Origin of the sequence: Streptomyces polygonati (assembly GCF_042650325.1) — a bacterium.
Taxonomy (GTDB): Bacteria; Actinomycetota; Actinomycetes; order Streptomycetales; family Streptomycetaceae; genus Actinacidiphila; species Actinacidiphila polygonati.
This window is the reverse complement of sequence record NZ_JBHSBB010000007.1, coordinates 1-112,030: the sequence shown is the minus strand read 5'-3', so window position 1 is coordinate 112,030 and position 112,030 is coordinate 1. Positions and strand designations below refer to the sequence as shown.

Sequence of the window (112,030 nt, the reverse complement as noted above, 5' to 3'; positions counted from 1 at the left end):
AGCAGGCGCCCGAGGTCCGCCAGGCCGGGTTTGTCGTGGGCCAGCAGGGTCCGCAGCCGCACGGTGCTGTCCTTCTCCTGCGCCAGACCGGAGGTGTAGGGGTCGAGGAAGGACGGCTGGCCGGTCAGCCCGTAGCCGCGTACCCCGGTCTCCTGGTCGGTAAGCGACTGCTCCAGCTGGACGGAGGCCACCAGGGCCGGAGTGCTCTGGTCCACCAGCCGGTTGGAGATCTGGGTGGAGCGCGCGAACACCCAGCCGCCGGTGACGGCCAGGGCGGCCAGCACGACGAGGGCGGCGCAGGCGCCCGCCACCAGCCACCTGCGGGTGGTCCAGCCGTCGGGGCGGCCCGCTAGCGCCACCGCCCGGGGGCGGACGCGGGAGTACCCGTCCTCTTCTGTCGGTATCACGCCCGTCACGGTGACTCCTCGATGTCCCGCCCGCTGCGGACAGCGGGACCGTGGTGCCGCTCGATGACCACGACCGCGCCATGTTACCCAGCGGGACAACTTTGGTTGTCACCCGCTCGGGCCAACTCGTAAGGTGAAACCGTGCCACCTGAGCAGTCCATCCCGCAGCTCGACCACGGCGCACTGACCGCCCTCGCCGAGCGGGCCGTCGAGGATCTCGCCCGCAGGCTGGCCACCCAGGCCTTCCCTACGGCGGACGGGCCGGGGGATGGCGCCGGAGAGGCCGCCGGGCGGCTCGACGACGGCTCCGGCGCGGACCGCGGCGGAGCCCCGGGCGGCGGCCCGACCGCCGACGACCCGCTGGCCCGGCTGCGGGTACTGTCCTACATCCTCCGGGCGGTGGACAGCCGGGCCGCTCAGGAGGCGTCGGCCGCCGCCCGCCGGGGAGCCACCTATCCCGACCTCGGCCGCGCCTGGGGGATCACCCGCCAGGGCGCCCGCCGGCGCTGGCCGGGGCTGGTCTTCACCGCCCGGCCGCCGTCCCGTCCCGTCCCCGCCCAGATACGCAGGAGTGCCTCAGTGAACGCCCTTCTCCCCACACGCACTTACCGCGTTCTCCTCGTCGAGGACGACCCCGCCGACGCGCTCCTGATCGAGGAGGCGCTCAGCGACCGCGGTGTCGCCACCCGGTCGATCCGGCGCGCCAACGACGGCATCGCCGCGCTGGAGTACCTCCGGTCGCCGGACAACCCGCGGCCCGATCTGATCGTGCTGGACCTGAACATGCCGCGGATGAACGGCCGCGAGCTGCTGGCGGTGCTCAAGGAGGACGAGGCGCTCGGCATGATCCCGGTGGTGGTCCTCACCACGTCCTCCACGCCGAGCGACATCTCGGCGGCGTACAACCAGCACGCCAACGCGTTCGTCACCAAGCCGGTCAACCTGGACGACTTCCTGGAGGCCGTCCGCGGCATCGACGACTTCTTCTTCGAGACGGCGAGCGTGGTCCCGCTGCCGGAGTAGGCGGTCCGGGCGGGGCGGCTCAGCTCGTCCAGCGGGTCAGCCAGTCCCCGGCCGCGCGGTGGAACCGTTCCCGGTTGGCCCGCCGGGCCAGGTCGTGGCCCTCGTCGGCGAAGAGCAGCAGTTCGGCGGGCACCGATCGCCGCCGGGCGGCCCGGACGAACTGTTCGGACTCGCCCGGCGGGACATTGGTGTCCAGGGCGCCGTGCACGGCCAGGACCGGGGTACGCAGCGCGTCGACGTGCGTCATCGGTGACAGCAGCGCCAGCAGGTCGTGGTCGTGCACGGGGTGGCCGTACTTGACCGCCGCCGACTCGGCGATCCACGGCTCGGTGCCGGCGAAGAAGGTCGCGAAGTCCGACATGCCGCTCACCGCGACCCCGGCGCGGAACAGATCGGGGTGCCGGACCAGGGCCGCCATCACCAGATAGCCGCCGTAGGAGCGGCCCATGACGGTCAGCCGGTCCGGGTCGGCCAGGCCCGCGCCGACCAGGTGGGCGGCGCAGTCCGCCACGTCGTCCACGGCCGCGATCCGCCCGGCGCCCCGGTCGGCGGCCAGGAAGGCCCGGCCGTGGCCGGAGGAGCCCCGGACATCGGGGGCGAAGACGTGCAGGCCGCGGTCGAGGAGCGCCTGGTAGAGGGGTTCGAGCACCGGGCGCTCCTGGCTCTCCGGGCCGCCGTGCAGATGGATCACGCAGGGCCCGGGGCCGGCCGGCCCCGGAGCGCGGTGGAACCAGCCGGTCAGCGCGGTGCCGTCGCGGGCCCGGAGCTTCAGCGGCACCGGCGGTACGGGGCGGCCGGCCGTGGGCGCGGGCGATGTCCACGCGGTGCAGGTGACCTCTCCGGCGGCGGGCGCGGTCCATACGCCGGGCTGCCGTACCGAGCCCGACAAGGAGAGCAGCCAGCCGCCGGCCGCGTCGGCGTCGGCCCGGGTGACCACCTCGTGCGGCAGCGGTACGTCGCGGACCTCGGACAGGGTGCCGTCGGCGCCGAGTACGGCCGTCTGCAGCACACTGCGGCCCCGGTCGTTCCAGGCCAGGGCGGCGCGTCCGGCCGTCGTGTCGGCGGCGAACAGCTCCAGGTCGGCGTCCGGCCGCCCGGTGACGGACCTGATGTCACCGGGGCTGCCGTCCGGCAGCAGTTCCACCGCGAGCAGCGCGGCGTACTCGCGGTCCTCGTCGCTGCGCAGCCACAGCACACCGCCGTCCGGCGAGAACCGGCCGATCCAGGGGTCGCCGTCGGCCACGGGCAGCAGACAGGTCTCGCGGCCGTCGGCGGTGTCCACCACGACCGCCTCCCGGTGGCCGCGCGGACCGCGCCGCAGCAGCATCCGGCGGCCGTCGGCGCTGATGTCGCAGACCCGCAGCGTGGCCGATCCGGCCTCGGCGGCCACCCGGCGCGGCGCGCGGCGCCCCGCCGGGTCCACCAGCGAGGCGACCAGCACCCCTTGGCGGGCGGGCGGCACGGCGGCCTCGTCGGCGCGCGGCTCGGCGGGGCCCTGCGCGGTCCCGGTGGCACCGGCCGGGGCAGCGGTCACCGGCTGCGGGGGGATCCCTCGTGCCCCCGGAGCCGGAGCAGGAAGGGCGTCCGGCCCCGCGGCGGAGCCGGAGTCCGCCGTCCCGGCGGACTCCGGGACGGCCTCGTCCGCGCCGTGCGGCCGCGCCAGGCTCGCGGCCGGCGCCGCGGTCCTGGCCGCGGGCAGGTCCGCCGGGCCCGACGGCGGCGGGGAGGCGCCGACGGCGACGGCCTCGGTGACGGCGAGCGCCGAGCCGTCCCGGGTCCAGCAGCCGAAGTGGGCCGCGGCGAGCGTGCCGGCTCCGGCCACGTCGCGGCGGCCGGAGCCGTCGGGGCGCACACAGCGCACGACGGTGTGCTCGCCGCCGCCGGGCGCGGCGGTGTACGCGATCCAGCGGCCGTCGGGCGACCAGCTCACCGCGGTCACCGGGTCGGGCGCCGGGTCGAGCAGCCGCGGCTCGGCCTCGCCGGGGGCGGCCAGCCAGAGTTGGGGGGTGCCGTGCCGGTCGCACACGAAGGCGGCCGACGGTCCGGTGGGATCGGCGGCCGCCTGCCGGCAGGCGTGCGGGTGGGACAGGGTGCTCATTCGACTCCGTGGGTCTGCAGCCAGATCTCCAGCAGGGCCGCCTGCCACAAGGCGTTGGCGCCCAGCGTCGTACGGTGTTTCTCGGGGGCCGCGAGCAGCTCGCGGAGGTATTCGTCGCGGAAGATCCCCCGGGCCCGGGCGGCGGGCGCCGCGAGGGCTTCCTGGACCCGCTCCAGTACGGGCCCCGCCATGTGCCGGATGGCCGGCACCGGGAAGTAGCCCTTGGGGCGGTCGGTGATCTCCACCGGCAGCAGCGTACGGCCGGCCGCCTTGAGTACGCCCTTGCCGCCGTCGGCGAGTTTCAGTTCCGGCGGGCAGGCCGCGGCGAGTTCGACCAGTTCGTGGTCGAGGAAGGGCACCCGGGCCTCCAGGCCCCAGGCCATGGTCATGTTGTCCACCCGCTTGACGGGGTCGTCGACGAGCATGACCTCGCTGTCCAGCCGCAGGACGGCGTCCAGCGCGGTGTCGGCGCCGGGCCGGGCGAGGTGTTCGCGGACGAAGTCGCCGGAGACGTCGTCGCCGGTCCGCACTCCCGGCGCGAGCATCCGGGCGAGTTCGGCGTGCGGCCGGTCCACGAAGACCTTGCCGTAGGTGGCCGCCGCGTCCCCGCGCGGCAGGCCGGCCATCGGCGGGTACCAGTCGTAGCCGGCGAAGACCTCGTCGGCGCCCTGGCCGCTCTGCACGACCTTCACATGGCGGGCCACCTCCCGGCTCAGCAGGTGGAAGGCGACCGCGTCGTGGCTGACCATCGGCTCGCTCATCGCCGCCACCGCCTCGTCCAGCGCGCCGGGCAGCCGGGTCGAGGGGACGACGATCCGGTGGTGGTCGGTGTCGTAGCGACGCGCCACCAGGTCGGACCAGGTGAACTCGTCGCCCGACTCGCCGCCCTCGCTGTCGAATCCGATGCTGAAGGTGGCCAGGCCCGACGCCCCGGACTCGGCGAGCAGCGCCACGACCAGGCTGGAGTCGAGCCCGCCGGACAGCAGCACGCCCACCGGTACGTCGGCGACCGTGCGGCGGCGTACGGCGGTGCGCAGCGCGTCCAGCACCGCGTCCCGCCAGTCGCGGGCGTCCATCCCGGCGTGGGCGTCCTGCCGGGTGTAGGCCGGGCTCCAGTAGCGGTGGTCGTGCTCGGTGCCGTCCGGCTCGATGACCCGGACGGTGGCGGGGGGCAGCTTCCTGATCCCGGCCAGGACGGTGCGGGGCGCGGGGACGACGGAGTGGAAGCTCAGGTAGTGGTGGAGCGCCACCGGGTCCAGGGAGGTGTCGACGTCGCCGCCGGCCAGCAGCGCGGGCAGCGAGGAGGCGAAGCGCAGCCGGCCGGGGCGCCGGGCGGTGTAGAGCGGTTTGATGCCGAGCCGGTCGCGGCCGAGGACGACCCGGCCGGAGGCGTGCTCGGCCACCGCGAAGGCGAACATGCCGGCGAAGTGGTCGACGCAGTCGAGGCCCCAGCGGCGGTAGGCGTGCAGCAGCACCTCGGTGTCGGAGCCGGAGTGGAAGCGGTGGCCGGACTTCTCCAGCTCGGCGCGCAGTTGGCGGTGGTTGTACAGGCAGCCGTTGAAGACGACGGTGAGGCCGCCCTCCGGGTCGGTCATCGGCTGGGCGCCGCGTTCGGACAGGTCGATGATCTTCAGCCGCCGGTGGCCGAGGGCGACCGCGCCCTGCGACCACAGGCCGCGGCCGTCGGGACCGCGGGCCGCCAGCCGGTCGGTCATCCGCTCGACGGCGGCGAGGTCGGGGCTGGTGCCGTCGAATCTGAGCTCGCCGGTCAGGCCGCACATACGCACCTCCGGTGGGGGCGGCCCGTCATGAGCCGCCGCGCAGGATCCAGGTGTCCTTGGCGCCGCCGCCCCGTGAGGAGTTGACGATGAGGCTGCCGCCGGCCGCGACGCGGGTCATCGCCGAGGGCAGCACCGTGGGTTTGAGCCCGACGGCGCCGAGCCCGTCTCCTTCCCGCTCGGCGCAGACGAACACCCGCAGGTCCACCACCCGCGGTTCCAGCCGCTCCCCGTCGAAGGTGGGGTGGCTGGTCAGCTGGATGACGTCCTGCGCCACCCAGTTCTGCGGCGAGACCAGCAACTCGGCCCTGAGCCGCGCGAGTTCCTCCGGGGAGGCGTGCGGGCCGATGACCACGCCGGCTCCGCCCTGGCCGTCGACCGGCTTGACCACGAGTTCCGGCAGCCGGTCGAGGACCTGGTCCAGGACACCGGGCTCGCCCGGGAGCAGGGTCGGGACCTGGCCGAGCAGCGGCTCCTCGCCCAGGTAGTAGCGGATCAGCCGGGGCACCAGCGCGTACAGCGCCTTGTCGTCGGCGACTCCGTTGCCCCAGGCGTTGGCGAAGGCGACCTTCCCGGCGCGGGCGGCGGCGGTCAGGCCGGGCCACAGGGGCCGGCCGTCGGCGCCGGCCGCCTTGGCGAGGTCGTCCTCGTCGATGCGGCGGTAGACCACGTCGAAGGGGCGGTCGTCGGCGGGCGCGCCCTTCGCCGTGTTGCGGGCGGGCCGGACCGCGTGCACCCGCCCGTCGCGTATCTCCAGGTCGTCCGTGGTGTGCAGGGCGAAGCCCATCTCGTCGGCGAGTGTGCGGTGTTCGTACCAGGCCGAGTTGTCCGGGCCGTCGCTGAGCACCATCACCCGGGGGTCGGCCCCGGGCGCGGCGGCGCGCAGCGTCCTGGCCAGTGTCGCCGCGACGTCCTCCACTCCCGCCACTTGCGGCCAGGGCCGGACCGGCGCCAGCCGGCGCGCCGCCAGGGCGTAGGCGATGCCGGAGGGGACCCGCAGATTGTCCTCCAGCACCAGCCAGCCGCTGGCGTCCCGCACCAGGTCGATGCCGGCCACCGCGACCCGTACCAGGCCGGGGCGCGACAGCAGGGCGCCTTCCCTGGCCGCCTGCGGGTTCGGCAGGAAGTGGGCGGGGACCACCTGGTCGCGCAGCGAGGTCTGCTCACCGTAGGCGTCGTGCAGGAAGGCCTCCAGGGCGCGGGTGCGCTGGGTCAGGCCGCGCTCCAGCAGCGTCCAGTCCTCGGCGGTGACCAGGCGCGGCACCACGTCGAAGGGGAAGAGCCGCGGGGTGTCCTCGCCGTCGGTCCGGAAGGCCACGCCCTCGGTGAGCTGCTGCTTCTGCTGGGTCCGCACCGCGAGTTGCAGTCCTTCGACACCGGCCTGGTCCAGCTCGGTGAGCACCGTGCGGTACAGCGGCCGGACCTCGCCGGCCAGGTCGACCATCTCGTCGTGGTCGGCGCGGTAGCCGCGCAGCAGGCCGAGGTGGTGCGGGGGGTGGTCGGCGCCGCGGGCGCCCCGGGTCTGCGCGACCAGTTGGGCGACGGCGGCGGGCAGGCCGTCGGTCTCGGCGGTCCGCCGGACCCGGTGTGCCGCGCTGGCCAGGGCCAGTGCCTCCTCGGTCAGTTCGACCACGTCGGTCCAGTCGCCGGTGCGTTCCAGGGCGGGCCGCAGCCGGGTGACCAGGGAGCGTATGACGCGGGGCGCCGGGCGGGGACGGCCGTCCACCGGGTGCACCAGATCGCCCTCCAGGCCGGAGCGGGCCGCCCGCCAGGTCGCCGCGCGCAGCCATTCCAGCCGCTCGTCGTCGCCGCGCCGGCCGGCCGCCACGGCCTCGCAGGCGTCCACCACCAGGGCGCGGAACAGGCCCGCGATCATCACCGCGGTCTCGGCGCGCGGACAGGCGTCGCAGATCCGCAGTTCGAGGGTCTGCAGGTGGGCCGAGGGGCGCACATCGTAATAGACCATGCCGGCGTCGCTGATGACGCCGGAGGCGACCAGGCCGGAGATCACCGTGTCGTAGTGCTCGGCGGAGCGGAAGTGCCCGGCGGGGCCGGTGGTGGGCCAGCGTTGCCACAGCAGGGTGCGCCAGCTGGCGTAGCCGGTGTCGGAGCCGAGCCAGAACGGTGAGCTGGCGGACAGCGCGAGCAGTGCGGGCAGCCAGGGCGACAGCAGGCTCATCGCCATGACGCCGGTGTCGCGGTCGGGTACGTCGACATGGACCTGGAGGCCGCAGATGAGCTGCTCCTCGGCGACGACCCGGTAGTTCTCGGTCATCCGCCGGTAGCGCGGGTCGGCCGTCGCGTCGATGGTGCCCAACCGGGCCATCGGGGCGGTACCGGCGGCGACCACGCCGAGGCCGAGCGGTTCGGCCGCGGCGGCCAGCGCGCGGCGCGAGCCCTTGATGTCCTTGAGCAGTTCGTGCAGCGAGCGGTGCGGCCTGCTGTTGGCCTCGACGATCGACTGCTGGAGTTCGGCGGTGAAGCCGCGCTCGGGCAGCCGGTCCAGCACCGCCCGGGCCTGGGGCACCAGGGTGCCCGACTCCAGGTCCACGACGTGGAATTCCTCTTCGACTCCGACCGCGACGGTCATACCGTCTCCTCTCGACGTCAGATCCTCACGCTGGTACGGCCGGCGTCGGGACGTTCGAGATCGCTTCTGCCCCGCCGGCTCGGATGTGCACGTGGGGTCGTTGGCCGCATCCGGTAACGAGCGGTGACCAACCGCCTGTGGTCGCCGCCTCGTTGCGGGGGACTACCGGCATGCCGGGCGCGAATGCAGTCGAGCAGTCGCTGTCCGAGACAGTGTCGGGCCACCGGCCCGGCGATTCAAGAGAGCCCGGCGGAAAGATCCGGGGCGCCGGGCGTCAGACCGGCTGCCCGGCGCGCCAGCTGTGCTGGGTCGTGAAGCCGAGCAGTTCGCCGGCCCGGCGGGTGGAGAAGGGGACGGCGAAGCCGTCCAGAGGCGCGTCGAAGCGGGTGCGGGGGTGGTAGCGGCGCAGCAGTTCGGCGGTCGGTTCGAGGGCACTGGTGTCGGGGGCCGCCACATTGACCACGGTGTGCCCGGTCAGCGGCGCGGTCAGGGCGGCGGCGACCGCGCGGGCCGCGTCGCGGGTGTCGATCCAGCCCCACAGCGCGCCGCGGTCGAAGCCGGGGTCGTGGTGGACGCGGGCCAGGTGCTGCCGCAGCCGGTCGCCGGCGCCGACGAACGGGAAGCGCAGGCTGACGATCGCGGTGCCCCAGCGGCGGGCGGCCGCGTCGGCGGTGATCTCGCCGAGGTACTTCGACAGACCGTATACGTCGTCACCGATGAAGGGGTGCTCCTCGGTGACCGGCACGCTGTGCGGGGACAGGCGGTGTTCCGAGAAGGCGATGCCGAGGGCGGACAGGCTGGAGACGCTCACCGCCCGGCCGACGCCGAGGCGCCCGGCGGCGTCCAGCACGCGGTATGTGGCCTGCACGTTGTTGCCGAACACCTCGTTGTGCGGCGCGACGTTGGGCGAGGGGAGGGCGGCGGTGTGGACCACCGCGTCCATCGCGTCGACGACGCTGTCCAGCAGCTCCGCGTCGAGGAGTTCGCCGGTGACCACCTCGTCGGCGGCGCCGGGGGCGACGGGGACGCGGTCGAAGGCCCGTACGCTCCAGCCCTCCTCCCGCAGCCGGAAGACCACTTCGCGGCCCAGCTGACCGCCCGCACCGGTGACCAGTACCTTCACGGTGAACTTCCTCTCGGCGCGGCCGGGGCGGGCACCGGCGGAGCCCGCGGTGCCCGGCGTGGGTGCCGGAAATTTAACATGCTCATAGCACCGACCTGTTGTGGTTGACTGGTCGGGCCGACGATCATCGGACGGTCGCCGAGCCGCCTGCCGAGCTTGTTCACCGATGCGAACCGGAGTTGTGCGATGACCGGATCGAACGCCGATCGGCTGCTGGACCCCTCCGGCTCGCTGCCGCAGGCCATGCCGCCCTGGCCGTCCCGCGACGGGCTCCGGGTCACCGCGGTACGCGCGATCGTGACCGCGCCCGAGGGAATGCCGCTGGTGGTGGTCCGGGTGGACACCTCGGAACCCGGGCTGTACGGACTGGGCTGCGCCACCTTCACCCAGCGGTACGCGGCGGTGGTGGCCGCGGTCGACGAGCACGTCGGCCCGCTGGTGGTCGGCCGGCACCCGGCCGACATCGAGGACATCACCCGCTCGGTGCACTACTCGTCCTACTGGCGGAACGGCCCGGTGCTCAACAACGCGCTGTCCGGGGTGGACCAGGCGCTGTGGGACATCGCCGGCAAGCGCGCCGGGATGCCGGTCTACGAACTGCTGGGCGGCCGCAGCCGCGCCGCCGTCGAGGTGTACTCGCACGCGGCCGGCGGCAGCGTGGACGAGACACTGGAGGGCGCCGAGGCGCTGCTGGCCGAGGGCTACCGGCACATCCGGCTCCAGGTGGGCGGTCCCGGACTCGGTACGTACGGCGCTCCCGGCACCCGCGGCGGCTATCCGCGCTCGCCGCACCCGGACGGCTGGGACGTCGCCCAGTATCTGCGGGCGACCCCGCGGCTGTTCGAGGCGGCGCGCGAGCGGCTGGGCGACGAGGTCAGCCTGATGCACGACGTGCACAGCCGGCTGACGCCCAAGCAGGCGGTGGTGCTGGCCCGGGCCCTGGAGCCCTACCGGCTGTCCTTCCTGGAGGACGTGATCGCGCCCGAGCTCTACGACCGGCTGCCGGAGGTGCGCGCGGCCTCGCCGGTGCCGATCGCGGTGGGCGAGCAGATCGGTTCGGTGACCGACGCGGTACGGCTGATCCGGGACGGCGGTATCGACCTGCTGCGGCTGCACACCTCGGCGGTCGGCGGCCTCACCCCGACCCGCAAGCTGGTGGCGCTCGGCGAACTGCTCGGAGTGCGCACCGCGTTCCACTCCCCCGGCGACATCTCACCGGTCGGCGTGGCGGCCAACCTCGCGGTGGACATCTCCACGCCCGCCTTCGGCTACCAGGAGTCGCACACCTACAACGAGGCGACCCGCGAGGTCTTCCCGGGGACGCCGGTGGTCAGCGAAGGGCATCTGGCGCCCTCGGAGCGACCCGGCTGGGGAGTGGACCTGGACGAGCGGGAGGCGGCCAAGTACCCGCCCACAAAGTTCCTGCACGAGCGCTGGGCGACAGGGGTGCGCCGGCCGGACGGCGGACTCGACGCGCCCTGACCTCGCCTGCTCTCCCCCGGCCGTCCCGGAAGTCCGGCGGCCGGTGATCACTTGACAAGGACTGTTGCCGTATCGGCACATGGTGACCATGGCGGACGACGACGATCTCCCCGGTGTGCTGGCCGCGGTGGGACCCCGGCTGCGGGCCCTGCGGCAGGCGCGGGGCATCACCCTGGCCGAGCTCAGCGAGACGACCGGTGTCTCGCTGAGCACGCTGTCCCGGCTGGAGTCGGGGCTGCGCAAGCCGACGCTGGAGCTGATGCTGCCGCTGGCGCGGGCCTACCGGGTGCAGCTCGACGAGCTGGTGGGCGCGCCGCCCACCGGCGACCCGCGGATCCACCCGCGCCCCTTCACCCGCCACGGGCAGACGTTCGTACCGCTGACCCGTCACCTCGGCGGGATGCACGCGTACAAGCAGATCATGCCGCCGTCGAAGGACCCGGAGGCACGCCCGGCGCAGTCCACCCATGAGGGCTACGAGTGGCTGTACGTCCTGTCCGGGCGGCTCCGGCTGGCCCTCGGAGAGCACGATCTGATCCTGGCCGCGGGCGAGGTGGTGGAGTTCGACACCCGCACCCCGCACGGCTTCGGCAACCCCGGGCCGCACCCGGTGGAGTTCCTGAGCCTGTTCGGCACGCAGGGCGAGCGGATGCATGTACGGGCCCGGCCGGCCGGGGGGTGAGCGCTGGTTCGGCCCGCCCGCCGGTCCGGCGCGGTCCGGCGGGCGGGCCGAACCGGCCGAATGGGCCGTACGGCGTACGGGTTGCGGCCACGACCGGTAGGGGGGCGGCCGGTCGGGTAGGCGTCCGGCGAGCGGGGCGGCCCGGTGGCCGCTGCTTTCCGCGTCTCGTACCGGCGTCGCCCCGGCGCAGGATCAGTGTCGTACCGGCGCCGGACCGGAGTCGGACCAGTGAAGGGAACACCCATGCAGGCGGTACTCGACGGAACGGTCCTCGCGGACGCTTCCGATGCCGATGTGGTCACCATCGAGGGCAACTGGTATTTCCCGCCCGACACGGTGACCTCCCAGGCGCTCAGCATGAGCGACACGCCTTACACCTGCCCCTGGAAGGGCGAGGCGCAGTACTTCAACGTGCAGACCGGGGAGGGCTCGCACCAGGACGCGGCATGGTCCTACCCGGAGCCGCCCGCGTCCGCGATCGGGCGGGTCGGACGGGACTTCAGCGGCTACGTCGCCTTCGACCCGAAGGTGACCGTGGGCTGACCTGGCTCGCGGCGCACCAGGAGCGCGGCGATGTCGTCGTCGAGTTCTCCCCCGCCGAACTCCAGCAGCTGCTCGTGCAGGTGCCCGAGCAGCCTGCCGGCGGGGGCCGGGTCCTGGCCGCGGGCCCACTCCAGCACCGGGAAGAACGCCCCGGCCCGGTCGCGGGTCTCGGTCACCCCGTCGGTGAACAGCAGCAGTGCGTCACCGGGAGCGAGCGGCACGCTGTCCACGTGGTAGGCGCCGCCGATCAGCGCGGCCATGTTGAGCGGCGGCGAGGCCGCGCCGGGATTGAGCTCGCGGACCTCGCCGCCGTGCAGCAGCAGGGGTGCGGGGTGGCCGCAGTTGAGCAGTTCGGCCCGGTCCCCGGCGGGGGTGATCTGGGCGAAGACCGCGGTGGCGAACCGTTCCGTCTCGTCCCGGGCGGGCCGGGAGGCGCTGTGCCGCCCCAGGCTGACGTCGAGCCGGCGGGCGAGGGCCATCAGGTCCGGTTCGTCGTAGGCGGCGTCGCGGAAGCAGTTGGTCAGCGCGCTGGCCACGCCGACGGCGGACAGCCCCTTGCCGCGTACGTCCCCGATCACCAGCCGGACGCCGTAGGGGGTCTCCAGCGCCTCGAAGAAGTCGCCGCCGATCTTGGCCTCCTCGGCGGCCGCGAGGTAGAGCGACTCGATGCCGAGGAGGCCGACACGCCGGGGCAGTGGACGCAGCACCACTTCCTGGGCCGCGTCGGCGACCGAGCGCACCCGCGTCAGCGTGCGCTCGCGTTGCAGCCGCACATGGGCGGCGTACGCGGCCGAGGCGGTGACCGCCGCGAGGGCGCCGGCGGTGAAGGCGATGGTCGCCTCGTTGTAGGCCAGTTGGACGGCGATCACCACGCCCGTCGTCGCCAGGCCGAGGGCGAGGGTGGCCCGTACCGACCACATCGACGCGGCCAGCGCGGGCGCGGCCGGCAGCAGCCGGCTCACCGCGAAGTCATCCGGCGTCGACATGGCCAGCGACCCGATCACCACGGTCAGCAGCAGCGGCGACAGCAGGACGAGATCCCGTCGCCGCTTCGCCGAGCGCTGTCGGCCGGTGGGTTCGGGAGTCGTCACAGGACCGAGCGTATAGGGATGATCGGCCCATATCGTGCTCTGAGCGTCGGCCCCGCTGGCCCGCACGGGGCCCGGTGCGCCGGGCCGGCGCGGCCCGGCGGCGGTGCCGTCGGCGTCGGCCGGCCCGGCCGGGACGGAGGCCGCGTCCGGGCGCTCGGTGGTCGGCGGGCGGGGTCCCTGTGACTGGGGATCCGGACTTTTCCCGGCGAGCCGCCGGGAGGCCTAAGGTGCTGACGGCGCAGCGGGCGAGGATTCGGGTGGTGGCGGGCGTGCGGGCTGTGGTGTTCGAGGGGTTCGGGGAGCCGGCCGCGGTGCGGGAGGTGGCGGATCCGGTGCCGCCGGTGGGCGGGGTGGTGGTGCGGGTCGGGGCGACCGGGCTGTGCCGGAGCGACTGGCACGGCTGGATGGGGCACGACGACGGCATCTCGCTGCCGCACGTGCCCGGGCACGAGCTGGCCGGCGAAGTGGTGGCGGTGGACGCCGGGGTCACCGGATGGCGGGTGGGCGCGCGGGTCACCGTGCCGTTCGTCTGCGCCTGCGGGCGGTGCGCGGCGTGCGCGCGGGGCGATCAGCAGGTGTGCGAGCGGCAGCACCAGCCGGGGTTCACCCACTGGGGCTCCTTCGCCGAGTATGTGGCGCTCCATCAGGCCGACACCAATCTGGTGGCCGTCCCCGAGGACATGGCGTACACGACCGCCGCCGCGCTCGGCTGCCGGTTCGCCACCGCCTACCGCGCGGTGGTCGCCCAGGGCCGGGTGCGCTCCGGCGAGTGGGTGGCCGTGTACGGCTGCGGCGGGGTCGGGCTGTCCGCGGTGATGGTGGCGGTGGCCTGCGGGGCGCGGGTCGTCGCGGTCGATACGTCGCCGGCCGCGCTGGAGCTGGCGCGGCGGTTCGGCGCGGCGGTGTGCGTCGACCCGGGCGCGGTGGACGGGGACACGGCCGGCGCGGTCCGGGCGGCGACCGGCGGCGGCGTCCAGCTGTCGCTGGACGCGCTGGGCTCCGCGGCGACCTGCGCCGCCTCGGTGGCCGGGCTGCGGGCCCGCGGCCGTCATGTGCAGGTCGGGCTGCTGCCGGCCGGCGGCGTCACGGTGCCGATGGACCGGGTGGTGGCCCTGGAGCTGGAACTCCTCGGCAGCCACGGCATGGCCGCGCACGCCTACCCGGAGCTGATGCGGCAGGTGTCCGCCGGCACGCTGCGGCCCGATCTGCTGGTGGGCGCCGTGATCGGGCTCGACGCCGCGCCGGACGCGCTGGCCGCGCTCAGCGGCGGCTCGCCGGCGGGCATCACCGTGATCGAGCCCTGGTCGGCGGCCTGACCGGGACCGGACGATTCCGGCCGGGCGGGCGCGGCGGCCGGGGCCCGCTCAGCGAGGGAGCCCGCCCGGCCCCCGGTCCGGGCCGCCGAATATTCGGCGGCGCCGGGGCCACGGCCGTTGTTACCGTGAACCCCATGAAGGTCACCCCGCACATCCCCGCGACCGCGCGAGCGACCAGCTCGCCGGTTGCCACCGCCTGACCTTCCTCCAGCAGAAGCCCGGCGACCGGAAACGGCTCGCCGGGCGCCTCCTCCCCCTCTCCTTCCCGTGGCGGCGTGTGCCCGCGGCCTTTCCGGTGGCCCGATCCGAAAGGTCCACCACCGTGAACACCCCCGGTACCCCGAAGACCCCGACCGGCGGGGCCGCCTCGCCCACCGCCCGGCAGACCGCCGACACCTTCACCCGCTTCTTCCGCGAGCGCGGGCATCAGCCCGTACCCGCCGCCTCGCTCGTCCGCCCGCCGGCCGACCCGGTGCTCTTCACCACCTCCGGGATGCATCCGCTGACCCCCTATCTGGCCGGCCGGCCCCACCCGCTCGGCCGCCGCCTGGTCGGCGTCCAGCGGTGTCTGCGCACCACCGACCTGGAGGAGGTCGGCGACCTCACCCATCTGACCGTGTTCGAGATGCTGGGCTCCTGGTCGCTGGGCGACTACGGCACCGAACAGAGCCTGCGCTGGGGACACGAACTGCTGGTCGACGGTTTCGGCGTCGAGCCGGGACGGCTGCACGCCACCGTGTTCGGCGGCGACGAACAGCTCGGCCCGGACACCGAATCACTGCGGACCTGGGCCGATCTGGGGGTGCCGGTGGAGCTGACCGGCCAGGACAACTGGTGGTCCAACGGCCCCACCGGACCCTGCGGCCCGGACTCGGAGATCTTCGTCTGGACCGGGGACGGCCCGCCGCTGGGCACCCCCGGCGGCGACGAGCGCTGGGTGGAGGTGTGGAACCACGTGATGATGCGCTACCACCGCTTCGCGGACAACCGCCTCCAGCCGCTGCCGAGGCCCGCCGTGGACACCGGGATGGGCCTGGAACGGCTGGTGATGGTCCTTCAGGGCCACCGCTCGGTCTTCGACATCGATCTGTTCGAGCCGTGGATGCGTATGCTGCCCGGGTTGTGGGGCGTCGAGGGGCGGCGGACCCGGATCGTCGCCGACCATCTGCGGTCGGCCGTCGTGGTGACCGCCGACGGTGTGGCCCCGGGCAGCAACGGCCGCGGGTACGTACCGCGCCGGCTGGTACGGCGGGTGCTGACCACGCTGTGGCGGGAGGATCTGGACTTCACGCTGGGCGACCTGCCGGAGCCGCTGATCGGCGCCACCCTGGACCACTTCGGCCTGCCCTTCCCGCCGGACCGGGTCCGCGAGGTGCTGCTCGACGAGGAGCGGCGGTTCGCCGGAATGCTGCGCCGGGGCCGCCGGCTGCTGGCCGGTCCGCGCTTCTCCGGACCGCTCGGCGCGGAGGACTACGGCTATCTGCACGACACCCACGGGATGCCGCGCGAGCTGATCGACCTGCTGCGCGGGACGGTCTAGCACTGCCGGACACCGCCTAGTCCCCCGGCGGCGGGCTCCAGCCGGGGGCCAGCGCGCAGGACATGAAGTGGGTGAGCGCCCACCGCTGCCACACCCGCGCGTGGACGGCGCCGGCCCGCCCGGAGTACTTCGCGCACTCCGCGCAGCCTTCGCGCGGCGCCGGCACCGTCCCGTGGTCGTCGAGGTGATGTCTGGCCCAGCCGTAGAGGAAGGCGCCCGGGTTGGGCGTCGCGGGATCCTTGAACCGGGCGGCCAACTCGGCGCAGCGCGCGCACTCCTGGCCCTCACCACAACCATTGCTCACCCTGCGGAGCCTACGTCGCCCGGTCCGCTGATGTGCCCGGATTCGGCCCGCCGCCGTCCATCGGGGCTACGGCTCCCATCCGGCTCCGGTCCCGCTCGGTTCACGCTCGCGGCTCCCGGTGGGCGGCGGCTCGTTCAGGTCTCCTCGACGGTGATCGCGCCGGCCGGGCAGAAGGCGGCGGCGTCGCGGACCTCGGCGTGGATGCCGGCGGGTGGCCGGGGGTCGAGGAGCAGGACGATGCCGTCGTCCGCGCGCTGGTCGAAGACATCGGGCGCGGCCAGCACGCACTGGCCCGAGCCGCAGCATTTCTCCTGGTCGACGTGGACACGCATGACGATCGGGCCTCCTGACGGGCGGGGGAAGGTGACCGGGCGCGGTGGGGCGCTCACCAGGTGACGGGCAGCGCGTGGACGCCGTAGACGAGCATCTCGGTGCGGAAACCGATCTCCTCGAACGGCACGGCGAGCCGCAGGCCGGGCAGCCGGCGCAGCAGCGCGGCCAGCGCGACCTGGAGTTCCAGTCTGGCCAGCGGCTGACCGAGGCACTGGTGGACGCCGAAGCCGAAGGCGACATGGCGGCGGGCGTCGCGGGAGACGTCCAGCGAGTCGCCGCCGGGGAACGCCTCCTCGTCCCGGTTGGCGGCGTTGAGCATGAGCAGCACGCCTTCGCCGGCCCGTATCCGGACATCGCCGACGGTGACGTCCTCGGTGGCCACCCGGGCGACACCGCCCTGCACGATGCTCAGATAGCGCAGCAGCTCCTCCACCGCGCCCTGCACGGCGGCGGTGTCCCCGGCCAGCGCGGCGTCGCGCAGCCGGGCGAGCTGGTCCGGGTCGCGCAGCAGGGCCAGCGCCGACAGCGCGGTCATGTTCGCGGTGGTCTCGTGGCCGGCCACCAGCAGCAGCCGGCCCATGGCGGCGATCTGTGCCACGGTCAGCTCGCCGCGGGCGACCAGCCGGCTGAGGATGCCGTCGTCGGGCGCGGCGGCCTTGGACTCGGCGAGCCCGGCGAGGTAGCGGAGCAGGTCGTCCTGCGCCTCCTCGATCTGCTCCGGCGTGGACACGGAGTTGAGCATGGTCCGGCTGCGGTCCTGGAAGAAGGCGTGGTCGGCGTACGGCACTCCGAGCAGCAGGCAGATCACCACCGAGGGCAGCGGCAGCGCGAAGTCGGCCACCAGATCGGCCTCCTGGCGCCCTTCGGTCATCCGGTCCAGTAACTCGTCGGTGAGCTGCTGGACCCGCGGGCGCAGCGCCTCGATCCGCTTGACCATGAAGTCGCCGGTCAGCATGCGGCGCAGCTGGGCGTGTTCGGGGTCGTCCATCCGGATGAAGGAGGCGTTGCTGGTGGTGAGGGCCTTGCGGCCGGCGGAGAGGAAGGGGAAGCCGGGGCGGGAGGCCTCGGCGCTGAATCGGGTGTCGCGCAGGACGGACCTGACGTCCTGGTGGCGGGTGAGCAGCCAGCAGGACGAACCGTCCCACAGGCTCACCCGGGCGACGGGCTGCTCTTCGCGGACCCGCCCGTAGGCGGGCGGCGGATCGAAGGGGCAGCCGCCGCGCGGGGCGGGGGCGGCGAAGGCGACGGGCTGCTGTCCGGTCAAGGCCATGACGGCGCTCCTTCCGGAGGATGGCGTGGGGGCGCGCGGTTGGATGCCCGGTACACTAGGTGCCCTGGGCAATTAACCTGCTGTCACGCTAACTCGCGCTGCGTACCGGCGAAAGTACGCGGCGGGCCCCCGGCGGAATCTGACCGGAACCCGCCGGTCCCCCGCCGCCGGCGGATTCCGGGGCCGGGCGCGCCCACCCGCCGGAACGGTCAGGCCGGCAGGAGGGCCAGCGAGCCGGAGAGCACCTGGAGCGAGACCCGGTGGGGCGCGTCCGCCCGGCGCGGCACCTGGATCCGGACATCGGCCGAGGTCGCCGCGGTGGTGACGGCGTAGCCGTCACCGGCCGCGGCCGGCAGCCGCAGGGTCATGGCGGCGGAGGTGGCCCGTACGGTCAGCGCTTCGGGCGGGTCGGTGAAGCCGAGGTCCGCGCTGCCGGAGGTGAGGGTCACATCGGCCCGGGACGGGTGCAGTCCCTGCGCGGTGAAGCGGTCGGAGGCCACGGCGACCGTCAACTCGCCGCCGATACCGGTCAGCACGGTCTCCCCCGAGGTCTGCCGCAGCCGCAGCCCGGTGTGCTCCGGCACCGTCAGGGTCAGGTCCCCGGCGCAGGGGATGCCGGCGCCGTCGGGATCGCCGCAGGCGAGGGTGAGGACCCGCGCGCCGTCCGTACCGGGGGACGGGGTCGCGGTGGAGCGGATCAGCGCGGGCACCCCGTCGGCCCGGCGGAAGCCGCCGGTGACCGTGTGCGCGTCGGGGTCGGCGGTGACCTGGATCCGGCCGGAGACGCCGTCGAGGACGACGAGGTCGGTGTCGTCGGCGCGGAAGCCGGTGGCCGTCGGGTCCCCCGGGCCGGCCGCGAAGCCCCGGGCGCCGAGGCCGAGACCGGCGGGTCCCGGCGGACCGCCGTGGTGGCCGTCGTCGGTGGTGAGGACCAGGGTCACGATCACGGCCAGCGCCACCAGCAGTGCCCCGGCGAGTACGGCCGGCCGGGCGGGGCGCCGTACGGAACGGGCCACGGGTTCAACGGTGTCCATGCCGGGGCGTCTGCCCCGGACCGCCCCCGCCGAACTCATGACGAAGCCCCCGGCACGGAGACGCGGGGTCTCGTGGCCGGGGGCATTCCGGGGCCATCGACCCGGGAGCCGGGTCAGGCCGCGACGGTGCCCGACTCGGTGATGACGACCTTGGAGGTCGGGTTGCCGCTGCGGGTTCCCTTGCCCTCGATCTGCTTGACCAGCTCCGAGCCCTCGACGACCTCGCCGAACACCACGTGCTTGCCGTCCAGCCAGCTGGTCACCACGGTGGTGATGAAGAACTGCGAACCGTTCGAGTTCGGGCCGGAGTTGGCCATCGACAGCAGGAACGGGCGGTCGTGCTTGAGCTGGAAGTTCTCGTCGGCGAACTTGGGGCCGTAGACGCTCTTGCCGCCCCGGCCGTCGCCGCTGGTGAAGTCACCGCCCTGGAGCATGAAGTCCGGGATGACGCGGTGGAAGGCGGAGCCGGCGTAGCCGAAGCCGTGCTGGCCGGTGGCGAGCTCGCGGAAGTTCTGGGCCGTCTTGGGCACCACGTCGTCGTACAGGCGGAAGACGATCCGCCCGGCGGGCGCACCGTCGATGGAGATGTCGAAATACACGTTGTCCATGGGTCCCATCCTGACATCCCCGCCGGGCCGGGCGGACCACCGCCCCACCGCCTCCGGCCCCCGCGCGGAGGCGGGGCATGGTCAAGACGAGGTGAGGGCACGGTCCTGGCCCGGTCAGGAGAGGGCCAGGACAAGGTCAGGGCGGGGTCAGTGCGGGGTCAGTGCGGGGTCAGGAGACCGTCAGGACGATCTTTCCGCGCCGGTGCGGCCGGCCCAGCGCGGCGTAGGCCTCGGCGGTCCGCGCCAGCGGGAAGACCTGCGCCACCCGCGGCTCCAGCCGGCCGTCCGCCACCAGCCGGGACAGCTCCTCCAGGCCGGCCCGGTCCGGCTCCACCACGAAGAACACCCCGCGCGCCCCGCCGGGGCCGGTGGTCTCGGGCGGGACGGCGACGCCGACCAGCACTCCGGACGGCCGCAGCACCTGCCACGAGCGGGTCACGTTGTCGCCGCCGACCGTGTCGAGGACGAGGTCCACCGCTCCCGCGCCGCCGAGCAGGTCCTCGAAGCGCTCGGCGGCGTAGTCGATGACCCGCTCGGCGCCCAGGCCCCGGACGAAGTCGGCGTCCCGCGCGGCGGCGGTGGCCGTCACCGACGCGCCCAGGGCCGCCGCGATCTGGACCGCGTAGGCGCCGACCCCGCCCGCCCCGCCGTGCACGAGGACGCGCTGCCCGCCGCGCAGCCCGCCGTGGCGGACCAGGCCCTGCAGGGCGGTGAGGCCGGCCAGCGGGAGGACCGCCGCGTGGTCGTGGTCGAGCGAGGGCGGCTTGGCGGCGATGACGGCGGCCGGGACGACGGTGAACTCGGCGGCGGCGCCGTCGCGGGTGAAGGGGATCAGCCCGTACACCTCGTCGCCGGGCGACCGGTCGGTGACCGCGGGGCCGGTGCCGGCCACCACGCCGGAGAACTCCTTGGAGGGCACGATCGGCAGCCGCGGCGCGCCACCGCCGTCGAGGGCGTCGGTCCAGGTGGCGTCCCAGTCGAGTTCGCCCGGGGTGATGGAGGCCGACCGCACCCGGACGAGCACCTCGCCCTCGCCGGGCACCGGGCGCGGCGCCCGCTCGTGGACCAGTTGATCGGGTCCGCCGCGGTGATGACCCCTTACCGCGTCCATGCTGTCCATCGCTGCCTCCTGGGAACCGGCCGACCGTCCGAAGGCGTCGGAGCCGTCGGACACGGCCATCAAACACGGTCCCGTGAGGTGCCGGTGGCGAACCCGCCGGGGGTCCGCCACCGGAGGCGGCTCAGGAGCAGCTGATGAGCAGGGAGGTGACGACCGTGCAGCTACGGGTCGCCCGGTCGTTCGCCGGGTTCGGGTCGGCGGGGCTGCTCGCGGTGCGGGTGGCGGTCACGGCGTAGGGGAGGTCCAGGCTCAGCAGGCCGACGGGCACGCTGAAGTGACGGACGGTCCGGGCGCCGGCCGCCAGTGGCCCGGTGGTGCAGGTGACCTTGCCGGCGGTGGCCGCGCAGTCGCCGGAGGTGGCCCGCAGCGGGATGGGCAGGTTGACGGTGACGGTCGTCGAGGTGGCCGCGCCGGGACCCTGGTCGGCGATGGTCAGCGTGTAGTCGATGTGCGCGCCGAGCAGCGCGGGCACCGGGCTGGCGGCCAGGCCGACCGAGACGTCCGCGGACTGCGGGGCGGTGACGGCGGTGTACGTGAAGCGGTCGGCGGCGACGGTGGCGCTGGTGCCCGCCGGACCGGTGACGGCCACGTCCACGCTGCCGGCGGTGCCGGCCGGGGCGGTCGCGGTGCAGGAGCTGTCGGAGCAGCTGAAGGCCGCCGCCGGGTGGCCGGGGCCGAAGGTGACGGCGGTCGCGCCGGCAAGGTGGCTGCCGGTGACGGTGACGACGGTGCCGCCGGTGACCGGCCCGTTGTCCGGGCTGACCGAGGTCACCACCGGTGCCGGGGCGGGGGGCGCCGGGGTGAAGGCGATCGCCACGCCGGCCGGGTTGCGGCCGACCGCGGTGGTGGCCGTGACCGTCCCGGACGCGGTGTCGATGACGGAGACGTCGTCGGAGCCGAGGTTGGTGACGTACACCTGTGCGCCGTCGGGGGTGACGGCCAGTCCCTGCGGGTTGGCGCCGACCGGGATGTCGGCGGTCACCGTGCCGCTCGCGGTGTCGTAGACGGAGACCGTGCCGGCCGGGCCGTCGGCGAGGTAGACATGGGCGCCGTCCGGGGCGACCGCGACCGCGTAGGGGGCCACGTCGGTGGTGACGGTGGAGGCCACCGTGGCGGTCGCGGTGTCGATCACGCTGAGGCCGCTGTCGCCGAGGTCGGCGACATAGGCGTGCGCGCCGTCGGGCGAGAGGGCCACGGATATCGGGAACGACCCGACGGGGACGGTGGCGGTCACCGAGACGGTGGCGGTGTCGACGACCGCCACTCCGCCGCCGCTCTGCGCGACGTAGAGGGTGCCGCCGTCCGGGGAGACGGCCAGGGAGTCCGGGCCGGAGCCGACGGCCAGGGCGGCGATCACCGTCTCCGAGGCGGTGTCGATGACGCTGACGCTGTTCGCGCCGATGTCCGCGACGTAGGCCCGGCCGCCGTCCGGGGAGACCGCGACGGCGATCGGGCTGGCGGCGACGGGGACGGTGGCGGTCACCGTGTTGTCGGCGGTGTCGATCACGGTCACCGCGTTGGAGCCGATGTCGGGTACGTAGACGCGGCTGCCGTCGGGGCTGGCCGCGGCGCCCTGCGGATTGGCGCCGACCGGGACGGTGGCGGTCACGGCGCCGGTGGCGGCGTCCAGCACAGAGACGGTGTTGTCGGTGGCGTTGGCGACATAGGCGGCCGTGGTGCCGGCCGCCGCGTGGGCCGCGGGAGCGGCCAGGGTCACCAGTCCGGCGGCGGTCAGCGCCGCGGTGGCGGCCAGCGCGGTCAGCCCGCCGCGGGCGGCGCGGCGCGGGCGGCGGGCCGGCGGGGACGCCGTCGGATGCGTCGCGTACGTCGCGTACGTCGTCGGGTGCGTCAAGGTGTTCCCCCTCAGGGCGCCCCGCGGCCGGCGGGCACCGGAAGGGGGCCCTGGGAACCACCGCGGTGCGGTCGTCCGGCGAGGGGTACGGCCGCCGTGGCGGCGGCCCTTCACCGGACCTGCTGCCGGATCGGTGGGAACCGGCAGCAGCCAGGTTGTTGCCTCGCCCGGGGTGCCGCAAGGGGACACCCCCTGGCGAAGCATGGCGAACCGTCGATTACCGGTCGAGGGGGATGAAAAACCGCATATCAGCGGGCCGACCGGCAACTCGGTCGGCACAGGCAACTCCCGGCCGCCGCACGGGCGTTCGACAGGCGCGGTGACCGCCGGACGCCGGGGCGGGCGGGGCTCCGGCGGGGGTTCCTACAGCGGCGCCGGCGAGGAGGCGTCCGCGATCAGCAGCCGCGCGCTGCCGCTGCCGTCGGCGGGCACGCTCCACAGGTCGGTGCTCTTGGTGTCGCCCTCCTTCGGCAGGGCGTACGCCACCGTGCTGTCGTCGATCCAGGCGGCCTGATCGTCCACACTGCGGTGTTCGGCCAGCGGGGTCTGCTTCAAGGTGCGCAGGTCGAGTACGTACTCGTGCCACAGCGAGGCCCCGGCCAGCACCCGCTTCTTGAAGGCGATCCGGGTACCGTCCGGGGACAGCGACGGGCACTCGACGTTGTCCACGCCGACCGAGGCGATCGTCCGGCGGGAGACGGAGCCCTTCATCAGGTGCGTCTTGCCGCCGGTACCGAGGGTGGCGTAGAAGGTGTCGTCGTCGGCCGCGAAGGTGACGCCCCAGAAGTTGTCGTCCACGTTGCGGTACTTGTGGCCGTCCAGCGTGATGGCGAAGTCCTCCAGGTTGGGCAGGAGCCGCCAGCTGCGGGTGTCGACGATCGAGGTCCGGGTGGAGAAGAACTCGGCGCCGTAGGACTCGCCGCCGACGAACACCGTCCAGGCGGCGAAGTGGCCCGAGGGCGAGACCCGGGCGCGGCTCGGCGTGCCGGCCAGCGCGAAGGTGCGCAGGGTGTGCAGCGCGCTGTCGACGATGACCGCGCGGTTGGTCTGCGCGACCAGGCCGAGGCCCGTCTGGAGGCAGACCCCGGTGCCGCCGGCCGCGTAGAACCGGGCGCATTTGAGGTCGGCGGCGGTCCGCGCGCCGCCGGGCCGGGCGGCCGCGACGGTGGCGACGTCGGTGCGCTGCGGGCCGGCCGCGGAGTTGACGAAGGCGATCCGCTGCTTCTGGGTCAGCGCCACCGGGCCGGCCGCGACCGCGGGGCCGCCCGCCCGCGGTGTGTTCTTCTCGTCCGCCTGGGAGGCGGCGTGCAGCACGAATCCGGTGCCGAGACCGGCGAGCAGCAGCACCGCCACGGCCAGGATCAGCAGGCGGCTCTTGGGTGTCATGGTGGTCCTCGCGGTGCTCGGGGGTGTCGCGTCGTTCGCGCCGGCGCGGGAGAGCGCGGGGTCGGCGCCGCGGGCGGGCGGGGTGGGCGGCGTGGCCGGGGTCGGGACCATGTCGCTCATCGCGGGTCCCCCGCGGGGAGCGGCGGCCGGCCGGCCGCCGGGCGCAGCACCAGTGCGGCGGCCAGCGCGCACAGCAGCAGGCCGACCGCGGAGCCGGACAGCGCCCGGGTGTCCCCCCACAGCGTCCAGGCCGCGCCGAAGGCCAGCGAGCAGCAGAAGCGGGCCAGCGCCTGGCCGGTGCCGACCAGCGCCAGTCCGCTGCCCCGCAGTTCCTCCGGTACGACATCGGAGACCGCGGCCGGCAGCACCCCGTCGGTGGCGGCGTAGAAGGTGCCGTGCAGCGCCAGCACCAGATACGGCAGGGCGGGGGTGGCGGGCGCCCACAGCAGCAGCGCGTATCCGGCGAGCAGGCCGGCGTGCCCGGCCAGGAAGACGGCCCGCCGCCCCACCCGGTCGGCGAGCACCCCGGCCGGCACCGCGAGCAGCAGGAAGACCGCCGAGGTGCCGAGTGGCAGCAGCGGGAACCACTCCTCGCCGATGTGGGCGCGGTGCTGGAGCAGCAGATAGACGAAGGCGTCGCTGACCGTGGTCAGGCCGAGCAGCATCGCGCAGCCGGTGAGCGCCCGCAGCCGGGGCAGCCGGAGCAGCGCGGCGGCCTCGCGCAGGTTCACCGGCTTGCGGTCGGGGGTGTCGGCGACACCGGCGAAGCCCTCGGCGGTGAGTTGCCGCTTGCCCGGGACGAACAGCACCAGCACCAGGACGCCCAGCACGGCGACGCACGCGCTGACGCCGAAGACCGCGTGGTAGCCGTCGGTCGCGGCGCGCAGGATGAGGAAGGCGGTGATCGGGCCGAGCACGGCGCCGGTGGTGTCCATCGCGCGGTGCACCCCGAAGGCCCGGCCCCGGGACTCCGCCGGGGTGGACAGCGAGATCAGCGCGTCGCGCGGCGAGGTGCGCAGGCCCTTGCCGGTGCGCTCCAGTGCGAGCACCAGGCCGAGCGGTCCGAGGCTCTGCACCAGGATCAGCAGCGGCTTGCACAGCGCGGACAGCCCGTAGCCCAGGCCGGCGATCAGTTTGTGGTTGCGCACCCGGTCGGCGAGGTGGCCGCCGGTGAGCTGGACGAGCGCGCTGACCCCGTTGTAGACGCCGTCCAGGGTGCCGAAGCCGAGCGGGCTCAGCCCCAGGCTGACCACCAGGTAGAGCGGCAGAACGGCGGTGACCATCTCCGAGGAGATGTCGGTGATCAGACTGACGGCCCCGAGCGCCAGCACCACCTGTGAGACCCGCCGTACCGGGCGGCGCGGCGAACCGTCCGCGGCGGTCTTCGCGCGCGCGGGGGCGGCGCGGTCGGCCAGATACATATGGTGTTCCCCCCTGCTCTTTCCCCTGCCGAGATCAGCTCTCGCGGCTGCTCTCGTCCCGCAGCCAGGTCCCGAAGTCCTGGCCGCGGATGGCTTTCGCGGCCTTGCGGCGTGCCGTGACGGCGGCGGCCAGGAACACCACGACCGACGGCAGCAGCTTCGGCTCCCCCCGCAGCAGCGTACGCAGGTCGGCTGTGCTCGTTCGCGCCGAGGGCGGCGCGGGGGTCAGCGGCTCCGGCTGCCCGGCGGCGTCGTCCGGCCCGCGTTCCCCGGCGCCCGCCGACTGCGCCTGCCGCGCCTCCAGTTGGGCGGTCGAGACCGCCGCGCGGATCCGGCGTCTGATCAGATCCGCCCAGGTGCGCGGCGGGTGGACGACGACGCGGGCACCGTCCACCACCGTCCGCTCGCCCGGCCCGAAGGCCAGTGAGGCGGCCAGGTCGTCGGCCATCAGCGGGGGCAGCGCGGCCAGCCGGCCGTAGCCCTCCTCGGTCACCGCGATCACCCCGCGCCCGAACAGCCCCTCGCGCACCGCCGGCAGCCGGGTCCACACCCGGTAGTACGCCCGCACCCGCCAGGCGCAGCCGGCCAGCGGCAGGTCGCGTTCCGGCGCCGCGGCCAGCAGCTCCGGCGCGCCGGCCAGCGCGCGGGTCAGCTCCCGCACGTCGGCGGAGCCGAGCACCACATCGGCGTCCACGTACAACCGCGGGAAGCCGGCCGCGTGTTCGTCGCCGGTGCGCAGCGCCACATGCTTGGAGGGGACCGGGATCTCGATCACCCGCACCCCGGGACGGGCGCCCGCCACCTTCGCGGTGCCGTCGGTGCAGCCGTTGCAGACCACCACGATGTCCGGCCGCGGGCCGGCGGAATCCGCCGGGTCCCCGGTCAGCAGGGCGTCCAGCAGCCGGCCGATGACCCGTTCCTCGTTGTGGGCCGGGATCACTATGCTCGTCACGGGGTGAGTATGCAGCCGGAAACGGTGTCGTCGCCGTGTGTTTCGTCCAAGTCTCCCCCAGTGCCGGTGCCGGTGGTCTAGATTGGGCGTCGCGCGGACGGTTTGCGCGGAGCGTGCCGCTTCGCCGGAGCGGTCGCGGTCACGCGGGGGAAGCGCGAGCAAGAGGGCACCGCAGCAAGCGTGAGCCCGGACGCGGGGATGCGGCCGGGTGAGTTGAGTTCAGGAGCCATTCACTCCGTCGGGGCGCAGGCGTGGGGACGCCGAAGTGCCCGGTGGGGTGTCGCGGCACATCGGGGTGGGGGGGAAGCAGCATGACCGTGGGCCGGGGCGAATCCGGGCGACACACGGCTGCCGTCACCATCTGCCGCGCTGTGCGGGCATGGCGGGTATGCCAGCCGACGTGTACGAAGGGGAGACGCACACCGTGACGGACAGCACCCACGCGAAGAAGGCCGCGCGCGCGGACGGCGAAGCACTCGGGGTCGCCGTGGTCGGCGCCGGCTACTGGGGACCCAATCTGGTCCGCAACTTCCAGGCCAGCCCGGCTTTCCGGCTGCGCTGGCTGTGCGACCTCGATGTGGACCGGGCCCGCAAGGTCCTGGGCGGCTATTCGACGGTCGGGGCCACATCGGACTACGCGGCCGTACTGGCCGATCCGACGGTGGACGCGGTGGCGGTGGCCACTCCGGCCGGCACCCACCTCGACGTGGCGCTGGCCGCGGTCAGGGCCGGCAAGCACGTGCTGGTGGAGAAGCCGCTCGCCGCCACCTACGCCGACGGCGCCCAGCTGGTCGCCGAGGCGGCGGACCGCGGGCTGACCCTGATGTGCGATCACACCTACTGCTACACCCCGGCGGTGGCCGGCATCAGAGAGCTGGTCCGCTCCGGCGAACTGGGCGACATCCACTTCGTGGACTCGGTGCGGATCAATCTCGGCCTGGTGCAGAAGGACATCGACGTGATGTGGGACCTCGCGCCCCACGACCTGTCGATCCTGGACTTCATCCTGCCGGAGCACGTGGAGCCGGTCGCGGTCGCCGCGCACGGCGCCGACCCGATAGGCGCCGGCCGGGCCTGCGTCGCGTATCTGACGCTCCAGCTGAACACCGGCGCGATCGCCCATGTGCATGTGAACTGGCTGTCGCCCACCAAGGTCCGCACCACCATGGTCGGCGGCTCCAAGCGCACCCTGGTCTGGGACGACCTCAACCCGGCCCAGCGCCTGGCGGTGTTCGACCGCGGGGTGGACCTGGCGGCGCCTCAGGACATCGGCGACAGTGAGCGCCGGGAGATGCTGATCTCCTACCGCTCGGGCGACATGGTGGCGCCGGCGCTGAAGGAGAAGGAAGCGCTGGGCAGCATGGTCGAGGAGTTCGCCGGGGCGATCAACGAAGGTCGGGCGCCGCTCACCGACGGCCGGGCCGGCCTGCGCGTGCTGGACATCCTCGAAGCGGCGTCGCGGAGCCTGGAGTTCCGCGGCGCGGTGGTCGGCCTGCGCGCCGGTCACTGAACTCGGCCGCCGCCGGACGGAGCACACCGCGTCCGTCCGGCCCGGCAGGCCGCCGCGACCGGCGGGACCGGTCCGAGCGGCCCGGGCCGGCCCGGCGGCCACCGCAGTCCCGTCGACCGACGCGAAGAACGCGAGCGAGCGGATCACCATGAGCGAAGCAGTGGGGGGAAGAGGGTTGAGCACGGTACGAGGCAAGAAGATCCTGGTCACCGGAGGCGCCGGCACGATCGGTTCCAATCTGGTGGATCAGCTGGTCGACGGCGGCGCCCGGCAGGTGGTGGTGCTCGACAACTTCGTCCGCGGGCGGATGGCCAATCTGGCCCGGTCCATGGGCAGCGGCGTGGTGGAGGTCGTCGAGGGCGACATCCGGGACGCGGCCACCGTCCGGAAGGTCACCGAGGGCGCCGAGCTGGTGTTCCACCTGGCCGCGATCCGGATCACCCAGTGCGCCGAGGAGCCGCGGCTGGCCAACGAGGTGATGGTCGACGGCACCTTCAACGTCCTGGAGGCCGCGGTGGCCGAGGGTGTCGGCAAGCTGATCGCCTCGTCCTCCGCCTCGGTCTACGGCCTGGCCGAGGAGTTCCCCACCACCGAGCGCCACCACCCGTACAACAACGACACGTTCTACGGGGCCGCGAAGGCGTTCAACGAGGGCATGCTGCGCAGTTTCCACGCGATGTACGGCCTGGACTACGTGGCGCTGCGCTACTTCAACGTCTACGGGCCGCGGATGGACATCCACGGCCTCTACACCGAGGTGCTGATCCGCTGGATGGAGCGGATCGAGGCCGGCCAGCCGCCGCTGATCCTCGGCGACGGCACCCAGACGATGGACTTCGTGCACGTCAGGGACATCGCGCGGGCCAATGTGCTGGCCGCCGAATCCGACCTGACCGACGAGGTGTTCAACGTCGCCAGCGGCTCCGAGACCAGTCTGAAGGGGCTGGCGCTGGGACTGCTGGAGGCGATGGGCGCGGACCTGGAGCCGGAGCACGGCCCGGCCCGCACGGTCAACGCGGTGACCCGCCGGCTGGCGGACACCTCGCAGGCGGCGAGCCGGCTCGGATTCCGCGCGGAGATCGATCTGGCCACCGGTCTGCGGGACCTGGTCGACTGGTGGCGCGCCGAGCGGGCGGCGGACCTCGCCGCGGCCTCGGCCGCCGACCCGGCCGCACTGGACGCGCCCCCGGCCGCCGGCGCGGCCGGCTCCCCCGCCGGGGCCGCCCGATGAGCGCCCCCGCGGAAGCCGCCCCGGCCCGCGTGCCGGTGATGATCCCCTGGCTGGGCGAGGAGGAGGCACAGGCGGCGGCCGACGCGGTGCTGTCCGGGTGGGTCGCCCAGGGACCGCGGGTCGCGGCGTTCGAGGCCGCCTTCGCCGAGCGGGTGGGCGCCGGACACGGCATCGCGGTCAGCTCCTGCACCACCGCGCTGCACCTGGCGCTGGTCGCGCTGGACCTGGGGCCGGGCGACGAGGTGATCGTCCCCTCGCTGTCCTTCATCGCCACCGCCAACGCGGTCCGCTATGTGGGCGCCCAGCCGGTGTTCGCCGATGTGGAGCCGGACACCGGCAATCTGACCGTCGCCACGGTGGACGCGGTCCGCACCGGGCGGACGAAGGCGGTGCTCGTCGTCCACCAGGGCGGGGTGCCCGCCGATGTGCACACCCTGCGGGACCGCTGCGCCGACTGGGGCCTGGCCCTGGTCGAGGACGCGGCCTGCGCGATCGGCTCCACGATCGGCGGCAAGTCGGTCGGGCAGGGCGCCCTGCTGGCGGCCTGGTCGTTCCACCCGCGCAAGGTGGTCACCACCGGCGAGGGCGGCATGATCACCACCGACGACGCCGCCCGGGCCGAGCGCCTGCGGCGGCTGCGCGAGCACGGGATGAACGCCTCGGCGGCCCAGCGGCATGCCAGCAGCACCCCGGTGCTGGAGAGCTACCTCGAAGTCGGCTTCAACTACCGGATGACGGACATCCAGGCCGCGGTCGGCCTGGTCCAGCTCGGCAAGCTGGACGCGATGGTCGCCCGGCGCCGCGTGCTGGCGGCCCGTTACGACGAGCTGCTGCGGGACGTGCCGGGCCTGTCCCCGGTGCGCGACCCGGCCTACGGACAGGGCAACTTCCAGTCGTACTGGGTGCTGCTCGCCGAGGACTTCCCGGTGGGCAGGGACGCGTTGCTGGCGGTGCTGTCTGACGCCGGGATCTCGGCGCGGCGCGGCATCATGGCCGCGCATCTGGAGCCGGCCTACCGCGGCCATCCGCACGGGCCGCTGCCGGTGACCGAGCGGATCAGCCGCGACTCGCTGATCCTGCCGCTGTTCCACACCATGACCGAGGAGCAGCAGGACCGGGTGGTCGCCGCGCTGTCCGGCGCCGCGCGGCCCTCCGTGGCGGGCGGATGAGCGGCCCGGGCGCGGGCGGCCCGCCGGCCGGCACCCCGCTGGTGCTGATCGGCGCGGGCGGTTTCGCCCGCGAGACCGCGCAGGCGGTGCGGGACTGCCGGGCCGCCGACCGCGCCGCAGGCCGCGCCCCGCGCTGGCGACTGCTGGGCCACCTGGACGACAACCGGGAGCTGCACGGCGGCGAGGTGGACGGCGTGCCGGTGCTCGGCGGCAGCGATCTGCTGCCGGAGCTGCCCGGGGCCCTGGTGGTGGTGTGCGTCGGCAACCCCCGTGACTACGCGGGACGGGCCCGGCTGGTGCGCCGCCTCGGTCTGCCGGAGCAGCGGTACGCCACGGTGGTGCACCCGACGGCGGCGGTGTCGGACTCCTCGTCGATCGGTCCCGGTTCGGTGCTGCTGGCGCACTGCGTGCTGACGGCGGCGGTCCGGGTCGGCGCGCATGTCGCGGTGATGCCGCACGCGGTGCTGACCCATGACGACGAGGTGGCGGACTTCGCCACCGTCGCCTCCGGGGTCCGGCTGGGCGGCGGCGTCCGGCTGGGGCGCGGCGCCTATGTCGGCGCGGGGGCGCTGGTCCGCGAGTCGGCCGAGGTCGGCGCCTGGTCGCAGATCGGCATGGGCGCCGTGGTGCTCGGCGACGTACCCCCCGGTGAGGTGTGGGTGGGCGGTCCGGCGCGCCGGCTGCGGGCGGCGGGCCCGGAGGCGCTGCGCGAGCTGGCCCGGGAGGCCGGGCACGGCGCCGGGGAGCAGGAGGCGGCAGACGCGCCGCACGGCGAGGAGATACCGCACGCGGCCGGCCCGCGGCCGGCCACACGGATGGGGAGCGCAGTCATATGAACCAGATTCCGCTGGTCGACCTCAAGGCGGCGCACGCCGAGGTGGCCGCCGAGGTGCAGGCCGGTTTCGAGCGGGTGCTGGCCCGGACGGCCTTCATCGGCGGCGAGGAGGTGCAGGCGTTCGAGCGCGAGTACGCGCGGTTCGCCGGGGTGGCGCACTGCGTGGGGGTCGCCAACGGCACCGACGCGCTGGAGCTGGCGCTGCGGGCCAGCGGCGTCGGGGCGGGTGACGAGGTGGTGATCCCCGCCAACACCTTCATCGCCACGGCCGGCGCGGTGGCCAGGGCCGGCGCCCGCCCGGTGCTGGTGGACTGCCTGCCGGACTCGTATCTGATGGACCCCGAGGCGGCGCTCGCCGCGGTCGGACCCGCCACCCGCGCGGTGGTACCGGTGCACCTGTACGGGCAGTGCGCCGAGGTGGCCAAGCTGGCCGCCGCGCTGCCGCCGGGGGTGGCGGTGGTCGAGGACGCGGCCCAGTCCCAGGGCGCCACCCGGGACGGGCGCTCGCCCGGCAGCGGCGGGATCGCCGCCACCAGCTTCTACCCGGGCAAGAACCTCGGGGCCTACGGCGACGCGGGCGCGGTGCTCACCGACGACGCGGAGCGCGCGGACCTGGTGCGGGCCATCGCCAACCACGGCGGCGTCGCCAAGTACCGCCATGACGTCGCCGGTTTCAACAGCCGGCTCGACGGCCTGCAGGCGGTGGTGCTCCGGGCGAAGCTGGCCCGGCTCGCCGACGGCAACCGGGCCCGGCGGGCCGCCGCCGAGCGCTACGACGCGCTGCTGGCGGACCTGATCGCGGCCGGCCGGGTGGTGCCGCCGGTCACCGTGCCCGGCAATGAGCATGTGTGGCACCTGTACGTGCTGCGCGTGGTCGGTGCCGACCGCGACGCCGTGGTCGCCGGGCTCAACGCCGAGGGCATCGGGGCGGGTGTGCACTATCCGGCGCCGGTGCACCTGACCGCGGCCTTCGGTCACCTCGGTCACCGCCGGGGCGACTTCCCGAACGCCGAGGAGGCAGCGGACCGGATCGTGTCGCTGCCGCTCTATCCGCAGATCACCGCCGAACAGCAGCAGCGAGTCGTGGACACGCTCGCCGCCGCCCTGCGCTGACGCCCCGGCCGCGGTGACCGGCCGCGGCCGCCGGTGCTCAGTCACCGCTTCGCTCCTCCCGCCTCATCGAGCCGGGGCCCTTGTACCAGAGAAGCACAGAGGGACAGATGTACAGAAAGAGCAGATTCATCCGGGGCCTACTCTGCGCCCTGGTCGCGGCGGTGGTCGCGGCCGTCCTCCCGCTGGCGTGGAGTTCCGGCGCGTCGGCGTCCGACCCCTGTGGGACCGGCTCCAATCCGGTCATGTGCGAGAACTCCAAGCCGGGCACACCGATGTCGGACTGGTTCGCGCCGAGCGCCTACGGCAATGTGCAGGGCTTCCCCACCAAGGAGAGCGTGCAGGCCGGCGACACCGTGCAGTTCAAGGTGCAGTCGCCGACGCCGTACCACGTCTCGATCTACCGCCTCGGCTACTACGGCGGTGACGGCGCCCGGCAGATGTCGACCGACGCGCAGGCGTCGGCGACCTACCCGGCCAACTTCACCAAGAACGGCACCCCGGGCAGCCCGATCGACACCACGGTGGTCGACGACGTGCCCGACGGCAAGCCGCTGAACTGCGCCACCAACGACACCGGGCTGCAGGACTGCGGCAACTGGCCGGTGACCGCCTCCTGGACGGTGCCGAGCGACGCCGTCTCCGGCCTGTACCTCGCCAACTTCGACCAGACCGACGGCAACGGCGTGATGCCGTACCCGTTCGTGGTGCGCAATGACGCCAGCCACTCCGACATCGTCGTGCAGACCGACGACGAGACCTGGCAGGCGTACAACAAGTGGGGCGGCCGCAACCTCTACGACGGCAACGGCCCGGCGCCCGACGGCCGGGCCTACCAGGTCAGTTACAACCGTCCGATGGACATCGGCGGTGACAACGGCATCTACGGCTCCGAGTACGAGATGCTCTACTGGCTGGAGCAGAACGGCTACGACGTCAGCTACATCTCCGGCATCGACATGTCGAACAACGGTTCGCTGCTGCTGAACCACAAGATGTTCATGTCGTCGGGGCACGACGAGTACTGGACGCAGGACCAGTTCACCAACGCCCTGAACGCCCGGCACGCGGGTGTGGCCGAGACCTTCTTCAGCGGCAACGAGGTCTCCTGGAAGACCAGGCTCGCCCCGAGCATCGACGGGACCTCCACCGCCAACCGCACGCTGATCTGCTACAAGGAGACCAAGCTGGAGTTCGCGGCTCCCGACGGCATCCCGGATCCCAATCCGAATGTGTGGACCGGCGCCTTCCTGGACCCGGGCAGCTCGGTCAAGGGCGAGCCCTTCCAGCCGCAGAACATCCTGACCGGTTCGCTGTTCACGGTGAACGGCTCGCGCAGCGACGCGATCACCGTGCCGGGCTCGTACGCCAAGATGCGGCTGTGGCGCAACACCACCGTAGCCTCCCTGACACCGACGCAGACGGCGACCTTCCCGGTCGGCACCCTCGGCTACGAGTGGGACAGCGACCTGGCCAACAGCACCCGGCCGACCGGTGAGATCGACCTGTCCTCCACCACCGTGGACATCTCCGACGGCAAGCTCCGCCAGGACTACGGGAATGTGTACGGCAACGGCATGGCGACCCACAATCTGGTCGAGTTCCGCGACCAGACGTCGGGCGCGCTGGTGTTCGGCTCCGGCACCGTGCAGTGGTCGTGGGGACTGTCCAATGTGCCGGCCGGCGACCCCGACGACCAGGTGGTCACCGCGGACAAGCGGATGCAGCAGGCCACGGTGAACCTCTTCGCGGACATGGGCATCCAGCCCAAGACCCTGCAGAGCGGCTTGGTCGCCGCCACCGCCTCCGCCGACCACACCGGTCCCGCCGTGACGGTGGCCACGCCGTCGCTCGGCACCACCGTCCCGGCGCTCAAGCCGGTCAGCGTCACCGGCACGGCCAGTGACGTGGGCGGCGTGGTGGCCCGGGTGGAGGTCTCCACCGACGGCGGCACCACCTGGAACGCCGCCACCGGCACGACGTCCTGGAGCTACAGCTGGACGCCGACCAGCACCGGCACCCCGCAGATCAAGGTCCGCGCGGTGGACGACAGCGTCAACATCGGCGCCACCAGCACTGTCCCGCTCACCGTCGGCCCGCAGCAGTGCCCCTGCACCATATGGCCGGCCACCGCGGTGCCGACAACGGTCAACAGCGGTGACGGCAGCGCCCTGGAGCTCGGTGTGAAGATCCGCACCACCGCCCCCGGCTCCATCACCGGCGTCCGGTTCTACAAGTCCCCCAACAACACCGGGACACACACCGGCAGCCTGTGGAGCGCCTCCGGCCAGCGGCTGGCCACCGGCACCTTCACCAGCGAGACCGCCTCGGGCTGGCAGCAGCTCAACTTCGCCACGCCGATCCCGGTGAAGGCCAACACCACCTATATAGCGTCGTACTTCGCCCCGAACGGCGGCTACTCCTACGACGGCGGGTACTTCGCCGGCAAGTCGGCCGGCCTGGCGCCGCTGACCGCGCTCCAGTCGGGTACCGACGGCGGCAACGGCGTCTACCACTACGGCGCCTCCGGCGGCTTCCCCGACTCGCAGACCACCGGCAGCAACTACTGGGTGGACGCGGTGCTGGACACCGCGACGGCGAGCACCGTGCCGCCGGCCGTGACGGCCAAGTCGCCGACGTCCGGCGCGGTCAACGTGCCGATCACCGCCCCGGTGACCGCCACCTTCAGCGAGCCCGTCGACTCCAGCACGCTGGTGATGTCGGTCAAGGACGCCGACGGCGGCAACGTACCGGGCAGCGTCACCACGCCCGCGGCGAACAGCGTGACCTTCACCCCGTCGACCGAACTGGCGCTGAACGCCACCTACACCGTGTCCGTGCAGGTGGACGACCTGTGGGGCAACCACATGATCGAACCCACCAGCTGGGACTTCACCACCAGCCCGACGCCGCCCGCGGTCACCTGCCCGTGCACCCTGTGGCCCGCGGCCGCCGTGCCGGCCACCACCGACATGACCGGTGACACCAACTCGGTGGAGCTGGGCACCCGGTTCAAGTCGGCGATCGACGGCTACGTCACCGGCGTCACCTTCTACAAGGGCGCGGGCAACACCGGCACCCACACCGGCAGTCTGTGGTCCACCGACGGTACGCGGCTGGCCACCGGCACCTTCTCCAGCGAGACCGACACCGGCTGGCAGCTGATGACCTTCACCGACCCGGTGCCGGTCACCGCGGGCACCAGCTATGTGGTGTCCTACCACGCGCCCAACGGCAACTACGCCGTGGACGGCGGGTACTTCGCCGGAGCGCACCAGTCCTATCCGCTGACCGCCACGGCCGACACGGTGTCGAGCCCGAACGGTCTCTACCGCTACGGATCCGATCCGCTCATCCCCAACGGCAGCTACGGCTCCGCGAACTACTGGGTGGCTCCGATCTTCAGCACGGTGCCGCCGCCGCCCCCGCCGACCGGCACCACCACCGAGATCCACTAGGCAGCACAAGCCAGGCAACGGAAGGTTGGCAGTTCGTCGATGAGCAGTGTCAGCGTGGTGATCCCCTGCTACAAGTACGGCCACTTCCTGGCCGACTGCGTTCGCAGCGTCCTTGAGGAGCAGGAGGGCCTGGACGTCCGGGTGCTGATCATCGACGACGCGTCACCCGACGACTCGGCGGAGGCCGCGCGCAAGCTCGCGGCCTCCGACCCGAGGATCGAAGTGCGGGTGCACGAACGGAACAAGGGGCACATCGCCACGTACAACGAGGGCCTGCTGGAATGGGCCGACGGCGACTACGTGGCGCTGCTGTCCGCCGACGACCGGCTGGTGCCGGGGGCGCTGGTACGGGCCGCGGCCCTGCTGGACGCCCATCCGGAGGCGGGTTTCGCCTACGGCAGGCCGCTGCGCTTCCAGCACGGCGGCCCGCTGCCCAAGGCCCGCACCGGGGGCACCGGCCAGGTGGTCTACCCCGGGCCGTGGTGGCTGGAGCGGAGGTTCGCCGAAGGCACCGGCTGCATCACCTCGCCGGAGGTCGTGGTCCGCACCAGCCTCCAGCGGAAGGTGGGCGGTTACGACCCGAAGCTGCCGCACGCCGGCGACATCGAGATGTGGATGCGGCTGGCGTCGCACGCCGACGTCGGCTACGTACGCGGCGCCGACCAGGCGTACTACCGCGTGCACGGGAACAACATGTCCACCACCGACTTCGGCGGCCAGCTGGACGATCTGCGGCAGCGGCGGGTCGCCTTCGAGTCGGTGCTGGTCAAGTGCGCGGACCAACTGCCGCAGGCCGAGCGGCTGTCGCTCACCGTGCACACCCGGCTGGCCCGCTTCGCGCTGCGGCGGGCCTACCGGGCCTACGACCGGGGCCGTACCGGCGTGGTACCGGTCGAGGAGCTGGTGGAGTTCGCCCGGGACTGCCTGCCGGGCTTCGAGGCGCTGCCGGAGTACCGGGCGCTGCGGCTGCGGCGGCGGATCGGGGCGGGCGCGATGCCCTACCTCCAGCCGCTGGTGCTGTCCGCGGTGGCCGAGCGCGGCCGGGAGTGGCTGTGGTGGCAGTCGTGGAAGCGCCGGGGCCTGTGATGGGCGCCGCGACAGGTCCGGAGAAGGTCACCGCCGGGGCGGCGGGCGAACTCCCGCCGCCCGGCGGCTCAGTTGGCGGCCGGCGCGGTCCGTACGGCCGGCGCGGCGCGCGGCCCGCGGTACAGCGGGCTGCGGCGGCGGGCGAAGCGGTCGGTCCACAGCGCGGCCAGCACCCCGCCGACCGCGCCGGACAGCGCCACTCCGGCCAGCGCCCGGCTCTTGGTGCCGGACTCCAGCACCGAGCTGGGCGGCACCAGCAGTTCCGCGGTCATCTGCGAGGCCGGCGGGATGTGCTGGGCGGTCTGCAGCGCGCTCAGATGGTGGCGGTAGACCGAGATGATCGTGTAGGCGGAGTTGTCGGCCGCCGCGGACTCCTCCTCGCGGCTCTGGATCTGCAACGAGGGGATGAGATAGGCCGGGGTCACACTGGTGCCGCTGTTGCGCGGGATCAGCGCGTACCGCCCGCGCACGCCGGCCGCGGCGAGTTCGGCGGCGCCGGCCGGCGATCTGAGCTGCTCGATGATCGCGTACGACACGGCGGCGACCGGCGGTTGCAGATTGGCGAGCTGATTCGGCTGGTTGCCGGTGACCGGCGGCTTGACCACGATCACGGCGGAACTCAGATACTCCTGCGGCGGACGCAGCACGTGATAGGCGCCGAGCGCGGTCAGCAGCATCGCGACCACCAGGACGTACCAGCGGCGCAGCAGTGCGAGGACGACCTCACCAGGGGACACCGGGCCTCCTCCCGTCGGGACCGATACTGTCAGGCCGTCGGGTCCGCTGCCACCGGTTCGGGTATCTCGCCCCGAAAGGCGTTGGTTTGCGGGAGTGTTGGACCTGGGGAGGGCGGCCGGTGACACTCGGCGAACTGCTGGCGGTGCTGCGCCGGCGCTGGTATCTGATGATGCCGATCACGCTGATCGGCCTGCTCGCCGGGGGCTATCTGTACACCTCGGTGCCGGTGACCTACGCCTCGCAGAGTTCGGTGTCACTGCTGGACTCCACCGCGGTCGCCAAGCTGGCCCCCACCTTCGGCAACCCGATCGCCAACGCCGGGGGTTCGCTGGTCGTCACCGCCGACGTGCTGATCAGGACGCTCCAGTCGACGGACGCGGCCAAGAGCCTGAGCGGCATGGGCGTCACCGACCGGTACACCGTCGGTTTCGCCGCGCAGGCCTCCGGACCGCTGGTCGGGCTGGCCGTGACCGGCACCGACCGCGACAAGGTGCTCAAGGAGACCGAGACGCTGACCCGCTTCGCCGGCGAGCAGTTGCAGGCGCTCCAGTCGGCTTCGCAGGTGGCCCCGCAGTACAAGGTCACCGCGGCGCCGATCGTGCTGCCGCAGACACCGGTCTCCCAGATGAAGGCCCGCTACCAGCGGGTGGCCGCGGTGATCATCGCGGCCACCGCGGCGGGCTTCTTCCTCTCCTTCGCCACCGAGAGCTATGTCCTGACCCGGCGCCGGCGCCGGGAAGGCGCGGACCGGCTGCCGAAACCGCCGCCCAGGCCGCTGCTGCCGGGCCGCGGGCTGCTGCGCCGGCAGCTGGACGCCACCACGGTGCTGACCGGCTACCTGGCGCTGGCCTTCTTCATCCCCTCCAATCTGGCGCTGCCCGCGCTGGGCGGGGTCGGCACCCCGGCCAACGTCTTCGCGCTGCTCGGCCTGCTGTGGTATGTGGCGAGCTGGCTGACCGGCCGGATCACCCCGGCGTACGGCACCCGGGGGCCGCGGCTGGTGATCTGCGTGCTGGCCGCGGCGGTGCTGATGGCCTATGTCGCCGACGCGACCCGCAGCAGCTCGCACGAGGAGGTGCTGGCCGCCGACCGCGGGCTGATCGGGCTGCTGGTCTGGGTGGCGCTGGTGGTGCTGGCCTCGGCGGGCATCCAGGACCGGGACCGGCTGGACACGCTGATGCGGCGGATCATCGTGATGGGCACGGTGGTGGCCGCGATCGGCTACTACGACTTCTTCTTCGCCACCAACATCGCGGACTCCATCCACATCCCGGGGCTCAACTCCAGCGTCGCGAGCGTGACCACGCTGGACCGCGGCTCCTTCGTCCGGCCGCGCTCCACCACGGCCCAGCCGCTGGAGTTCGGCGGCATGCTGGCGATCCTGCTGCCCTTCGCGGTGCAGCAGGCCTTCGACCCGGTCCGCAAGGGGGCGAGCGCGCTGCGCCGCTGGGGTCCGGTGGTCCTGATGGGCGGCGCGCTGCCGCTGACCGTGTCGCGCACCTCGATCATCGGGGCGGCGATCGTGATCCTGGTGCTGCTGCCGCGCTGGAAGCCGCAGCGGCGGTGGGCGGCGATCGGGCTGCTGACGGTGTCGGTCGGCGTCTTCAAGGTGCTGATCCCCGGCCTGATCGGGACGATCACCACGCTGTTCTCGACCTTCCTGTCGAACTCGGACAGCAGCACCCAGGCACGGACCGTCAAGTACTCGGCGATCGTGCCGTATCTGAAGGAACGGCCGCTGTTCGGCCGGGGCTTCGGCACCTTCACCCCCGATCTGTACTTCTACACCGACAACCAGTACATGCTGTCGCTGGCCGAGATGGGCCTGCTGGGCCTGGTGGCGCTGTTCACCCTGTACTTCTGCGGGATCCATCAGGGCGGCGCCATCCGGCGGATCGCCCGCACCGAGTCGGACCGGGAGCTGGGCCAGGCGTTCTTCGCCTCCGCCCTGGTCGCGCTGGTCGCCAGCGCCACCTTCGACGCGCTGATGTTCCCGATGTTCGCCGGCATGTTCTTCCTCACCCTGGGCGCCGGCGGCAGCTATCTGGGCTTCCTCCGGCGCGAAGGAGCCCGGCCGGCCGGCCCCGGCGCCGAGCCGGTCACCCGCCAGTCCGCCGTGCCCGCCGCGCGCACGGCGCCACCCCAACTCGTGGAGTCCTGATGCCCGTCAAGACCGCGGCCGCCGGCCCCGTCGCCGTGCTCGTCGTCACCTGGAACAGCGCCGCCGTGCTGCCGGAGTTCATCGCCTCGCTGCCGGACGGCATGGACGGCCTGGACTGGCGGCTGATCGTCGCCGACAACGACTCCGCCGACGACACGGTGGCGCTGCTGCGGGACCTCGCCCCGCAGACCACGATCGTGCAGACCGGCCGCAACGCCGGCTACGCCGCGGGCATCAACGCGGCGCTCGATGCCACCGCCTCCTGGGACACCGGCATCCGGGCGGCGCTGGTCTGCAACCCGGACGTCCGGATGCGGCCGGGCTGCGCGAAGTCGCTGCTGGACGCGCTCGGCGCGGAACTGCCGGGCGGGGACCGGGTCGGCATCAGTGTGCCGCTGCTCTACGAGGAGGACGGCGCCACGGTGGTCCGCTCGCTGCGGCGGGAACCCAGCGTGGTGCGGGCCTTCGGCGAGGCGCTGATCGGGAACCGCCGGGCCGGCCGCTTCCCCGCGCTGGGCGAGCTGGTCACCGACCCGCGGGCGTACGAGGCCTCGACCAGGGCGGACTGGGCGGCCGGCGCGCTGATGATGCTGTCCGGCGAGGTGCTGGACGCGTGCGGGCCCTGGGACGAGTTCTACTTCCTGTACTCGGAGGAGACCGAGTACTGCCTGCGGGCCGGGGACCGGGGCTTCGCCACCCGGCTGGAGCCGGCCGCCACGGCGGTGCACCTGGGCGGCGACTCGCGGGTCTCGCCCTTCCTGTGGACCCTGCTGGTGCTCAACCGGGTGCGGCTGCACCGCCGTCGGCACGGTGTGCCGGCGGCGGTCGCCTTCTGGGCGGCGGTGCTGCTGCGGGAGACCTCGCGGGCGGCGATCGGCAAGGCACCGAGCCGGGCGGCGGTGGGCGCGCTGCTCAGTCCGGCGAAGCTGCGTGAGCGCCCGGGTCCCGCTCCGGCCGCACCGCGATCAGCGACTTCGTGACGCCCAGCACCCGTTCGCTCAGCAGCTCCGAGTCCGGGAACAGGTGGCGCATCTCGGCGCGGCCCAGCAGTTCGACGCCGATCACCGCGTCCATGGCCTCCTCGGCGTTGCCGACCCTGCTGTGGGTGAGCGGCCAGCGGCGGACCAGCCGGGCCCGCGCGGCCAGCGGCAGGAACTGGAAGCCCGGAGCGACGAAGTGCGGCTCGACGGGGAAGTAGCGGTAGGGCGTCTGCACCCAGTGCAGCGGGGCCAGCCGCTCGACGGCGGCGGCGAACCGGCGGCGGTCGCGGTAGCCGCCCACATGCTCGATGGTGGCGTTGGAGAACACCAGGTCATAGGTGCCGAGTCCGGCGGCCACCGCCGGGTCGGTGACATCGGCGGTCCGCGCGGATATCCAGTCGGGCAGGTCGGCGGGCGGCGCGGCCAGATTGACCACGTGGACGCGGCGCGGGCGCACCGGCGCGCGCTGCCACATCTCGGCGGTGCCGCCGAGGTCCACGACGCTCAGCTCGGCAAGGCCCGGGAAGCAGCCGGCTAATCGCTCCCAGCGCGCGGTCCGCAGCCGGTCACCGAGCGATCCCGGCGCGTCCACCAGCCGGTTGCGCAGCGCGCTCGCGTAGGGCATCGGTCATTCCCCCCTCGTAGGGTTCGCCCGCCGGGGTGCCGGGCACGGACGGTGACTCCCACCGTACGCAGCGGAGGGGGATACGCGCATGCGACGGTCGGCGTAGACCTGGCGGACCCGGCTACCACCGGGTGTAGAAACTCGCGGGGTTGACGAGATAGCGGACGGTGGGGTGCGGCAGGTGCCGTACCCGGTGGCGGCGGGCGTAGCGGTGGATCAGCTCCCAGTCCTCCCGGGGCATCACCTCGGGTGTGCGGCGCAGCCGGCTGAAGCGCAGGGTGCGGTCGCGCCGGGCGACGAAGGCGTTGGTGTCCAGGAACGACTCGCGGGCGGCCCGCCGGGGGTCGTAGGGCACCGAGAGGATGTCGTGCTCGCTGCCGTCGGGCAGCACCCGGCGCAGCGCGGTGTAGACGCCGTCCGGCCCGCCGGGGGCGCGCAGCGCGTCGAGGGCGCGGGCCAGGTGGTCGGTCTCCCACAGGTTGTCGTCGTCGAGGAAGGCGACATAGGTGGAGCGGCTCAGCCGGATGCCGATATTGCGGACGACGCCGGCGGTGCCGATGTTGGCGGCCAGCGACACCGCGAACAGCCGCGGGTCGTCGGTCAGTTCGGGCAGCCCGGCGCCGTCGTCCACCACGACGACCACCTGGTCGGTGACGGTCTGGGCCAGGGCGGAGGCGACCGCGGCGCGCAGCGCCTCGGGGCGGCGGTGGGTCGCGATCACGGTGGCGACCAGGGCGGTCGGCGGCTGCGCGAGGGTGGCGGCCAGCCGCCGGACCTCGGCGTCCTCCCGGCGGCGCAGCCGCAGCGCGGTGGGCGCGAGCAGCAGCTTGTTCTTCGCCTCGAAGAGCACCAGCCAGCCGAAGGCGCCCTTCAGCAGCGTCCAGGGGGCGCGGGCGAGGCGGCGCAGCGCGGCCGCTCCCCCGGGCCGGGCGCGGGCCCCCGCGTCGGTCCCGGTCCCGGCGCCGTTCACCGGTCCGCCTGCGGGGTGACGATCCGGCCGTCCGACATACGGTTGTTGCTCCATTCGTTGCCCGCTCCGGCCGGGTCCCAGGCGGTCACCGCGCCGTAACCCCCGGAGTTCGGGTGGAACTTGGTGGAGAAGACGTTGTTGCTGACCTTGATCCCGCTGGAGCCCTTGCCGCCGGCGTAGAGGGCGTAGGCGCCGCCGGCCAGCAGATTGCCGTCGACGGTCACGTTCTTCACCGCGCCGGTGTCGGCGAACAGTCCGATGCTGCCGGACGCGCCCTGGTCCACCGGGGTGTTGTTGAGCAGGGTGTTGTGCCGGATGATCAGCTCGCCGGTGTTGCCGCCGTCGGAGATCACCGGGTCGGTGTGCTGCCATTCGCCGCCCTGGTTGCGGAAGGGCGTGATGTCGTGCACGAAGTTGTCGTGCAGATTGCCCTGGCCCATGGACAGCGAGTTGCCGAACACCGAGATGTCGCACCAGCCGACCTCGATGGAGCTGGTGCCCATGTTGGACACGCCGTAGTCCACGCCGCCGTTGTCCGGCCCCTTGCCGGGTACGGCGGTGATGGCGGTGTGCAGCACCCGCAGCCCGCTGAAGCCCGACCGCAGATTGATGCCCCACCAGTTGTCGGAGGTGATCCGGCTGTCGATGACGGTGACGTTGTTGGCGTAGATGTCCAGCGAGCCGGTGATGTCCCAGCGGCTGATGACCGTGCCGTCGGTCTTCACCGTCAGCGCGCCCGTCTGGTGCGGCTTCATGGACAGCCGCGGGCCGGTGGTACTGGCGTCGGGGAAGCCGCTGGTGACGGCCGCCGCGGCGGTGGTCGTCCCGGTGCTCGGCTTGGCGCCGGGCGCGGCCTTGGGGCGCTCCGTCGCCTTGGCGGTGGTGGGCGGGTCGCGGTGCAGGCCGGGGGCGTTGGTGCCGCCGAGGGCGGGGGGCTCGGTGGTGGGGGCGGGCGCGGTGGAGTCGGGCGGGTCGGCCTGGCCGGGGGCGCAGGTCAGCGCGGTGACCGGGCAGCCGCTGCTGGTCGGGGCGCCTTCGTGGGAGCGGCTGGCGAGCACCACCGAGAGCAGTACCGCTAACACCACGCCCGCCACGACGAACGGAAGTCTTCTGCTGAACATGAGAGCCTGCCTAGGGAGTCTTGGGAGGCGGCGCCGAGCCGCGCAGGAAGGCGCGGCTCGGCAGTACGCACACCGCGTACATCGCCAGGGCCACCGCGCCGATGGCGAAGACGGCGGCGCGGCCGTCGCCGTACCGCCGCTCCAGGGAGAGGATCGTGACGGTCATCACCGCACCGCCGAGGAAGGGCCACGCGCAGGCCCGGGCGATCCAGCGCAGGCCGATGCCGCCGCCGCGCAGGGCCAGCAGGAAGAAGGGGACGACGAGGCCGGCGGCCACCAGGCAGTGGCCCTGGGAGACGCCGACGATGCCGTGGGTGCGGGCCGCGACGATCAGCACCGGGATCAGCGCGACGAGCCACAGGCCCTGCACCCCGATGAGCGAGCGGCGCCGGCCCAGCGCGACCAGGCAGTCGTAGGCGAGTTCGCAGCCGATACGGATCAGGCCGAGGCCCATCAGCCAGGGCAGCGCCTTGGCGGCCGGCACCCACTCGTCGCCGTAGATCAGGTCGACCACCGGCCGGGACAGCCCGGCCAGCAGCACACAGATGGGTACGGTGCCGGTGATCACCACGCCGAGGGCGCGGCTGAATCCGCGGGCCAGGCCCTGCGCCGAGTCGGCCAGCCGGGAGAACCCGGCGAAGGAGACCCGGCGGGCGGCCTCGGAGATGATCCGGACCGGCCAGCTGGAGATGTTGAACGCCAGGACGTAGAAGCCGAGTTCGACCTTGCCGAGGGTCGAGCCGACGACGAGGGTGTCGACGTTGACCACGCCGAGCGCGAGCAGGCTGGCGCCGGCCAGCGGCAGTCCGAATCGCAGCAGCGCCCTGGCCTGCCGGGTGTCCCAGCCGAATCTCAGGGTGCCGGGGGCGGCCAGGCAGAAGCCGAGCAGGGCCGCGACATTGCCGACCACCGCGCCCCAGGCGAAGCTCATGGCGCCCATGCCCTGGAAGGCCAGCAGCAGCGTCACCGCGGTGCTGAGCACGAAGTTGAGGGCGTCGATGACCATGCGCCGGCCCTGGGCGAACTCCCGGGTGAGGAAGCCGGCCGGCACCTGGGCGATGCCGTCGAGGACGACGCACAGGCACATCACCCGCAGCACGCCGGTCGCCTCCGGCGATCCCAGCGAGTGGGCGACCGCCGGGGCGGCGGCGAAGATCGCCACGTACAGGGCGCCGCTGGACAGGGCGCTGAGGGTGAGCACGGTGGGCGCGAAGCGGCGCGGGTCGCCGTCCCAGCGGACGATGGCCAGGCCCACGCCGAGTTCGTTGGCGGACAGCAGCACCAGCAGCACGGTCTGGGCGATGCCGTAGACGCCCCAGGCGGCCGGGCCGAGGGCGAAGCGGGCCAGGATGATGCCGGTGGCGAAGTTGCCGAGCCGCATCACCATGGTGTTGATCAGGCTCCACCGGGCGGCCGAGCGCACCCGGCGGCCCAGCGGGGCGGCCGGGAGGTCCGGTTCGGCCGCGGCCGGCTCGGGCGCCGGTACCGCGAGCGGTGGCAGCGGTTCGGGGTCGCGGACCGCCCAGGAGGGGATCCGGCGGCTCCGGCGCGTCGCCTCGGGCGCGGCCGGGGTGGAAGGGGCGTTGACGGCGGCGGCGTCGTTCGCCGCGGTGTCCGTTGCGCGCGCCCTGTTCATGGGACGACTCCTTGCCGAGCGGCTCGTCGAATGCGGGTCAACGGGTCACACGAAGCGGTGTGCGTCGCTCTCGCTCGTCCCGGGCACGGCCGGGACGTCCCCGGTCCCGGCCGCTGCCTCGTCCGGGTAGGCGGCGGGCGGGAGGGCTCCGCCGGCGTCGGCGGACCCGCCCTCCTTCGACCAGCGGGGAGCGGTACGGGCCGGGCCGGCCGCGACGCGGTCGGCCGCCTCCTCCTCGCCGCCGGCCGGGGAGGGCCGGGCCTCGGACGCCGCCGACCGGTGCGCCGCCCGCCGCCCGGCGGGCCTGCGGCGCCGGGCCTCGACGTAGAAGGTGGCCACCATGCTGATCACCAGTCCGGCCAGGGCGGCCAGCACCAGGTACTCCAGCCGGGTCTTGGTCTGGGCGACCGGATTCTGCGGCGGGACGATCGTCGTCATCCGGATCATCGCCCGCTCCGTCACCGACTGCTGCGCCTGGAACTGCTCCAGCCGCTTCTTGGCGTAGTCGGTGAGCAGCTGGTCGGACTTCAGCACGGCGGCCTGGTCGGTGCCGGTGACGGTCAGCCACATCAGCGGGCCCTGCGCGTTGTCGGCGATCTTCGCCGCCGAGGTGCCGGTGGCGCCCTGGTGGCGCAGATCCTTCAGGGAGGCGTCGGAGTTGAGGTTGCGGGCCAGGCTGTCGGCCATGCCGGTCAGCGAGGTCTGCGTGCTCAGGAAGGGGTTGCCGTCGAAGGCGACGGTGGCCTTCTGCGAGTTGAGCAGCATCACGGTGCTCTGCGACTGGTACGAGATCGGCACCGTCACGTAGGCGCCGACGGTGAGCACCGCGGTGAGCAGCAGACCGGGCAGCAGCACGTACCAGCGCCTGCCCATGACCCGGCAGATCTCAGCGAGATCCATGGTTGATGTTCCCCCTCGCGGCCCCGTGTTGCGTGGTCGAGAGCATATCGGTGGGTCTGGGCCGGGTCCGGGCGGTGCCTCCTTCCAGCAGCACGTCCGCGATGCGCTCGCTGGCCCTGCCGTCCCACAGTTCGGGCCGGCGGGCGGCCGGCGGCCGGGCCAGCACCGCGGCGGTGGTGGCGACGATACGGGCCGGGTCGCGGCCCGCCAGGACATTGGTGCCCTGCTCGACGGTGATCGGCCGCTCGGTGTTGTCCCGCAGCGTCACACAGGGCACGCCGAGGGCGGTGGTCTCCTCCTGCACTCCCCCGGAGTCGGTCAGCACCACCCGGGCGGAGTCCTGCAGGGCGATGAAGTCCAGATAGCCGGCCGGCGGCACCAGCCGGACGCCGCCGGGCACGCCGAGTTCGGCGAGCCGGCCGGCCGCCCTCGGGTGCACGGGCAGCAGCAGCGGGCAGTCCGCGGCGATCTCGCCGAGTGCCTTGAGCAGCCCGGCCAGCACCGCCGGATCGTCCACGTTGGCGGGCCGGTGCAGCGTCACCAGGCCGTATTCCTTGGGGGTGAGCCCGTAGCGGTCCAGTACGTCGGACCGCCGGGCCCGGTCCAGATTGGCCAGCAGGGTGTCGATCATGACGTTGCCGACCACGTGGATCTGGTCGTCGCGGTAGCCCTCGGCCCGCAGGTTGTCGGCGGCGTCGGGCGAGGGGGCCAGCAGATAGTCGCTCACCCGGTCGGTGGCTACCCGGTTGACCTCCTCGGGCATCGACCAGTCGCGGCTGCGCAGGCCGGCCTCGACGTGCGCGAGCAGCGGTCCCGCCTTGGCGGTCACCAGGGCGCAGGCCAGCGTGGAGTTGATGTCGCCGACGACCACCACGGCGTCCGGGGCGACCTCCTGGAGCAGCGGTTCGAAGGCGGTCATCACCCGCCCGGTCTGCTCGGCGTGGCTGCCGGAGCCGACGCCCAGGAAGCGGTCGGGCGGGCGGATGCCGAGGTCGCGGAAGAAGACCTCGTTCATCGAGTCGTCGTAGTGCTGTCCGGTGTGGACCAGGACGACCTCGGCGCCGCGGCGCTCCAGGGCGTCCATCACCGGCTTGATCTTCATGTAGTTGGGGCGGGCCCCGGCCACACAGATGACGCTCATCGGGCTGCTCCCGGCGTTCGGCGGGTGCTGGACAGGCTCGGGGTGCTGGGCGGGATTCGTGGACGGCATCGGGTCAGAGCACCTCGATCGTGGGTCCGGACAGCCGGCGGCGGCAGTCGAGGACGTGGGAGGCGTGCTCGGTCACCAGGTCGTAGTCGAAGGCGTCGTGGTCGGTGAGCAGCACCACCACGTCGGCGGCGGCCAGTTCCTGCTGGGTCAGCTCGACCCGGACCAGCCGGGGGTCGACGGTGGCGGTCTCCACCACGTGCGGGTCGGCGGCCCTGACCTCGGCGCCCATGTCCAGCAGCAGTTGGGACACGCGCAGCGAGGGCGACTCGCGGGCGTCGCCGGTGTTCTTCTTGTAGGCCAGGCCCAGCAGCAGCACCCGGGAGCCGTTGACCGAGCGGCGGCGGGTGTTGAAGGCGTCCATCACCCGGCGGGTCACATAGTCGGGCATGTGGCCGTTGATGTCGTTGGCGAGTTCCACGAAGCGGAAGTTCTGGCCGAGTTCGCGCTGCACCCGCCAGGACAGGTAGGAGGGGTCGATCGGCAGGCAGTGGCCGCCGACGCCCGGTCCCGGGGTGAACTTCATGAAGCCGAAGGGCTTGCTGGAGGCGGCGTCGATGGCCTGCCAGACGTCGATGTCCAGATGCCGGGCGAACATCGCTATCTCGTTGACCAGCGCGATGTTGACGTGCCGGAAGGTGTTCTCCAGCAGTTTGGCCAGCTCGGCCTCCTTGGGCGAGCCGACCGGCACGGTGGTGTCGACCAGTTCGCCGTAGAAGGCCTGGACGGCCTTCAGCGAGGCGGTGTCCACGCCGGAGACGATCTTCGGGGTCTCCTTGAAGCCCCACACCGGGTTGCCCGGGTCGATCCGCTCCGGGCTGTAGCCGAGGTGGAAGTCGGCGCCGGCCGCGAGTCCCGAGCCGTCCTCCAGCAGCGGCGCGAACAGCTCCTGGGTGGTGCCGGGGTAGGTGGTCGACTCCAGGACGACGGTGGCGCCCGGCCGCAGATAGCGGGCCAGGGTGCGCGCGGACTCCTCGATGTAGCGCAGGTCCGGCACCCCGTCGGTCAGCGGGGTCGGGACGGTCACCACGGCGATGTCGAAGCCGCCGCAGTCCCGGGCCGAGTCGCTGGCGCGGTAGCTGCCGTTGTCGGTGGCGGCGACGATCCGCTCGGAGGAGACGTCCTCCACGAAGGACACCCCGGCGGCCAGGCTCTTGACCCGGGCGGTGTCCACGTCGTACCCGATGACCTCGTGCCCGACCTCCGCGGCGCGGATCGCCAGCGGCAGTCCTACGTATCCCTGTCCGACGACGACGACTCGCATCAAAGACTCCTGTTCGCAGAACCGGCCGCGGGCGTGCGGCGGATGAGTTCCCTGGCCGTCATCAGCAGGAAGGCCGCGTTGGTGGTGAGATAGCGCCGGGCGAGGCGGCGCGGTTCCTGGAGCAGGCGGTAGAGCCATTCCAGGCCGAGCCGCTGCCAGCCCCGGGGGGCCCGCTTGGTGACTCCGGCGAGGATGTCGAAGGAGCCGCCGACACCGTGCACGACATGGACGCCGGTGCGCTTGCCGTAGGCGGCGGTGAAGATCTCCTTCTTCGGCGAGGTCATCCCGAGGAAGAGCAGGTCGGCGCCGCTGTCCTGGACGGCGTCGGCGATCGCCTCCTGCTCGGAGTCCTCGAAGTAGCCGTTGCGGTGGCCGGCCACGCGCAGCTCGGGGAAGCGCGCCCGGACCTGGGCGATCATCAGTTCCAGCACATCCTGGCGGGCGCCGAGGAAGTACACCCCGAGCCCCTTGGGCCCGGCCTCGGCCAGCAGCCGCATGAACAAGTCGATGCCGGCCACCCGTTCGGGCAGCGGGGACCGCAGGATCCGGCTCGCCCAGACCACGGCCTGGCCGTCGGCCACCACGAGGTCGCAGCCGGAGACGGCCGCGGCCAGCCGGGGGTCGCGCCGCATGGTGACCAGCTTGGCGGCGTTGACCACGCCGACCTCCAGCTGGCGGTGGTCGCGGACCGCCTCCAGGCAGCGCCCGACCGTCTCGTCCATGGTCAGCGCGTCGATCTCGACGCCGAAGAGCGTACGGCGGGTCATCCCTGCTCCCCCGCGACCACACGCGGACCAGGACCGGCCTGGCCGGCCGGGGTCCCAGCGGGCGCCCGATCGGCCGCCAGCCAGGCGTAGAGCATCCAGCCGAACTCGTACGGGCGGCACTCGCGGTCGATCGCGGTGGGCCGGTAGATCCGGTCGAGCGGGGCGATCCTGGCCCGGCGCACCGCCCGGGTGGTCAGGCCGCGGGCGGCGCGGACCGCCTTCTTGGGGTCGCCGCGGTAGACCTTGCGCCAGGTGATGGCCAGGTCGTCCTGGATGACCGGTTCGGGGCCTGCCGCCGGGGCCGTCCCGGCGGCGGAGACGGTGGTCAGCTCGGCGGGGCCGGCCATCCAGCTCAGGCCCAGCCGTATCGCCTGCCGGAAGTCGGTGCCGCCGGCGTCCGCGAGGTCGAACAGCGCGGTGGGCGCCATCGCGTGCTGGTGCACGCTGTAGACGGGGTAGCCCTCGATGAGTCCTCCGGTGCGGGCGTCGTAGTGCCACCACCACTGGCCGGCCTCGCCCTGGAGGTCGCAGATGCGCGCCGCGCACGCGTCGGCGGCGGCCAGGGCGAGCGGGTCGCCGCCGCCGGCGTGGGTGCGGGCCAGTGCCTGGAGCGGGTAGGTCTGGTCGGCGAAGCAGCTGACGTGCGCGCGGTACCAGGGCACCAGCCCGGGCCCGGTGGCGTGCGGGAAGAGCGGGCTGTCGCCGATCCGGGCCCGCAGCAGCCGGTCGCGGGCGGCGGTGATCCGCCGCTCCACGTCCGCGCTGTCCCGGGCGGCGGCGAGCGCCGACAGCACCCAGGCGGCCTCGACGGTGTAGCGGGGCCCCTTGCCTGCGTCCAGCACGGCGACCCGGTCCAGGGCGTCGGCGAGTTCGGGGTGCCCGGTCTCGGCGGCGGCCCAGGCGATCAGCGCGGCGTCCCCGAGGTTGGTCACCCCCGGCAGCCGCTGGACCAGCAGCCCGGTGAACTCCTGCGCGCTGTGGCCGCCGAGCACCGCCCGCTGCCGGTCCTCGGGCAGCAGGCGGGCGCCGAGCGCGGTGATGGCGGCGTAGCGGGTGCTCTCGCCGCGGCCCTCCAGCGTCCAGCCGCCGCCCGGCGCGGGCCGGGCGGCCCGGGTGAACACGAAGGAGTCCCGGTCGGGCAGGTACATCGCGGGCAGTCCGGCCTCCGCGAGCGCCAGCAGCCGCCCGGCGAGCCGGTGCAGCGGTGGATCCTCGCTGCCCAGGGCCTGCGAACGTGTCGTGGTCATCGTCCCCTCACAATGATCATGGGCATGCCATGCCCGCGGGTGTCCTCACTTCGCACGCGTACACCGGAGATGCGGTGCCCACGCCCGGCAGGGAACACCGGCCCGGCGGTGTTCGGCACACCCGCCGGGACCGTTTCGGTCCGGCACCCCAGCCCCCCTGGTCGCTGTGTCGATCGGCCCGGTGGCGGTCCCTCACCGCCCCCGGGGTTCCGGCTTCCGGCCGGACGCAGGCGCGGGCACCGCCGACTGACGGCCCCTCGGCGTTCCCGCCGCGGGCCCCCGGCCGGCGCTGCCGTCACCGATCGCTCCAACCCCCCACTGAACGCGGACCGTTACGTGGAACGGCCGCGTCAGCCCGCACCGTGGAACACGATATGCCTACGGATATGCGCTGATTGACGTTTTGCGGAAACCTGCCGCCATCCGTTCACACGGTGTTCCGGCTCGGCGGCGTCCGGCGCCCGCCGGTGCCCCGCGGGCCCCTTCGGCCCCTCGAAGCGCCGTTCAGCGCCGCTCAACGGTGTTCAGCGCCGCTCAGCGCCTTTCGGTGAGCACGCCGTCCTTCTCGTCGTGCAGCGCGCCGGTCCGCGGGCACCGCCACACCCCCGGCTCGGCGGCGAGTTCGGCCAGCCGCACCCCGGCCCGGCCCACCCAGCCGATCCGCCGGGCCGGCACCCCGGCGACCAGCGCGAAGTCCGGGACGTCCCGGGTGACCACCGCCCCGGCCGCGACCAGTGCCCAGCGGCCCACCGAGACCGGGGCCACGCACACCGAACGGGCCCCCAGCGAGGCGCCCTCGGCCACCCGGACCGCGACCGCCTCCCAGTCCCCGCCGCGCTTCAGCTTCCCCTCCGGGTCCACCGAGCGCGGGGAGTAGTCATTGGTGAGGACCGCCGCCGGTCCGACGAAGACCCCGTCGGCCAACTCGGCCGGCTCGTAGACCAGTGCGTAGTTCTGCAGTTTGACGTTGTCGCCGATCTTCACGCCCGGGCCCACGTACGCGCCGCGGCCGATGACGCAGCCGGCGCCGAGTTCGGCCTTCTCCCGGATCTGCGCCAAGTCCCAGATGGTGGTGCCCTCGCCGATCCGCGCGGTCTCGTCGACCTGCGCGGTGGGCTGTGTCCTGACCGTCATGGCCGACCTTCCCCCCAGCGGGCTCTTCCCCAAGAGCCCTTCCCCTGATGCGGCTCCCAGGTGCGGAGCCGTGCAGGCAGAGCATAGGGGCTGGCCGGGCGGTAGGTGGCGAACGGGCCGGACCGCGTCCCGGGACGCCGCCGGGAGGTGACAATGGGACGCCGCCGGAGGGGCCGCCCGCGCGGACCGGCGACACGCACGCACCGAGCGGACAGCCGGCGCGGACAGCCGGCGCCGACGGCCGCGGCAGACAGCCACAGCAGACACGAGGACGTGACACCGCATGAGACAGCTCGGCATCCCGGGGGCCTGGGTGCAGGAACCGAAGATCTTCACCGACCGGCGCGGCGGCTTCCACGAGTGGTTCCGCGAGGCCGAGTTCGCCGCCGCGACCGGCCGCGATCTGCGGCTGGCGCAGGCCAACTGCTCGGTGTCGGTACGCGGGACGCTGCGCGGCGTCCACTTCGCGGACGTACCGCCGGGCCAGGCGAAGTACGTCAGCTGCGTGAGCGGCGCGGTGCTGGACGTCGTGGTGGATCTACGGGTCGGATCACCGGAGTTCGGCCGGTGGGAGGCGGTGCGGCTGGACGACCGCGACCACGCCTCGGTCTTCCTGTCCGAGGGGCTCGGCCACGCCTTCATGGCGCTGACCGAGCAGGCGACGGTGGTCTACCTCTGCTCGGAGGGCTACGCGCCGGCCCGCGAGCACGGTGTGCATCCGCTGGACCCCGCGCTGGGCATCGAATGGCCGGCCGGCCTGGAGCCGCTGCTGTCGGCCAAGGACGCCGAGGCGCCCACCCTGGCCGAGGCACGTGAGCGCGGGCTGCTGCCGTCCTACGCCGACTGCCTGGCCCACGAGGAGCAGCTCAGGAAGAACTCCAGCGCCCGGTACGGTGGTTGAAGCCGGTGTCGTCGCCCCGCTGCGCCAGGATCTCGGTCAGGTAGTCGCCGTAGCCGCTCTTGCGCAGCGGCTCGGCGAGGGCCAGCAGCTGCTCGTCGCCGATGAAGCCGGCCAGCCAGGCGGCCTCCTCGACGCAGCCGATCTTGAAGCCCTGCCGCTCCTCGACCACTCGGACGTACTCCGAGGCCTGCACCAGGGACTGGAAGGTGCCGGTGTCCAGCCATACGGTGCCGCGGTCCAGTACGGACACGGTGAGCCGGCCGCGTTCCAGATACTCCTGGTTGACGTGGGATATCTCCAGTTCGCCGCGGGCGCTGGGGGTCAGCTTCCGGGCGACGGCGACCACCTCGCTGTCGTAGAAGTACAGGCCGGGCACGGCGTAGCGGGACCGGGGCCTGGCCGGCTTCTCCTCGATGGACAGCACGGTCCCGTCCGCGTCGAACTCGACCACGCCGTAGTCAGCGGGGTTGGCGACCGCGTGCGCGAAGACCACACCGCCGACCGGATCGCGGTAGCCGCGCAACTGCCGCCCGAGTCCGTCGCCGTGGAAGATGTTGTCGCCGAGGATCAGGGCGACCGGTTCCCCGCCGATGAAGCGCTCGCCGATGACGAACGCCTCGGCGATGCCGGCCGGCCGGTCCTGGACCGCGAACTCGAAGCGGAGCCCCCACTGGGACCCGTCGCCGAGCAGCCGCTCGAACTGCGGCCGGTCCTCGGGGGTGGTGATGATCAGGATGTCCTGGATGCCCGCCATCACCAGGGTCGTCAACGGGTAGTAGATCATCGGCTTGTCGAAGACCGGCATCAGCTGTTTGGAGACGGCCTTGGTGATCGGCCACAGTCGAGACCCGGTACCGCCCGCGAGCACAATCCCACGCATGCCGGTGATGATAGCCACCGTCCCGGTTTCGCATACCTGCTTTCCCCGCCCGGCTCCGCGGTCCCGCGGCGCGGAGTTCGCTGTGTTTCCCCGGGTTTCGCCGTCTCCACCCCGTCTGTCCCCCCGGGTGTCCTACCATGACGTTCTCATGCGGATACTCGTTACCGGCGGCGCCGGCTTCATCGGATCACAATTCGTTCGGGCCGCGCTCCGCGGCGAGCTGCCGTCCGGTCCCGGCGCCCGGGTCACCGTGCTGGACCATCTGGCGTACTCGGGCAACGAGGCGAATCTCGCCGATGTGGCCGGCCACCCCGACCTCACCTTCGTCCGGGGCGACATCCGTGACCGGGAGGTGGTGGACGCGGTGACGGCGGGTCAGGACGCGGTGGTGCACTTCGCCGCCGAGTCGCACGTGGACCGCTCCATCGTGGACGCCTCGCCGTTCGTGACCACCAATGTGCTCGGTACCCAGGTGCTGCTGGACGCGGCGCTGCGGCACCGGGTGGGGCGGTTCGCCCATGTGTCGACCGACGAGGTGTACGGCTCGATCGCGGACGGCAGTTGGACCGAGGAGTCGCCGGTCGCGCCCAACTCGCCGTATTCGGCCTCCAAGGCGGCCTCGGACCTGATGGTGCTGGCCTACCACCGCACCCATGGCATGGATGTCACGGTCACCCGCTGCTCCAACAACTACGGGCGGTACCACTTCCCGGAGAAGATGATCCCGCTGTTCGTCACCAATCTGCTGGACGGCCGCAAGGTGCCGCTCTACGGGGACGGGCGCAACGTCCGGGACTGGCTGCATGTCTCCGACCACTGCCGGGGCGTCGACCTGGTGCTGCACGGCGGCCGGGCCGGCGAGGTCTACCACATCGGCGGCGGCACCGAGATCAGCAACCGGGAGCTGACCGAGCGCCTGCTGCGGGCCTGCGGGGCCGACTGGCGGATGGTGGAGCCGGTCACCGACCGCAAGGGCCACGATCTGCGCTACTCGCTGGGCATCGACAAGATCCGCGCCGAGCTGGGATACGAGCCGCTGACCGGTTTCGACGAGGGACTGGCCGACACCGTGGCCTGGTACCGGGACAACCGCGCCTGGTGGGAGCCGCTCAAGGAGAAGGCGGAGCTGCCGGAATGACACGCTGGCTGATCACGGGCGCGGCCGGCATGCTCGGCCGCGACCTGACCGCGGTGCTGGGCTCCCTCCCCGGGGGCGAGGTGACCGCCCTGGCCCGCGCGGACCTGGACATCACCGACGGTCCCGCGGTGGACGCGGCGGTGGCCGGCCACGACGTGGTGGTCAACGCGGCCGGGTGGACCGATGTGGACGGCGCCGAGCAGGACGAGGCGGCCGCCACCCGGACCAACGGCGAGGGGGTCCGCCGGCTGGCGGAGGCGTGCGCCCGGCGCGGCGCGACGCTGCTGCAGATCTCCACCGACTACGTCTTCGCGGGCGACGCGGACCGCCCGTACCGCGAGGACTCCCCCACCGGACCGCTCGGCGCCTACGGACGCGGCAAGCTGGCCGGCGAACTGGCGGTGCGCCAACTGCTGCCGGAGCGCGGGTTCGTGGTGCGCACCGCGTGGCTCTACGGGGAGCACGGCCGCAACTTCGTCGCCACCATGCTGGAACTGGCGGCGCGGCGCGACACCCTGGACGTGGTGGACGACCAGCTGGGGCAGCCCACCTGGAGCCGCGCGCTGGCGGTGCGGCTGGCCGGACTCGGCGAGGCGGCGCTGGCCGGGCGGGCCCCGGCGGGGATCTACCACGGCACCGCGAGCGGGCAGGTGACCTGGTTCGGCCTGGCCCGGGCGGTGTTCGAGCTGTCCGGTCTCGATCCGGAGCGCGTCCGCCCGACCACCTCCGACCGCTTTCCCCGCCCGGCCCGGCGCCCGGCCTACAGCGTGCTCGGCCACGACGGGTGGGCGAGGGCGGGGCTGGAGCCGCTGCCCGACTGGCGCGAGCAGTTGGCGGCGGCGCTGCCGCTGCTGCGCGCGGTGCGGGTGCCCTGACCCCGCCCCCGGACGGCCGGACCGCGCCCGCGGTCCGGCCGTCCGGCCATTCCGGCATTGCGCACCGCGCCGGTCAATTCACCCTTTTCGCCGGGGGACTTGGCACGACCTTTGCCGACCGTTGACATCCAGCAGTATCACCGGCCTACCCCATTGACTGCACACTGTCATGCACTGGCGTCACGCTAACCCCACCAATCGGCGCCAGTCACGCGAGAAGGAGCAGCATGTCGGCAACCATCCGCGTCACCGCGATATCCGCCGCGGCCGCGGCGCTTGTGTCCTCCCTGGCACTCGCGCCCGGCGCCGCCGCCACCGCCGGCCACATCCGGCTGGCCCCGCTCAGCAGCAACCGGGTCATCGGCCCGGACACGCGCGTCGCCCACAGCACCAGCGGCAACTGGGCCGGTTACGCGGCCACCGGCACCACCTTCAGCAGTGTCTCGGCCAGTTGGGTGCAGCCGTCGGTCACCTGCGGCAGCGGCACCGCGTACTCCTCGTTCTGGATCGGGCTCGACGGTGACGGCAGCAACTCGGTGGAGCAGACCGGCAGCGAGGCCGACTGCTCGGGCGGCCGCGCCCAGTACTACTCGTGGTACGAGATGTACCCGGCCTACCCGGTGAACTACAGCAACGCGGTCAGCCCCGGCGACCACTTCACCTCCACGGTCAGCGTCAGCGGGCACACCTACACCCTGACGCTCTCCGACACCACCAAGGGCTGGACGAAGACCACCACCAAGACGCAGAGCGGTCTGTCCAACGCCTCCGCCGAGATCATCGCCGAGGCGCCGTCCAGCAGCAGCGGCGTGCTGCCGCTGGCGCACTTCAGCACCGCGTCGTTCACCAACGCCACCGCGAACGGCCAGGCGATCGGCAACTACGGCCCGGACAAGATCAACATGGCGTCCGGCAGCACCACCAAGGCGACGACGTCCGCGCTGTCCGGCGGCACGAACTTCTCCGTCACCTGGAACCACAGCTGATCCTGTCCCGCTGACACCTCGCGGTGTCATATGACGAGGTGCCGGTCGTCCTTCGGGGCGACCGGCACCTCGCCGCGTGTCCAGGTCCGGCCGGCCGGGGCGGGACTACGGTGGCTGCTGCTCTCGCACAGTTCGCCCCGAGCGGAGGTAGGCATGCGCAGCAAGCGGCAACAGGCGGCCGGGCCGGGCCGATCACGCGGACCCCGCCGTTACGCGGCGGTCGCCGCGCTGGCCCTGGCGGCGGCCACCGCCTCGACGGCCTCGGCGACGGCCGACATCTCCCCGGCCCCGACCCCGATCGGGCCGAACCAGGCGTTCACCGGGCAGGTCAACGGGGTGAGTACCGGGGCGGTCATCAAAGTCGCCTGCTTCGGGCCGGTGACCGCGGACGAGACCGGTCACCCGGTGGCGGGCCAGAGCGTCTCGGCGGCCCTCCTCCCGCCCCCGTCGGGGTCGGTCCGCGGCGGCTGGACCGGTGACGCGGCCACCCGGCTGCTGGTGGAGTTCGGCTCGCCGGTGTCGATCGGGACGATCACCCAGCTCACCGCCTACGGACTTCCGGTGGCGATCCCGGCCTGGCTGGAGCTGCCCTGCTCCGGCGCCGGGAAGGTGGTCTTCGCGCCCTCGCCGACCAGCGCCACCGCCCGCTCCTCCACGATCCCGGTGACGTACCAGAACGTCGGCCTGTGACCGCCTGACGCGGCGGCAGCCCGGGCGGGGACCGGCCGCGGCCGGTCCCCGCCCGGGCTGTCCGGCGGCGGGACGGTGCCGGGGCGCCGTGCGGGCGCCGCCGGCCCGGTGTCACTCCCCGGCGATGCCGGTGATGACGGGCTCCCCCAGGGACGCGGACTCCACCGGGAGGCCGGCCGTCCGCAGCGCGCCCCTGATCAGCTCGCGGGCGCCGTCGCCGGCCGCCGTCTTGGTGTCCGCCTCGACCTCCAGGTGAATGCTGAAGGCCGGCGTGCCGTCGTAGACGGTGAGGATGTCCAGCGCCTCGGCCTCGCCGAATTCGTTGCCCTGCGGGTCGGCCGGGCGCAGCGCTCGCACCATTTCCTGCCGGGCCCCGTCGGACGGGGGGTCGAGGAAGGTGCCGGGAACGGTGACGACGTAAATGGTCATAGAGGAACACCTGCCCAGCGGATCGGAACGGACCCCTCAGTCTTCGACCGTACGGGGGACGGCGCCGAGGCCCGCGCCCCCGACGGCGCACCGCCGCCGGGGCGCGGCAGACGGCGCGTCAGTCGAAGCGCGCCAGCTTCGGGTCGCCGGCCCGCTGCCAGACGGCGGGCAGACGGCGGCGGGCGGCGCGGGCGAACTCGTCCTGGAGGGCGCGCAGACGGCCGTAGCCGTAGGTGTCCGCGCCGGTCTCGCGGGCCTCGGCGGCGAGTTCGGGGAGGGCGGCGCGGGCCATCACCGCGTCCTGGTGGTCGCCGAGCACCTCCTGCACGGCCCTGGTCCGCTTGCGCAGCCGGGCCGCCTTCCGGCCGCCGTACGGCAGCGCGGTCTCGGCGGTGTGCCGGGCCCGGCGGGCCGCCTTCCGTGCCTCGTGCAGCGCCTTGTCCCGCGCCGGGCCGGAACCCGCCCGCCCTGCCGCGTCCATCCGCCGCGCCAGCCGGCGCCGGTCGCGGGTGGCGACCTCGCGCAGGTGCCGGGCGGCCGGCTCGGCCGCCTTGCCCTTGCGCAGCGGCGGCTCGGCGCGCAGATCCTCCAGGGCGTCCAGCAGCGCGTGGTAGCGCGGCGAGTCGAGTGCGGCCAGCGCGTCCTGCTGGCCGGCCCGGTGGCGTTCGGCCTCCTGGGCGGCGATCCGCCGGGCGAGCACCTTGTCGCCGATCCCGCGGGCCTGCTCCTTCAGCCGGGCGCCGAGGACCTCGTGGTCGCGCGAGCCGGCCAGCACCCCGGTGAGCCAGCGCAGTTCACCGGCCACCGGGTCGGTCCGCTTCCGGTCCAGCACCCGGCGGCTGCCGCGCAGCAGGCTCCGCAGCCGCCGGCTGGTGGAGCGCATCCGGTGCACCGCGTCGGCCTCGTCGGCGCGTACGGCCGCGTCGGTGGCCAGCAGCACCGCGAGCTGGTCGGCGAGCCGGTTCATCACCGCCTCGCCGGCCGATCCGGCCCCGGGGAGGCGCCGGGGCCCGAGGTCGCCGAACTCCGGCGGCAGTTCGCCCGCGAGCGCGTGGTCGAGCTTGTGGGCGCTGGGCGAGGGATACCAGCCGCCGTCCTCCAGCAGCCGGGCCGCCGCGCGCATCAGCTTGTCGTCGCCCTGGTCCTTCTCCACCTCGATCTCGGACCAGTGGACGAGCTGGGTGCTGTTGCCGCCGGCGGCCGGCTCCGCGGCTGCGGCGCCGTTTCGAGCGCCCCCCTTGCCGCTGCCCCTGGCCGCCGGCCGCAGCCGCTCGGTGCCGAGGACCTGCGCGGCCACCCGGTCCTGGGCGACCTCGGCCAGAGCGCGGCCCTGTTTGTCCAGCAGCAGGTGGCGCGTGCGGTGGGTGCGCAGGTGCACCACCGGCAGCAGCTCGGCGCCGCGGGTGTACGCCTTGAGGTGCCGGTTCAGCTCGCCGGGGACGTGGCCGGCCTTGCCCGCGCGCAGCGGCGCGTGCACCTCGCGGTGCTCCCCCCGCCCGCCCGGCAGCTTCACGTGCCAGCCCTCTTCGTGGCCGCCGGTGCGGCGGCGCAGGGTGATGCCGTGCGCCAGCAGACGCAGGTCGGCGGTGTCGTAGTGGACGGCGTCCAGTTCCTCGGGCTTCTCCTCGCGCACCTCGGAGACTCCCGGCAGTCGCCGCAGGCCGCCGGGGTCGAAAACCCCGGGTCCCTCGAACTTGGTCTGCTGTTCGATGTGGGTCGTGGTCATAGGCATCGCGTGCCCGCCTCCCGATCGCTCATTCGGCCCTGGCCCCCCGCCGCGGTCCCCGCTGCGGCGGACCGGGATCGGCCAGCAGGCTCCGGTCGAGCCGCGCCAGCAGATCCGCCGGCCCCTCGTAGACCTCCTCGGCGCCCGCGCCGGTCAGCTCCTCGCGGGACATGCCGCCGGACAGCAGCCCGACGCAGCGCACCCCGGCGCGCCCCGCGGCTTCGGCGTCCCACACCGCGTCCCCGACGAACACCGCGCGCGACGCCGGGACGCCCGCGCGCTCCAGCGCCCGGGCGACCAGATCGGGTGAGGGCTTGCTGGCGTCCACGTCGTCGGCGGTGGTGACCGCGTCGATCGCGTCGTCGGCGCCCAGCGCGTCCCGCATCACCCGCAGCTCCCGCTCCGAGGCGGAACTGGCCAGGACCACCCGCCAGCCGCGTGCCGCGCAGGCCCGCAGCAGGTCGGCGGCGCCCTCCAGCGGGGCGAGCCGGGTCCAGAACTGGGCGTAGAGCGCGTCGTGGGCGGCGCTGAGCGCGCTGTCCCGGTCGTGGTCGCGGTCGTCGCCGAGCAGCCGGTCGAGCAGATGGTCGCTTCCCATCCCGACGCCGCGGTGCACCCGGCTCATCGGCGCCCGCTCGCCGTACTGCCGCAGCGCCTCCCACCAGGCGACGGTGTGCAGATAGACGGTGTCCATCAAGGTCCCGTCCACATCGAAGAGCACCGCCGTGTCCCGCCGCCCGCCTCGATCACCCATCGCCACCACCGCCACCTCCGTGTCGCCGTCCGTCCCGCCGGCCGGCGGGACCCGCGTCCGCGCCCCCGCTCCGGCGGTCTCCGGCGGTTACCCGTCGCCGGGGTGGTCACACCGATTGTCGCGCCCCGCGAAACAGTCCGCCACAAATCCGGCGATATCCCCGTTTCGGTGCGAATCGGTCGGGTAGCTGCGGTGCACGGAAGACAAGGGAGGCCACAGCCCATGACGGACCAGGGAACCAACAAGACCGGCTTCGCGCGGGACGACGAGCTCAAGAGGGAACTGCAGGGCGAGCTCAAGGCGAACCGGGGTGTCCGGGCCGAGGAGGCGTACGAGCCGGAGCCGTCCGGGGAGGACGAGCCGGTCGCGGAGTTCGGCGCCGCCAACGACCCCGGCGCTCCGGCGCCCGCCGGCATGACCCGCGAGGGCGTGACGGTCCGCAGCGAGCTGGCCAGGCATCTGGAACGCACCGTCTACCCGGCCAAGCGGTCGGCGCTGCTCGGATCCCTGCGGCGCCAGCACGCCCCGGACACGCTGGTGGACCGGGTGTCGGCGCTGCCGGCCGAGCAGCAGTACCCGAACGTGCAGGCCGTGACCCGCGCCCTGGGGTTCGGTGTGGAGGACCGCAGGGACTGACCCGCGCCCGCGGCCCCGCCCCGCGCGGGGCCCGCTCGTACGGGCCGGCCCGGGAAAGGACCCGTATCGCCCACCGCTGACGGGGTAACCGACCGCTGTGACGCACTCACCGGACAAGCAGCAGGAAGCAGGGGCGGCGGCGCTGCCGCCTGACCGTACCCAGGCGATCCTGGAGGCCACCAAGGAGATGGCCGCCCGGCTGAAGGAGGGTGGCCACGCCTTCGCGCTGGCCGGCAGTGTCGCCGCCTACGCCCACGGGGTCGTGCCGAGCTTCCAGCACGACGTGGACTTCTGCATCACCCCGGACACGGCCGACGCGGTGGCGGAGACCCTGACCGGGGCCGGCATCCCGGTGCGCCGGCCGCCGGAGGACTGGCTGATCAAGGCCCGCTGCCTGGGCCAGGACATCGACCTGATCTTCGAGCTCGGGCATGTGCCGGTGGACGAGGCGCTGCTGCGCCGGGCCCCGGTGATGCCGGTGGAGGCGGTACGGATGCCGGTGCTGTCGGCCACCGACCTGCTGGCCTCGCTGCTGCGGTCCTTCTCCGAGCACCACTGCGACTTCGGCGCGGTGCTGCCGGTGGCGCGGGCGCTGCGGGAGAAGACGGACTGGACGCGGCTGCGCCACGACTACGGCGCCCAGCCGATGCCGGGTGCCTTCCTCAATCTGCTGGAGCGGCTGGAGATCATCCCGCCCGAGGAGGTGGCTCATGAATCCGTATGAAGCCCCGACGCCCGCCGCGGCCGAGGGAGCCGAAGGGCACGCCGAGTACCGGGTCGCGCATCTGCACGAGCGGCTGGTGGACGAGGGCGTGGCCGACCTCGGGCTGCGGGTGGAGGACCGCGGCGGCACCGTGATCATCAGCGGCAGCGTGGCCACCGAGGGCTGCCGGGCGACCGTGCTGCGGCTGGCCGACGAGGTGCTCACCGGGCTGGACCGGCATGTCGATGTGACGGTCGCCGAACTCGGCGCCCCCGACCGGGCGGAGCGCCTGCTGTGATCCGGGTGGCGGCGGTCGGTGACATCCATGTGGGCGCGGACAGCCGCGGCAGCCTGCGGCCCGCGTTCGAGATGCTGCCCGATGTGGCGGACTTCCTGCTGCTGGCCGGTGACCTCACCCGGCACGGCACGGTGGAGGAGGCCCGGGTGGTGGCCGGCGAGGTGGCCGGGGTCGGGGTGCCGGTGGTCGCCGTGCTCGGCAACCACGACCACCACTCGGACCAGACCGGCGAGGTGACGGCGGCGCTGGAGGGCGCGGGCGTCACCGTACTGGAGGGCGCCGCCACCACGCTGACCGTCGGGGAGACCCTGGTCGGCGTGGCCGGGACCAAGGGCTTCGGCGGCGGGTTCGCCGGGCGCAGCGCGGGCGAGTTCGGCGAACCGGAGATGAAGGCGTTCGTCCGCGCCACCCGGCGCAGCGCCGAGGGTCTGCGCCGGGCGCTGGACGAGCTGGGCGACGCCGGCTGCGGGCTGCGGATCGCGCTCACCCACTTCTCCCCCGTACCCGACACCCTGGCGGGCGAGCCGACCGAGATCTACCCCTTCCTCGGCAGCTATCTGCTGGCGGAGGCGGTCGACGGCGGCAAGGTCGATCTGGCCGTGCACGGCCACGCGCACGCGGGCACCGAGCACGGCACGACGGTCGGCGGTGTCCGGGTCCGCAATGTGGCCCAGCCGGTGCTGCGGCGGGCCTTCGCCGTCTACCACCTGGACCCGGCGGGCCTGGGCTGAGCCGGTCGCCGTACGTCCGCACCGGCCCGCGGACGTACGGTGTCCTCCGGGACGGGCGCACCGGCGGGACGCCGACCGCGGACCGGCCGCCCGAGCCCGCTCCGTACCCCTGCCAGGAGGACCACCGTGGACGTGGACCTGCGCAAACTGCGCTACTTCGTGGCGGTCGCCGAGGAACTGCACTTCGGCCGGGCCGCCGCCCGGCTGCACATCGCCCAGCCGGTGCTCTCCCGGCAGATCCGGGTGCTGGAGGACGAACTGCGGGTGCGGCTGTTCGACCGCGACCGGCGGGCCACCGCGCTCACCCCCGCCGGGGAGCAGCTGCTGCGCGACGCGCCCGGACTGCTGGCGTCGGCCGAGGCGCTGCGCGGGCGGGTCCGCCGGGCGGCGGACGAACAGTCGGTGTTCACCGTCGCGTTCATGCCGGGCATCACCGTCGCCGGGCCGGTGCAGGCGCTGCTGGCGAAGCGTCCGGGCCTGGAGGTACGGGTGCTGCGCACCGGCTGGCACGATCAGGCGACGGTGGTCCTGGACGGCCGGGCGGACGTGAGTTTCGTCCGGATGCCGGTGGACCACCAGGGGCTGCGCCTGCTGCCGCTCTTCTCCGAACCCCGGGTGGCCGTGCTGCCCCGCGCCCACCGGCTGGCCGGCAAGACGGCGCTGGACATCGCCGACCTGGCCGGCGACACGCTGCTCCAGGACCCGGACGCGGTGCCCGAGTGGCGCGACCTGCCGCATCGGCGCGCCGCCGCGGCCGCCCCCGAGCCGCGCCTGCGCACGGTGGAGGAGAAGCTGGAGTACGTGGCGGCTCTGGAGGGCGTGATCGTGCTGCCCCGGTCGGCCGCCGCCTACTACACCCGTCCCGACGTGTGCCAGGTGCCCGTCGCGGACATCGCGGCGAACCAGGTCTGCCTGGCCTGGGACGCGGCCGGCGCGACCGCGCCGACCGCCGAGTTCGCCGAGCTGGCCGCGGCGCACTTCCGCGACGGTCCGCCGCGGTAGCGCTCCGGCCGGCCGGTCAGCCGGCCGTCTCCCGGGCCAGGTCGGCGAGCACATCGAGGTGGGTCGGGTTCCAGCCCAGGTCGCGGCGGGCCTTCGCGCCGGTGATCCGCTGGTCCAGGGCGAAGGCCTCGGCGATCGGGCCCATCCGCTCCAGGGCCTGTTCGAGGGTGAGCCGGTCGAACTGTCCGGGGCAGCCGGCCGCCTGGGACAGCGCCTGGGCGGCCTCGGCGAGCGTCGGGTGCTGGTCGTCGACGCCCAGATACGTCGATCCGGGCGTCCCGTTCAGGGCGCGTACGTACAGATCGGCGAGATCGTCGACGTGGACCACCGACCAGTGGTTGGACCCGTCGCCGATCAGCGGCACGGCGCCGTTGGCCCGGCCGGGGTCGGTGAAGAACATCCTGGTCAGCTGGCCGGCGCCGCCGTAGACCAGGCCGGCCATCAGCAGCACCGGGCGGCCGCCCCGCTCGGCGGCGGACAGTACCTGCCGCTCGTTCTCGGCGCGCCAGGCGGTGATCCGCGGCGGGCTCTGCGGCGCGTCCTCGTCGGCCACGCCGTCGGTGTCGCCCAGCACCCAGGCACCGCTGGTGTGCACATAGGTGCCGCGGTCGCCGAGCCCCTCCTGCATCGCGCGGGCCGCGGCCAGATCGATGGCCGGGGCGTCCGGGCCGGCGTGGGCGCCGAGGTGGATCACGCCCTCGGCCGCGGCGGCGGCCTTGCGCAGTACGCGGGTGTCGGTCAGGTCGCCGGCCACGGCGACGGCGCCGAGACCGGTGACCGCGGCGGCCGAGGCCTCGCTCCGGGCCAGTGCGGCGACGTCGAAGCCGCCGCGGACGAGGGCCGACACGACGGACCGGCCGATGTAGCCGGAGCCGCCGGTGAGGAAGACAGCCATGACAGGGCCTTTCGCAGTGTTCCAGTACGGTCGGCCGCACCGGGGCGGCCGCTTCCACTGTCGGCCCGCCCGGACGCCGGCGTCCAAGACCTGATGGCGCGGCTGTGATACCCGGCGGGTCTCTGCTGCGGACAGTACGGGAGAAGGGGCTGGTCGAAGCGGTGACAGGGCCCCGGGCAGGGCCGCCGCTCACGCGGAGGGCGGGTCGCGAGGGGGCGGGAGCGCGCCGGACGGTGGACCCGCCGTCACCGTCCGTCCCCGACCGCGCCGCGCGCGCGGTCCGGGCCGCTGGCCCAAGATCACGAACGCGGCCGGCTGGGGCACACTGTCCCGGTGACTCCGCTCCCGGCGGGGCCGAACGGGACAGCAGGGGCGGGGAGGCCGCGGTGAGGGTGATCGTCTTCGGTGGGTCGGGCATGGTCGGCCAGGGGGTGCTGCGCGCCTGCTTGGAGGACCCGGCGGTGACCGAGGTGGTGGCGGTGGTCAGACGCCCGCTGGGCATCGGCCGTCCCCGGCTGCGGGAGGTGGCGCACGCCGACTTCACCGACTTCTCGGCGGTGGCCGGCGAGCTGTCCGGGGCCGACGCGTGCTTCTACTGCCTGGGCGTGTCCGCCGCCGGGCGCGGGGAGGCCGAGTACGAGCGGGTGACCTACGACTACGCGCTGGCCGCCGCCCGCACCGTCGCGGCCGGCAACCCGGAGCTGACCTTCACCTATGTCTCCGGCGAGGGCACCGACAGCAGCGAGGGCGGCCGGTCGGCGTGGGCCAGGATCAAGGGCCGTACCGAGAACGCGCTGCTGTCGATGGACATGCGAGCGTACATGTTCCGCCCCGGTTGGATCCAGCCGGTGCACGGCGAGACCTCCCGCACCCGCCTGTACCGGGTGATGTACACGCTGGCGTCGTGGCTGTACCCGCTGCTGCGCCGGGTGGCGGCCCGTCATGTCACCACCACCGAGCACCTCGGCCGGGCGATGCTGGCCGTGGTCCGGCTGGAAGGCGGCGGGCCGCACATCCTGCACAGCCCGGAGATCAACCGGCTGGGGTCGTGACGGGTTCGGCCGGATGGCCGCGCAGTAACGATTCGGCAAGTCGGGCGGTCTTCCCGCCCCGCCCGCATGGCGGCTCTCCGGACGGGGCACAAGGCTGCTCATGACGGAGATCGGCCTGCCCAGCGGCGTACGAGCCTGCCTTTTCGACCTCGATGGCGTGCTCACGCCGACCGCGCTCATCCACGCCGCGGCCTGGAAAGAGATGTTCGACGAGTTCCTGCGGCAGCGCGGCGGCGGCGATTCCGGGGAGTTCCGGCCGTTCGACGCGACCGCGGACTACGACGCCTATGTGGACGGACGCCCGCGCGCCGACGGGGTGCGCAGCTTCCTGGCCTCCCGCGACATCGAACTGCCCGAGGGCGAGGAGGACGACCCGCCGGACCGCGAGACCGTGCACGGGCTGGGCAACCGCAAGAACATCCTGGTGGTCCGGAAGATCCGGGACGAGGGCGTCAAGCCGTACCCCGGTTCGGTGCGCTATGTGGAGGCGGTCCGGGCGGCGGGGATGAGGACCGCCGTGGTGTCGTCCAGCGCCAACTGCAAGGACGTCCTGGTCTCGGCCGGGATCGAGCACCTGATGGACGTCCGCGTCGACGGGGTGACGGCCGTGGAGAAGGGCCTGCGCGGCAAGCCCAAGCCGGACACCTTCCTGGAGGCGGCCCGTCAGCTGGGCGTCGAGGCCGGTCAGGCGGTGGTCTTCGAGGACGCGCTGGTCGGGATGGACGCCGGCCGCGAGGGCAAGTTCGGCTACGTGGTGGGAGTGGACCGGGTGGGCCAGGCCGAGGAGCTGCGCAAGCACGGCGCCGACACCGTCGTCACCGATCTGGGCGAGCTGCTGGGGAGGACGGCGTGATCGAGCACCCCGCCTACGACGTCGCGCCCTGGTCGCTGCGCGAGAGCGAGCTGAACTTCGACGTACTGCCGCAGAGCGAGTCGGTCTTCGCGCTGTCCAACGGGCACATCGGCTGGCGCGGCAACCTCGACGAGGGCGAGCCGAACGGGCTGCCCGGCTCCTACCTCAACGGCCTGTTCGAGCGGCACCCGCTGCCGTACGGCGAGTCCGGCTACGGCTACCCGGAGTCGGGGCAGACGGTCATCAACGTCACCAACGGCAAGGTGATCCGGCTGCTGGTGGACGACGAGCCCTTCGACCTGCGCTACGGCACGATCCGCCACCACGTCCGCGAGCTGGACCTGCGGGCCGGGGTGCTGCGCCGCTCGTGCGAATGGGTGTCACCGGCCGGCCGCGCGGTGCGGGTGCGCTCCACCCGGGTGGTCTCCTTCCAGCAGCGCGCGGTGGCCGCGATCTCCTACGAGGTCGAGCCGCTGGAGGACCAGGTGCGGCTGGTGCTCCAGTCGGAGCTGATCGCCAACGAGGAGATCCCCCGGGTGGCCGGCGACCCGCGGGTGGCCGCCGCGCTGGAGTCGCCGCTCCAGGCCGAGGAGAACTCGGCGTCCGGCACCCGGCTGCGGCTGGTGCACTCCACCCAGCGCAGCAAGCTGCGGGTGGCGACCGCCGCCGACCACCGGGTGGAGGGGCCGGAGCACACCACGAAGATCTCGTCGGAGAGCAGCGACGACGTCAGCCGGCTGACCGTGACCGCGGTGCTGGACACCGGGCAGAAGCTGCGGCTGGAGAAGTTCGTCGCCTACGGCTGGTCGGCGACCCGTTCGCTGCCCGCGCTGCGCGACCAGGCCGACGCGGCGCTGGTCGGCGCCCTCGACACCGGCTGGCAGGGCCTGCTGGACCAGCAGCGCGAATACCTCGACGACTTCTGGGAGCGCGCCGACGTCGAGGTGGACGGCGACACCGAGATCCAGCAGGCGGTGCGCTTCGGGCTGTTCCACGTGCTCCAGGCCGGCGCGCGGGCCGAGGAGCGGGCCATCCCGGCGAAGGGCCTGACCGGGTCCGGCTACGACGGCCACACCTTCTGGGACGCCGAGACGTTCGTGCTGCCGCTGCTGACCTTCACCTCGCCGCGCGCCGCCTCCGAAGTGCTGCGATGGCGGTGCAACACCCTGCCCGTCGCCCGCGAGCGGGCCAGCCAACTGGGCCTGTCCGGCGCGGCGTTCCCCTGGCGGACGATCAACGGCGACGAGGCGTCCAGCTACTGGCCGGCCGGCACCGCGGCCTTCCATGTCAACGCCGACATCGCCGACGCGGTGGTGCGCTATGTGGCGGCGACCGGCGACGACGCCTTCGAGAAGGACACCGGGCTGCAACTGCTGGTGGAGACCGCCCGGTTGTGGCGTTCGCTGGGCCATCACGACCATGCCGGGGCGTTCCACATCGACGGGGTGACCGGGCCCGACGAGTACAGCGCGATCGCCGACGACAACGCGTACACCAATCTGATGGCGCAGAGCAATCTGGTGGCCGCCGCGGACGCGGCGGAGCGCCACCCGCGGCACGCGGCCGAACTCGGCGTCACCGCCGAGGAGACCGCGGCATGGCGGGACGCGGCGGCGGCCATGACGGTGCCGTACAACGCCGATCTGGGGGTGCACGAGCAGTCGGCGGGCTTCACCCGGCACCAGGTGTGGAACTTCACCGCCACCGATTCCGAGGACAACTACCCGCTGCTGCTGCACTATCCGTACTTCGATCTGTACCGCAAGCAGGTCGTCAAGCAGGCGGATCTGGTGCTGGCGATGTATCTGCGCGGCGACGCCTTCACGCTGGAGGAGAAGGCCCGCAACTTCGCCTACTACGAGCCGCTGACGGTACGGGACTCGTCGCTGTCGGCCTACTGCCAGTCGGTCGTCGCCGCCGAGGTCGGCCATCTGCAGCTCGCCCACGACTACTTGGGCGAGTCGGCCATGATGGACCTGGAGGATTTGGAGAACAACGCCCGCGACGGGCTGCACATCGCCGCGCTGGCGGGCACCTGGACGGCCCTGGTGGCGGGGCTGGGCGGGATGCGGCTGTTCGACGGCGACTCGATCCGGTTCTCGCCGCGGCTGCCGGACGCGCTCAGCCGGGTCGCCTTCCGGCTGCTGTTCCGCGGCCGGCGGCTGCGGGTGGAGTTCACCCGCACCTCGGCGACGTACACGCTGGCCGAGGGCGAGCCGATCGAAGTGCTGCACTACGGCGAGCCGTTCGAACTCACCACGGCGCGGCCGGTCACGCGGGACGTGCCGGGTTACCAGCACCGGCCCGAGCCGTCCCAGCCGGCCGGCCGCGCCCCGCGCCGGCGCCACCACCCGGCCTGACGGCGGCACACCTGGCGGATCCGGCCGGGCCCGAACCGGGCCCGGCCGGTCCCGCGTACCCCTGCCGCATCACACAACTCAGTTCTTTGCAGGGATAGTTACGCAAATTTCTTGCTAACGCTCGCATTATTGCGGGCTTGTGTCGGCGACCCTACGATCGGTGCGCGCGGTGACCCCGCCACCACACGCCGTACGGCACCTGCTCCTTGCTCGTCACGACCCTCCTCCTTCCCGAAGGGACAACGACCGGTGAGAAAGCTCAGCCTGATCGCCGCTTCGAGCGCCGCGGCCTTGGCCGCCGTCCTCATCCCCGGCGCGTCCACCGCGCTCGCGGGCACCTCGGTGGCCGGCACCGCCTGCCAGTACTACACCGACTTCGACTTCGTCGGCAATGTACTGTCGATCTACGACAGCAAGACCTGCAACGGGGTCTCCCAGCCCGCCTACGCGGTCATCGAGAAGGTCGGCGCCAACGGCACCGTCATCCCGGTGGCCTACGGCCTGGGCATCGTGCGCTACACCTGCCAGGGGAGCACGGTGAACACCTACCGCTTCGCCGGCGAGCTCAACCCGCAGGTGATCCTGACTCCGGGCGCGCTGCCCTGCGGCTGACCGGCCCGCCGCCCTCGACCGCCGCCGCGTGTCCACGGCACGCGGCGGTGACGGGCCCTCCCCCGCGGCGGCGGGCGGGGGCCCGTTGGCGTTTCCCGTCCGGAGCGGTCACCGGCCCCGGGCGGTCACCGCTCCTCGGCGTCCTCGGCCTCGAACGCCGACCGGGCCCGGTCCGAAAGGGCCCTGGCGTGCTCCACGTTGAAGTGGGCGCCGACCATCAGGGCCAGGTTGGAGAACCACAGCCAGACCAGGAACACCACGGTCCCGGCCAGCGGCCCGTACAGCCGGTTGTACGTGCCCAGGTGCGCGGTGTACTCGGCGAACCCGGCGGAGGTGGCCAGCCACAGCCCCACCGCGAGCGCCCCGCCGGGGGCCATCGAGCGCAGCGACCTGCTGTTGCGCGGTCCGGAGCGGAACAGCACCAGCACCAGCGTGGATGCCACCACCAGCAGTAACGGCCAGCGCAGGCCGCGCCAGGCGGCCAGCGTCGCCCCGTCCATGTCCAGCAGGGCGCCGGTCCTGCGGGCCAGCGCGCCGGTCACCACCAGGCACAGCGCGCTGCTCAGCAGCAGCACCAGCAAGGTCGCCGAGGTGAAGATCACCCGGGGCATGGTGCGCCAGGCCGGGCGGCGGTCGTGGACGCCGTGCATGGCGTGCAGCGCCCGGCGGAACACACTGGCGTAGGCGATCGACGACCAGATCGCGCCCGCCCCGCCCACCGCCGACAGCGACAGGCTGGCCGACTTGTCCTTCGCCATGTCCAGCAGCGCCTGGGCCACCACCGGACGGGACTCGGCGGGCAGCAGCGTGGTGATGCCGTCCGACAGGCTGCCGTCCGACGCTCCGCCGGCCAGCCCGACCAGCGAGACGGTCATCAGCAGCGCGGGGAAGATCGCCAGCACCGCGTAGTAGGTCAAAGCCGCGGCCCGCTCGGTCGCGTCCTTGTCCCAGGCGGCGGCGAGGGTACGGAACAGGGTGCGGCTGAAGCGCAGCAGCGCCCACATGCCCCGCAGCGTCCTGCCGTGTTCGCGTTCCCGCCGGTGCTCACGCCTGCCGCGGGACGCCGCGCGCTCCCCTGTCGCCACCCTTCACCCTCCCAGCGCTGCGGCCACGCCTCACGGCGTTGCCTCTTGACTCGTCTATGCCCAGGGCCGACGCCTTCATGACATGCGGGCCGGTCCGGTCCGGGTCCGAATGCCGGTGCGGCGAACGGGCACACGGACCGGCAGATCCGATCCGAGCCGACACAGGAGAACGCGATGTCCGAGCCGACCGACCCTTCCACACCCGCTCCCGAACCGGGCCGGAATCAGCCGCCCGGCCCGGGGTGGGGCCAGACTCCGCAGCCGGCCCCGGGGCCCGCCGCGACCGCTCCGCACAGCTCGCGCACCGGGATGCTACTCCTCCTGGGTGTCGTGGTGATCATCGCCGTGGTCCTGCTGGTCCACGCCGTGATGGCGGGTTGAGCGGCGCCGCGCGGGAGCGGCGGGCCCGGCCCCGTACCCCGGCCGGCGCCGCCGGTGGAGCGGCCGTCGCGACACTCGCGCCCCGCCTGCGCGCTTCCCGGGGCCGGAGCCGGAATGCTGGTCGGGCCGGGCGCGACGCGTCGCCGGGCCCGGAGCGGGACCTTCCGGGGCGGGTCCGAGCGGGAAGGGGACCGGACAGGTGGTGTGGGACGCCGATGTCGCCGTCGTGGGCGCGGGGGCCGCTGGCCTGAGCCTCGCGTACCGGCTCGCCGATCCGGCGCGGCCCTCACCGCCGACCGTGCTGCTGGTGGACGCGGCTCCGGGACACCTGCGACCGCCGGAGCGGACCTGGTGCTTCTGGGAGGAGCCGGACGGCGCCTACGACAGCGTGCTGACGGCCCGTTGGGACCGGCTGCGGGTGCACGGCGCCGACGGCCGCCCGGTGGTGGCCCGGATCGCGCCGTTCGCCTACAAGATGCTGCGCTCAGCGGACTTCGAGCGGCTGGTGGCCGCCCGGCTGGACACGGCGCCCCGGGTCCGGCGGGTCGAGGCCTCGGTGGAGGAGCTACGGGACGACGCGGGCGGGGCGCTGGTCCGCGGGGTCGCGGCCGGCGGCGAGCCGGTGGTGTGGCGCACCCGGTGGGCCTTCGACTCACGCCCGCCGGCGGTGCTCCCCCCGGCCAGGACCACGCTTCTCCAGCACTTCGGGGGCTGGTTCGTCCGCAGCGACTCCCCGGTGTTCGACCCGGCGGTCGCCGATCTGATGGACTTCCGCACCCCGCAGCCCGCCCGGGGGCTGTCCTTCGGGTACGTACTCCCCCTCGACGAGCGCGCGGCGCTGGTGGAGTACACCGAGTTCTCCGCCGCCGTGCTCGACGGCGCCGGGTACGAGGCGGCGCTGCGGCACTACACCCGGGATGTCCTGGGGCTTGCCGGACTGCGGGTCGTCTCCGCCGAGCAGGGCGTGATCCCGATGACCGACGGTCCCTTCCCGCGCCGGGCGGGCGCGTCGGTGTTCCGGATCGGCGGCGCGGGCGGCGCGACCCGGCCGGCCACCGGCTACACCTTCGCGGCCGTGCAGCGGCAGTCCCGGGCGATCGCCGCCGCGCTGGCCGCCGGACACGACCCGCTGCCGCCGCCCGCCTACCCGGCCCGCGCGCTCGCCATGGACGCCGTGCTGCTGCGGGCCCTGGACACCGGGCGGGTGGACGGCGCCGACTTCTTCACCCGGTTGTTCTCCCGAGTCCCCGCCGGGCGCCTGCTGCGCTTCCTCGACGGCCGCTCGCGGATGGCGGAGGACCTGTCCATCGGCCTGCGCACGCCCGTACTCCCCATGCTGCGCACGGCGCTGGAACTGCCCTGGGTGCCCCGGCTGCCGGCGCGCTCCCGGCCGGCCGCGCCGCACCCCGCGCCCCAAGAGGAAGAGAGCGGGACATGAGTCTGCCGCCCGCCGCGAAACCGGCCGCCGCCGGCCGTCCGGCCGGCCGCGGCGGGGCGCCCGCCCGGCGGGGCCGGGACCGGCGGGCCGAGATCCTGCCGGCCGTGCCCGGGCGGGCCCGGGTGCCGGCGGCCGACCCGCCCCGGGTCGCGGTGGTGGGCGGCGGCATCGCGGGGCTCGCGGCGGCCACCGCGCTGGCCGAACGCGGGGTGCGGGTGGTGCTGCACGAGCGCGGCGCGGAGCTGGGCGGCAGGCTGAGCGGATGGCCGACCGTGCTGGCCGACGGGTCGGCCGCGACGATGAGCCGCGGCTTCCACGCCTTCTTCCGCCAGTACTACAACCTGCGGGGGTTGCTCCGGCGGGTCGATCCCGGGCTGGGCATGCTCACCCCGCTGCCGGACTACCCGCTGCGGCACGCCGACGGACCGCGCGACAGCTTCGCCAAGGTGCCGCGGACCCCGCCGTGGAGCGCGCTGGGCTTCGTGGCCCGCAGTCCCAGCTTCGGCTGGCGGGACCTGGCGGGCATGGACCCGATGGCGGCGCTGCCGCTGCTGGACGTCCGGGTGCCCGGCGTCTACGAGCGGCTGGACGATGTCAGCGCCGCGCGGTTCCTGGACGCGGTCCGCTTCCCCGGCGCGGCCCGGCACCTGGCCTTCGAGGTGTTCTCCCGCAGCTTCTTCGTGGACCCGCGCGAACTGTCCGCGGCGGAACTCGCCTTGATGTTCCACATCTACTTCCTCGGTTCGAGCGAGGGCCTGCTCTTCGACGTGCCGGCCGAGCCCTTCCCGCAGGCGCTGTGGGACCCGCTGCGGAGCTATCTGGAAGGCCACGGCGTCCAGGTGCGCTGCCGGGACGCGGTGGAATCGGTGCGGCCGTCGGCCGACGGCGGCCGGGTGGCGGTCCTCGGCGCCACCGGGGAGCGGACGTACGACGGGGTGGTCCTGGCGCTGGACACCGCGGGGCTGCGCGAACTGGTCGCCTCCTCCCCCGCGCTGGGCGACCCGCCGTGGCGGGCCCGGATCGGGGCCCTGCGGACCGCGCCGCCCTTCCTGGTCTCCCGGCTCTGGCTGGACCGCCCGACCGCCCCGGGCCGCCCCGGCTTCCTCGGCACCAGCGGCTTCGGCCCGCTGGACAACGTCAGCGTGCTGCACGCCTGGGAGGGCGAGGCGGCCCGCTGGGCGGCGGCGCACAACGGCTCGGTGCTCGAACTCCACGCCTACGCCGTCGATCCGGCCGCCGACCGCGAGACGGTCCAGCGGCGGCTGGTCCACGAACTGCACCGGGTCCACCCCGAGACGCGGGCCGCCCGGATCGTGGACGCCCGGCACGAATGGCGCACCGACTGCCCCCTCTTCCCCGTCGGCGGCCACCAGGCCCGCCCCACCGTCCGCACCCCCTCCCCGGCGGTGATACTGGCCGGTGACCTGATCCGCACCGCCCTGCCGGTCGCCTTGATGGAACGCGCCGCCACCACCGGCTTCCTCGCCGCCAACGCCCTGCTGGAACGCTGGGGCGTACGCGGCCAGACCCTGTGGACAGTCCCCCGCCGCGGCCGCACAGCGCCCCTGCGCGCCCTGAGCCGCATGGCCGACCGCACCCCCTGACCACCTTCGAACCCGCCGCCCAGCGGCAGGGCACCCGGCGCTCAGCCCGGGAGACGCCCGGCGCCGCGCAGCGAGCAGCGGCGCTCCGCGTAGGCGAGGTCGTCGCGCCACAGCCGGGCGGACGCCGCTCGCATCAAGGGGCGCAGCAGTGGCGCGGCGGCGCGGGCCGCGGTGAAGCCGGGGCGGGGGGAGGTGGCGATGACCGCTTCGGTGACGGCGGTCCGGGGTCCGCCGTCGTGGTCCGGGCCCAGGGGGGTGGCGTGGGTTTCCACCACGGACCCGGCGCCCTCCCCCTCGGTGATGTGCATGACGACGGTACGGGGCTCGGGCGCGCTGAAGACCGCTCGCACCGGGACGACGACACGGCCGGCGACCTTGAAGGAGACCCGGACGGCGAAGGAGTCCGCGTCGGCGGGCTCCTCGACCGTGAGGTCCACGAAGGAGTAGGGGTGGAACCACCCGCCGTGCCAGGGGTCGAGGCGGTTGGCCACCACGTCCTGGGGTTCGCAGCGGCCGGTCGCCGTGAAGACGGCGGCCACCGCCGAGCCGGGCGGCGGGCGGCGCGGGAGGACCGGCGCCGCCAGCGGTTCCTCGCCGCCGACCGCGTCGAGCCGCACCCAGGCGAGGACGCCGTCGTCGTGGGCGGGCAGCGGCGACCACCCGGCGGTGGCCGAGCCGTTCAGGGCCAGGCCGTGCCAGTGGCAGCGCAGCGTCCCGCAGCGGACCACGGCGTCCTTGAGCGGTGCCCCCAGGTGCGGGCAGGCGCCGGGCCCGGCCACCAGCCGGCCGCGGGCGTCGCGCCAGGCCACCACCTCGACGCCGCCGACCGTACGGCCGAAGGGGCGGTCCGCGGTGATGCCGCCGGCGGCGCCCAGCACGTACCAGTTGCCGGAGGGACGCTGCCGGGCGCGTTCCAGGGCGGCGGCGATCAGGGCCGGCTCGGCGTCCCGCCAGGTCGGCCGCTGCCTGTCCCAGGGCACGGCGCCGCGCCGGAGGGCCAGCGGGACCCGGTCCCGGATCACACCGCCTCCCGCACGGCGGCGGGCGACCGGCGGCGAGGACCCGGCTCACCGGTCCTCCGGGCCCGCACCCGGGCCGCGCCCACCCGGACCAACCCGTCCAGCGCCACCGAGGCCCGCACATGCGACGGCACCGCGGCCCGCCGGTGCAGCACCGGGTAGCCCTCCCGCTCGACCGCGGTGACGATTCCGCCGTAGAGCACGCAGGCCGTCCGGATGCAGGGCCGGGCCACCGGGTCGAGCATGGCGATACCGGGGGCCGCCCGGTGGTAGAAGCCGCGGGTCAGGGCCGCGAAATCGGCCAGGGCGGCGGTGATCCGGCGGTCCCGGCCACCGGTGTCCCGGCTCCACCGCAGCCGGGCCCGGTCGACTCCGTTGGCGGCGAGCAGATCGGCCGGCAGATAGACCCGGCCCCGGTCGAGGTCCTCGCCGACGTCCCGCAGGAAGTTGGTGAGCTGGAAGGCGACACCGAGCGCCGCGGCGTGCGGCTCGGCCTCCGCGCGGGGTACGACATGGCCGAGCACCGGCAGCATCTGCAGGCCGATCACCGCGGCGGAGCCGTGCATGTAGGCACGCAGGTGTTCGAAGGTGGGGTAGTCGGTGACGGTCAGGTCGGACCGCATCGAGGCCATGAAGTCGGTGAAGTGCCGGTGGTCGATGGCGTAGACGCGAGCGGTGTGCGCCAGCGCCCGTACCACCGGCTCGGCGCGGGCCCCGGCGGTGGCGCCCAGGGCGCGGTCGAGTTCGGCGGCCAGTGCGGTCAGGCGGGCCTCCCGCTCGGCGAGGCCGGCCGTGCCGCCGAGGTCGTCCACGATGTCGTCGGCCCGGCGGGCGAAGCCGTACAGCGCGTGCACGGCCGGGCGCCGTCCGGCCGGCAGCAGCCGGGTGGCGAGGAAGTACGTCCTGCCGTGGCGGGCGTTGAGCAGCCGGCAGCGCTCGTAGGCGTCGCGCAGCGCCGGATCGTGGATACCCGCGGCGTCGAGTTCGTGCCGGGTCATACGCCCCGCCTCTCGTCGGCGGCCGGGCCCTGGACCGGACCGCGGCGTCGGATGCCCCCTGCCTCGGCCCGGCGGCCGGGAGGCGCCCCCGGTGCCCCCGGCTCCGGGAAGAGCGCCGGGACGGGGCCCGGCAGCCGGTCCCGGACCGGGCGCCCGGGTGCGCGGCGGCCCCGGGGTCCACCGGTGACGCGGGCGGCGGCGAGCTTCCCGGAGATCAGGACGGTCGGCACGCCCACGCCCGGGGTGGTGCCGCAGCCGGCCAGCACGGCGTTGTCGATCCCGCGTACGAGGTTGGCGGGGCGGAACGGGCCGGTCTGGGCGAAGGTGTGGGCGAGCGAGAAGGGCGTACCGGCCGCGTGCCCCTGCGCGGACCAGTCGGCCGGGGTGACCAGGCACTCCTGCTCGATCGCGGCGCCGAGTCCGGCCAGGCCGCGCCGTTCCAGTTCGGTCAGCAGCCGGTCGCGGTAGCGCGGGCCGAGCTCGGCCCACTCGGCGGGTCCCGGACCGATGTCGGTGTTGGGGCACGGCGCGAGGACGTAGTGCAGATGGCGTCCCGGCGGCGCGAGGGCGGGGTCGTGGGTGGTGGGCCGGGTGATCAGCAGGGACGGGTCGCTCATCAGCCGTCCGGTGACGGTCAGCTCGTCGAAGGTCCGCTCCCAGGCGGCGCCGAAGGAGAGGGTGTGGTGGGCGAGTTCGGGCCAGGTGCGGTCGGTGCCCGCGTGCAGGACCACGGCGGACGGCGAGCGCCGGAGCGGCAGCGGCCGGCGCGGGGTGCGGCCGAGCAGCCGGTAGGCGGTGGGCAGTTCGACGCCGAGGACGACCGCGTCGCAGGGGATGCGCTCGTCACCGGTGATCACCGCGGTGACCCGGCCGGCCCGCTGTTCGAGCCGGGTCACCGCCCGGCCGTAGCGCAGATCGGCGCCGGCCGCCTCGGCCGCCGCGGCCAGCGCGCGGGGCACGGCGTGCATGCCGCCGCGCGGGAAGTACACACCCGCCACGGTGTCCATGTAGGCGATGACGGCGTAGGCGGCCAGCGCCCGGGCCGGCGGCACACCCGCGTAGAGCGCCTGGAAGGAGAAGACCCGGCGCAGCCGCTCGTCGTGGATGTGGCGCCCGATGGCCGTGTCGAGGCGGCCGAAGCCGCCCAGGGCGGCGAGCCGGGCGAGATCGGGGTGCAGCAGCCGCAGCGGCGAGTCGAAGTTGGTGTCGATGAAGCGGCGCATCTGGGCCCGGTGCAGTGCTTCCAGCCAGGTCCGCAGCCGGCGGTAGCCGGCCGCCTCCCGGGGGCCGGCGAAGGCCCGGACGGCTTCCTCCATCGCCTCGGCGCGGGTGTGCACGTCCAGGCTGCTGCCGTCGGCGAAGCGGGCCCGGTAGGCGGGGTGCAGCTCGATCAGGTCCAGGCGGTCGCGCAGGGTCTCGCCGACCGCGGCCAGCGGCTCCTCCAGCAGGTGGGGCATGGTAAGGACGGTGGGCCCGGTGTCGAAGTGGTAGCCGCCGCGCTCGATACGGCCGGCCCGGCCGCCGGGCACATCCGCGCGTTCCACCACGGTGACCCGGCGTCCGGCGCCCAGCAGGTGCAGCGCGGCGGCGAGCCCCGCCAGGCCGGCGCCGATCACGACGACATGGCCCGTGGGGCCGGGAATCGACTTCATGGCCGGTTTCCTTCCCGGCCGCCGGGGTGCTCGGTACGGGCGTCCGGGTGATCGGCAGCGGCATTCGGACGGTCGCCACGGGCGTCCGGGTGATCGGCGTCGGCATCCGGCCGCTCGGGACGGGCGTCCAGCTGCCGGTCGCCGGTCTCCGGATGCCCGCTCCCCGCCTCCGGCTGCCCGGTTCCCCGGCCGGTCGCCGCCGCCAGGACCGCGAGCAGCCGGTCGCGGGCGGCCGGTTCGAGCGAAGCGCCCAGCAGCCGGACCCGGCAGGCGTCGGCGAGCCGGTCGGCGCGGGCTTCCACGTACTCCCTCGCGCCGGTGGCGACGAGCACCTCGCGGACCCGGTCCAGCGCGGCCGGGGACAGGGCCGGGTCGCCGAGCGCGTCCTCCAGCACGCGCAGCGCCGCCGGGTCCCGCCGGGCGCGCCGGACGGCGATCGCCACCAGATAGGTGACCTTGCCCTCGCGGATGTCGTCACCGGTCGGCTTGCCGGTCAGCAGCGGATCGCCGAAGACCCCGAGCAGGTCGTCGCGGAGCTGGAAGGCCAGACCGGCGCAGCGTCCGGCGTCGCGCAGCGCGTGCCGGACGGCCGGATCGGCGCCGGCCAGCGCGGCGCCGAGGCCGAGCGGGCTCTCCACCGAGTAGCGCGCGCTCTTGAGGAACGCGGTGCGCATCGCCCGGCCGGGCGAGCGGGAGGCGGTCACCTGGGCGTGCAGGTCGAGGTACTGGCCCGCCGCCATCTCGGTGCGCATCGCGCGCCACACCGGGCGCAGCCGGTCCCGCGCGGCGGGCGTCAGCCCGGCGTCGGCGACCAGGTCGTCCGCCCAGGCGAGCGCGAGGTCGCCGACCAGGACGGCCGCGGAGAAGCCGAAGGGCGCCGCGCCGCCGGCCCGCGGGCCCGTCGCGTGGCGGGCGGCCAGTTCGGCATGGACGGCGGGACGGCCGCGGCGCAGCCCCGAGCCGTCCATCACGTCGTCCTGGACGAGGGCGCAGCACTGGACGAGTTCGAGGGCGGCGGCCACGTCCAGCACGGCCCCGGCGCTTTCGGTGCCGTCCTGCCCGCGGCACGCCCGCCACCCCCACCACAGCAGGGCGGAACGCCGCCGCGCACCGCCGCCGAGGGCGAAGTCGGCCAGCCGGCGGGCGATGTGCTCGTCGAAGACCGGGTCGATCACCAGCGCTTCGGCCCTGCGGTCGCGGAAGACATCGCGGAGCACCCGGTCGACCGCGCCCCGCAGGTCCCGGTCGACACGCTCGGGCGCGGCCGGCCCGGGGTTTTCCGCCGGGGGGTCCGCGGGGCGTGCCGCGACCGGCATCCGGGCGGAAGCCGTCATGTCCGGGCCCGCCCCGGCCGGCCGGTCCGGCCGCCCGTGCCGCTCCCCGACGGGGCGCCCCGCCTCGGCTCCGCCGGGTGACGCCGGGGAAGGCGCATCGGGTGTCCTCTCGTCGCGACCCCGTGACAGCCGGGTCCGGTGTCCTCCTGCGTTCACACCTCCTCCTGATACGGCTGGACGGACCCGATGACCCGGTCCGGGGTGAGCGGCAGCTCCCGGAAGCGGGTGCCGGTCGCGTGGTGGACGGCGTTGGCGATCGCCGCGGCCGAGCCGACGATGCCGATCTCGCCGATGCCCTTGCTGCCCATCGGGTTGAGGTGCTCGTCGGACTCGTCGATCCAGTGCGCTTCGAGACCGGTCACATCGGCGCAGGCTGGCACATGGTAGGAGGCCAGGTCGCGTTCGGCCCAGTCGCCGAAGACCGGGTCCATGGTGCTGCCTTCCAGCAGCGCCATGCCCAGCCCCATCGTCATGGCGCCGAGGAACTGCGAGCGGGCGGTGCGGGGGTTGAGCACATGCCCGGCCGCGAACACCCCGAGCATCCGGCGCACCCGCACCTCGCCGGTCACCGTGTCCACCTGCACCTCGGCGAAGTGCGCGCCGAACGCGTGCCGGGCGTAGGGCGATTCGGCCGCCGCCTCCCGCTCGGTGTCGCCGCTCGCGGTCAGCCCGTCGTCCGGCACCTGCCCGCCGTATTCCCGGACCAGGGCGGCCAGCGCGTCGCACGCCTTGTAGACGGCCGACCCCCAGGAGGCGGTGCCGGAGGAGCCGCCGGCCACCGAGCCGGCCGGCAGCCGGCTGTCGCCGATGTCGAGCCGCACCCGGGGCAGCGGGGCGTTGAGCGCGGCGGCGGCGATCTGGGTGAGCACGGTACGGGCGCCGTTGCCGATGTCGGTGGCGTCCACCCGCACCCGGTACCTGCCGTCGGGCGTGGCCTCGGCGGTGGCATACGAGGGTGACAGCAGGACGGGGTAGGTGGCCGCGGCGACCCCGGTGCCGAGCAGCAGGTCCCCCTCGCGGCGCACGCCGGGCCGGGGGTCGCGGGCCCGCCAGCCGAAGCGGCGGGCGCCCTCGCGCAGGCACTCGGTCAGATGGCGGCTGCTGAACGGCCGTCCGGTGTCCGGTTCGGTGCCGGGCTCGTTGCGCAGCCGCAGTTCGACCGGGTCCAGGCCGGTGGCGGCGGCGAGTTCGTCCATCGCGCACTCCAGCGCGAACATGCCGGGCGCCTCGCCGGGCGCCCGCATCCAGGACGGGGTGGGTACGTCCAGGGCGGCGACCCGGTGCGCGGTGCGGCTGTGCGGGGAGGTGTACATCACCCGGGCCGGGACGCCGGCCTGCTCCACGAACTCCTTGACGGTGGAGGTCTGGGTGGCGACCTCGTGGGCGAGCGCGGTGATCCGGCCGTCGCGGCCGGCGCCGATCCGCACCCGCTGCACGGTGGGCGAGCGGTGCCCGGTGACGGCGGCCAACTGGCGCCTTGGCAGGACGAGTTTGACCGGGCGGCCGGTGTGCAGGGCGGCCATCGCGGCCAGCACCGCGGGCGGGCGCGGGGTGCCCTTGGACCCGAAGCCGCCGCCGACGTGCTCGGAGAGCACGGTGATCCGGTCGGGGTCCAGGGCGAACAGCTTGGCGAGCGCGTCCCGGACGGCGGTGGCGCCCTGGCTGGAGTCGTGCACGAGGAGCCGGCCGTCCTCCCAGCGGGCGACGGAGGCGTGCGGCTCCATCGGATGGTTGTGCAGCCCGGTCAGGGTGAAGGTGGCGTCGACACGGATGTCGGCGGCGTCGAAGCGCGCCGGGAAGTCGCCGCGCTCGCGGACCGCCGGGTGGCCGCCGTTGGCCCACTCGGGTGTGTACAGATCGGGGTGGTCGGCGCTGAGCACGACGTCGTGGGGTTCGGCCGCGTACTCCACCCGGACCGCGGCGGCGCACTCGCGGGCGGCTTCCAGGCTGTTGGCGACCGCGAGGGCCACGTACCAGCCCCGGTGCGGCACCCGGTCGTGCTGGAGCAGCAGTTCCAAGGTGGGGTCGCCGGCCGGGCGCAGCCGGGGCGCGTCGTCATGGGCGAGTACGGCCAGGGCGCCGGGCACGGCCAGGGCGGCCTCGCGGTGCAGCGCGGTGATCCGGCCCTTGGCGACCGCGGCCGGCACCGGCCAGGCGTAGGCGCAGCCGTCCGGGGTGTGCTCGGCGGTGTAGCGGGCGGCGCCGGTGACCTTCTCCCGGCCCTCGTGGCGGACGGCCGGCATGCCCAGCGGGCGCTTCACGCCGCGCCGCCCTGTCCGCGCCGGGCGGGCCGGGGCCACGCGGCGGCGGTCCGGGCCAGGCCGGTCAGGACGCTCACCGCCAGGCGCCGGGCCAGTGGCACCTTGAAGGCGTTGTCGCGCAGCGGGCGGGCCCGGTCGAGTTCGGCGGCGGCGGCGCGTTCGAAGGTCTCCCGGGTGGCGGGGGCACCGCGCAGCACCTCTTCCGCGGCGCGGGCCCGCCAGGGGCGGTGGGCGACGCCGCCGAAGGCCAGCGCGGCGGCGCGCACCCGGCCGTCCTGGACGTCGAGCACGGCGGCGACGGAGACCAGCGCGAAGGCGTAGGACGCCCGGTCGCGTGCCTTGCGGTAGACGGACGCCCCGGCGGGCGGCGGGAGTTCGACCGCGGTGATCAGCTCGCCGGGGCCGATCACCGTGTCCTGCTGGGGGCGTTCGCCGGGCAGCCGGTGGAACTCGGTGGCGGGCACGGTCCGTTCGCCGTCCGGGCCGAGCAGGATCACGGTCGCGTCGAGGGCGGCCAGGGCTACCGCCATGTCGGACGGATGGGTGGCGACGCACTGGTCGGAGTGGCCGAGGACGGCGAGATCGCGGTGCACTCCCTCGCGGGCCGGGCAACCGGAGCCGGGCTGGCGCTTGTTGCAGGGCTTGTCGGTATCCTGGAAGTACAGGCAGCGGGTGCGCTGCAGCAGATTGCCGCCGGTGGTGGCGATGTTGCGCAGCTGTCCGGAGGCGCCGGCCAGCAGCGCCTGCGACAGCGCGGGATACCGGCTCCACACGACGGGGTGCGCGGCGAGATCGCTGTTGGGTACGGCCGCGCCGACGCTCAGACCGCCGCCGGGCGTGTCCGTGATCCGGTCCAGCGGCAGCCGGCTGACGTCGATCAGGGTGCCGGGGGTCTCGACACCGAGTTTCATCAGGTCCACCAGGTTGGTGCCGCCGCCGAGGTAGCGGGCGCCGGGGTTGGCCGCGTACGCCTCGACGGCCTCGCCGGGGGTGGCGGCCCGCACATAGCCGAAGGGCTTCACTGCCTGCCCCCTCGCGGGCGGACCGGCCCGCCGGCCTCGGGGCGTTCCGCCGCCCGGCCGGCCGCCGCGTCCCCGATCGCCGCGACGATGTTCACGTAGGCGGCGCACCGGCACAGATTGCCGCTCATCCGCTCGCGGATCTCCTCGGGGCCGAAGGACCGCCGGACCGTGTCCGGCCGGGCGCCGGGCCTGGTGACGTGCGAGGGGTGGCCGGCCGCGACCTCGGCGATGGCCCCGATGGCCGAGCAGATCTGCCCGGGGGTGCAGTAGCCGCACTGCAGCGCGTCCCTGGCCAGGAACGCCTCCTGCACGGGGTGCGGCCGGTCGCCGTCGGCCAGTCCCTCGACGGTGGTGATCGAGGCGCCGTCGTGGGCCACCGCCAGCAGCAGGCAGCTGTTGGCGCGCCGCCCGTCGATCAGCACCGTGCACGCGCCGCACTGGCCGTGGTCGCAGCCCTTCTTGGCGCCGGTCAGCCCCAGGTGCTCGCGCAGCGCGTCCAGCACGGTGGTGCGGTGGTCCAGGGTCAGCGTGCGGGGAGCGCCGTTGACGTGCAGGGTGAGCGTCGAGCGCTCCGTCCGGTCCGCCGGGACGGCGCCCGCCCGCCGGGGGGTGGACTCCACGGTGTCGTGCCTTTCCTCGCCGCTCCTGATCACTGCCGCCTTCCCGCGCGCCGGCCGACCGGTCCCGCCGGGCGCGGCCGGTCGGCACGCCCGCGGCGGTCGGCGCACCCGCGGAGGTCGGCGGGCCGCCCCTCCCAGGCTGTCGCGGCCCGGGCGGGGCCGCGCCCCGGGCGCCCCCGGACGGGTGACCGGGGATGCCCGGGGACCGCGAGGACCGGCGCCGCGCGGCGGTTCGCGGGGCGCGGCGCCGGTCCCCGGCCCCCCGGTCCGGTGGACGCGGGACGGCCGGCGGCCGAACTCGGCACCAAGCCCGTAACGGCCTGCCGTCCGCCCTTCCTGCGCGGCTCGGCCCGATGCCACACTTCGGTCTGTGCCCGACTTCGACATGCTTGTCATCGGTTCCGGTCCCGGCGGCCAGAAAGCCGCCATCGCCACGGCGAAACTCGGTCGCCGGGCGGCGATCGTGGACCTCCCCGACCGGCTGGGCGGGGTGTCGCTGCACACCGGCACCATCCCGTCCAAGACGCTGCGCGAGGCGGTGCTCTATCTCACCGGGCTCAACCAGCGCGACCTGTACGGCCAGAGCTACCGGCTGAAGGAGGACATCACCATCGCCGACCTGACCGCGCGCACCCAGCACGTGGTCACCCGCGAGGTCGATGTGATCCGCAGCCAGCTGGCCAGGAACCAGGTGACGCTGCTGCCGGGCACCGGCCGCTTCATGGACGACCACACGGTCGCGGTGCGGGACGCCTCCGGGAGCGACCGGCTGGTGACGGCGGACCACATCGTGATAGCCACCGGCACCCGCCCGGCCCGTCCGGCGAGTGTGGCGTTCGACGACGTCACGGTGATGGACTCCGACAGCGTGCTCAGCATGGAGCGGGTGCCGCGCTCGATGGTGATCGTGGGCGCCGGGGTGATCGGCATGGAGTACGCCTCCATGTTCGCGGCCCTGGGCAGCAAGGTCACCGTGGTCGAGCAGCGCGACGGGATGCTGGACTTCTGCGACGCGGAGGTCGTGGAGGCGCTCAAATACCACCTGCGCGATCTGGCGGTGACCTTCCGCTTCGGCGAGACCGTCGCCGCCGTCGAGCGGCATGCCCGCGGCACCCTGACCGTGCTGGCCAGCGGCAAGAAGATCGCCGCCGACGCGGTGATGTACTCCGCCGGGCGGCAGGGCCTGACCGACGGGCTCGATCTGGACAAGGCCGGGCTGGACGCCGACAAGCGCGGCCGGATAGCGGTGGACGCGCACTACCGGACGGCGGTCGGGCACATCTACGCCGTCGGTGACGTCATCGGCTTCCCGGCCCTGGCCGCCACCTCCATGGAGCAGGGGCGCGCCGCCGCCTACCACGCGTTCGACGAGCCGGTGGGAGGTCTCCAGGACCTCCAGCCGATCGGTATCTACACCATCCCTGAGATCAGCTTCATCGGCCGCAGCGAGGACCAGCTGACCGACGAGCTGATCCCCTTCGAGGTCGGCGTGTCGCGTTACCGCGAGCTGGCCAGGGGCCAGATCATCGGCGACGCCCACGGCATGCTGAAGCTGCTGGTCTCCCCGGTCGACCGCAAGCTGCTGGGCGTGCACTGCTTCGGCACCGGCGCGACCGAGCTGATCCACATCGGCCACGCCGTGATGGGCTGCGGCGGCACCGTGGACTACCTGGTGGACGCGGTCTTCAACTACCCGACGCTCGCCGAGTCGTACAAGATCGCGGCGCTCGACGTCACCAACAAGATCCGGCAGATCGACCGGATGGACGGCTGAGCCAGACGCGCTGCGTGCCCGTACCACTACGCCGGGTACGGACGACCGATTCGGGAACATTCGTCCGGGTGAATCGTCACAAGCGGGTAGGCGAACGACATGACGGACTACAGAGCCCTGCATCTGATTCGCGATCTGCCGCCCGTGGTGGACGTCCCCGACCTGCCCGGCGAGGGCGGGCCGCGCCATGAGCGCGCGGCGGCCGAAACGGACGCCGAGGCCCGGCCGACCCGCCGGACGGCGGACGGCCAGGGCGGCGACAGCGACTCCTAGGAGGGTGCTGAAGATCTTGGCCGGTTCAGCGAGCGGCGTCCGGTGCGGTCAGCTGCAAGGCGGCCGGGTGCCCGGATAGTGCGTTTCTGTCCGGGCACCCGGCCAACGCTGCAGATGGCGGTGCCGGGCGTCGGGAGCCCGGCATAAATCTTCAGCACCCTCCTGGCCTTCGGCACGCGGACCGGCACGCGGCGGGTGCCCCCTCCGGCCGACGGCGGGGCCCGGCGCCGGGCCCCGTGACCGTCCCCCGTGACGACCCCCGTGGGGGTCAGCCGATGGAAGCCGCCGGCCGGCGGCGGGTGCCGGTCCACTCGATGAGCTGGTCGGCCGTCCAGGTGGTGATGACGCGATCCGCCGGGATGCCCGCCTCCTCGGCGCGGGCGCAGCCGTAGAGCTGCCAGTCCAGCTGACCCGGCGCGTGGGCGTCGCTGTCGATGCTGAAGAGCGTGCCGGCGTCGCGGGCCAGGGCGAGCAGCCGGCGGGGCGGGTCCAGGCGCTCGGGGCGGCAGTTGATCTCCACCGCGGTACCGCCGGCCGCGCAGGCGGCGAAGACCTCCTCGGCGTCGAACTCCGACTCGGGCCGCTTCTTGCCGCCCAGCAGCCGCCCGGTGCAGTGCCCGAGCACGTCCACCAGCGGATTGCCGGCGGCGGCCACCAGCCGGCGGGTGAACGCGGCGGCCGGCATCCGCAGTTCCGAGTGGGCGGAGGCCACCACGACGTCCAGCCGGTCCAGCAGGCCGTCCTCCTGGTCGAGCGAGCCGTCGGACAGGATGTCGCACTCGATCCCGGTGAGCAGCCGGAAGGGTGCCAGTTGGGGACGCAGTTCGTCGATCAGGTCGAGCTGCCGGCGCAGCCGGTCCGGGGACAGCCCGCGGGCCACCGTCAGCCGCGGGCTGTGGTCGGTGAGCACCGCCCACTGGTGGCCGAGGTCGCGGGCGGTGCGCGCCATCGTCTCGACGGGGCTGCCGCCGTCGGACCAGTCGGAGTGCAGATGGCAGTCGCCGCGCAGCGCGGCCCGCAGCGCCGCCCCGCCGGGCGCGAGCGGGGTGCGGGCCCGCTCCTCCAGCGCGGCCAGATACTCGGGGGTGCGCCCCGCGCACGCTTCGGCGACGACCTGGCCGGTCGTCGCCCCGATGCCCTTGAGGTCGGTGAACCCGCCGGTCGCGGCCCGCTGCCGCAGTTCCTCCCCGGGCAGCGCGGCCACCACTGCGGCGGCGTTGCGGAAGGCCCGTACCCGGTAGGTGGGCGCCCCGGAGCGCTCCAGCAGGAACGCGATCCGTTCCAGCGCCTCGATCGGTTCCATGGTCAGCGCTCTTCCCGCTGGGGACCGGGCCTAACGGCCGGGCGTACCGGGGTCACCCGTCAGGACCCGCCGCCGGGCGCCCGCTCAGACGTTGGGCACCTTGAGGGCGTCCCAGGTCTCCTTCCCGGGCGGCCACTTCAGGGCGGCGCCGGTCCAGCCCTTGTCGTGCTGGGTGTTGTACTTGCGCTGCCAGGCCTCGTACGAGGCCACGTCGCCGGAGCCGATCAGGTCCTTGTTGGCGCTGCCGGCGTAATGGTCGCAGCCGACCGCGACCAGCCGGTCGTGCATGGCGGCGACGATCGGGGAGCGGCGCCCGACGGTGAACCAGGAGGCCCCGGGGAAGGGCTCGTAGGCGGGCGCGGCGACGCCCTTGGCCGCCCAGGTCCGCAGCGCGGCCTTGTCGGCGAAGTTGGCGACGTCGTGGTCGATGCCGCCGGTCTCGCTGTACTGGTGGACGGTCCAGGCGTGCTCGACCCGGGGGTGGCCGGCCGCGGCGCCCGGGTCGGCGATCCACAGGCCGTCCCCGCACTGGGAGGTGCGGTCGCGGTTGAGCCAGAAGTCGCGGTTGCAGTAGAGCAGCACCCGGTGGCCGGGCGCCGCCGCCTGCGCCTGCTTGAGCCAGGCGTCCTTGTCCGCGGCGGACACCGCGGTGTCCTCCCAGTCCAGCGCGAGGATGTCCCCGGCCTGGGGGGCGGCGTGCCGCAGGAAGTACGCCACCTGGTCGGCGACCGGGCCGGCCTTGGCGAAGTGGTAGTGGCCGACGACCAGGCCGTGGGTGCGGCCGGTGGCGACCTGGGCCGCGTGCTTGGGGTTGATGTAGCCGGTGCCCTCGGTGGCCTTGACGATCACGAAGCCGAGTCCGGCGGTGCCGTAGGAGGAGTTCTGGTAGGAGGCGACATCGATTCCATTGACGGTCATGGCGGATCCTTCGGTGCTACGGCTCGCGGCCGGCCGACGGGTGGATCAGTGCACGGCGCTGACGTCGAAGGTGTCACCGCAGACGAGCGGGCTGCTGGTGGCCAGCGTCATGGACTCGGTGGACCCCGGAGGGTACACCATCAGATAGGTCGGTTTGCCCCAGCAACTGTCGCCCTGGATTCCCTTGTTGAGGGTGTGCAGGTCGGCCTCCACGGTCTGCCCGGCGGCGATGCGTACGGCTGGTCCGGCCGGTCCCCGCCGGGCCGCGGGCTTGCCGATGGCGCTGCCGTCCCGGCGGATGAGCGACACACCGGGGAAGCCGGCCAGCGTGCAGGCGGTCTTGCCGGTGTTGGTGAAGTCCAGCGGGTAGTAGGTGTTGCCGGCGCCCGGGTCGCCCCGGCCGAGCCGCATCCGCAGGTCGGTGACGGTGCAGCGGGTGGAGGCCGGCTGGGCGCCGCGGGTGGCCGACGTCGCCGTGGCGCGGGGCGGCGCGGGCGCGGTGGTGGGCGCCGTGGTGGCGGGGGCGGTGCCGGACGGCGGCTGCGAGGTCGCGCTCGGGGCCGGGTCGGCGGGAGGGGACACGGCGGTGGTCGTCGTGACCGGGCCGCTCGGTGTGCCGGACGAGGTGGTACCGGTGCCGCCGGTACCGCAGCCGACTGCGGTGAGGGCCAGTACGGTCACCGCCGCCGCCGCGAGCGGTACCGCCCGGCGGCGGCGTACGAGAGCGGCGGGTGCTGATGACGGGGTCGTGGTTACGTGCTCCGGCGTAGGTCGCATACTTCACCGTTGCTCGCTGGGCCGGTGCTTCGAACCTCGGGCTCACAATTGTTGCCGTATCCGCACATTCCCTGATGTGTGCGGGGGCGCCGCGGGCTCAACGGCGCGGCGGCCGCCCGGAGTCCCCGTCGTCGCCGTCGCGGCCGCTGTCGCCGTCGGCTCCGTCGTCGCCGTCGTCCTTGTCCTCGGGCTTGTCCTCGTGCTCGTCCTCGGGCTTGCCGTGCGCGTCGGGGCCGCGCCGGCGGCGGACCTCCCAGACGACGAGCGCGGCGACCACCACCGCCGCGACGACCGCGGCCACCGCCGTGCCCGCGGTGCGCTCCACCCGCTGGTAGGCGTTGCCCGCGAAGTAGCCGAGCAGCACGAAGCCGACGCCCCAGACCAGGCCGCCGAGCGCGTTGTAGAGCAGGAAGACCCGGTAGGGCATCCGGCTGATGCCGGCCAGCGAGGGGATCAGGGCCCGGAAGAAGGCGATGAAGCGGCCGAGGAAGACGGCGGTCGGCCCGCGTCGGCGGATCAGGTCCCGGGCGCGGTCGATGTGGACGTGGCGGCCGCGCAGCGCCCTGGTCTCCAGGATGCGCGGGCCGAAGCGGCGGCCGACCTCGTATCCCACCGAGTCGCCGGCGACCGCGGCCACGACGACGAGGACGGCCATCCAGTAGACCGAGACCTTGTGCTGCCCGGCGAGCACTCCGCCGAGCACGGCGGCGGTCTCACCGGGCAGCACGAAACCGAAGAAGAGGGCGTCCTCACAGAAGACGAGCGCGAAGACGACGGCGTAGATCGCGGCGCCCGAAGTCCGCCCCAGCCAGTCGGTGATCGTGTGCATAGGCGCCCGGGCGTCCTAGCGGACCACGCGCGGCCTGCGGCGCAGCCGCCAGAAACCGTACCCGAGGTCGAGGGCGAAGAGTACGACGCCGATCACGAGCAGATAGCCGAGGCCGCCGGCGACCGCGCCGATCAGGCCGAGCACGATCGCGGCGATGATCAGGAGCAGGAACAGACTCATGGTGCGGTCTCCTTTCCGGGCCGTTACGGCTCGTTCGGACCGGAGCGACGCGCTCCGGCGCGGTTCTGCGGTGGTGCGGTTTCGGGGTGGTGCGGAGCGGCTGAGCGCCGCGGGGTCGCCCCCGCGGCGCCTCCGCTCAGCGGCGGGCGAGTTGACGTGCCCCGTCCGCCCCGGGCTTGTACGGCAGGCCGTAGTGCCGGAAGATCGCCTCCTCGTCCTCGACCGGGAGGACATCGTCCGTTCCGATCGAAGGGGCCGACTTCATCAGCGTTCTGGCATACGGCACGCGCAGGTAGCCCGGTCCGGCGATCACCTCGGCGACCGGTACGAACACCAGCCGGTGCCGGGTGGGAAGACCGATGCGGACCGTCGCCATCGACGGCTGGTCCGTCACGGTGTCCACGTAGATCGCCTCCAGGGCACCGATCTTGTGGCCTTCCTCGTCGACCACGTCGTGGTCGCGCCACTCTCGGAGATCAGCGGGTTGGATCATGGCCGTTCCTCCTGCCGTGGCCGGGTCGGTGTCCCGTTCAGCAGTCGCCTGCCCCGGCTCCGGCCCGGTACGCGCCTCAACCGGCCTTCGTCTCACTGCGATCGCCGCCCCACAAGGTGTGGAAGGTGCCCTCGCGGTCGTCGCGGCGATAGGTGTGGGCGCCGAAGAAGTCGCGCTGTGCCTGGGTGAGGGCGGCCGGCAGCCGCTCGGCGCGCAGCGCGTCGTAGTACGCGAGCGCCGCCGAGAAGCCGGGCACCGGGACGCCGTGCTGCACGGCGGCGGCGACCACGGTCCGCCAGTCCTCCTGGGCGGCGCCGATCTCCTGTGCGAACCGCTCGTCGGACAGCAGGCTGGGCAGGTCCGGGCGGCTCGCGTAGGCGGCCGTGATCCGGTCCAGGAAGGCGGCTCTGATGATGCAGCCGCCGCGCCAGATCGAGGCGATGGCGCCCAGGTCGATGTCCCAGCCGTACTCCTCGCTGCCGGTCTGGATCTGGTGGAAGCCCTGGGTGTACGAGACGATCTTCGACGCGTACAGCGCCTGCTCCACCTGATCGGCGAACCGGGCGGCCGCCTTCTCGTCGAGCGTGGTGCCGCGCGGCCCGGGCAGGTCGCGGGAGGCGGCGCGCAGTTCGGCGTGGCCGGACAGCGAGCGGGCGAAGACCGCCTCGGCGATGCCGGACACCGGCACGCCGAGGTCGAGGGCGACCTGTACGGTCCAGCGCCCGGTGCCCTTCTGCTCGGCCTGGTCGGCGACGACGTCCACGAACGGCTTGCCGGTGGCGGCGTCGGTGTGCGCCAGCACCTCGGCGGTGATCTGGATCAGATAGGAGTCCAGCCGCCCGTCGTTCCAGGTCCGGAAGATCTCCGCGATCTGCGCCGGGGAGTATCCGGCCACCGCCCGCAGCAGGTGGTAGGCCTCGGCGATGAGCTGCATGTCGGCGTACTCGATGCCGTTGTGCACCATCTTGACGAAGTGGCCGGCGCCGTCCGGGCCGATGTGGGTGGTGCAGGGCTTGCCGTCCTTGGCCTTGGCGGCGATCTGCTCCAGCATCGGGCCGAGTGAGCCGTAGGACTCGGCGGAGCCGCCGGGCATGATGGACGGGCCGTTGAGCGCGCCCTCCTCGCCGCCGGAGACGCCGGTGCCGACGAAGTGGATGCCCTGCTCGCGCAGTTCCCGCTCGCGGCGGCGGGTGTCCTCGAAGTGGGCGTTGCCGCCGTCGATGATGACGTCGCCCGATTCGAGCAGCGGGGCGAACTCGGCGATCACCGCGTCGGTGGGCTCGCCGGCCTTCACCATGATCAGCAGCCGCCGGGGCCGCTCCAGGGCCGCGACGAACTCCTCGGCGGTCGTGGTGGGCACGAAATCGCCCTCGTCGCCATGGTCCTTGATCAGGGCGTCGGTCTTGGCCTTGGTGCGGTTGTGCAGGGCCACGGTGAAGCCGTGGCGCGCGAAGTTCCGGGCCAGATTGCTGCCCATCACCGCCAGTCCGGTGACGCCGATGTCCGCCTTCTCAGTCATGCGCAGCTCCTGGGTGCTCCCGCGTCGGCTCCGGTGGTCAGTCTCTCGTCGCCCGGCCCGTCCGGCGCGTTCACCGCGGCCGATCGGGGGGCGGGTCGGGGTGCGGCCCGGGACGCGGGGCCGGTCGCCACGGCCCGGTTCAACGCCGGGAACCTCGTGAGTCGCGGAACACGATGCGGTAGGCGATCAGCAGCACCAGCGCGCCGGCGATGGCCGACAGCCAGGTGGGGCCGTCGAAGAAGTCGTGCCGCACGGGGCGGTCGAGCACCTTGGCGGACAGCCAGCCGCCGACGAACGCTCCGGCGACGCCGAAGAACAAGGTGCCCAGCAGGCCGCCCGGGTCCTTGCCGGGCAGCAGTATCTTCGCGATGCCTCCGGCCAGCAGGCCGAGGATGATCCAACTCACTATTCCCATGCCGGGCTTATGCCCCGCGCCGGTCCGGCTACGCCGCGCCGGGTCGCCCGCCGTGCTTCTCCCGGCAGGGCGGCGCCTTCGGGCGGGCTGTGCGGTCCTCCGGATCCGGCGTCAGGACCGGGTGTCAGGACCGGGTGTCAGGACCGGGTGTCAGGACTGGGTGTCAGGCTGAGGCATCGGGATCAGGCGTCAAGGGCGGCACTCATCGAGCAGGCGATGACGAAGAAGCCCGCCGTGCCCGTCACTTCGAACAACCGTGCAAGTGAGCCGCTGAACGGTCCGGCCAGCACCATGCGGCGCTGCCGGGCGCGGTGCCGGCGCTGCGCCTCCAACAGGACGTGCAGGATGCTGGAGTCCGCGAAGGCGGTGGCCCGCAGGTCGACGACCGTCCGCGCCGCCTCCACCTCTTCGGCCGCGGTCAGCGCCGCGGCGAGTTCCGGCGCGGCCTCGTGGCCGATGTCGCCCTGCACCCGCACCACCACCGCTTCCGGGCCTATGACGTCCGTGACCACCGCACGGGATGCGTCCAGCACTGTCCGTCCCCTTCCCGCGCCCTACGGGCACGTCCGCGAAGCGCCTCCCGCACACCGTCTCCGGGAGGCTGCCGGGCATGGGTCGCGGGGCCGCAGGACCGGCCCCGCTCGTTCCGGTCATGGCCGGCGGGTCACAGCCGGCGCCAGCGGGCCGAGGCGAAGGAGAAGGCGCCGAAGAGCACCAGACCGACCGCCACCGCCACCAGCAGCCAGGGCCCGGCGGCGGTGTGGGCGAAGCTGCGCAGCGTGTCGTCCACCCCCTTGGCCTGGTCCGGGTCATAGCGGACCGCGGCCACCAGGACGAAGACACCGGCTCCGGCGAACACCGTGCCGCGGGCGATACCGCCGCCCATCCCCGAGACGACGACCGCCTCGCGGGTCCGGCGGCCCATCCCGGCGGTCGTCATCTTCTTCAGGAACTTGCGGCGCGCGGCCCGTATCGCGATCATCGCGCCCGCCACCACCAGTCCGCAGCCGGCCACGCCCACCAGCCAGCGGCCGGCCGGCAGGCCGAGCGCGGAGCGCGTCCAGTCCTGGGACTTCTGGTCGCTGCTGCTGGAACCGCCGGAACCGGCGGCGAAGGCGGCCGTTCCCCAGCAGACCGAGCCGTAGAACACGGCCCGGCCGGCGTTCATCAGGCGCTTGCCGGGACGGCCGCCGGCCCCCGTACCGGAGCCCCCTTCGCCGGGTTCATCGGTGCCGATGACGGCCTGCGCCGCCCGCCAGAGCGTCATGCAGGCGAATCCCGCGGCCAGCACCCACAGCATCGCGGTACCGAAGGGCTGGCCGGCGATGGACTGCAACGCGCCTTGGCGGTCGGCCTGTTGGCCGCCGGCGCCGAAGGCGATCCTGATGGCCAGGACGCCGATCAGTACGTAGACGACACCGCGGGCGACAAAGCCCGCCCGTCCGGCGGAGGTCAGCGCCTCGCGCGGTGAACGGCGGGCCGCCGCTCCGGCTGCCCGTCGTCCCTTGGACTGTACGTGCGACGACATCGCGCCAGCCTCCCCTGTTCCGGCGGGCGCCTGATGGTGCCCGGGAGGGGCGTGTGCCCCGCCGCCGCGGGTTCACGCCGGGCGTCAGCCGTTCGGCGGCCCGGCGGAGGGCCGGCGGTCCTGCCGCTGGGCGGTGTCGTCCCGCTCGTCGGACCGATCGGCCGCGTCCACGCCGGCCGCCGCCGGGTCGGCGGTGAGGAACTCCTCGACGCCGGTCAGCTCCAGCAGCCGCTCCAGGGTGCGCGGCCGGTCGTCCAGGTGCAGCCGGACGCCCGCGGCGTCGGTCCGCCGGTGCACCGCGAGCAGCTCGGACAGGCCCATGGAGTCGCAGTCGCCGAGCCGGCCGCAGTCCAGGCGCAGGTCACGGCAGGCGGGATGGGCGGCCAGCGCGGCGTCGACGGCTGCGGGCAGTGCCCCGGCGCTGTCGTAGTCCAGGTCGCCGTCGAGGTGAATGCTCAGCGTGTACGCGTCCACCGCGACGGTGGTGAGGGTCAGCTGATCGATGGGGTGCGTGGTCATACGGGCCTCCCGGTGTGCGGCGCGGGGACGGTACCGGCATGGGGGCGGCTGCCGCCGCCGGGGCCTGCGTTCGCCACCGCTGTCCTCCTCGCCGCCGGCCGGCCTGTCGCCATGACCGTCGATCCGGCCGTCGATCCGGCCGTCGGTACCGCCGTCGATATCGCCGTGTACATCGCCGTCAACATCGCCGTCGCCGCGACGGCTTGCGTCGTTCTCATCCCGTGAACCTGCCCGGTCCGTGTCCTCCCACCGCACTGAGGTGGGTCCCGCGCGGGGCGGTGATCGCCACCGCGGCCATGTCGTCGTGCCGTCCGTCGCCCACCCACCGCGAGGCGAGTGTCATCAGTCGTTCCACCACCGCTTCCGGCGGCCGTCCCGCGACGTGGGACAGGGCCCGGCGCAGCCGGGTCTCCCCGAAGAACTCCCCGCCGCCCGGGCCGCCCCTGGCCTCGGTGATCCCGTCGGTGAAGAGCACGCAGGTCTCCCCCGGCGCCAGCGTGACCGTCTCGGTCCTGGCCGCCACCGTCGGCATCGCGCCGACCAGGGTGCCGCGGGTCGGCACCGCCTCGACCCGGCCGTCGGTCCTGACCACCAGCGGCGCCGGGTGCCCGGCGCTGGTCAGCCGCAGCCGCACATCGGGGCCGTGCCGCGAGGTGGAGGCCAGCAGCAGGGTGGCGAAGCGGGTGTGATGGGAACTCAGCAGCGCCCCGTTGAGCAGGCTCAGCACCCGCTGGTGGTCGCCGGCCAGGGGCAGCAGGGCGTGCAGGGTGTTGCGGATCTTGCCGGTGAGCACGGCCGCGTCCAGGCCCTTGCCGCAGACGTCGCCGAGGACGACCAGTGTCTCGGCGCCCGGTCCCGCGCCGGGGTGCAGGTCGTAGAAGTCGCCGCCGACCCGCTCACCGGGGCGGGCGGCGGCGTACCGGGCGGCGAAGTCCACCCCGCCGACGTGTCCTATCCGAGGCGGCATCAGCTCGCGCATCAGGGTCTCGGTGATCGAGGTCTGCTCGGCAGCCAGGCGGGCGGCGGACATCGCGGCTCCGGCCCGGCCGGCGAACAGCCGGGCGAAGGTCTCCTCGGTGTCGGTGAAGGCGGCGGCGCCGGCCCGGCGCAGCAGGATCAGCGCGCCGGCCGGGGCGCCCTGGCCGGGCAGCGGGGTGACGATGACGGACCCGACCTCGCCGAATCCCGCCGGCACCACCCAGTCGGGGAGGCCGGCCGGATCGGTCCGGCGGGCCGGCCCCGGCGGGAAGCCCCGGAGGGCCTCGGCCAGGCCTGGCACCGCGGCCGGGTCGCCCGCCGCCGCCCGGCTGACCGGCTCGGCGCCGCGCACACAGGAGGCGACCGGCAGCCGGCGGGCGGCGCTCGGGGCCACCACCACCGCGGCGTCGGCCAGATGGGTCGCGGCAAGGCGCGCCGCAACCTCCCCGCACCGCTCCGGGCTCAGCGGGGACACCAGCAGGTCGGACGCCTCGGCCAGGAACGCGGTGCGCTCCCGTTCGACGCTCAACGCGTCCGCCGCCAGGCGCAGTTCGGTGTCGTCCACCAGCCACCACGCCACCGCTCCGGTGGAGTCGGGAGCCGACGGGTGCGCCTCGAAGCTGCGTTCACCCACCGGCCCCTTGACAGGCCGGCCCGCGCCCGCGCCCCGGTCGCCGCCGGTCAGCCGCTGGTGCGCGGTGACCAGCCACGACGGCGCGGCCTCGGTCAGCTCGGCCCCTGCCAGCGCCCGGGGCAGCAGTGTCACCGCCTCGTCGTTGGCCTGGCGGACCACGCCGTCGGCGCCCACGAGCAGCACCGGGAAGGGAGTTCGCTGCCAGGTGGCGCCCGGCGCGGTCTCACCGGCCGGTTCGATGCCTCGTTTCGCGTATACGGTCACCGCACGGGACCCGTACGCGGGACGGGTCCCTTCACCTCTTCAGCCCTCGGAACCGCGGATCTGCCCTCTCGTTCCACCTTGCCGCACCGGTCGCCCGGTGGGCAATGACACCTCCGCCCGCCGCGCCGCGGCCCCTTCCGGGGCGCTCGCGCGGCCGGGCGCGGGCGCCGGCTCAGTGCCGGCGGTCGGTGTGCCGGTAGCCGAAGGGACCCGGCAGGTCGGCGGAGGTGGTGCGGCGTCCGGTGGTGGACCAGGTGCGGTGGGCTCCCTTGCGGCCGAGGGTCAGCGACAAGGACTTGCGGTTCACATTGATCCGCACGCCCGGCAGGATGTGGAACGACTTCCGGAACGTCATCGGCATGGCGGTCTCCTTGGGTTGGCCTGCCGGGACGTCTGCCCCCGGACCGCGTCTTCATACGGCTTCATCGGGTTCGGGGGCGGCAATTGACGGGCCGTCGGGCCGGGCCGGGCCGCCGGGGCGTCCTCAATGCCCGGCCGGGGCCGGCTCCATGGCGCCACCGGCGGGCCGGCTCAGCGGAAGCCGGCCACCGGGTGCGGCGCGTAGGGCGCCTCCAGCAGCCCGACCTCTTCGGCGTCGAGTTCCACGTCGAGCGCGGCCACCGCGTCCTCCAGGTGCTCCGGCTTGGTGACACCGACGATGGGGGCGGTCACCACCGGGTTCTGTCCCAGCCAGGCCAGGGCGACCTGGGCGGCCGGTATGCCGCGCTTCGCCGCGATCTCGGCCACCCGCTCGACGATGATCCGGTCGTCCTCGTGGTAGAGGTTGGCGCCGAACTCGTCGGTCTCGGTGCGGGCGGTCACCGCGTCCCAGGGCCGGGTCAGCCGGCCGCGCGCCAGCGGGCTCCACGGGATGACGCCGATGCCCTGGTCGGCGCACAGCGGCAGCATCTCCCGCTCCTCCTCGCGGTACAGCAGGTTGTAGTGGTTCTGCATGGAGGCGAAGCGGGTCCAGCCGTGCAGCTCGGAGGTGTACAGCGCCTTGGCGAACTGCCAGGAGTGCATCGAGGAGGCACCGATGTAGCGGGCCTTGCCGGCCTTCACCACGTCGTGCAGGGCTTCCAGCGTCTCTTCGAGCGGGGTGTGCGGGTCGAACCGGTGTATCTGGTACAAGTCCACATAATCCACGCCGAGCCGACGCAGACTGTGATCGATCTCACTCATGATCGCCCGCCGCGACAGTCCGCCGCCGTTGGGACCCGGCCGCATCCGGCCGTGCACCTTGGTGGCGATGATCACATCGTCGCGCGCGGCGTAGTCCCGCAGCGCCCGGCCGGTGATCTCCTCGCTGCTGCCGTCGGAGTAGACATTGGCGGTGTCGAAGAAGTTCACCCCGGCTTCCAACGCCTGGCGGATGATCGTACGACTGCTCTCCTCGTCGAGCGACCACCGGTGATTGCCGCGGGCCGACTCCCCGAAACTCATGCAGCCCAGCGAGAGGGCCGACACCTCCAGGCCTGTCGAACCCAGTCGCGTGTACCGCATTTTCGCATGCCTCCTCGAAGGCCGACCGGACGCTGACGCCAGCCGGACGTTCTCATTATGTGTTGATCATCTGTGGGGAATACAGATGGGTCCGCTCCGGCTTTCCTCATCCGGTCCGTGCGGACGAGGACGAACGAAGACGAACGAGGAGTACACCGATCGTGAGCACTGACACACAACAGGCCAAGGCGTCCGGATCGTTTCTGCTGGGCGGCGACCGGCCGGTCACCCGGCTCGGCTACGGCACCATGCAGCTGACCGGCCCCGGGGTCTGGGGGGACCCGAAGGATCCCGAGGAGGCGGTACGGGTCCTGCGCCGGGCGGTCGAGCTCGGCGTCGACTTCATCGACACCGCCGACTCCTACGGGCCGATCGTCGCCGAGCAGTTGATCAAGAAGGCGCTGCATCCCTACGCGGACGACCTGGTGATCGCCACCAAGGCGGGATTCACCCGCTCCGGCCCGGGCGACTGGCGTCCGGTGGGACGGCCCGAGTATCTGCGGCAGCAGGCCGAGATGAGCCTGCGCCACCTCGGCCTCGAGAGGATCGACCTCTTCCAGCTGCACCGCATCGACCCCAAGGTGCCGCTGGCCGAGCAGATAGGCGAGCTGAAGCTGCTCCAGGAGGAAGGGAAGATCCGGCACATCGGGCTGTCCGAGGTGAGCGTCGACCAGCTGGAGCAGTCGCGGGCGATCGCGGAGATCGCCTCCGTGCAGAACCGCTACAACATCGCCGACCGGTCCTCGGAGAAGCTGCTCGACCACAGCGAGGCGCACGGCATCGCCTTCATCCCGTGGTTCCCGCTGGCGACCGGCCAACTGGCCAAGCCCGGCGGTCCGCTGGACACCCTGGCCGAGCGGCACGGCGCCTCGCCGTCCCAGCTGGCGCTTGCCTGGCTGCTGCGGCGCTCCCCGGTGATGCTGCCGATCCCCGGCACCGCCTCGGTCGCGCACGTCGAGGACAACATCGCGGCGGCCGGACTGACGCTGACCGACGAGGAGTTCGCCGAGCTGACGGCCGCGGTCTGACGGGACTGTCTGACGGCGACGGCCCGACAGCCGCGGTCCGTCGGCGCGCACCGGACTGCTCCGGCTGACCCTCCCGTCAGGTGGGTCAGCCGGAGCAGTCCGCCAGCTCGAAGGAGAAGGCCGCGGTCACCGTCTTGCCGTCGGGGCGGGCATGGCTCTCCCACTCGTCGGCCAGCGCCTCTATCAGGGCCATGCCGCGCCCGGACGTCCGCTCGTCGTCGGGTTCCCTGGCGGCCGGCAGCTGCCCGGAGGAGTCGCCGACGCTGACCCGCAGGCAGCGGCCGTCCCAGACCAGCACCACATGGGCGTCGCTGTGCGCGTGCACATGGGCGTTGGTGATCAGCTCGGATACCGCGAGCACCACGTCGTCCGCGGTGTCGGGCGCGCGCTGGGTCCAGCCGAGCATGTCCAGATGTTCGCGGGCCCAGTCACGTCCCGCCTTGACCCCCTGGGAGACAGGGAACGACCTTGCCCAGCCGACGGCCTTCACTGGCATCCCGCTTCCTGTTCATATCGACGCGTATCAGCCCGTATTGACCAGCACCCACCAGCACCCACCAGCACTGCCCCGCATCGACCGGTGTGCACGGCAGGCGCCCGGCCACCGTGCTGGGGGGCAGGGCGGTGGCCGGGCGCGGCCCGGGGGCGCCGGGGGGGTGGGCGCCGCCGGGCGGGGTCCGGCCGTATGCCGGAAATCCGCCGGCCGGACCTGCTCCCCCGCGAGTCCCTTGCGGGGGATGACTTCCGCCTGCCCGACCTTCCGGGCCTCATGCAGCGGTGGCCGGGAGATTTTCCCCGGCGCGCTTCCCGGGCCCGCCGGGGGACCCGCCGACCGGGCCGCGACGCCGCCAACGGGCAAGGCGGCGCGGTGAGATCGGTCACCGCCGGGTCATGCCTCCAGCGCCTGCTCGAAGGTGGCCGCCATGGTGAACAGCTCCGCGGTGCCGGTGACATCGAACAGCCGGCGCACGATGTCGCTGAGCGGCCCGGCCACGATCAGCCGGCCGCCCACCTCGGTGTGGCGGCCCTGCGCGGTGAGCAGCACATGCAGGATCGACGAGTCGGCGAACGGCACCGCCGACAGATCGACGACGGTACGGGCCGGTGTTCGCAGCGCGGCCCGCTCCAGGGTCTCCGCCAGCAGCGGGGCGGAGTCGGCGTCGATCTCGTCGGTGACCCGGACGACGACCGTGTCGCCGTCGGCCAGCACCGTGATCAGCTCCCCCGTTTCCGACACCTTCTCACTCTCCCGTTCGCGAATGGACACACCTGACACAACTGGCACAGCGGATTCAGATGACCCGGGCGAAGATCGGCGGGTCGTGCCCGACGAGATTACCGGGAGCGCCCCGGCACGTCGCGGACGGCTTCGGCCGCCTGCTCAACGGTGTCGTACATCGCGACGATCTGATCGATGCCGACGATCTGGAAGATCCGCGCCAACTCCTGGGTGGTGCCGCACAGCGCGAAGCCGGTGTGCTCGGCCTGGGTGCGGCGGTAGGCCCCGACCAGCGCGGTCAGGCCGGTGGAGTCGCAGTAGGTGACTCCGGACAGGTCGATCACCAGTCCGCCGTCCAGGGCCAGTCCGTCCAGCGTGTGCTGCAGCCGGTGCGCGGTGTGCAGGTCCAGATCTCCTGACACATCGAGAACACACTGGCCGGAGGGCCTGGCCTCCACCGTGAAGGTCAGATCGGACACCGGTGCTCCTCGGGGTCGGCGAGCGGCGGACATCGGCCGTGATCCGGTGGACGGGGTCACGACCTGCACATCATGCTCGTACCCTGAACCCGCCGGTTGGTGCGTCCTCCATACTACGGAGCTGTGGGGCGGCTCGGGGGCGGGGAGACGGGGAAGGCGTCCGTCGGGCCGGGCGCCCAAGGGGCGAGCGCCCGGAATGAAGGCTGCCCGAGATGAAGGCGGGACGATGGTCGGCAGGGAGCAGGACCGGGCGGAACTTCTGTTCCCCGGCGACGGCGAGATGGCCCGGCGGATGCGCGCCTACCCGTGGGCGGACTCACCGATGGGCGAACCGGAGTCCTGGCCGGCCGGGCTGCACACCGCGATACGGATCTGCCTGACCTCGCGGTTCCCGATGATCGTCTGGTGGGGCGCGGAGCTGCGCTTCCTCTACAACGACGCCTATCTCCCGCTGCTGGGCACCAACCACCCGGCGCTGGCCAAGCCCGGCGACCAGGTGTGGCGGGAGATCTGGCACATCATCGGCCCGATGCTGCGGTCGGTGATGGACACCGGGCGGGCCACCTGGTCGGAGGACCTGCTGCTGCCGCTGGTGCGGCACGGCTATCTCGAAGAGACCTACTGGACCTACTCCTACAGCCCGCTGCACGACGACGACGGCGCGGTGCGCGGGGTGTTCACCGCGGTGAGCGACACCACCGAGCGTGTGATCGGCGAGCGTCGGCTGGCGGCGCTGCGCGACCTGGGCTCGCAGGCCGGCAGCGCCCGCAGTGTCACCGAGGCGTGCCAGCTGGTGGCCGCCGCGCTGGACCGGGCCGGGGCCGATGTGCCGTTCGCCGAGATCCATCTGCGCGCGGCGGACGGTGGCGGACCGGAGCCGGCGGCGAGCACGTCCGGCTCCTTCGCCCGGCCGCTGCCGGACGGCGACGGCGGCTGGCCGCTGGCCGAGGTGCTGGGCGGCGGCGGTCCGGTGACGCTCTCCGACGTACGGGAGCGCTTCGGCGAGCTGCCCTCGGGCGGCGGCTGGCAGGCGCCGCCCCGGCAGGCCGTGGTGCTGCCGCTGCCGGGTGAGACGGGGGCGCGCGACGTCGGGGTGATCGTACTGGCGGCCAGCGCCGGGCGGATGCTGGACGACGGCTATCTGTCCTTCCTCAATCTGGTCGCCCAGCAGACCGCCGCGCTGGTCAACGGCGCGGTGGCGTACCAGGTGCAGCAGCGCCGGGCCGAGGAGCTGGCCGAACTCGACCGGGCCAAGACCGCGTTCTTCTCCAACATCAGCCACGAGTTCCGCACCCCGCTGACCTTGATCATGGGTCCGGTGCGGGAACTGCTGGACCACGCGGACGGCCTCGACGCCCCGGTACGCGAGGAGCTGGAGGTGGTCAACCGCAATGGACTGCGGCTCGGCCGGCTGGTCAACGCGCTGCTGGACTTCTCCCGGATCGAGGCCGGCCGGACGCAGGCCCGCTACGAGCCGGTGAACCTGTCGCTGCTGACCGCGGAACTGGCCGGCGTCTTCCGGTCCGCGGTCGAGAAGGCCGGCCTGGACTTCGACGTCCGCACTCCCGAGCTGCCCCAACCCGTCCATCTGGACCGGCAGATGTGGGAGAAGGTGATGCTCAACCTGCTCAGCAACGCGCTGAAGTTCACCTTCGAGGGCCGGATCGGCGTGTCGGTGGCCGCCGAGGACGGCCGGGCCGTGGTGCGGGTCAGCGACACCGGTATCGGGGTGGCCCGCGAGGAGATGCCGCGCCTGTTCGAGCGCTTCCACCGGGTCCGCAGCGCCCGGGCGCGGTCCGACGAGGGCAGCGGCATCGGCCTGGCGCTGGTGCGCGAGCTGGTCGAGCTGCACGGCGGCACGATCACGGCCGACAGCGCCGAGGGCGCCGGCACCACCTTCACCGTCTCGCTCGCCTTCGGCGACGCCCATCTGCCCGCGGCGAACGTGGCGCCGCCGACCGCCGTGCCCACCGGGTCGCGGGGCGTCTCCACAGCCGCCGAGCCGTTCGTGCAGGAGGCTTTGCGCTGGCTGCCGGACATCGGCGACCCCGCGGCGGCGGAGGAGCGGCTGCCGGAGCAGGCCGGCGCCGAGGCGGCCGGCGGGCCCGGCCCCGCCCGGGTGCTGATCGCCGACGACAACGCGGACATGCGCGAGTACCTGGGACGGCTGCTGCGCTCCCGCTACACGGTGGACGCGGTGGGCGACGGCCGCTCCGCGCTGGACGCGGCCCGCGCCGACCCGCCGGACCTGGTGGTCAGCGATGTGATGATGCCCGGCATGGACGGCCTGGAACTGGTGGCCGCGCTGCGGGCCGATCCGCGGACGGCCGGCGTGCCCGTACTGCTGCTGTCGGCGCGGGCGGGCCAGGAGGCGTCCGTGGAGGGCCTGGAGGCCGGCGCCGACGACTATCTGGTCAAGCCGTTCGCGGCCGGCGAGCTGATGGCGCGGGTGCGGGCCAATGTCCAGCTGGCCCGGCTGCGCAACCATCACGCCCGCTGGCGCACCGCGCTCATCGACTCCCTCCAGGAGGGCTTCTTCCTCTGCGACGAGGACGGCGCCGTGCTGGAGATCAACACCGCCTTCGCCGAGGTGCTCGGCTACGGTCCCGAGGCGCTGCCCTACCGGCCGCCGCACCCGTGGTGGCCGGCGGCGGGCGATCCGGCGGCCCGGGAAGTCACCGCGGCGGCGTTCACCAGCGCGCTGACCGGGCCGAGCGGCAACTGCGTGGTGCCGGTCGAGCACCGCGACGGGCGCCGGCTGTGGGCGGCGGTCGCCTACAACGAGGTGCGCGACCCGGAGAGCGGCCGGCGGATGTACGTGGGCACGCTGCGCGATGTCAGCGCCGAGCGGCTCGCGGTGCAGCGGGAGGCGGCGCTCGCCGCGCTGAGCCTGCGGCTGGCCAGGGTGGGCAGTGTGAGCGACGCGCTGAACGAGGCGCTGGAGGAGTTCCGTTCGCTGTGGCGCTCGCCGCGGGCGCTCGCCGTCACCTGGGGCCCGGAGGACGGCGCCGCGGGTCACCCCCGGCTGACCGGCACCACCGCGGGCTGGGCCGAACTGCCGGAGCCGCTGCGGGCCACGCTGCTCGCGCTGCGCGACCGGCAGCCGCTCACCGCGGTGCCGACCGACGACGGGGTCAAGGGCGCGGGCATCACCCTGGAGCATCCCGAGGGGCGGCTGACGATCTGGCTGGAGATCGCGCCGCCGCGGCCGTTCGGCCCCGAGGACCACACGCTGCTGGCACTGCTGTGCGGCACCCTGGGGCCGGCCCTGCACCGGGCGCACCTGTTCGACCAGCAGCGGGAGACATCGGTGGCGCTGCAGCGCGCCATCCTCGGCCCCGGCCGGCTGCCGGCCGGTTTCGCGGCCCGCTACGAGCCGGCCGGCCGGCCGCTGGAGGTGGGCGGCGACTGGTACGACAGCGTGGAGCTGCCGGACGGCCGGATCGCCATCGTGGTGGGCGACTGCGTGGGCCGCGGCCTGCACGCGGCCGCCGTGATGGGGCAGTTGCGCAGCGCCTGCCGGGCGCTGCTCATCCAGTCGATGGGCCCGGCGTCGGCGCTGGAGGCGCTGGACCGCTTCGCGGCGCTGGTGCCGGGCGCCCACTGCGCCACCGTCTTCTGCGGCATCCTCGACCCGGCCGACGGCGAGCTGACGTACAGCAGCGCGGGCCATCCGCCGGGCATCCTGGTCGGCGCCGAGGGCGATGTCCGGCTGCTGGAGGAGGGCCGGTCGCTGCCACTGGCCGTACGCCCCGGCCGGCCGCGTCCCGAGGCGCGGTGCACGGTGCCGCCGCGGGCGACGCTGCTGCTCTACACCGACGGGCTGGTGGAGCGGCGCCGGCTCCCGCTGGACGACGGCATCGCCAGGGCGGGCGCCGCGATCCGCGCGGGGCGGACCGTCGCGGTCGAGGAGCTGGCCTCCGAGGTGCTGTCCCGGATGGCCCCGGCCGGCGGTTACGACGACGACGTGGCGCTGCTGGTCTACCGGCATCCGGGCCCGCTGGAGCTGGCCTTCCCGGCCGAGTCGGGGCAGTTGTCGACGGTCCGGGGCGCGTTGCGCGGCTGGCTGGCCACCTGCGGGCTCAGCCCGCGGCAGGCTCAGGACGTGCTGGTGGCGGCGGGCGAGGCGTGTGCGAACGCGGTGGAGCACGGCCGCAGGGCCGGGCCGGGCGGCCGGGTACGGCTGCTGGCCAGCACGACCGCCGACACGCTGCGGCTGACGGTGACCGACAACGGCAGCTGGAGGACGCCGCGTGCCACTCCGGGGGTGGACCGCGGCCGCGGTATCGCCCTGATGCGGGCGCTGGTGCACCAGGTCGTCATCACCCCGGGCCCGGAGGGCACCACCGTCGACTTCCACACGAGGATCGCGCCATGACATCCACGCTCGGACTCACCACCGGCCGGGGCGCCGACGGCGGCGCGGTGCTCGCCGCGCGCGGCGAGATCGACATGAGCAATGTCGACGCCTTCCGGTCCGCGCTGGCCGAGGCGATCCCGCCGGGCGGCACGCTGCGGGTGGATCTGACCGACGTCGCCTATCTGGACAGCGCGGGTCTGGCGGTGCTGTTCGACCACGCGGCCCGGATCAGCCTGATCGCCGGGGCGCTGCTGGAACCGGTGCTCACCATCTCCGGGCTCACCGAGATCGTCACGGTCGAGATCCCGGAGGAGAGCGCCTGAGCCGCACCGCCAGCAGAGCCACGTCGTCGTTGCCGTCGGGCGGGAAGCGCGCCAGCAGGTGGTCGCAGACGTCCTCCACGTCGGCGGGCGCCTGCGCGAAGGCCTGCCGGAGTTCGGCCAGGCTGTCGGCGATGTCGGTGCCGCGCCGCTCCAGCAGTCCGTCGGTCACCATCACGATCTGCGTGCCCGGCGGCGTGCTCACCCGCCTGGCCGGCGGATGCGGCAGCCCGAGGCCCAGCATCGGCCCGTGCTCGCGGACGAACCAGGTCGTCCCGTCGGGCGCGCGCAGCACCGGCGGCAGATGCCCGGCGTTGGCGATCTGCACGGCGTCGCCGCTCTCGATGAGCATGATGCACAAGGTGGCGCACACATTCGGGTTCAAGGTGTGCAGCAGGTGCTCCAGATGGCCCGCGATGACGTGCGGGGCGTGGCCCTCCAGGGCGTACGCGCGCAGCGCGTGGCGGAGTTCGCCCATCACCACGGCCGCGTCCAGCGAGTGCCCCGCCACGTCGCCGACGGCGACGATCAGTCCGTCCCGGACGGTCAGGGCCTCGTAGAAGTCGCCGCCGATCTCGGTGGTCTCGCTGGCCGGCAGATAGCGCACGGCCAGTTCGGCGCGGTCGGTCGCGGGCAGCGACACCGGCAGGAAGGTCCGCTGCAAGGTCAGCGCCAGCGTGTGCTCCTCGCTGTACGACCGCAGCGCCTCCAGTGACAGCGCGCTGGCGTGGGCGAGCTGGGTGAGCAGTTCGTGGTCGTCGGCGGTCAGTCCGGCGTCCGGCACCGCGATGCACAGCGGGGCCCGGCCCGCCTTGACCCTGGCCAGCGCCACCGCGAGCGCCGGGGTGTCGTCGGTGGCCGGTGTGATGTGCACCCGTACCCCGGTGTCGGCGCCCAGCGGATGGGACTGGAGGAGTGCCGGGACACCGGCCGCCGGCGGTTCGGTGACGGTGACCGGCTGGCCGGCCCCGCCGGCCGCCTGGACCAGTCCGCCCTGCGGCGCGGTGAGCAGCACCCTGGCCGCGGCGCCGAAGATTCCGGCGGCGCCGAGCGCGGTGCCCCGGGCCAGGGCGGCGGCGTCGCCGGCCCCGTACAGCGCCAGGGTGGCCCGGTTGAGGCCGCCCAGGCGCTCGGCGAGGGTCTCGGCGCGGCGGCGGGCGCGGGCGTAGCGCAAGGTGGCGGTGACGGTGGCCAGCAGCTCGTCGGGGGCGATCGGTTCGGTCAGATACGCGTCGGCGCCGCGGTTCAGGCCCTGTGCCCGGTCGGTGACGCTGATCGCGGACGCGGAGATGTGGATGACCGGCACGGAGGCGGTGTGCGGGTCGGCCTTGACCCGCTCGCACACGTCGAAGCCGGTCATGTCCGGCAGCCGTACGTCGACGATGGCCGCCTCCGGCAGCGGCTCGGCGGTGTGCAGCAGGGCCAGCGCCCCGGTGCCGTCCTCGGCCTCCAGCACCACGTGGCCGGCCCGGCGCAGGCAGGCGGACAGGATGTAGCGGTTGGTGGGATTGTCGTCCACCACGAGGATCAGGGCCGGTTCGGTGTCGGCCGCGGCGTAGGCCTTCACGGCCGGTCCCCGTCCTGCGGGCGGTGGCCGTCCGAGGACCGGTGCAGCACGCCGGCCAGCCGGCCGGGTGTGAGGTGGATCTTGCCCAGCACGGCCCGGGCGTGCGCCAGCCGCGACCGGTCGAGCCCGTCGTGGTCGGTGGCGGTGAGCACCACGACCGGGACCGACGCCAGCGCCCGGTCCCGCGCGAGGTGTTCCAGCAGCTGGTAGCCGTCCGGCGGTGACATCGACAGGTCGAGCAGGACGGCGTCGGGCCGCTCGCGGCGTACGGCGGCCATCGCCTCGGCGCTGTCGGCCACTTCGGTGACCGTATGGGCCAGCCGGGACAGCACCGGCCGCAAGGTGGCCAGGAAGGCGGGGTCGTCGTCGATGACCACCAGCGAGCCGAGCAGCGGAAGGCCCGTGCCGTCCTCGTCGTCGAGGCCGGCGCCGGCGGCCGTCCCCGCGTCGGCGTCCGCGGCGGCGGCCGGTCCGGACAGCGGGCTGCGGGTCCTGGCGGGGAGTTCGACCACCACGCGGGTGCCCTCGCCGAGGGTGCTGGCCAGGGACAGCCGGCCGCCGAGCAGTTCGGTGAGCTTGCGGGCGTAGGGCAGGCCGAGGCCGGTCCCCGCCACGGCGCGCTGGTGCGGGCCGCGCACCTGGTAGAACTCCTCGAAGACCCGTTCCTGCTGGTCGGCGGGGATACCGACCCCGGTGTCGGTGATGGTGAAGACGTACCAGGGCCGGCCGCTGCGGTTCTCGCAGCCGACCGCCAGCCGTACCTCGCCGGTCTCGGTGTACTTCAGGCTGTTGGACAGGACGTTGCGCAGCACCCGGGTGAGCATCACCTCGTCGGTGACCAGCGGCTCCCCGTGGGCGCCGTCGGGGATGACCAGGGTGACGCCGGGTCTGGCGGTGCTGCGCAGGGTGCCGCGCAGCTGGTGCAGCAGCGAGCGCAGATCGGTGTCGACGAGTTCGGGCTCCAGCCGGCCGGATTCGGCCTTGGCCACGTCGAGCAGTTCCTCGACCAGGGCCAGCAGCGTGCTGCCCGAGGCCGCGATCAGCGCGACCTGCTGCCGCTGCTCGGCGGTGAGCGGGTCGGCGCCCGGCCCCAGCAGCAGCCGGGTCAGGCCGATCACCGCGTTGACCGGGGAGCGCAGCTCATGGCTGACATTGGCCCAGAACCGGGTCTTGGACTCGCTGACCAGGCTGAGCTGGCGGGTCTTCTCCTCCAGCTCGGCGTAGAGCGCGACCACACCGCTGTTGGTCTCCTCCAGTTCCTTGGACAGCTCGGAGTACAGCGCCACGACGCCCTGATTGGTCTCCTCCAGCTCGGTGTTCAGCCGCTGGAGCTCCTCCTGGTGGGCGCGGGCCTGCTGCAGCGCGGCCAGCAGGTCGTGGTTCTGGTTGCGCAACTCCTCGCTCATGCTGACACCGCTCAGTCCGACCAGTTCGTCCCGGGCCCGGGCGGCCAGTTCCGCCGGCGGCTCGGAAGTGGGGGGAAGATGCTGCCCCAGGAGCAGCGCCGGGCGCTCGCCGGGGGTCCACACGCACTGGTCGAGCAGCCGCTCGGCCGCGTGCAGGATGTCGGGGGACGGCGTCGCGTCCCCGGTCCACTCGAAGCGCACGGTGACCCGAGGTGGTTCGGTGGCCACCAAGGCGAGCCGGCCGGTGAGGCCGGGGGCGCCGTGCAGGTCGCGGCCGACCTCGCTGAGCACAGTGGTGAGCCGTACCGTCTCGGCGTGCGGCAGTCCGAGCAGCCGGAACGCCGCCTGCGCGTCGCGGCGCAGCGCGAACACCTCGCGCTCACCGCGCAGCAGCAGGGTGAGGACCACCAGCGGGTCGCCGGACGTCATGCGTCCACCTTGACCACCACGATTCCCGCGTCGTCGCCGCGGGTGCCGGCCTGCCACAGCAGCTGGCCGGCGATCAGCACCGGGCCGTGCGCGAGCAGGCCGGGGAAGTCGGCCGGGACCCAGCGGTTGCTCAGCCCGTCCGAGTGCAGCACCAGCGCCGAGCCGGGGGGCAGGTCCGCCTCGAAGGTCTGCAGCCGGGAGATGCTGTGGCCGACGATCCCCGGGGTGGACAGCAGGGTCTGCCGGGACTGCGCGCCGAGCACGAATCCGCTGATGTTGCCCGCCCCGGACAGGGTGACCCGGCGCCGGGCGCGGTCCACCCGGGCCACCGCGACGGCCGCGCCGCGCGAGCCCTTGAGCCGGACGTGCAGATCCCGCACGATCCCGGCCGGATCGGTGGCCCGGCTCTCCCGGAAGGCCAGCCGGGCGGTGTCCGCGACCCGGGCGGCCAGCGGGCCGTGCCCCAGGCCGTCGCACATCATCACCAGGGTGTCGACGACACCGTCGGCGGTGGTCTCCTCGCGGGCCGCCCAGGTGTCCCCGCACAGTTCCTCGCCGCTGATCGGCCGGGTCAGCCCGCCGACCTCCGGATGCGCGGCGGCCTGCGGCGCCCCGGCCTCGCGCGGGTAGAAGCGCGCCAGCAGCGCGGTGCCGCGGCCGGGCAGCGAGTGGATGCCGAACACGTCGGCGAGCCGGTTGATGGCGCCCAGGCCGAGGCCCAGGGTGCCGCCGGTGGAGTGGCCGTCCATGAGCGCGGCCCGGATGTCGCCGATGCCGGGCCCGCTGTCCAGGGCGAGGAACTCCACCCCGGCGCGGACCCCCTGGCGCTCGATCCGCAGCGCCAGCGCCCCGTCGTCGCTGTGCCGCTGCAGATTGGTGGCCGCCTCGGTGACGGCCAGCGCGAGGTCGTTGGCGCGGCCCTGGCCCAGCCCGATCCGGTCGGCGAGCAGGGCGGCCTCGCGGCGGGCCGCCGAGGGCATCGCCTCGCCGACCCGCAGCCACACCACGTCCCCCGCCTCGGTCACGGCGCCGGTGTTCATCTCGCCCACTTGGTGACGGTGACCGTGGTGCCCTTGCCGACCTCGGAGACCAGGTCGAACTCGTCGCTGAGCCGGCGGGCGCCGCTCAGCCCCAGCCCCATGCCCTTGCCGGACGACCATCCGTCGGTGAGCGCGAGGTCCAGGTCGGGGATGCCCGGTCCCCGGTCCCGGAACTGCACCCGTACGCCCTGCTTGAGGCTGCGCCGCACCAGGCTGCCGCGCATGCTCCCGCCGCCGCCGTAGGACAGCGTGTTGCGGGCCAGTTCGCTGGCCGCGGTGACCAGCTTCGTCTGGTCGACCAGCGAGAGCTTGGCCTGCTGGGCCAGGACGCGGACCGCCTGCCGGGCCTTCACCACGTCGGCGCTCTCGGCGATGGTCAGCTCCTGTACCGAGGACTCCTCGGCCGGGTCCTGCTCCGCCTTCACGGCCGGACCGTTGGGTTGTCCTGGGCGATCTTGAGCTGGTCGAGTCCCTGCTCCAGATTGAGCGCGGTGCGCACCCCGCCCAGCGAGAGGCCGAGTTCGACCAGGGTCATCGCGACCGCCGGGCGCATGCCGACGACGACCGTCTCGGCGCCCAGGACCCGGGAGATCGCCGCGATGGTGGCCAGCATCCGGCCGACGAAGGAGTCGACGATCTCCAGCGCCGAGATGTCGATCACCACGCCGTGCGCGCCGGTCCCGACGATCCGCTCGGACAGATCCTCCTGGAGGTCGAGCACCATCTGGTCCTCCAGGTCGATCTGGATGGAGACCAGCAGGACGTCGCCGATCTTCAGGATCGGCACGCGGTCGGTCATACCAGGCCTCCGGACCGGGCGACGGCGGCCTTCTGCCGGTCGATCTGGTTCAGGGCGTGCCGCAGCGCGTCGGCGAGGGTGGCCTTGGTGGCGATGTCGCCGAACTCGATGCCGAGCGCGACGATGGTCTGCGCGATCTGCGGGCGGATACCGGAGATGGTGACCTCGGCGCCCATCATCCGCGCGGCCACCACGGTCTTCAGCAGGTGCTGGGCGACCTGGGTGTCCACCGCGGGCACACCGGTGATGTCGATGATCGCGTGGGTGGAGTTGAGATCGATCAGCGACTGGAGCAGCTTCTCCATCACCACCTGGGTGCGCGCCGAGTCCAGCGTGCCGACCAGCGGCACACCGACCACGCCGTCCCAGAGCTTGACCACCGGGGTGGACAGCTCCAGCAGTTGCTCGGCCTGGGCCGCGATGATCTCCTCGCGGGTCTTGGCGTGCGTCTCCACCGTGTACAGCCCGAGGTCGTCCAGCGCCCGGAAGAACTGGAGGTAGGCGGTCACGTCCGCCCCGTCCTCGGCCAGTACCGGCTCCAGGACCTCCTTGAGGGCGAAGACGCCGAAGGCGGTCTCGGTGGGGCTGAATCCCCGCCGGGCGCGGTTGCGCGAGAGTTCGGCGAGCAGCCCGCGGGTCTCGGCGAAGTGCTCGCCGCGGGTGGACAGACCACCCTGGGCGACGGCCGCGGTGACGGCGTCGTAGACCTCGGTCAGTTCGCGTTCCGCCTCGGCCGCGGTGAGCCGGCCCGCCAGGGTCGTGGTGACGGTCGTGACCCAGCGCGCGATCAACTCGTCCCGCCGGTCGGTCAGGAGGCCTGCCAGCCTCGGCGTCAGTGTGTCCTTGTCCGCCATGTCGCGCCCCTCCGTGGTGATCGCGGCCCGATGCGCCCCGATGCAGCCCCTGAGGCTACGGCACAAGCCGCACCGGACAGCAGGGCAGGTGTTCGGGGGGCGTCGCCGCGGGTCCCGCCCGATCGTGCGCCCAGCTATACGTCGAACGGTCCGATCGGTCCGAGCGCGATCGTCACGGTGATCCGCTTCCCGACCGGCTCGCGGCGTACGTCGAAGCCGTCGGCGACCGCGAAGACGATCTCCAGGCCGTGCTGGCCGATCCGGCCGGGTTCGGCGGCCCGCGCGATCGGCAGCACCGTGTTGGTGTCCCAGACGGTGATCTCCAGGACCGGGCCGCGGATCTCCAGGTTGAGCGCGCACGGCCCGGGAGCGTACTTGAAGGCGTTGGTCACCAGTTCGCTGACCACCAGCTGGGCGTCCGCGTCGGCCTGCGCGGGGACCACGGCGGCGTGCTCGTCGCGCGCCCGCGCCAGGAAGGCGGCGGCGAAGGAGCGCGCCTGGGCGATGGCCCCGGTCTGCCCGTCGTAGGCCGCCCCGGCCCAGATGCCCTGCCCCGCCGACCCACGCCGGTCGCGCCCGGCCGCCGTCCCTGTTTCCATCGTCGCTGCCCCTGTCCGGTCGCCGTGCACGACCGATCGACCGCCTACCCGTAGGAAGCCGCGCCACACACCTGCGGCTCCATGATTCTCCGGCGGCTCCGGGCGGACCGAACATTCGTGCATACTTCCGCCATGCCCACGCATGGTGATTCCCCTCAGAGCGGCCCGGCCGCCCGTCCGGTGCCGGTGGTGGCGGCACACGGCGACCTCGACATCGAGAACCTCGGGCCGCTCCGGCAGGCGCTGGAGACGGCGGCCGAAGGGCCCGCGGTCGTGCTCGACGCCAGCGGCGTCACCTTCGCCGACTCCAGTTTCCTGTCCGTGCTGCTGGGAGTGCGGCAGCTCACCGACCTGCGGGTGGCGGGCGCGCCGCCGCAGGTGCTGCGACTGCTGGAGATCACCGGCGCGGACCGGATCATCCCGCTCTACCCGAGCGTGGCCGAGGCGGAGAAGGCCGGCCGTACGGACCCGGTCGACTGACGGACCCGGTCGGCTGACAGCCTCGGGCCCGCGGCCGGCCGGTGCGTGCTCCCGCGCGCAGCGGGCAAACGACCGCTGACATCCGGGACGCCGCGTCGGGCGCGGGAAGAGCGCGGGAAGAGAAAGAGGACGCCATGGAGGCCGGTGCGGGCGCCCAGCGGTCCGGCGGCGGGCGCCGTCCGCCGTCACCCGCCATCGCGACTCGCCTGGCCGGCCGCGGCCGAACGCCGGCGCCCGGTGCGGCGCCTGATGGTCCGTCGCTCCTCCTCCGTCGTACCGCCCCACACCCCGCTGGTGTTCGCCGAGTCGAGGGCGTCGCTCAGGCAGGTCTGCTTGACCGGGCAGCGGGCGCAGATCTCCTTGGCGCGCTGCACTTGCAGATTGGCCGAGCCGGACTGGCCGACGGGGAAGAAGAGTTCGGGGTCCTCGGTTCGACAGGCAGCCTGTTCTTGCCAGCTCACGGGGCACCGCCTTTCATCGGTGGTCAACGCCGGACGGGGCGCGGTTCTCAGCGCCGTACCGTGGCGCCTGCCCCCTCAGACGCTCGGTCAACGCAAGGATTCGGTCGGGAAACGACGAAGGATGGTGGAGGACCGTGCGCAAGACACAGGACATCAAGACCGTGGCGGTACCGGACCGGGTGCGCGCCGGCCGCTCCGCGTGGGGTCTGTACCGCGAGACGCGCCGTCCGGGGGCGCCCGGGCTGCTGCGCCGGCTGTTCGCGACGCCGGGGCTGATCGTCTCGGTGCTGCTCGGCCGTTATCCGGGCCTGTCCCGGGGCAAGTTGGTGCTGTTCGCGGCGCTCGCGGCGATCTACGTCGTCTCGCCGGTGGACGCGATACCGGACTTCATCCCGGTGCTGGGCTGGACCGACGACGGCGCGGTCGCGCTGTGGTTCCTCACCGGAATCGTCCGCGAGTCGGGCCGCTATGTGGAATGGCGGTCCCTGCGGCGCCGTTAGGGTCGCAGAATGCAGCAATGGACCGGCCATCCGTTTCCCCTCGGCGCCTCCTATGACGGCGGGGGAACGAATTTCGCGCTGTTCTCGGAGGTCGCCGAGAAGGTCGAACTCGCCCTGATCGACGACTCCGGGCGTGAGGAGCGCGTCACCCTGGACGAGGTGGACGGATTCATCCGGCACGCGTATCTGCCGGGGGTGGGTCCGGGGCAGCGGTACGGCTTCCGGGTGCACGGTCCGTACGATCCGGCGCGGGGACACCGGTGCAATCCGGCGAAGCTGCTGCTGGACCCGTACGCCAAGGCCGTCGACGGCCAGGCCGACGGCCACCCGTCGCTGCTCGGCTACCTCCCGGACGACCCGGATCTGCCCAGCACCGAGGACGATCTGCGGCACGCGCTGCTCGGCGTGGTCGCGGACCAGGCCTTCGACTGGGAAGGCGACACCCAACTGAAGCGGCCCTACCACGAGTCGGTGATGTACGAGGCGCATGTGCGGGGGTTGACGCGGCGTCATCCGGGGGTGCCGGAGGGGTTGCGGGGGACGTA

General features: G+C 73.8%; 104 protein-coding genes and 1 pseudogene (1 of these 105 cut by a window edge). 40 read left to right on the top strand and 65 right to left on the bottom strand.

Annotated features, from left to right (window positions below):
- On the bottom strand, positions 1 to 407 hold the beginning of the coding sequence (locus tag ACFO3J_RS06855; protein WP_386427788.1) for a sensor histidine kinase. It extends 1,261 nt beyond the left edge of the window; only the first 407 of its 1,668 coding nucleotides appear in the window; the start codon lies at positions 405 to 407; the stop codon falls past the left edge of the window.
- Between the two features lie 141 nt (positions 408 to 548).
- Here ACFO3J_RS06855 and ACFO3J_RS06850 point away from each other — a divergent pair, with 141 nt between their 5' ends.
- A complete protein-coding gene (locus ACFO3J_RS06850) occupies positions 549 to 1,430 on the top strand; it encodes a response regulator (RefSeq protein ID WP_386427138.1) in 882 nt (293 codons plus the stop codon).
- A gap of 19 nt (positions 1,431 to 1,449) precedes the next feature.
- Here the strand turns inward: ACFO3J_RS06850 and ACFO3J_RS06845 are convergent, their stop codons facing one another.
- The 4 genes from ACFO3J_RS06845 to ACFO3J_RS06830 form a co-directional block, all read right to left on the bottom strand.
- Positions 1,450 to 3,528 (bottom strand): alpha/beta fold hydrolase, encoded by a 2,079-nt coding sequence (locus ACFO3J_RS06845; protein WP_386427136.1) that lies wholly within the window; start codon positions 3,526 to 3,528, stop codon positions 1,450 to 1,452.
- Positions 3,525 to 5,309: an N-acetylglutaminylglutamine amidotransferase gene (locus tag ACFO3J_RS06840; RefSeq protein WP_386427134.1), complete on the bottom strand. Its 1,785-nt coding sequence runs from the start codon at positions 5,307 to 5,309 to the stop codon at positions 3,525 to 3,527. The genes ACFO3J_RS06845 and ACFO3J_RS06840 overlap by 4 nt, the downstream gene beginning before the upstream one ends.
- A 25-nt stretch (positions 5,310 to 5,334) precedes the next feature.
- Entirely contained in the window at positions 5,335 to 7,896 is a 2,562-nt protein-coding gene (locus ACFO3J_RS06835) for a glutamate--cysteine ligase (RefSeq protein WP_386427132.1), read from the bottom strand.
- Positions 7,897 to 8,170: 274 nt separating this feature from the next.
- Positions 8,171 to 9,019 (bottom strand): NAD-dependent epimerase/dehydratase family protein, encoded by an 849-nt coding sequence (locus ACFO3J_RS06830; RefSeq protein ID WP_386427130.1) that lies wholly within the window; start codon positions 9,017 to 9,019, stop codon positions 8,171 to 8,173.
- Positions 9,020 to 9,205: 186 nt separating this feature from the next.
- Here ACFO3J_RS06830 and ACFO3J_RS06825 point away from each other — a divergent pair, with 186 nt between their 5' ends.
- The 3 genes from ACFO3J_RS06825 to ACFO3J_RS06815 all read left to right on the top strand — a co-directional run bounded on the left by ACFO3J_RS06825 (position 9,206) and on the right by ACFO3J_RS06815 (position 11,726).
- Complete coding sequence (locus ACFO3J_RS06825; protein WP_386427128.1) at positions 9,206 to 10,501, top strand: enolase C-terminal domain-like protein; 1,296 nt, start codon at positions 9,206 to 9,208, stop codon at positions 10,499 to 10,501.
- Positions 10,502 to 10,589: 88 nt separating this feature from the next.
- Positions 10,590 to 11,183 (top strand): helix-turn-helix domain-containing protein, encoded by a 594-nt coding sequence (locus tag ACFO3J_RS06820; protein WP_386427786.1) that lies wholly within the window; start codon positions 10,590 to 10,592, stop codon positions 11,181 to 11,183.
- Between the two features lie 243 nt (positions 11,184 to 11,426).
- Positions 11,427 to 11,726: a DUF427 domain-containing protein gene (locus tag ACFO3J_RS06815; protein WP_386427127.1), complete on the top strand. Its 300-nt coding sequence runs from the start codon at positions 11,427 to 11,429 to the stop codon at positions 11,724 to 11,726.
- Here ACFO3J_RS06815 and ACFO3J_RS06810 read toward each other — a convergent pair.
- The gene (locus ACFO3J_RS06810; protein WP_386427125.1) at positions 11,690 to 12,817 is read right to left on the bottom strand and encodes a PP2C family protein-serine/threonine phosphatase; all 1,128 of its coding nucleotides are present in this window, start codon (positions 12,815 to 12,817) and stop codon (positions 11,690 to 11,692) included. The genes ACFO3J_RS06815 and ACFO3J_RS06810 overlap by 37 nt on opposite strands.
- A 269-nt stretch (positions 12,818 to 13,086) precedes the next feature.
- Between ACFO3J_RS06810 and ACFO3J_RS06805 the strand changes: the two genes are divergently transcribed.
- Both ACFO3J_RS06805 and ACFO3J_RS06800 read left to right on the top strand, forming a co-directional pair.
- A complete protein-coding gene (locus tag ACFO3J_RS06805) occupies positions 13,087 to 14,133 on the top strand; it encodes an alcohol dehydrogenase catalytic domain-containing protein (protein WP_386427784.1) in 1,047 nt (348 codons plus the stop codon).
- Between the two features lie 322 nt (positions 14,134 to 14,455).
- A complete protein-coding gene (locus ACFO3J_RS06800) occupies positions 14,456 to 15,673 on the top strand; it encodes an alanine--tRNA ligase-related protein (protein WP_386427123.1) in 1,218 nt (405 codons plus the stop codon).
- A gap of 16 nt (positions 15,674 to 15,689) precedes the next feature.
- On the opposite strand, the gene ACFO3J_RS06795 is transcribed toward ACFO3J_RS06800, so the two are convergent.
- The 10 genes from ACFO3J_RS06795 to ACFO3J_RS06750 form a co-directional block, all read right to left on the bottom strand.
- Positions 15,690 to 15,977, bottom strand: coding sequence for a hypothetical protein (locus ACFO3J_RS06795; protein WP_386427121.1), 288 nt, complete (start codon positions 15,975 to 15,977; stop codon positions 15,690 to 15,692).
- Positions 15,978 to 16,111: 134 nt separating this feature from the next.
- Positions 16,112 to 16,309, bottom strand: a complete 198-nt coding sequence (locus ACFO3J_RS06790; RefSeq protein ID WP_386427119.1) for a ferredoxin — start codon at positions 16,307 to 16,309, stop codon at positions 16,112 to 16,114.
- Positions 16,310 to 16,362: 53 nt separating this feature from the next.
- Complete coding sequence (locus ACFO3J_RS06785) at positions 16,363 to 17,580, bottom strand: cytochrome P450 (protein WP_386427117.1); 1,218 nt, start codon at positions 17,578 to 17,580, stop codon at positions 16,363 to 16,365.
- A gap of 209 nt (positions 17,581 to 17,789) precedes the next feature.
- Entirely contained in the window at positions 17,790 to 18,614 is an 825-nt protein-coding gene (locus tag ACFO3J_RS06780; protein ID WP_386427115.1) for a hypothetical protein, read from the bottom strand.
- A gap of 113 nt (positions 18,615 to 18,727) precedes the next feature.
- Complete coding sequence (locus ACFO3J_RS06775) at positions 18,728 to 19,222, bottom strand: peptidylprolyl isomerase (protein ID WP_386427113.1); 495 nt, start codon at positions 19,220 to 19,222, stop codon at positions 18,728 to 18,730.
- Between the two features lie 169 nt (positions 19,223 to 19,391).
- On the bottom strand, positions 19,392 to 20,342 hold the full coding sequence (locus ACFO3J_RS06770; RefSeq protein ID WP_386427111.1) for an NADP-dependent oxidoreductase: 951 nt from the start codon (positions 20,340 to 20,342) through the stop codon (positions 19,392 to 19,394).
- A 121-nt stretch (positions 20,343 to 20,463) separates the two neighbouring features.
- Entirely contained in the window at positions 20,464 to 22,194 is a 1,731-nt protein-coding gene (locus tag ACFO3J_RS06765; RefSeq protein WP_386427109.1) for a YVTN family beta-propeller repeat protein, read from the bottom strand.
- A 363-nt stretch (positions 22,195 to 22,557) separates the two neighbouring features.
- On the bottom strand, positions 22,558 to 23,580 hold the full coding sequence (locus ACFO3J_RS06760) for a TolB-like translocation protein (RefSeq protein ID WP_386427782.1): 1,023 nt from the start codon (positions 23,578 to 23,580) through the stop codon (positions 22,558 to 22,560).
- A 116-nt stretch (positions 23,581 to 23,696) separates the two neighbouring features.
- On the bottom strand, positions 23,697 to 25,001 hold the full coding sequence (locus tag ACFO3J_RS06755) for an MFS transporter (RefSeq protein ID WP_386427107.1): 1,305 nt from the start codon (positions 24,999 to 25,001) through the stop codon (positions 23,697 to 23,699).
- A 34-nt stretch (positions 25,002 to 25,035) separates the two neighbouring features.
- Positions 25,036 to 25,953, bottom strand: coding sequence for a glycosyltransferase (locus ACFO3J_RS06750; RefSeq protein WP_386427105.1), 918 nt, complete (start codon positions 25,951 to 25,953; stop codon positions 25,036 to 25,038).
- A gap of 388 nt (positions 25,954 to 26,341) precedes the next feature.
- On the opposite strand from ACFO3J_RS06750, the gene ACFO3J_RS06745 reads away from it, so the two are divergent.
- The 7 genes from ACFO3J_RS06745 to ACFO3J_RS06715 all read left to right on the top strand — a co-directional run bounded on the left by ACFO3J_RS06745 (position 26,342) and on the right by ACFO3J_RS06715 (position 36,352).
- Complete coding sequence (locus ACFO3J_RS06745) at positions 26,342 to 27,463, top strand: Gfo/Idh/MocA family protein (RefSeq protein WP_386427103.1); 1,122 nt, start codon at positions 26,342 to 26,344, stop codon at positions 27,461 to 27,463.
- A gap of 175 nt (positions 27,464 to 27,638) precedes the next feature.
- Positions 27,639 to 28,694, top strand: a complete 1,056-nt coding sequence (locus ACFO3J_RS06740) for an NAD-dependent epimerase/dehydratase family protein (RefSeq protein ID WP_386427101.1) — start codon at positions 27,639 to 27,641, stop codon at positions 28,692 to 28,694.
- Entirely contained in the window at positions 28,691 to 29,863 is a 1,173-nt protein-coding gene (locus ACFO3J_RS06735) for a DegT/DnrJ/EryC1/StrS family aminotransferase (protein ID WP_386427099.1), read from the top strand. The genes ACFO3J_RS06740 and ACFO3J_RS06735 overlap by 4 nt, the downstream gene beginning before the upstream one ends.
- The gene (locus tag ACFO3J_RS06730; RefSeq protein ID WP_386427097.1) at positions 29,860 to 30,699 is read left to right on the top strand and encodes a NeuD/PglB/VioB family sugar acetyltransferase; all 840 of its coding nucleotides are present in this window, start codon (positions 29,860 to 29,862) and stop codon (positions 30,697 to 30,699) included. The genes ACFO3J_RS06735 and ACFO3J_RS06730 overlap by 4 nt, the downstream gene beginning before the upstream one ends.
- On the top strand, positions 30,696 to 31,811 hold the full coding sequence (locus ACFO3J_RS06725) for a DegT/DnrJ/EryC1/StrS family aminotransferase (protein WP_386427095.1): 1,116 nt from the start codon (positions 30,696 to 30,698) through the stop codon (positions 31,809 to 31,811). Before ACFO3J_RS06730 ends, ACFO3J_RS06725 begins: the two co-directional genes overlap by 4 nt.
- A gap of 242 nt (positions 31,812 to 32,053) precedes the next feature.
- A complete protein-coding gene (locus ACFO3J_RS06720) occupies positions 32,054 to 35,266 on the top strand; it encodes a DUF4082 domain-containing protein (RefSeq protein WP_386427093.1) in 3,213 nt (1,070 codons plus the stop codon).
- A gap of 39 nt (positions 35,267 to 35,305) precedes the next feature.
- Positions 35,306 to 36,352: a glycosyltransferase family 2 protein gene (locus tag ACFO3J_RS06715; RefSeq protein WP_386427091.1), complete on the top strand. Its 1,047-nt coding sequence runs from the start codon at positions 35,306 to 35,308 to the stop codon at positions 36,350 to 36,352.
- A gap of 68 nt (positions 36,353 to 36,420) precedes the next feature.
- On the opposite strand, the gene ACFO3J_RS06710 is transcribed toward ACFO3J_RS06715, so the two are convergent.
- A complete protein-coding gene (locus tag ACFO3J_RS06710; protein ID WP_386427090.1) occupies positions 36,421 to 37,089 on the bottom strand; it encodes a hypothetical protein in 669 nt (222 codons plus the stop codon).
- 119 nt (positions 37,090 to 37,208) lie between these two features.
- On the opposite strand from ACFO3J_RS06710, the gene ACFO3J_RS06705 reads away from it, so the two are divergent.
- Both ACFO3J_RS06705 and ACFO3J_RS06700 read left to right on the top strand, forming a co-directional pair.
- The gene (locus ACFO3J_RS06705; RefSeq protein ID WP_386427088.1) at positions 37,209 to 39,251 is read left to right on the top strand and encodes an O-antigen ligase family protein; all 2,043 of its coding nucleotides are present in this window, start codon (positions 37,209 to 37,211) and stop codon (positions 39,249 to 39,251) included.
- On the top strand, positions 39,251 to 40,231 hold the full coding sequence (locus ACFO3J_RS06700; protein ID WP_386427086.1) for a glycosyltransferase family 2 protein: 981 nt from the start codon (positions 39,251 to 39,253) through the stop codon (positions 40,229 to 40,231). Before ACFO3J_RS06705 ends, ACFO3J_RS06700 begins: the two co-directional genes overlap by 1 nt.
- Here the strand turns inward: ACFO3J_RS06700 and ACFO3J_RS06695 are convergent.
- From ACFO3J_RS06695 to ACFO3J_RS06650, 10 genes are all read right to left on the bottom strand, one after another.
- Complete coding sequence (locus ACFO3J_RS06695) at positions 40,164 to 40,856, bottom strand: class I SAM-dependent methyltransferase (protein WP_386427084.1); 693 nt, start codon at positions 40,854 to 40,856, stop codon at positions 40,164 to 40,166. The genes ACFO3J_RS06700 and ACFO3J_RS06695 overlap by 68 nt on opposite strands.
- Positions 40,857 to 40,977: 121 nt before the next feature.
- Positions 40,978 to 41,826, bottom strand: coding sequence for a glycosyltransferase family 2 protein (locus tag ACFO3J_RS06690; RefSeq protein ID WP_386427082.1), 849 nt, complete (start codon positions 41,824 to 41,826; stop codon positions 40,978 to 40,980).
- Positions 41,823 to 42,947 carry a hypothetical protein gene (locus ACFO3J_RS06685; RefSeq protein WP_386427080.1) on the bottom strand — a complete coding sequence of 375 codons (1,125 nt, stop codon included), beginning with the start codon at positions 42,945 to 42,947 and terminating at the stop codon, positions 41,823 to 41,825. Before ACFO3J_RS06685 ends, ACFO3J_RS06690 begins: the two co-directional genes overlap by 4 nt.
- 10 nt (positions 42,948 to 42,957) lie before the next feature.
- Positions 42,958 to 44,583, bottom strand: a complete 1,626-nt coding sequence (locus ACFO3J_RS06680) for an oligosaccharide flippase family protein (RefSeq protein ID WP_386427078.1) — start codon at positions 44,581 to 44,583, stop codon at positions 42,958 to 42,960.
- A 45-nt stretch (positions 44,584 to 44,628) separates the two neighbouring features.
- Positions 44,629 to 45,483, bottom strand: a complete 855-nt coding sequence (locus ACFO3J_RS06675) for a chain length determinant protein (RefSeq protein WP_386427076.1) — start codon at positions 45,481 to 45,483, stop codon at positions 44,629 to 44,631.
- On the bottom strand, positions 45,470 to 46,624 hold the full coding sequence (wecB, locus tag ACFO3J_RS06670) for a non-hydrolyzing UDP-N-acetylglucosamine 2-epimerase (protein WP_386427074.1): 1,155 nt from the start codon (positions 46,622 to 46,624) through the stop codon (positions 45,470 to 45,472). The genes ACFO3J_RS06675 and wecB overlap by 14 nt, the downstream gene beginning before the upstream one ends.
- 73 nt (positions 46,625 to 46,697) lie before the next feature.
- Entirely contained in the window at positions 46,698 to 47,954 is a 1,257-nt protein-coding gene (locus ACFO3J_RS06665) for a nucleotide sugar dehydrogenase (RefSeq protein ID WP_386427072.1), read from the bottom strand.
- A complete protein-coding gene (locus ACFO3J_RS06660; RefSeq protein WP_386427070.1) occupies positions 47,954 to 48,721 on the bottom strand; it encodes a WecB/TagA/CpsF family glycosyltransferase in 768 nt (255 codons plus the stop codon). Before ACFO3J_RS06660 ends, ACFO3J_RS06665 begins: the two co-directional genes overlap by 1 nt.
- A complete protein-coding gene (locus ACFO3J_RS06655) occupies positions 48,718 to 49,968 on the bottom strand; it encodes a hypothetical protein (protein WP_386427068.1) in 1,251 nt (416 codons plus the stop codon). Before ACFO3J_RS06655 ends, ACFO3J_RS06660 begins: the two co-directional genes overlap by 4 nt.
- Positions 49,969 to 50,502: 534 nt before the next feature.
- Entirely contained in the window at positions 50,503 to 51,102 is a 600-nt protein-coding gene (locus tag ACFO3J_RS06650; protein ID WP_386427066.1) for an acyltransferase, read from the bottom strand.
- 283 nt (positions 51,103 to 51,385) lie between these two features.
- On the opposite strand from ACFO3J_RS06650, the gene rfbC reads away from it, so the two are divergent.
- Positions 51,386 to 52,003 carry a dTDP-4-dehydrorhamnose 3,5-epimerase gene (gene rfbC / locus ACFO3J_RS06645; protein WP_386427064.1) on the top strand — a complete coding sequence of 206 codons (618 nt, stop codon included), beginning with the start codon at positions 51,386 to 51,388 and terminating at the stop codon, positions 52,001 to 52,003.
- On the opposite strand, the gene rfbA is transcribed toward rfbC, so the two are convergent.
- Entirely contained in the window at positions 51,969 to 52,883 is a 915-nt protein-coding gene (gene rfbA / locus ACFO3J_RS06640) for a glucose-1-phosphate thymidylyltransferase RfbA (RefSeq protein WP_386427062.1), read from the bottom strand. The two genes, rfbC and rfbA, sit on opposite strands and share 35 nt — an antisense overlap.
- A gap of 148 nt (positions 52,884 to 53,031) precedes the next feature.
- Between rfbA and rfbB the strand changes: the two genes are divergently transcribed.
- From rfbB to ACFO3J_RS06620, 4 genes are all read left to right on the top strand, one after another.
- Positions 53,032 to 54,021: a dTDP-glucose 4,6-dehydratase gene (gene rfbB, locus ACFO3J_RS06635; RefSeq protein ID WP_386427060.1), complete on the top strand. Its 990-nt coding sequence runs from the start codon at positions 53,032 to 53,034 to the stop codon at positions 54,019 to 54,021.
- Positions 54,018 to 54,896, top strand: coding sequence for a dTDP-4-dehydrorhamnose reductase (rfbD, locus tag ACFO3J_RS06630; RefSeq protein ID WP_386427058.1), 879 nt, complete (start codon positions 54,018 to 54,020; stop codon positions 54,894 to 54,896). The genes rfbB and rfbD overlap by 4 nt, the downstream gene beginning before the upstream one ends.
- 227 nt (positions 54,897 to 55,123) lie before the next feature.
- On the top strand, positions 55,124 to 55,882 hold the full coding sequence (locus tag ACFO3J_RS06625; RefSeq protein WP_386427056.1) for a G1 family glutamic endopeptidase: 759 nt from the start codon (positions 55,124 to 55,126) through the stop codon (positions 55,880 to 55,882).
- 153 nt (positions 55,883 to 56,035) lie between these two features.
- Entirely contained in the window at positions 56,036 to 56,572 is a 537-nt protein-coding gene (locus ACFO3J_RS06620; protein WP_386427054.1) for a hypothetical protein, read from the top strand.
- 111 nt (positions 56,573 to 56,683) lie between these two features.
- Here ACFO3J_RS06620 and ACFO3J_RS06615 read toward each other — a convergent pair whose 3' ends face one another.
- The 3 genes from ACFO3J_RS06615 to ACFO3J_RS06605 form a co-directional block, all read right to left on the bottom strand.
- On the bottom strand, positions 56,684 to 57,001 hold the full coding sequence (locus ACFO3J_RS06615) for a hypothetical protein (RefSeq protein WP_386427052.1): 318 nt from the start codon (positions 56,999 to 57,001) through the stop codon (positions 56,684 to 56,686).
- Positions 57,002 to 57,119: 118 nt separating this feature from the next.
- Positions 57,120 to 58,727 carry a CYTH and CHAD domain-containing protein gene (locus ACFO3J_RS06610; protein ID WP_386427050.1) on the bottom strand — a complete coding sequence of 536 codons (1,608 nt, stop codon included), beginning with the start codon at positions 58,725 to 58,727 and terminating at the stop codon, positions 57,120 to 57,122.
- Between the two features lie 28 nt (positions 58,728 to 58,755).
- Positions 58,756 to 59,481: an HAD family hydrolase gene (locus ACFO3J_RS06605; protein ID WP_386427048.1), complete on the bottom strand. Its 726-nt coding sequence runs from the start codon at positions 59,479 to 59,481 to the stop codon at positions 58,756 to 58,758.
- 222 nt (positions 59,482 to 59,703) lie between these two features.
- Between ACFO3J_RS06605 and ACFO3J_RS06600 the strand changes: the two genes are divergently transcribed.
- From ACFO3J_RS06600 to ACFO3J_RS06580, 5 genes are all read left to right on the top strand, one after another.
- Positions 59,704 to 60,117 (top strand): DUF2795 domain-containing protein, encoded by a 414-nt coding sequence (locus tag ACFO3J_RS06600; RefSeq protein ID WP_386427046.1) that lies wholly within the window; start codon positions 59,704 to 59,706, stop codon positions 60,115 to 60,117.
- 97 nt (positions 60,118 to 60,214) lie between these two features.
- Entirely contained in the window at positions 60,215 to 60,841 is a 627-nt protein-coding gene (locus tag ACFO3J_RS06595) for a hypothetical protein (protein WP_386427044.1), read from the top strand.
- Complete coding sequence (locus ACFO3J_RS06590) at positions 60,828 to 61,118, top strand: hypothetical protein (RefSeq protein WP_386427042.1); 291 nt, start codon at positions 60,828 to 60,830, stop codon at positions 61,116 to 61,118. The genes ACFO3J_RS06595 and ACFO3J_RS06590 overlap by 14 nt, the downstream gene beginning before the upstream one ends.
- Entirely contained in the window at positions 61,115 to 61,849 is a 735-nt protein-coding gene (locus ACFO3J_RS06585; protein ID WP_386427040.1) for a metallophosphoesterase family protein, read from the top strand. The genes ACFO3J_RS06590 and ACFO3J_RS06585 overlap by 4 nt, the downstream gene beginning before the upstream one ends.
- Positions 61,850 to 61,975: 126 nt before the next feature.
- On the top strand, positions 61,976 to 62,851 hold the full coding sequence (locus ACFO3J_RS06580) for a LysR family transcriptional regulator (RefSeq protein ID WP_386427038.1): 876 nt from the start codon (positions 61,976 to 61,978) through the stop codon (positions 62,849 to 62,851).
- A gap of 16 nt (positions 62,852 to 62,867) precedes the next feature.
- Here the strand turns inward: ACFO3J_RS06580 and ACFO3J_RS06575 are convergent, their stop codons facing one another.
- Positions 62,868 to 63,746: an NAD-dependent epimerase/dehydratase family protein gene (locus ACFO3J_RS06575; protein WP_386427036.1), complete on the bottom strand. Its 879-nt coding sequence runs from the start codon at positions 63,744 to 63,746 to the stop codon at positions 62,868 to 62,870.
- 386 nt (positions 63,747 to 64,132) lie between these two features.
- On the opposite strand from ACFO3J_RS06575, the gene ACFO3J_RS06570 reads away from it, so the two are divergent.
- The 4 genes from ACFO3J_RS06570 (at position 64,133) to ACFO3J_RS06555 (ending at position 68,623) form a co-directional block, all read left to right on the top strand.
- Positions 64,133 to 64,798, top strand: a complete 666-nt coding sequence (locus tag ACFO3J_RS06570; RefSeq protein ID WP_386427034.1) for an NAD-dependent epimerase/dehydratase family protein — start codon at positions 64,133 to 64,135, stop codon at positions 64,796 to 64,798.
- 100 nt (positions 64,799 to 64,898) lie between these two features.
- Positions 64,899 to 65,651: a beta-phosphoglucomutase family hydrolase gene (locus ACFO3J_RS06565; protein WP_386427032.1), complete on the top strand. Its 753-nt coding sequence runs from the start codon at positions 64,899 to 64,901 to the stop codon at positions 65,649 to 65,651.
- Positions 65,648 to 68,011: a glycoside hydrolase family 65 protein gene (locus ACFO3J_RS06560; protein WP_386427030.1), complete on the top strand. Its 2,364-nt coding sequence runs from the start codon at positions 65,648 to 65,650 to the stop codon at positions 68,009 to 68,011. Before ACFO3J_RS06565 ends, ACFO3J_RS06560 begins: the two co-directional genes overlap by 4 nt.
- Before the next feature lie 249 nt (positions 68,012 to 68,260).
- The gene (locus ACFO3J_RS06555; RefSeq protein WP_386427028.1) at positions 68,261 to 68,623 is read left to right on the top strand and encodes a hypothetical protein; all 363 of its coding nucleotides are present in this window, start codon (positions 68,261 to 68,263) and stop codon (positions 68,621 to 68,623) included.
- Positions 68,624 to 68,748: 125 nt separating this feature from the next.
- On the opposite strand, the gene ACFO3J_RS06550 is transcribed toward ACFO3J_RS06555, so the two are convergent.
- A complete protein-coding gene (locus ACFO3J_RS06550) occupies positions 68,749 to 69,708 on the bottom strand; it encodes a YihY/virulence factor BrkB family protein (protein ID WP_386427026.1) in 960 nt (319 codons plus the stop codon).
- Positions 69,709 to 69,882: 174 nt separating this feature from the next.
- Here ACFO3J_RS06550 and ACFO3J_RS06545 point away from each other — a divergent pair, with 174 nt between their 5' ends.
- The 3 genes from ACFO3J_RS06545 to ACFO3J_RS06535 all read left to right on the top strand — a co-directional run bounded on the left by ACFO3J_RS06545 (position 69,883) and on the right by ACFO3J_RS06535 (position 73,131).
- Complete coding sequence (locus ACFO3J_RS06545; RefSeq protein ID WP_386427024.1) at positions 69,883 to 70,089, top strand: hypothetical protein; 207 nt, start codon at positions 69,883 to 69,885, stop codon at positions 70,087 to 70,089.
- 202 nt (positions 70,090 to 70,291) lie between these two features.
- Complete coding sequence (locus ACFO3J_RS06540; protein ID WP_386427780.1) at positions 70,292 to 71,527, top strand: lycopene cyclase family protein; 1,236 nt, start codon at positions 70,292 to 70,294, stop codon at positions 71,525 to 71,527.
- On the top strand, positions 71,524 to 73,131 hold the full coding sequence (locus ACFO3J_RS06535) for an FAD-dependent oxidoreductase (RefSeq protein WP_386427022.1): 1,608 nt from the start codon (positions 71,524 to 71,526) through the stop codon (positions 73,129 to 73,131). Before ACFO3J_RS06540 ends, ACFO3J_RS06535 begins: the two co-directional genes overlap by 4 nt.
- Positions 73,132 to 73,172: 41 nt before the next feature.
- On the opposite strand, the gene ACFO3J_RS06530 is transcribed toward ACFO3J_RS06535, so the two are convergent.
- The 7 genes from ACFO3J_RS06530 to ACFO3J_RS06500 form a co-directional block, all read right to left on the bottom strand.
- A complete protein-coding gene (locus tag ACFO3J_RS06530) occupies positions 73,173 to 74,153 on the bottom strand; it encodes a DUF5914 domain-containing protein (RefSeq protein WP_386427020.1) in 981 nt (326 codons plus the stop codon).
- A complete protein-coding gene (locus tag ACFO3J_RS06525; protein WP_386427018.1) occupies positions 74,150 to 75,148 on the bottom strand; it encodes a phytoene/squalene synthase family protein in 999 nt (332 codons plus the stop codon). The genes ACFO3J_RS06530 and ACFO3J_RS06525 overlap by 4 nt, the downstream gene beginning before the upstream one ends.
- Positions 75,145 to 76,800 (bottom strand): phytoene desaturase family protein, encoded by a 1,656-nt coding sequence (gene crtI / locus ACFO3J_RS06520; protein WP_386427016.1) that lies wholly within the window; start codon positions 76,798 to 76,800, stop codon positions 75,145 to 75,147. Before crtI ends, ACFO3J_RS06525 begins: the two co-directional genes overlap by 4 nt.
- Positions 76,797 to 78,134, bottom strand: coding sequence for a polyprenyl synthetase family protein (locus ACFO3J_RS06515; protein ID WP_386427014.1), 1,338 nt, complete (start codon positions 78,132 to 78,134; stop codon positions 76,797 to 76,799). Before ACFO3J_RS06515 ends, crtI begins: the two co-directional genes overlap by 4 nt.
- A gap of 152 nt (positions 78,135 to 78,286) precedes the next feature.
- On the bottom strand, positions 78,287 to 80,377 hold the full coding sequence (locus tag ACFO3J_RS06510) for a xanthine dehydrogenase family protein molybdopterin-binding subunit (RefSeq protein WP_386427779.1): 2,091 nt from the start codon (positions 80,375 to 80,377) through the stop codon (positions 78,287 to 78,289).
- A 14-nt stretch (positions 80,378 to 80,391) separates the two neighbouring features.
- Entirely contained in the window at positions 80,392 to 81,417 is a 1,026-nt protein-coding gene (locus ACFO3J_RS06505) for an FAD binding domain-containing protein (protein ID WP_386427012.1), read from the bottom strand.
- Positions 81,414 to 82,037 carry a 2Fe-2S iron-sulfur cluster-binding protein gene (locus ACFO3J_RS06500; protein WP_386427010.1) on the bottom strand — a complete coding sequence of 208 codons (624 nt, stop codon included), beginning with the start codon at positions 82,035 to 82,037 and terminating at the stop codon, positions 81,414 to 81,416. The genes ACFO3J_RS06505 and ACFO3J_RS06500 overlap by 4 nt, the downstream gene beginning before the upstream one ends.
- A gap of 370 nt (positions 82,038 to 82,407) precedes the next feature.
- Between ACFO3J_RS06500 and sthA the strand changes: the two genes are divergently transcribed.
- Together sthA and ACFO3J_RS06490 are read left to right on the top strand one after the other, a co-directional pair.
- Complete coding sequence (sthA, locus tag ACFO3J_RS06495) at positions 82,408 to 83,811, top strand: Si-specific NAD(P)(+) transhydrogenase (RefSeq protein ID WP_386427008.1); 1,404 nt, start codon at positions 82,408 to 82,410, stop codon at positions 83,809 to 83,811.
- Positions 83,812 to 83,910: 99 nt separating this feature from the next.
- A complete protein-coding gene (locus ACFO3J_RS06490) occupies positions 83,911 to 84,084 on the top strand; it encodes a hypothetical protein (RefSeq protein WP_386427006.1) in 174 nt (57 codons plus the stop codon).
- Positions 84,085 to 84,352: 268 nt separating this feature from the next.
- Here ACFO3J_RS06490 and ACFO3J_RS06485 read toward each other — a convergent pair whose 3' ends face one another.
- The 14 genes from ACFO3J_RS06485 to ACFO3J_RS06420 all read right to left on the bottom strand — a co-directional run bounded on the left by ACFO3J_RS06485 (position 84,353) and on the right by ACFO3J_RS06420 (position 95,944).
- The gene (locus ACFO3J_RS06485; RefSeq protein WP_386427004.1) at positions 84,353 to 85,387 is read right to left on the bottom strand and encodes a PHP domain-containing protein; all 1,035 of its coding nucleotides are present in this window, start codon (positions 85,385 to 85,387) and stop codon (positions 84,353 to 84,355) included.
- An 84-nt stretch (positions 85,388 to 85,471) separates the two neighbouring features.
- The gene (locus tag ACFO3J_RS06480; protein ID WP_386427002.1) at positions 85,472 to 86,305 is read right to left on the bottom strand and encodes a GH25 family lysozyme; all 834 of its coding nucleotides are present in this window, start codon (positions 86,303 to 86,305) and stop codon (positions 85,472 to 85,474) included.
- Between the two features lie 45 nt (positions 86,306 to 86,350).
- Entirely contained in the window at positions 86,351 to 87,082 is a 732-nt protein-coding gene (locus tag ACFO3J_RS06475; RefSeq protein WP_386427000.1) for a DUF4232 domain-containing protein, read from the bottom strand.
- 97 nt (positions 87,083 to 87,179) lie between these two features.
- Positions 87,180 to 87,911 (bottom strand): DedA family protein, encoded by a 732-nt coding sequence (locus tag ACFO3J_RS06470; RefSeq protein ID WP_386426998.1) that lies wholly within the window; start codon positions 87,909 to 87,911, stop codon positions 87,180 to 87,182.
- Between the two features lie 15 nt (positions 87,912 to 87,926).
- Positions 87,927 to 88,091, bottom strand: coding sequence for a hypothetical protein (locus ACFO3J_RS06465; RefSeq protein WP_386426997.1), 165 nt, complete (start codon positions 88,089 to 88,091; stop codon positions 87,927 to 87,929).
- A 136-nt stretch (positions 88,092 to 88,227) separates the two neighbouring features.
- Positions 88,228 to 88,584: a PRC-barrel domain-containing protein gene (locus tag ACFO3J_RS06460; RefSeq protein WP_386426995.1), complete on the bottom strand. Its 357-nt coding sequence runs from the start codon at positions 88,582 to 88,584 to the stop codon at positions 88,228 to 88,230.
- 76 nt (positions 88,585 to 88,660) lie between these two features.
- Positions 88,661 to 90,103, bottom strand: coding sequence for an NADP-dependent phosphogluconate dehydrogenase (gndA, locus tag ACFO3J_RS06455; RefSeq protein WP_386426993.1), 1,443 nt, complete (start codon positions 90,101 to 90,103; stop codon positions 88,661 to 88,663).
- A 139-nt stretch (positions 90,104 to 90,242) separates the two neighbouring features.
- Positions 90,243 to 90,518 (bottom strand): GlsB/YeaQ/YmgE family stress response membrane protein, encoded by a 276-nt coding sequence (locus ACFO3J_RS06450; RefSeq protein ID WP_386426991.1) that lies wholly within the window; start codon positions 90,516 to 90,518, stop codon positions 90,243 to 90,245.
- Positions 90,519 to 90,700: 182 nt separating this feature from the next.
- Positions 90,701 to 91,051: an STAS domain-containing protein gene (locus ACFO3J_RS06445; protein ID WP_386426989.1), complete on the bottom strand. Its 351-nt coding sequence runs from the start codon at positions 91,049 to 91,051 to the stop codon at positions 90,701 to 90,703.
- A gap of 131 nt (positions 91,052 to 91,182) precedes the next feature.
- Entirely contained in the window at positions 91,183 to 92,046 is an 864-nt protein-coding gene (locus ACFO3J_RS06440; RefSeq protein ID WP_386426987.1) for a DUF1206 domain-containing protein, read from the bottom strand.
- Between the two features lie 84 nt (positions 92,047 to 92,130).
- Positions 92,131 to 92,565, bottom strand: a complete 435-nt coding sequence (locus ACFO3J_RS06435; protein ID WP_386426985.1) for an STAS domain-containing protein — start codon at positions 92,563 to 92,565, stop codon at positions 92,131 to 92,133.
- Between the two features lie 214 nt (positions 92,566 to 92,779).
- On the bottom strand, positions 92,780 to 94,441 hold the full coding sequence (locus ACFO3J_RS06430; protein ID WP_386426983.1) for a PP2C family protein-serine/threonine phosphatase: 1,662 nt from the start codon (positions 94,439 to 94,441) through the stop codon (positions 92,780 to 92,782).
- A gap of 172 nt (positions 94,442 to 94,613) precedes the next feature.
- The gene (locus tag ACFO3J_RS06425; RefSeq protein ID WP_386426981.1) at positions 94,614 to 94,802 is read right to left on the bottom strand and encodes a DUF4236 domain-containing protein; all 189 of its coding nucleotides are present in this window, start codon (positions 94,800 to 94,802) and stop codon (positions 94,614 to 94,616) included.
- Between the two features lie 170 nt (positions 94,803 to 94,972).
- A complete protein-coding gene (locus ACFO3J_RS06420) occupies positions 94,973 to 95,944 on the bottom strand; it encodes an aldo/keto reductase (RefSeq protein ID WP_386426979.1) in 972 nt (323 codons plus the stop codon).
- A 161-nt stretch (positions 95,945 to 96,105) separates the two neighbouring features.
- On the opposite strand from ACFO3J_RS06420, the gene ACFO3J_RS06415 reads away from it, so the two are divergent.
- A complete protein-coding gene (locus ACFO3J_RS06415; RefSeq protein ID WP_386426977.1) occupies positions 96,106 to 96,972 on the top strand; it encodes an aldo/keto reductase in 867 nt (288 codons plus the stop codon).
- An 85-nt stretch (positions 96,973 to 97,057) separates the two neighbouring features.
- Here the strand turns inward: ACFO3J_RS06415 and ACFO3J_RS06410 are convergent, their stop codons facing one another.
- From ACFO3J_RS06410 to ACFO3J_RS06400, 3 genes are all read right to left on the bottom strand, one after another.
- Entirely contained in the window at positions 97,058 to 97,468 is a 411-nt protein-coding gene (locus ACFO3J_RS06410; protein WP_386426975.1) for an ATP-binding protein, read from the bottom strand.
- A 393-nt stretch (positions 97,469 to 97,861) separates the two neighbouring features.
- Positions 97,862 to 98,209 carry an STAS domain-containing protein gene (locus tag ACFO3J_RS06405; protein ID WP_386426973.1) on the bottom strand — a complete coding sequence of 116 codons (348 nt, stop codon included), beginning with the start codon at positions 98,207 to 98,209 and terminating at the stop codon, positions 97,862 to 97,864.
- 98 nt (positions 98,210 to 98,307) lie between these two features.
- Positions 98,308 to 98,670, bottom strand: a complete 363-nt coding sequence (locus tag ACFO3J_RS06400) for an STAS domain-containing protein (protein ID WP_386426971.1) — start codon at positions 98,668 to 98,670, stop codon at positions 98,308 to 98,310.
- A 226-nt stretch (positions 98,671 to 98,896) separates the two neighbouring features.
- Here ACFO3J_RS06400 and ACFO3J_RS06395 point away from each other — a divergent pair, with 226 nt between their 5' ends.
- Together ACFO3J_RS06395 and ACFO3J_RS06390 are read left to right on the top strand one after the other, a co-directional pair.
- Positions 98,897 to 103,048: a SpoIIE family protein phosphatase gene (locus tag ACFO3J_RS06395; RefSeq protein WP_386426969.1), complete on the top strand. Its 4,152-nt coding sequence runs from the start codon at positions 98,897 to 98,899 to the stop codon at positions 103,046 to 103,048.
- The gene (locus ACFO3J_RS06390) at positions 103,045 to 103,353 is read left to right on the top strand and encodes an STAS domain-containing protein (RefSeq protein WP_386426967.1); all 309 of its coding nucleotides are present in this window, start codon (positions 103,045 to 103,047) and stop codon (positions 103,351 to 103,353) included. Before ACFO3J_RS06395 ends, ACFO3J_RS06390 begins: the two co-directional genes overlap by 4 nt.
- Here ACFO3J_RS06390 and ACFO3J_RS06385 read toward each other — a convergent pair.
- The 7 genes from ACFO3J_RS06385 to ACFO3J_RS06355 form a co-directional block, all read right to left on the bottom strand.
- A complete protein-coding gene (locus ACFO3J_RS06385) occupies positions 103,322 to 104,917 on the bottom strand; it encodes a SpoIIE family protein phosphatase (protein ID WP_386426965.1) in 1,596 nt (531 codons plus the stop codon). The two genes, ACFO3J_RS06390 and ACFO3J_RS06385, sit on opposite strands and share 32 nt — an antisense overlap.
- Positions 104,914 to 106,752 (bottom strand): ATP-binding response regulator, encoded by a 1,839-nt coding sequence (locus ACFO3J_RS06380; RefSeq protein ID WP_386426963.1) that lies wholly within the window; start codon positions 106,750 to 106,752, stop codon positions 104,914 to 104,916. Before ACFO3J_RS06380 ends, ACFO3J_RS06385 begins: the two co-directional genes overlap by 4 nt.
- Positions 106,749 to 107,792, bottom strand: coding sequence for a SpoIIE family protein phosphatase (locus tag ACFO3J_RS06375; RefSeq protein WP_386427777.1), 1,044 nt, complete (start codon positions 107,790 to 107,792; stop codon positions 106,749 to 106,751). Before ACFO3J_RS06375 ends, ACFO3J_RS06380 begins: the two co-directional genes overlap by 4 nt.
- Positions 107,789 to 108,217 (bottom strand): anti-sigma regulatory factor, encoded by a 429-nt coding sequence (locus ACFO3J_RS06370; RefSeq protein WP_386426961.1) that lies wholly within the window; start codon positions 108,215 to 108,217, stop codon positions 107,789 to 107,791. The genes ACFO3J_RS06375 and ACFO3J_RS06370 overlap by 4 nt, the downstream gene beginning before the upstream one ends.
- Positions 108,214 to 108,591 carry an STAS domain-containing protein gene (locus ACFO3J_RS06365; protein ID WP_386426959.1) on the bottom strand — a complete coding sequence of 126 codons (378 nt, stop codon included), beginning with the start codon at positions 108,589 to 108,591 and terminating at the stop codon, positions 108,214 to 108,216. Before ACFO3J_RS06365 ends, ACFO3J_RS06370 begins: the two co-directional genes overlap by 4 nt.
- Positions 108,588 to 109,445, bottom strand: a complete 858-nt coding sequence (locus tag ACFO3J_RS06360) for an STAS domain-containing protein (protein WP_386426957.1) — start codon at positions 109,443 to 109,445, stop codon at positions 108,588 to 108,590. Before ACFO3J_RS06360 ends, ACFO3J_RS06365 begins: the two co-directional genes overlap by 4 nt.
- A 134-nt stretch (positions 109,446 to 109,579) precedes the next feature.
- Positions 109,580 to 110,044: an ATP-binding protein gene (locus tag ACFO3J_RS06355; protein WP_386426955.1), complete on the bottom strand. Its 465-nt coding sequence runs from the start codon at positions 110,042 to 110,044 to the stop codon at positions 109,580 to 109,582.
- Between the two features lie 132 nt (positions 110,045 to 110,176).
- Here ACFO3J_RS06355 and ACFO3J_RS06350 point away from each other — a divergent pair, with 132 nt between their 5' ends.
- A complete protein-coding gene (locus ACFO3J_RS06350; protein ID WP_386426953.1) occupies positions 110,177 to 110,524 on the top strand; it encodes an STAS domain-containing protein in 348 nt (115 codons plus the stop codon).
- Between the two features lie 185 nt (positions 110,525 to 110,709).
- Here the strand turns inward: ACFO3J_RS06350 and ACFO3J_RS06345 are convergent, their stop codons facing one another.
- Positions 110,710 to 110,985, bottom strand: a complete 276-nt coding sequence (locus ACFO3J_RS06345) for a WhiB family transcriptional regulator (RefSeq protein ID WP_386426949.1) — start codon at positions 110,983 to 110,985, stop codon at positions 110,710 to 110,712.
- 134 nt (positions 110,986 to 111,119) lie between these two features.
- On the opposite strand from ACFO3J_RS06345, the gene ACFO3J_RS06340 reads away from it, so the two are divergent.
- On the top strand, positions 111,120 to 111,485 hold the full coding sequence (locus ACFO3J_RS06340; protein ID WP_386426947.1) for a YkvA family protein: 366 nt from the start codon (positions 111,120 to 111,122) through the stop codon (positions 111,483 to 111,485).
- Positions 111,486 to 111,494: 9 nt separating this feature from the next.
- Positions 111,495 to 112,030: pseudogene (locus tag ACFO3J_RS06335) on the top strand (glycogen debranching enzyme); the annotation flags it as partial.

What these genes read in the sequence shown, in the direction of transcription:
- ACFO3J_RS06365 (WP_386426959.1), bottom strand. Translation starts at nt 108,591, where the DNA reads ATGACCGACCGCGTGCCGATCCTGAAGATCGGCGACGTCCTGCTGGTC.
- ACFO3J_RS06600 (WP_386427046.1), top strand. Translation starts at nt 59,704, where the DNA reads ATGACGGACCAGGGAACCAACAAGACCGGCTTCGCGCGGGACGACGAG.
- ACFO3J_RS06490 (WP_386427006.1), top strand. Translation starts at nt 83,911, where the DNA reads ATGACGGACTACAGAGCCCTGCATCTGATTCGCGATCTGCCGCCCGTG.
- ACFO3J_RS06735 (WP_386427099.1), top strand. Translation starts at nt 28,691, where the DNA reads ATGAGCGCCCCCGCGGAAGCCGCCCCGGCCCGCGTGCCGGTGATGATC.
- ACFO3J_RS06350 (WP_386426953.1), top strand. Translation starts at nt 110,177, where the DNA reads ATGCCCACGCATGGTGATTCCCCTCAGAGCGGCCCGGCCGCCCGTCCG.
- ACFO3J_RS06450 (WP_386426991.1), bottom strand. Translation starts at nt 90,518, where the DNA reads ATGGGAATAGTGAGTTGGATCATCCTCGGCCTGCTGGCCGGAGGCATC.
- ACFO3J_RS06745 (WP_386427103.1), top strand. Translation starts at nt 26,342, where the DNA reads ATGCCAGCCGACGTGTACGAAGGGGAGACGCACACCGTGACGGACAGC.
- ACFO3J_RS06790 (WP_386427119.1), bottom strand. Translation starts at nt 16,309, where the DNA reads ATGCGTGTCCACGTCGACCAGGAGAAATGCTGCGGCTCGGGCCAGTGC.
- ACFO3J_RS06840 (WP_386427134.1), bottom strand. Translation starts at nt 5,309, where the DNA reads ATGTGCGGCCTGACCGGCGAGCTCAGATTCGACGGCACCAGCCCCGAC.
- ACFO3J_RS06665 (WP_386427072.1), bottom strand. Translation starts at nt 47,954, where the DNA reads ATGCGAGTCGTCGTCGTCGGACAGGGATACGTAGGACTGCCGCTGGCG.
- ACFO3J_RS06660 (WP_386427070.1), bottom strand. Translation starts at nt 48,721, where the DNA reads ATGACCCGCCGTACGCTCTTCGGCGTCGAGATCGACGCGCTGACCATG.
- ACFO3J_RS06575 (WP_386427036.1), bottom strand. Translation starts at nt 63,746, where the DNA reads ATGGCTGTCTTCCTCACCGGCGGCTCCGGCTACATCGGCCGGTCCGTC.
- ACFO3J_RS06835 (WP_386427132.1), bottom strand. Translation starts at nt 7,896, where the DNA reads ATGACCGTCGCGGTCGGAGTCGAAGAGGAATTCCACGTCGTGGACCTG.
- ACFO3J_RS06535 (WP_386427022.1), top strand. Translation starts at nt 71,524, where the DNA reads ATGAGTCTGCCGCCCGCCGCGAAACCGGCCGCCGCCGGCCGTCCGGCC.
- ACFO3J_RS06390 (WP_386426967.1), top strand. Translation starts at nt 103,045, where the DNA reads ATGACATCCACGCTCGGACTCACCACCGGCCGGGGCGCCGACGGCGGC.
- ACFO3J_RS06565 (WP_386427032.1), top strand. Translation starts at nt 64,899, where the DNA reads ATGACGGAGATCGGCCTGCCCAGCGGCGTACGAGCCTGCCTTTTCGAC.
- ACFO3J_RS06725 (WP_386427095.1), top strand. Translation starts at nt 30,696, where the DNA reads ATGAACCAGATTCCGCTGGTCGACCTCAAGGCGGCGCACGCCGAGGTG.
- ACFO3J_RS06715 (WP_386427091.1), top strand. Translation starts at nt 35,306, where the DNA reads ATGAGCAGTGTCAGCGTGGTGATCCCCTGCTACAAGTACGGCCACTTC.
- rfbD (WP_386427058.1), top strand. Translation starts at nt 54,018, where the DNA reads ATGACACGCTGGCTGATCACGGGCGCGGCCGGCATGCTCGGCCGCGAC.
- ACFO3J_RS06615 (WP_386427052.1), bottom strand. Translation starts at nt 57,001, where the DNA reads ATGACCATTTACGTCGTCACCGTTCCCGGCACCTTCCTCGACCCCCCG.
- ACFO3J_RS06780 (WP_386427115.1), bottom strand. Translation starts at nt 18,614, where the DNA reads ATGGACACCGTTGAACCCGTGGCCCGTTCCGTACGGCGCCCCGCCCGG.
- ACFO3J_RS06425 (WP_386426981.1), bottom strand. Translation starts at nt 94,802, where the DNA reads ATGCCGATGACGTTCCGGAAGTCGTTCCACATCCTGCCGGGCGTGCGG.
- ACFO3J_RS06480 (WP_386427002.1), bottom strand. Translation starts at nt 86,305, where the DNA reads ATGACCGTCAATGGAATCGATGTCGCCTCCTACCAGAACTCCTCCTAC.
- ACFO3J_RS06515 (WP_386427014.1), bottom strand. Translation starts at nt 78,134, where the DNA reads ATGACGGCTTCCGCCCGGATGCCGGTCGCGGCACGCCCCGCGGACCCC.
- ACFO3J_RS06655 (WP_386427068.1), bottom strand. Translation starts at nt 49,968, where the DNA reads ATGACCACGACACGTTCGCAGGCCCTGGGCAGCGAGGATCCACCGCTG.
- ACFO3J_RS06435 (WP_386426985.1), bottom strand. Translation starts at nt 92,565, where the DNA reads ATGACCACGCACCCCATCGATCAGCTGACCCTCACCACCGTCGCGGTG.
- ACFO3J_RS06525 (WP_386427018.1), bottom strand. Translation starts at nt 75,148, where the DNA reads ATGACCCGGCACGAACTCGACGCCGCGGGTATCCACGATCCGGCGCTG.
- ACFO3J_RS06680 (WP_386427078.1), bottom strand. Translation starts at nt 44,583, where the DNA reads ATGAACAGGGCGCGCGCAACGGACACCGCGGCGAACGACGCCGCCGCC.
- ACFO3J_RS06545 (WP_386427024.1), top strand. Translation starts at nt 69,883, where the DNA reads ATGTCCGAGCCGACCGACCCTTCCACACCCGCTCCCGAACCGGGCCGG.
- ACFO3J_RS06510 (WP_386427779.1), bottom strand. Translation starts at nt 80,377, where the DNA reads ATGCCGGCCGTCCGCCACGAGGGCCGGGAGAAGGTCACCGGCGCCGCC.
- ACFO3J_RS06685 (WP_386427080.1), bottom strand. Translation starts at nt 42,947, where the DNA reads ATGTTCAGCAGAAGACTTCCGTTCGTCGTGGCGGGCGTGGTGTTAGCG.
- ACFO3J_RS06760 (WP_386427782.1), bottom strand. Translation starts at nt 23,580, where the DNA reads ATGACACCCAAGAGCCGCCTGCTGATCCTGGCCGTGGCGGTGCTGCTG.
- ACFO3J_RS06410 (WP_386426975.1), bottom strand. Translation starts at nt 97,468, where the DNA reads ATGCCAGTGAAGGCCGTCGGCTGGGCAAGGTCGTTCCCTGTCTCCCAG.
- ACFO3J_RS06460 (WP_386426995.1), bottom strand. Translation starts at nt 88,584, where the DNA reads ATGATCCAACCCGCTGATCTCCGAGAGTGGCGCGACCACGACGTGGTC.
- ACFO3J_RS06695 (WP_386427084.1), bottom strand. Translation starts at nt 40,856, where the DNA reads ATGCCCTACGCGAGCGCGCTGCGCAACCGGCTGGTGGACGCGCCGGGA.
- ACFO3J_RS06785 (WP_386427117.1), bottom strand. Translation starts at nt 17,580, where the DNA reads ATGGCCTTGACCGGACAGCAGCCCGTCGCCTTCGCCGCCCCCGCCCCG.
- ACFO3J_RS06815 (WP_386427127.1), top strand. Translation starts at nt 11,427, where the DNA reads ATGCAGGCGGTACTCGACGGAACGGTCCTCGCGGACGCTTCCGATGCC.
- rfbA (WP_386427062.1), bottom strand. Translation starts at nt 52,883, where the DNA reads ATGCGTGGGATTGTGCTCGCGGGCGGTACCGGGTCTCGACTGTGGCCG.
- ACFO3J_RS06820 (WP_386427786.1), top strand. Translation starts at nt 10,590, where the DNA reads ATGGCGGACGACGACGATCTCCCCGGTGTGCTGGCCGCGGTGGGACCC.
- ACFO3J_RS06355 (WP_386426955.1), bottom strand. Translation starts at nt 110,044, where the DNA reads ATGGAAACAGGGACGGCGGCCGGGCGCGACCGGCGTGGGTCGGCGGGG.
- ACFO3J_RS06360 (WP_386426957.1), bottom strand. Translation starts at nt 109,445, where the DNA reads ATGGCGGACAAGGACACACTGACGCCGAGGCTGGCAGGCCTCCTGACC.
- ACFO3J_RS06825 (WP_386427128.1), top strand. Translation starts at nt 9,206, where the DNA reads ATGACCGGATCGAACGCCGATCGGCTGCTGGACCCCTCCGGCTCGCTG.
- ACFO3J_RS06440 (WP_386426987.1), bottom strand. Translation starts at nt 92,046, where the DNA reads ATGTCGTCGCACGTACAGTCCAAGGGACGACGGGCAGCCGGAGCGGCG.
- ACFO3J_RS06485 (WP_386427004.1), bottom strand. Translation starts at nt 85,387, where the DNA reads ATGGAACCGATCGAGGCGCTGGAACGGATCGCGTTCCTGCTGGAGCGC.
- ACFO3J_RS06620 (WP_386427054.1), top strand. Translation starts at nt 56,036, where the DNA reads ATGCGCAGCAAGCGGCAACAGGCGGCCGGGCCGGGCCGATCACGCGGA.
- ACFO3J_RS06590 (WP_386427042.1), top strand. Translation starts at nt 60,828, where the DNA reads ATGAATCCGTATGAAGCCCCGACGCCCGCCGCGGCCGAGGGAGCCGAA.
- ACFO3J_RS06755 (WP_386427107.1), bottom strand. Translation starts at nt 25,001, where the DNA reads ATGTATCTGGCCGACCGCGCCGCCCCCGCGCGCGCGAAGACCGCCGCG.
- ACFO3J_RS06845 (WP_386427136.1), bottom strand. Translation starts at nt 3,528, where the DNA reads ATGAGCACCCTGTCCCACCCGCACGCCTGCCGGCAGGCGGCCGCCGAT.
- ACFO3J_RS06700 (WP_386427086.1), top strand. Translation starts at nt 39,251, where the DNA reads ATGCCCGTCAAGACCGCGGCCGCCGGCCCCGTCGCCGTGCTCGTCGTC.
- gndA (WP_386426993.1), bottom strand. Translation starts at nt 90,103, where the DNA reads ATGACTGAGAAGGCGGACATCGGCGTCACCGGACTGGCGGTGATGGGC.
- rfbB (WP_386427060.1), top strand. Translation starts at nt 53,032, where the DNA reads ATGCGGATACTCGTTACCGGCGGCGCCGGCTTCATCGGATCACAATTC.
- ACFO3J_RS06395 (WP_386426969.1), top strand. Translation starts at nt 98,897, where the DNA reads ATGGTCGGCAGGGAGCAGGACCGGGCGGAACTTCTGTTCCCCGGCGAC.
- ACFO3J_RS06730 (WP_386427097.1), top strand. Translation starts at nt 29,860, where the DNA reads ATGAGCGGCCCGGGCGCGGGCGGCCCGCCGGCCGGCACCCCGCTGGTG.
- ACFO3J_RS06605 (WP_386427048.1), bottom strand. Translation starts at nt 59,481, where the DNA reads ATGGGTGATCGAGGCGGGCGGCGGGACACGGCGGTGCTCTTCGATGTG.
- ACFO3J_RS06475 (WP_386427000.1), bottom strand. Translation starts at nt 87,082, where the DNA reads ATGCGACCTACGCCGGAGCACGTAACCACGACCCCGTCATCAGCACCC.
- ACFO3J_RS06375 (WP_386427777.1), bottom strand. Translation starts at nt 107,792, where the DNA reads ATGAACACCGGCGCCGTGACCGAGGCGGGGGACGTGGTGTGGCTGCGG.
- ACFO3J_RS06775 (WP_386427113.1), bottom strand. Translation starts at nt 19,222, where the DNA reads ATGGACAACGTGTATTTCGACATCTCCATCGACGGTGCGCCCGCCGGG.
- wecB (WP_386427074.1), bottom strand. Translation starts at nt 46,624, where the DNA reads ATGAGCGTCATCTGTGTGGCCGGGGCCCGCCCCAACTACATGAAGATC.
- ACFO3J_RS06675 (WP_386427076.1), bottom strand. Translation starts at nt 45,483, where the DNA reads ATGGATCTCGCTGAGATCTGCCGGGTCATGGGCAGGCGCTGGTACGTG.
- crtI (WP_386427016.1), bottom strand. Translation starts at nt 76,800, where the DNA reads ATGAAGTCGATTCCCGGCCCCACGGGCCATGTCGTCGTGATCGGCGCC.
- ACFO3J_RS06610 (WP_386427050.1), bottom strand. Translation starts at nt 58,727, where the DNA reads ATGACCACGACCCACATCGAACAGCAGACCAAGTTCGAGGGACCCGGG.
- ACFO3J_RS06420 (WP_386426979.1), bottom strand. Translation starts at nt 95,944, where the DNA reads ATGCGGTACACGCGACTGGGTTCGACAGGCCTGGAGGTGTCGGCCCTC.
- ACFO3J_RS06380 (WP_386426963.1), bottom strand. Translation starts at nt 106,752, where the DNA reads ATGACGTCCGGCGACCCGCTGGTGGTCCTCACCCTGCTGCTGCGCGGT.
- ACFO3J_RS06465 (WP_386426997.1), bottom strand. Translation starts at nt 88,091, where the DNA reads ATGAGTCTGTTCCTGCTCCTGATCATCGCCGCGATCGTGCTCGGCCTG.
- rfbC (WP_386427064.1), top strand. Translation starts at nt 51,386, where the DNA reads ATGAGACAGCTCGGCATCCCGGGGGCCTGGGTGCAGGAACCGAAGATC.
- ACFO3J_RS06470 (WP_386426998.1), bottom strand. Translation starts at nt 87,911, where the DNA reads ATGCACACGATCACCGACTGGCTGGGGCGGACTTCGGGCGCCGCGATC.
- ACFO3J_RS06625 (WP_386427056.1), top strand. Translation starts at nt 55,124, where the DNA reads ATGTCGGCAACCATCCGCGTCACCGCGATATCCGCCGCGGCCGCGGCG.
- ACFO3J_RS06720 (WP_386427093.1), top strand. Translation starts at nt 32,054, where the DNA reads ATGTGCGAGAACTCCAAGCCGGGCACACCGATGTCGGACTGGTTCGCG.
- ACFO3J_RS06770 (WP_386427111.1), bottom strand. Translation starts at nt 20,342, where the DNA reads ATGGACAGCATGGACGCGGTAAGGGGTCATCACCGCGGCGGACCCGAT.
- ACFO3J_RS06650 (WP_386427066.1), bottom strand. Translation starts at nt 51,102, where the DNA reads ATGACGGTCAGGACACAGCCCACCGCGCAGGTCGACGAGACCGCGCGG.